Here is an 86,250-nt window from a genome sequence, read left to right as displayed (position 1 = left end):
CCCCGACAGTTTGTGAACCAGCGCCCACCGAGAACTACACCGACCTTGACTCTATGTCCCTACACCACGCTCGTCCGATCTGCGAATTCACGATCCTGGCGCAGCGCATCGGCCTGCAAACCGACAGTCGTACCCTCACGCTCGACAACGTGCCGCGCGCACTCGCCAACTTCGACACGCGCGGGTTTATCAAGCTTGTCGCTGAAGTTGGATCTGGACGCATTCTTGGGGTTCAGGCTGTGACACCGGAAGCAGGCGAGATCATCCAGACTGCCGCAATTGCGATCCGTGCCCGCATGACCGTCCAAGATCTCGCCAACCAACTTTTCCCCTACCTCACCATGGTTGAGGGTCTCAAACTGGTGGCGCAGACTTTCTCGAAAGATGTGACACAGCTATCGTGCTGTGCCGGCTAAACCAGAGACACGAAAACAGCGACAGAGGAGCTTTTATGTTTTGCGACATCAGACTGACAGCACGTTGCGCACGTGCTTCCTTAACAATCCTGCTGGCGAGTACTGCAGCATTTGGCTTGTCAAACAATGCGCTGGCGGCTTATGACTTTTCAAAGCTGGGAACAGCGATCGAGACATTGTCGCCGGAGACCGTCGATGACTGGGAAAAGAAAGCCAAGGCTGGCGATGCCATGGCGCAGAACATCATGGGTCTCGCCTACAAATGCGGCATGGGCGTGAAGCAAGACCACGCGGCGTCCATCAAGTGGTTCCACAGGGCGGCCGAGCAGGGTGAAGCTGATGCGCAGTTCAACCTGGGGCGCCTCTACGGAAGCGAAGTCGACGGTATGTATAAGAATGGGCGTGCGGCTCCTGCCAACGATGCACAAGCGTTCAAGTGGTATCGCCTCTCTGCCGAGCAAGGGCATACTCAGGCGCAAGTCAGGCTGGCTCAGCTGTTTGTAAAGGGGGGCGGTGAGGTCGCGCGCGACCAAGTTCAGGCCTACAAGTGGATGAGTCTGGCAGCAGCGTCGGGAGAACCGACGGCAGCAAAAGCCATTGCCGACTATGCGGGTCGAATGAAACCCGAACAGGTATAGACTGCATTAAATGTAGCACATTGCCAATTACATCAACAAGCAAACTCACGGCCTATTTTCATTACAAATTTGTAATTCAATTGAGAGGATCTGGTCATTCGTCCCTGCGTAAAGTGTGAGTCATGCCAACGCTTGATTGAAAGCCAAGGCGAAACCCAAACTGATTCACTCAAGGAGAATTACCATGAAAACACGTCAATTGATCGCGTCCACAGTGCTTGCTATTTCCGCAACAGTTCCAGCTTTTGCCTTGGCCAGCGGCCCTACAGATCACGGTGATGGCACCGACCATGTGGCACTGATCAGCCAAGGCAAACTGGCCACCCAAGCAACGGTGCTAAAAGAGTATCAACAAGCGGTAAAAGCAGATCAGTTCAACCCTCTGGCCGGAGATTCGACAGTGTTGGTACACGAATTCGAATCGTCGAAGTCACGGGCTGAGGTACTGAGTGAGATCAAAAGCGTTGATCTCACAGAAGGCGATGCAAGCTAATGAAGGGGTTAAGGGTTGGTGTTAATTCGCCGCCAACCCGTGCATAATTAACAAATCACTTCAGCAGTTTTTCAGCTTTCCGAAGTTTTTCTTTGGCTTCCAAATAACCTGTTTTAAATACCCAATGACGATCATTCAAACCCAGTTGACCAACATTGGTTAACTGAGGGGCGATGATCATTGTCGCTTGTAACATCTCCAGTTCTTTGATTCTAAAACTCGATATCAAAAAGGTTTGAAACATCAAATCGGTAAGCGTAGAGACCTCAGCAAGCTCGGGGGGATACACCACGTCTACGGCAAAAATTGGAAGATCACTCAAGCGTTTTGCCGGAACTATCGGCAGTGGAGAACTGGCCTGACCATCGATGTAAAGACGGCCATTAATGGAAGGTGGCGTGAAGATACCTGGAATTGTTGAAGATGCCCGCACTGCCTGGGCGACATCACCTGCATTAAAGACCACGGGACGACCTGTTTGGAGGTCTGTGGCCACTATGGCAATTGGTTTCGGGAGATCTTCAAATGTTTGAATGCCGAAATCCCTGCGCAATTGCCGTTCAAGAAACTGACCCGAAAAAACTCCAGCCTCGCCCTTTAAAACTGGCTGTCCCAGATTCGGTAACACGGGTACAAACAGATCACTGTTATTTAGTGATTCTGCACGTTGCATCATTTGATCGGCTGTATAGCCCAAGCCCCAGTACGCAGCCACGACAGCACCCGCACTGGTGCCAATCACCATTCGGGGCTCAAGCCCCAATTCCTCCAGGGCTTTAAGAACTCCGATGTGGGCAAAGCCACGAACCCCTCCACCGGAGAGAACCAAAATAAAGCCCTCCTCCATTTTCTGTGTGCGGGTAGCACGCTCGGCGCTAAACCAAGGTTCCTTCTTTACTGTAACCGTTGGTTTGTGACTTTCCGGATGAACAAAATTTCCGACTGTTTGACAGGCGCAAAGCACCATTGCGGAACCCAGCAAACTCAACATCAATCCCAATTTACCCACAATGACCGATCCATTGGGAAATCCAGGTTTACTTTGCAATGGTGCTTCTCCTGATTACTGTTTCTTCTCGATGTGGGTGATGTTCATGTTTTGATCCACAGCAAAGAGAACATTGTCGCCCTTATTCAGGCCTTCCAGTTGCGCCGCCTCTTTGGCCGAGAAAACCATAGTCATAGGTGGCATTTGAAGGTTCTTGATTTCGCCATGCTTCAAGGTGACCTTACCAGTCTTCGGATCAATTTTTTTCACCTCGCCCTGCGTCATTTCCATGGTCTCGGACTGCTTCATCTGCATACCTTCCATGGACTTTTGCTCACCGGCTTTACTTGAATGGGAACCGTGATCTCCTCCGGCAAAGACCGAAGTCGAAATTGACAGCGCAACGATTGAAGCAAGTTTGATTAAATGGGTTTTCATGATTTTTTTCCTTTCAGTTTTTGTTAAGTCGGGTGTTTTTTCAAAATTGATCTTGATAGGTTTTTACTTCCGCATAAACAGAAGCGCTCCCATCCTTCTTCAGGAGTAATACCTGATACGGCATGAATTTGTTGCCATATTCCATGCCAGGAGAGCCAACTGGCATCGCTGGAACGGACAGGCCAAGTGAATCCTCGGGTGTTTCGTTCAGAAATTCCCTTATGTACTTGGCTGGAACATGGCCTTCAAACACAAAGCCATTCGCCGATACTCCTGTGTGACAGGATTGGTAATTGTTTTCGATACCGAACTGCGCCTTAATGCTGTCTAGGTCTTCGTGATTCGAATACTTCACGGAAAACCCCGATTTTTCCAAGTGTTTAATCCATTCGCCGCAGCAACCGCAGGTCGCTGTTTTGTGTACATGAATGGGTAAAACTTGATTGGCATCAGATTCTGTTGCAGCCACTGAGACTTTCTCAACAGTTGAGAAAGTCTCAGGTTTGATGGCAGCAAAAACACCCAATGCCAAAATTGCAGTTGCAATACCAACAAAAGCAATTCGCTTCACTTTTCAGCTCCAGAGGATTTGGCTACGCGCAGTGGTCCGCGCATACCTGCATCAAAGTGGCCTGCAATCAAGCAGGCAAACTCAAACTCGCCACTTCGGTTGAAAGTCCACACCATCTCAGTGGTTTTGCCCGGAGCCACATGTGCCATATAGGGCTCTTCATGCTCCATGTTTGGAAACTTCTTCATTAAGTCTGCATGCTCCAGGTTCTTGTCTTTTGTCCCCAGAACAAACTCATGCATCAGTTTTCCCTCATTCTTGACAACAAACTTCACAGTTTCACCTTCCTTGAACTGCAACGAGGATGGCTCAAAGCGCATGCTGTCGGACATTACGACTTTGACAGTGCGGTCTATCTTGGTCGGAGTGCCGGCAATGCCCCAGTCGGTTTGCTCAAAAACTGGTTGTGCATTGGAAGCTGACTTTTTGTGCTCTTGAGTACCGTGCGCCAATACGGCCACGGGCAATAAAAGCCCAGCGCCAAGCAGCAGCGATAGGGAATGATTTGCGAATGATTTTTTCATGGTTGACTCCTTAGTGGCCGGAATGGCCTTGAGGTTTTCTGACCTTCAACTCGATTGTTTCCTGAGGTCGATTACTGGATTTCATGGCGGGCTTTCCCGCCTTGTCGGATGTTACGGGCTTGGGCATGTCTGGGCCTTCGTATTCAAAAGCCACGGTTTTGCTAGGATGTTTGTACCAACCGGGGTCTGAATAATCCCCAGGCTTTTGGTCTTTGCGCACTTTCAACATACTGAACATGCCGCCCATTTCCACTGAGCCAAACGGGCCATCGCCTGTCATCATGGGGATGGTGTTATCTGGAATCGGCATCGTCATCTCAGTCATATCGGCCATACCCCGTTCACCCATCACCATGTATTCGGGAACGAGCCCTCGGGCTTTTTTCGTTATTCCCCGGTGATCCACGCCGATCATGGTGGGAAGGTCGTGTCCCATCGCGTTCATCGTGTGGTGGCTTTTGTGGCAATGAAAGGCCCAGTCGCCTTCCTCATTGGCCAGAAAATCAATCTGCCGCATTTGCCCAACGGCGATGTCGGTAGTCACTTCGGGCCAACGACTTCCTTTGGGTGTTGGGCCGCCGTCGGTGCCGCTCACCTCGAATTCATGGCCGTGCAGATGAATGGGGTGATTGGTCATGGTCAAGTTACCAATTCGTATCCGAACCTTGTCGTTTTTTCGAACACACAAGGGCGAAATTCCGGGAAACACGCGGCTGTTCCACGTCCACAAATTAAAATCGAGCATCGTCATGATCTTTGGTGTGTACGCACCAGGATCAATGTCGTAGGCATTCAGCAGAAAACAGAAATCTCGGTCCACGTTATCAATCAAGGGATGTTTGTTTTTGGGGTGAGTCACCCAAAAACCCATCATGCCCATGGCCATTTGCACCATCTCATCGGCATGCGGGTGGTACATGAAGGTACCGGGACGCTTGGCCTCGAACTCATACACAAAGGTTTTGCCGGAAGGAATGGCCGGCTGGTTCAGGCCTGCAACACCGTCCATGCCATTGGGCAGGCGCTGGCCATGCCAGTGCACGCTGGTGTGCTCGGGTAGTTTGTTCGTCACAAAAATACGCACGCGATCACCTTCCACCACTTCAATGGTGGGGCCTGGGCTTTGTCCGTTGTAGCCCCAAAGGTGAGCGACCATACCTGGTGCCATCTCACGCACCACGGGTTCCGCCACAAGGTGGAACTCCTTCACGCCATTGTTCATGCGCCAAGGCAAGGTCCAGCCATTCAGGGTAACAACCGGGTTGTAAGGCCGCCCTGTGTTTGGGGTCAAAGGGTCCATGGTGTCCGGCGAGGTTTGAATGACGGGCTCGGGCAGCGCGGCCATGGCCACTTTGCTGACACTGGCTGCCGCCACTGCGCCACCGGCCATGCCGGCAAACTTGAAAAAATCTCTTCTGGAATTCATTGCTCTTACTCCAAATCTTTTAATGACCAGCAGCGGCTTCAGCCGCTGGACTTTGGGTGCCCATGGAAAGCTTTACATTGCTTGGACTGCCCATCAATGCAGCATCCAAGGCCAGTTGAGCTCGCAGAAAGTTCGCTGATGCGTCAATGGATGACTCGATGGAACGCACCTGATTGCGACTGTCGGCAAGTAGCTCGAAAGTACCAATCAACATGCCGTTGTAACGCAGTGTGTTTTGCTCGGCCAAGGTATCGAGCATTGGAACCACCTCAGTTTGATAGTGCTTGGCAATGTCATAAGCTGTGCGGTAATTGGTGTAACTTTCCCGCAGGTTTGAATCAACATTCCTCATGACAGCCTCAAGCGTGTTGGCCTTGGCCAGTAACTCAGCAGAAAACGCGTCACGCCGCAAGCCACCCCAATCGAACAGCGGCAATCGAATGTCCAGTTCATATCCCTTTGGGTTGGTTTTGGAGCCAGAGTCTCTGTCAAATACAGAATCGCGGCGAATCCCAGCCTCAATGTCCACAAAGGAGCTCACGGTTTCAGCACCAGACACTTTCAGCGCCGCGTCGTAAGCCTGCTTGGCCATTTGAACATCCAGCCGCGAGGTGGCCTGTTTTGAAACTTCTTCAGGCTTTTTCACAGTAGCGGGCAAGTCTGGCAAGCGATCTGGAAGTTTTAGCTCCTCAAATTGCTGTGCATCCAACCCGAGTACGCGAACCAGCTTTTCCCGGGTAGATGTAGCCTCTTGACGTGCCATGGCCAAGCCAAGCGCGGCATCGGAATAAAACATTTGCTGACGAATACGTTGAATAATCGTGAAGTTACCCACTTCTTCCATGCGTTTGGCCAATTCGGCACTGGCTTGAGCATTCTCGAATACTTGCTCCGCATATTGCTGTTTTTGCAGGGCGACCACCGCATCAACCCAAGCTGAGCGCGCTTGAGCCACTTGCCCAATCACATCACCAGCCAACTGCAGTTGAGCTCGCTCAATTCGAAAAGTTGCAGCCTGTTGACGCCAAGGAAGAGTGATTAAATCCAACAGGCCAAAACTGAACAATCGCCCAATTTCAAGTTCATCTCCAACGGTAATTCGTTCAAAATTGAAAATTGGATTGGGGATTCGACCCGATTGGGCGGCCAATGCAGACTCGCTGTAACCCCGAGCCAACAGCGCCTGAAATTCAGGGCTGTTCACCAACATTAGCTCCACTGTGGAATTTAATCCGAGCGGGGTTTTCAACAACTCATCTGCTTGCGCGCGCAACTGATTGCGCTGCTCATCGTTCAGAGCAAGAACCACTTTCTTTTCGGTCATCGACGCAGTGGTTTCATTCAGGTTGGCCATGGACTGATCCATGTTCACTGTGGCGCAGCCGGTCAAGCCTGCAATCGCTAAAGCAATTGCTGTGTATTTCAAAGTTCTCATCGGTGCCCCCCTTGGTGAGCGTCGCCGGGGCTCATGGGCTTTTTCATTTTGCCCATGTCATGCCCCATACCGCCGTCCTGCATGGGTTGCTGGTCTTCACCATTTTTCAGGTAAGGCTCACGGGCGTAATATTGCCAGCCACCAATTTTCTCTACATTCTGATTGGCCCCCACCCAATCACGGTCGCCTTCTTTGGGCTTCCATGCTGAGTAGTTCTCAAAAGCTGATTGATATTCAATCTGCAAACCTTCCGACTGGGCGTTTGCAAATCCTGTGCTTGCTGCGAGAATTGAACCCGCTAACAACAACTGCATAACCGTACGCATACACGTACCTCCACCAAATGAATTGAAATCATTAAACGAAATTCAGGATTGGCTTAGGCCAGGATGGGCGGTCGGTAAGGCAGCGCCAGGTCGGTACTGGGCAGGATTGAAGAGAAAGGAACGGAGATGAGAAGGTTGGATTGGATCAAACCAACTTGAACAACTGGAAGGTCGAGCTTGGCTTTGTAAATGGCATCACAACTGCAACAGGGCCTTTCATTGGACTCTTGTTCGTCCGAAACAGCATGGTGGGCAGTTTGGTCTGACATGTGCTCGATGCAATGCTCGGACGAAAGTGATGAAGGATCCGACTCATCCGAGGTTTGCTTGAAGGAACCGGTATGACATCCGACCATGACCGCAAACGCCGTACCCTGAAAAATAACAGAGGCGGCGATTACAAACATCAACAGTGATTTGATCACTTTGGTCATGGTTGTGCGGTCTGGTGGTTGTTCAAAAGAATAACATCGCTTTCGCAGATGTCAAACCTTGCCTTTAGTTCGAATTAGCCAAACGACGCTCTTCTACAGTTTGGCTTTGCAATTCACGCAACACCTCTTGGCGGGTTTTTCCAGACCTAGAGTTGCCCCAATCACCGTGTGTGGTCCCATCACCGCTGGCTTCAGAACCAATAATGTTTGCGCTGTAGCCGCGAAATCCCTTGCTGGCGTGTGACGCAGATTTCGCTGGATCTTTGTATCCCAGATGGGGTTCATACACCGCATCGCCTTTGCCGGGGTGGAAGGCAGCATCTGCAAGGACCAATGAAGGTGCAGTAATGGCGAAGGTGGTAATCAGAACAGCGGCAATTTTAATATTTTTCATGATGATCTCCTGATTGATTCGAATTGGAGGGTTGTTTTTCTAGACCCATGCCCTTAGTCTAGTCAGGGGCACCTGTCAGCTACCTTCCCGGTACATTACAAATATGTAATCTTCACCAAATTCGGGGTGGTTATACTGGGCACCTGCATAACAACCAAAAAAAGTCGATGAAACTGCTTTTGATCGAAGACGACCTGCGGCTGGCCGATTACCTAAAGAAAGGATTGACCGAGGAAGGTTTCGTTGTCGATTTGGCACGCAACGGGATTGACGGTTTGCATTTGGCCACCCAAGGCCTTTACGACGTGATCATTCTTGATGGCATGTTGCCCGACATTGATGGTTTGGCCGTATTAAGTGCGTTACGCCAATCCAAAAGTATTCCGGTACTGATGCTTACCGCCCGCGCCATGGTTGAAGACAGGGTGAGCGGCCTGAAGGCCGGTGCAGATGACTACCTGGTAAAACCCTTTGCGTTTGCCGAGCTGGTGGCCAGGCTTCACGCCCTGGGGCGCCGAACTTCAACAGTTGCAGCAGAAAGCCAAACCACCGTATTGACCTTGCTGGACCTGGAGTTGGATGCGGTGCGCCGCACGGCCAAACGCGGCGGCAAGGATTTGCGGCTAACGGCCAAAGAATTTTCATTGCTGTGGCTGCTGCTCCGCCGCAAAGGAGAAGTCATTAGCCGCACAGAAATCGCTGAGCTGATTTGGGACATGCATTTTGACAGCGAGACCAATGTGATTGATGTAGCCATTCGCAGGTTGAGGATCAAGCTGGACGATCCTTATGAAATCCCTTTGCTTCATACCATTCGCGGTATGGGGTACGTTCTCGAAATCAGGACGCAGGGCAAGGAGTGAGCGTGAAATCAATTTCCAGGGCCACCATCGGGTTGACCAGTTCAGTCAGTGTACTGGGCGTGGTTTTACTCGCTGTACTTGTGTATTGTTGCATCCACTATTGGCAGGCCAAGCAACAGGAGGAAACTGCCAGCCGCGCGCTTCATGCTGTTGAACACCTTTTACTAAAACCCACTTCCGAATATTCACCAGAAGATGTGAAACATGGCTTGGAAGAGGTGTTGGGTGGGCAAGGCCGAACCCAGGTCCAAGTTTATGACAGCCGGGACAATCGCATGTTCGGGCCAGAGGTATTCTTCAATGCAGAGGGATCTATTCGGGAATTCTCGCAAGTGTTTGATGCCGAACTTCCCCAACTGCAAGCCAAACGAGTTGAACTGGCAGTGAGCACCGTAGATGACGAACGTTTTCTAAACTTCATTTCAGGAATATTTGCATCGTCCATTGTGTTGTGGATTCTGGTGTCGGTGTTGATCAGCATGCGACTGATTCGCCTGGTTTTGCGCCCCATCAATCGACTGACAGAACGCATTCACAATTTGGGGCCACGATCGCTTGATGTTGTGCTTGATGATGATAAAGCGCCCGAGGAATTGCGACCATTCATCGACGGATTTAACCGCCTGCTGGGACAACTGCGCGAGAATCGCGAGCAATTGAAACTCTTTAATGGCAACGTCGCGCATGAACTAAACACTCCTTTGTCGAGTTTGACCATCAGCCATGAGCTACTTCAACGCCGCAAAATTATCGAAGGCGAGGAACTTCAAAAAATTGTGGGGGACCACCTCGACGAACTTGACCGGATGGCACGAATTATTCGCAGCATGCTTTTCCTGGCCAATGCGAACCAAGGCAGAGAACTTCAACTTCAACTAATCCCCAGCCTTCGTCAATTGGTGGTATCAGTCGCTGAATACCTTGAACAGTTGGCTGAAGACAGAGAGCTTTGCATTACGGTTCAAGGCGATGCCACTGTGGAGGTTGAAACTGAATTGATTAAAAGAGCGGTGAGCAACTTGCTGTCCAATGCCATTCGCTATGCCAAAAACGGTACGACTATTACCGTGGACATTGCCCAAGAAGCAGAGTGGGTGTGGATCAAGGTTTCGAATGAAGGCCCGACAATTCACCCAGTCAAATTGAATCGTTTGTTTGAACCTTTTTTTCGTGCTGAAGAGGGGCGAAGTGACACAGGAAGCAATCACGGGCTTGGCCTAGCTATTGTGGCAGCCATTGCGAAACTGCATGGTGGTGAGGTATTTGCGAGAAGCGAAGATCTAGTTACGGTGATTGGCTTTTCAATCAAGCAAGAACGACGATTGACATCAACACACAAACAATGACATCCTAATATTATGCATCGCTCAGTAATCTTCATGGTTTTAATGTTTCTGCTTCCGCTCCAGGCCTCTTGGGGCGCGGTCGCGGATTATTGCGCGCATGACGAGCTTGCGCAACAATCATCACATTTCGGTCACCATCAAGATGAACATCATGCCCACGATAGCCAAGCTGATGCCGGTGACGATCAAGATAGCCAATATCCGCAAAACCACGACCATTCGCATTCATCCAGCTTCGTCGGCTTTTCTGCTGACGATGCGCACAGCGTTGTCATTGATTTCAGTTCGCCCCAGCAGGTGCTGAGCACTTCAAAGTATTCTTTTTTCTGTCAAACCCGCCCCGAACGCCCCAAATGGCCCGTGTCTGCCTAATACCGGCGACACGATTCCTGTCTTTACCCACATTTAAACGACTGCGTTAATTCGTCTCGCCGATTCTTTCCTTTGTACACCGGAGAAATCGATGCGAAAAATATTGCTAACGCTGGCTGCGACCGCGTTGCTGCCAAGTGCCGCCATGGCACTGGACAACACCCCCGAATACACCAGCAATGGGCTTAATTCCCCAGCTGGGCAAGCCAGCTTGCCGCGAACAACAAACCTTACGTTGAACACTGCACTTGAAAAGGCCTATGCTGCAAACCCTGAATTGGCAGCGGCCCAAAATGCGCTGCTGGCATTGGATGGCACGGTGCTGCAGGCCGAAACTCGCCCTAATCCCGAGCTGCAGGCCACAGTCGAAGACACGCGCAGTGCAACCCGAACTAGTACACTGCAACTCAATCAGCGTATTGAACTAGGTGGAAAGCGCTCTGCACGAATTGACGCGGCAGAACGTGGCAGAGATCTTGCCAAAGCCGAACTTGAAATTGTTCAGGCTTCAATTCAAACCGAAGTCACCTCAGCTTTTTACGACACTTTGGTAGCACAGGAACGAGTGAGGCTGGCTCAATCCTCCATCGCTCTGGCCGAAAGTGCCCTGCGTACTGCGCAAAAGCGCGTCGAGGCTGGCAAGGTTTCGCCTGTTGAGGCCACCAAAGCGGGTATTGCACTGGCGGGTGCACGCGTAGACTACGCACGCGCAGAAAGCACGCTGAAATCATCCAAAAAACGCTTGGCCACCGCAATGGGCGAGCCTCAGGTGAACTTTGAAAGTGTCGAAGGAAATCTGGAAACGCCGCCGGAGCTACCCACAATCGAGACGTTGGAAGCAAGGCTGACACAATCACCCACTTATCGAAAAGCCCAAATCGAAGTAGATCGTCGTAAGGCGATCAGCGAGGTCGAACGCAGCAAAGGCGTGCCCGATGTGACGGTGAGCCTCGGCGGGCGAAAAAATCAGGAGCTCGGGCTTAATCAGGCTGTTTTCGGGGTCTCTATCCCCATTCCTGTTTTTGACCGCAACCAAGGCAATTTGCTTGAATCACTGCGACGCGCTGACCAGGCCAAAGATGAACTGACGGCAACGCAATACCGCTTGTCTCGCGATTTACAAGCCGCATACGAAAACCTGAGCGCGTCCCGAGAGGAATTCCTAGCCTTGCGTGACAGCATTTTGCCCAGTGCAGAAAGCGCCTACAACGCTGCAAGCAAGGGTTTCGAGATGGGCAAGTTCAGTTTTCTGGAAGTGCTGGACGCACAACGCACCCTGTTTGATGCCATTGCACAAAGCCAGCAATCGCTCGCCCAATCCCACCGGTATGCCGCCGAACTGCAAGGAATTCTTGGGCAAACACCAGCCAATATTCAGTAGGACCACTTAATCATGAAACGCAATTTCAGTAAGAAACAAATCATTTCCATCGCACTGCTTGTAGCAGTGGGTGCCCTGCTGCCCGCAGTTTTCTTGAACACCAGCAACTCCCAACCTGGGCAAACCGAAGACGCACAACTTGAACAAGCCAACCCCAATGAACCGGTTAAAGGCCCCAAGGGGGGTAAATATTTTGTTCAAGACGGCTATGGTGTTGAGGTAACCATATTTGAAGACGGCGTTGAGCCTGAATTCAGGATTTACACCTACAAAGACGACACTTTGCTGCCCCCCGAGGTCACCAAGGCAAGCATTGAACTTGAACGACTGGGTCGAAAAACTCAAACCATCAACTTTGCACCCGCCAACGATTTCCTGCGCGGCGATGCCGTGGTGTTTGAGCCCCATTCATTCCGTGTTGCCGTGAATACGCAACATGAAGGCAAGCAATACCGCTTCGCTTATGACCAGATCGAGTTCCGAATCGACATGAGCGCCGAGCAAATGAAACAAAGCGGCATTGAACTGGCCACAGCCGGCCCGGCCAAAATCAAAAGCAGCATTGAATTGATTGGCGAAATCCAGTTCAACAGCGACAACACGGTACGCGTGGTGCCACGCTTGAGTGGCATTGTGGAATCTGCCCCCGTGAACGCGGGCGATCAGGTTAAAAAGGGACAAGTGCTGGCGGTAATTTCCAGCCAAACCCTGGCAGATCAGCGAACCGAGTTGCTGGCTGCGCAAAAACGCTTGGCATTGGCCAACACCACATTCGAGCGAGAAAAGAAACTGTGGGAAGACAAAATTTCAGCCGAGCAAGATTATCTGCAAGCGCGCAATGTCAAACAAGAGGCTGAAATTGCGGTGCTGAACGCAAGACAAAAGCTGGCTTCTATTGATGGTGGCGCCGCCATTGGGAGCCAACTGACCCGCTATGAAATTCTATCTCCGATATCGGGCACTGTTGTGGAAAAAAACATTGCTTTGGGGCAGGCGTTGAAGGAAGACGCCAATATTTTCACGGTGGCCGATTTGTCCACCGTGTGGGCTGAAATGACGATTTACCCCAAAGACCTGAATACAGTGAAAGTGGGCCAGCAAGCCACCGTGAAGGCCACGGCATTTGAATCGGAAAGCGTCGGCAAAGTGGCGTATGTGGGTTCCCTAGTGGGTGAACAAACCCGCACCGCCACTGCACGCATTGTGTTGCCAAACCCCAATTCTGTGTGGCGCCCCGGCCTGCCAGTGAAAGTTGAACTGGTGGCCGAGGAAAGTGAAGTACCTGTGGCCATTTCAACCGAAGCCCTTCAAACCATTCTGGATGGACCCGCCGTGTTTGGCCGCTATGGCCAACAGTTCGAGGCACGCCCGGTTGAACTGGGCCGCAGCGATGGCAAAACCGTTGAAGTGTTGAGCGGCCTGGACGCGGGTGAGCAATACGCCGCTACCAACAGCTTCCTAATCAAGGCGGATATCGGCAAATCAGGGGCAAGCCATGACCATTGATTCAATGTTTGCCAAAACCTGCTCAAACCTTTGCCACTGCATGCGAACAGAGGAAGTACCGAATCATGTTTGAAAAAATAATCCGTTTTGCCATCGAACAACGATGGTTTGTGATGCTTGGGACCGTGGGCCTGATTGCCCTGGGTATTTACAGTTATCAAAAATTGCCAATCGACGCTGTACCCGATATCACCAACGTTCAGGTTCAAATCAACACCTCCGCTCCTGGCTACTCGCCATTGGAGTCTGAACAGCGCATCACTTATCCCATAGAAACTGTCATGGCGGGTTTGCCTGGCTTGCAGGAAACCCGTTCCATTTCACGCTATGGCTTGTCACAGGTCACCGTGATTTTCAAGGAAGGAACCGACATTTATTTCGCGCGCCAACTGGTCAATGAACGCATTCAGCAAACCAAAGGGCAACTGCCCGCTGGAATCGACCCCGCGATGGGGCCAATTTCCACGGGTTTGGGTGAAATTTTCATGTGGACTGTGGAAACCAAAGAAGGGGCTGTGAAAGATGACGGCATACCCTACACCCCCACGGATCTTCGGGAAATTCAGGACTGGATCATCAAACCCCAACTGAGAAATGTACCTGGTGTGACTGAAATAAACACCATCGGTGGCTACGCCAAGCAATTCCAGATTGCACCCTCGCCCGACAAACTGGTTGCCCAAGGTATTTCCCTAGACGATCTGCTGCGGGCTGTTGAACAAAATAACAGCAACGTGGGTGCTGGTTACATCGAGAAGCGTGGCGAACAATACTTGATACGGGCACCTGGTCAACTAACCGATATTGCCGACATCGAAAACGTCATTGTGTCGAATCGTTCGGGGGTGCCGATTCGAATTAAAGATGTGGCGCAGGTCTATATTGGCAAAGAACTCCGAACCGGTGCCGCCACAGAGAACGGCAAAGAAGTGGTGTTGGGCACAGTGTTTATGCTGATCGGCGAAAACAGCCGTGTGGTGTCTCAGGCGGTGTCGAAAAAGCTGGAGGAAATCAACCGAAACCTGCCTGATGGCGTAGTAGCACAAACCGTTTACGACCGCACAGTGCTGGTGGACAAAGCCATCAACACAGTAAAAAAGAATCTGATTGAAGGCGCCATTCTAGTCATTGCGATCTTGTTTCTTTTCCTAGGCAATATTCGTGCAGCCATTATCACGGCCATGGTCATTCCTCTGTCCATGTTGTTCACGTTTTTCGGCATGGTCAACAACGGGGTAAGTGCCAACTTGATGAGTCTTGGCGCACTGGACTTCGGCATCATCATCGATGGCGCTGTGGTGATTGTAGAAAACTGTGTACGCAGGCTGGCCCATGCACAAAGCAAAGCGGGGCGAACACTCACGCGCAAGGAACGCTTTCATGAAGTGTTTCTGGCCTCCAAGGAAGCGCGACGATCCTTGCTGTTCGGCCAACTCATCATCATGGTGGTTTACCTGCCCATTTTCGCGCTCACCGGCGTGGAAGGAAAAATGTTCCACCCCATGGCTTTCACAGTAGTGGCCGCCTTGCTGGGTGCCATGATTCTGTCGATCACTTTCATTCCAGCCGCGGTGGCCTTGTTGATCACCAACAATGTCAGCGAGAAAGAAAACCGTATCATGACGTGGGCCAAGCGTGGATACGAGCCTGCACTGGTCAAGTCAATGGCCAACAAACCAGTGGTGCTTTCAATTGCCGTGGTGTTGGTGGTTTTGTCGGGTTTGCTGGCAACACGCATGGGCAGCGAATTTGTGCCAAGTTTGAATGAAGGCGATATTGCCCTGCACGCCCTGCGCATACCCGGTACCAGCTTAAGCCAGGCCATTGGCATGCAAACTGAACTTGAAAAAACGATCAAGCAGTTTCCTGAGGTAGACCGTGTGTTTGCCAAAATTGGTACGGCTGAAATTGCAACCGACCCGATGCCACCAAACGTGGCGGACAATTTCGTGATGCTGAAACCTACTTCGGAGTGGCCAGACCCCAGCCGCAGCAAAACTGACTTGGTTAATGCCATGCAAACCGCTGTCATGAAAATACCAGGCAACAACTATGAATTCACCCAGCCCATTCAAATGCGGTTCAATGAATTGTTGTCGGGTGTGCGAAGCGATGTGGCTGTGAAGGTATTTGGTGACGACCTGGACACGCTGAATACCGTTGCTGGAGAAATTTCCGAAGTGCTGGAGAAAGTCGATGGCGCAGCAGACGTGAAAGTAGAACAAACCACGGGCCTACCCATGCTGACCGTTCAGATTGACCGTGAAAAAACCGCACGGTTTGGTATCAATGTGACCGATGTTCAAAACACTATTGCCATGGCCGTTGGCGGGCAAGAAGCAGGCGTGCTGTTTCAGGGCGATCGCAGATTTGACATCACGGTGCGATTACCCGAGGAACTTCGAAATGACCTGCAAGCCATTGCCCGACTACCTATTCAGTTGCCCGGCAATGTTTCTGGAAGTGACATGCCGCTTTTCGTACAATTGGGCGATGTGGCCAGCTTGGACATTGCACCTGGCCCCAATCAAATTAGCCGCGAAAACGGCAAGCGCCGTGTAGTGGTGACTGCCAACGTACGTGGCCGTGATATTGGTTCATTTGTGGCTGACGCGCAAAACCAGATTCAGCAGAAGGTGAAAGTACCGGCAGGCAACTGGATCAGTTGGGGTGGAACGTTTGAACAGTTGCAATCGGCCTCCAAACGACTGCAAATTGTAGTTCCGCTGTCACTGTTTCTGGTGTTCCTGTTGTTGTTCATCATGTTCAACAACGTTCGGGATGGCTTGATTGTGTTCACGGGTGTGCCGTTTGCATTGACTGGCGGTATTCTTGCTTTGTGGTTGCGTGACATCCCATTGTCAATCTCCGCAGGCGTTGGCTTTATTGCACTTTCTGGTGTGGCGGTGCTGAACGGGCTGGTAATGATTTCATTTATCCGCAGCCTGCGCGAAGAAGGCATGCCCCTGGACAGGGCCATTCATGACGGTGCTATGACTAGGCTTCGCCCGGTGCTTATGACCGCGCTGGTGGCTTCACTTGGCTTTATTCCGATGGCGATTGCCACTGGCACAGGTGCGGAGGTCCAACGACCCCTTGCCACAGTGGTGATCGGGGGAATTCTGTCATCAACCGCCCTTACCTTGCTGGTCCTTCCAATTCTTTACCGGTTGACCCACCGCAAGGAAGAGGAAATGGAAATTACGGATCAACAAGCAAAACCTGCTTACACCACATAGGTTACCAACATGGGCTGGATTATTTTGAAGTACCTCACCACCGCAGGCCTGGTGGTTCTGATTTCCGAGGTGGCCAAGCGCAGCGACAAGCTGGGCGCGTTGATCGCAGCGTTGCCCATGGTCACTGTGCTGACGCTGATTTGGCTTGCCATTGAAAAAGCACCACAGGAAAAAATTGCGAACCACGCCTACCTGACATTTTGGTATGTACTACCTACCCTGCCCATGTTTTTGGTCTTCCCCTGGCTGTTACCTAGGGTGGGGTTTCTGATGTCACTGGCAGGCAGCGCCTTGCTAACGCTACTTTGCTTTGCAATGACAGTGAAAATTGCTGCGGGTTTTGGTGTTCAACTTTGGTTTAAATAGGGAGTAAGTTGTATGGGTGCAGGACATTCACATGACGTGAAAGTTGAGGGATATGAAAAGCCATTGTGGATTGCTTTGATATTGACCGCCAGTTTCATGGTGGCCGAAGTTGTTGGGGGCATATTGACCAACAGCCTGGCCTTAATCTCTGATGCAGCGCACATGTTCACCGACTCGGCGGCATTGGCTATTTCCCTGCTGGCAATCCAGATTGGTAAAAAAGCAGCGGATAAAAAACGTACATTTGGCTACCATCGCTTTGAAATCCTGGCGGCGGCTTTCAATGCCGTTCTGCTTTTTGGAGTGGCCATCTATATTCTTGTTGAAGCATTCCTGCGAATTTCGAATCCACCAGATATTCAATCCAACTTGATGCTGATGATCGCTTCCCTGGGCCTGCTTGTGAATCTGATTGCCATGAAACTTCTAAGCCAGTCAAAAGATGACAGCTTGAACGTCAAAGGTGCCTACCTTGAAGTGTGGAGCGACATGCTGGGTTCAGTGGGCGTGATCGTTGGTGCTTTGTTGATTCGATGGACAGGCTGGGGCTGGATTGATTCTGTGATTGCGGTAGGCATTGGCCTATGGGTGCTGCCACGTGCCTGGGCCCTGTTAAAACAAAGCACACATATTTTGCTGGAGGGCACACCAGAGCATTTGAACATCGACGAGATCAAGCAAGCACTATCAAGCCACTGGGGCGTGGACAGCATTCATGATTTGCATGTGTGGTCCATTTCCAGTGGTAAATCTAGCTTGTCAGTTCATGTTGTATGCCAGCACCGGGAAGTGGATTGGACTGATTTGCTTCAACAAATTCGCGCCATGCTGGCGGTTCGGTTCGATTTGCATCACACCACGATTCAGCTTGAAGCAACACCTTGTGGGCTTGCGGATGTGGATCACCACTACAACGCGGAACCTGCGCGACCTTAACCCTACTAATGTTTCCCTAAGTGTTGCTGAATATTATTCATGCACCGTGACACACCGAAGGGGAAACAACATGAACAACGGCAATCAACCCGGTATCGGGAAATTTTTACTGAACAAGGTGCCTGAAGTCACCTTGTTGTTTTGGCTCGTCAAAATAATGTAGGTTATTGGGCAGATCGCACTTGCTGCTCAAAATACGCTTTCAGAGCATCGGTGCGCTGAGCGCACACGCCACTTTCCACCTCGAAAGTCAACATGAGCGAACAAAACAAATCGTCGTGCGTGAAGGGATAATCTTTGACCAGACTCAAGTCTTCCGTGCGGTAGTCAAAGTTTTTTCCGAACCATAATACCGAAGCCACATGGGTTTGCTCCTTGGGTGAAAAAACATAAGGCGCACCATGCAAATACATACCCTTTTCACCCAAGGACTCACCGTGGTCGCTCACATACAGCATGGCGGTCTCATGGCTTGCATCAAACTTTTTCAGCAATGCAATGGTTTGCGCCAAAAAATAATCGGTGTACAAGATTGCGTTGTCATAGGCGTTGTTGATTTCCTCGTCGGTACATTTTGACAATTCATTGGTTTTGCACACAGGCGTAAACCGTTCAAACTCTGGCGGATAGCGCTTGTAATAGGCAGGACCATGATTGCCCATTTGGTGCAGCACAATCAGCAGATCTTTGCCGGGGTGTTTGCGTATGTGTTCCTCCAGCCCAACCAGCATACCGGTGTCCCGACATTCGGAATCGCACACCGGATTGACAACAGGGTCTCGAAAATTCTCGTAGGGCAAACGAACAGCAACACCCTTGGAATCGGAATTGTTGTCGCGCCACAAAATTTCAGCACCCTGGCGTTTCAGCACATCGAGTACATTTTCAAATTCATGCACGGTTTCGCCATCAAAGCCTTCGCGCCCGGCTAAGGAGAACATGCAAGGCACTGACACTGCGGTGGATGTGCCGCAGGATGTGACATTGCTTAACGACACCACGTCCTCTTTGCTCAACATCGGGTTAGTGGGTTTGGTGTAGCCATTCAGTGCAAACCGGTCGGCACGCGCCGTTTCGCCCACCACCAAAATGATCAGTTCCCTAGGGTGCTGCGGGGGTTCATCATTCAATGCAACGTCTGGCGCAACGGCTTGCACCACCACGGGGCCAGCACTGCCTTTGATTTTGCTGCTTGCCAGGCGAATGGCCGAGTAAGTGAGGTAAGTTGGGTTGGCGTAAAAGCGCAGGCTTTTGTGTTCACGAAAAAACGAAGCGTATTGAGAAGTAAATGGCACGATCAGCAGTACCATGCCAATGAGCAAACACAAACTGAATAGTGTTTTCGCACGTAGTTCTGTCACGAAGCCTGCATTCTTGGGCATGCGGCGCAACACATACCAGGCAGGCAGCACACCCATACCCAGCAGGTACAGCAACATGGAAATCGAGAACAGGTCGCCTGCTTCAGCCGCGTTGGTTTGCAAGGTGTTTTCAAGCATGGTTTGATCAATCACTGTGCCATAAGCCGACATGAAATATGCCGCCATGCTTGAGGTGAGCAAATAAAAGGCCAAAACCCATTTGGCTGCTCGTCCATGGCAAAACCAAAGCAGCATGAAAGTTGTGGCCAGGGTAAACAACAAAAGTACCGAACTGACGAACAACAAGTTACCGTCGCTAAGCGGATAGGCCGACAGCAACCGGCTTGCAAAGCTGCCATTGGCTACCAGCATAAGAAAAACTGAAACACCGATGATCCAGCGGTTTTGTGCATTAAGAATGTTGTGCCACATGTCTTTCCAAAAAATAATCAAAAATTGGGTCAGGGATGCACTCGAGTTGATTGCGATAGTTGTTCGCGCTACGGGCTTGGTTGCAACATGATAACCGCCATGCCCGCCAAAGCCAGGCCTGCGCCAGCAATGTCCCACCGGGTCAAATTGATACCCTCGATCCAGTAAAGCCAAAGCAAAGCCACGGTGATGTACATGCCGCCATAGGCGGCATACGTGCGGCCGGCAGCCGAAGGGTGCAAAGTCAACAGCCAGGCAAACAGAACAAGAAATCCGATGGCTGGGAGCCACAACCATGGGGACTTGTCCTGTTTCAAAATTAGCCAAGGCAAATAGCAGCCCAAAATTTCAGAAACGGCCGTAACTGCAAACAATGCGGAAAATTTGATCAGCTCCATTTCCCAAACTCAGTTTGTTTTAAATCGAACTGTGGCTTTCTTCTTGTTGGCGAATTCTACTGTAGCCACTGCAGTGTAGGCGGAGCCCTTCAAGTCAACACCCTCACCCGACAACAGCGCCCCTTGGCCCGCCAGTGTTCTTTCCATTTTTTGACCAGCCACCAGAAACACCACTTTGGCCTTGGCTTTGCTCAAGTCCATCACCTTGCCGTGATCAACTGCATGCAATTGAACATTTTCCGGCTTCACCACCAATTCATACTCGATGTGGTTGGCTTCAACCACTACACCACCATGTTTGGGCTCAAGTTTGTGTTCATCTTTTTCCTGTGCCACAGCAAAACCTGAACTCAAGGCCAAAACAAGGCCGAAAGTTGTTGTCAGCAATTTGATTGATTTCATCTTCATCTCCTTTCTGTTAAAAAAAAATTACAGCGCTTGAGCATCGGATTGCTCCATTAACCTCTCGGCATCCTTGCGCCCAAAAACCCAAAACAATGCTGGCGTTAAAAAGGTATCCAGCAAGGTTGAACTGATCAGACCAGCAAAAATTACAACTGCAACCGGATGCAAAATTTCAGTACCCGGGCGCTCTGCTTCAAACAAAAGTGGCGCCAAGGCAAATGCAGTGACCAAAGCTGTCATTAAGACGGGACTTAACCGTTCCATCGATCCGCGCACAATCATGGACTGCGTAAACTGCTCGTGTTCGAATCGCATCAAGTTGATATAGTGGCTTACCTTCAAAATGCCGTTCCGTACCGAGATGCCCGCCAGGGTGATAAACCCGATTAGCGCCGCCACTGACAAAGGCTGTCCGGATAACCACAAGCCAAGAACTGCACCTACCATGGCCAATGGAATATTGCCCATGATGATGGCCGACAAGCGCACCGACTGATAACGGCTGTAAAGCACCGCAAACATCAGCACGAGTGAAATGATTGACAGAAAACCGACTAAGCGTGTGGCTTCTTCCTGAGCCTCAAACTGGCCGCCCAGAGTAATGAAATAGCCTTCCGGTAAATTAGTATTTGCAACTGTGGTACGAATGTCTTCAACCACTTCGGAAAGCGCTCTGCCTTGGGCGTTGGCAGAAATCACGATTCTCCGTTTGCCATCATCACGACTTATCTGGTTGGGGCCATCACTGTCTTCAATGCTGGCCAACAAAGACAATGGAACTGCACCCAAGGGGGTCGGTATCAGCAAAGTCTTGAGTTGCTCCAAACTGCGGTCTTTTTCTGCCAGTTTCAAAACCAGGGCAAAACGCCGGTTGCCTTCAACCACCTGAGTGATTTTCTCGCCCTCAATCAAAGCCTGTAGAGAATGCAACACTTCCGATGAAGACACACCATACCGGGATGCGGCATCGTAGTTGATCCGCACTTTGATCTCTGGTGCGAGCACCTGCTTCTCAACTTCAAGGTCAACCAGTCCATCGATTGTTGACAGCTCTGCACGCAGAGTTTCAGCGGTGCCACGCAAGGTATCCAAGTCTTCCCCGAATACCTTGATCGCGATTTGCGAACGTACACCGGAAAGCATGTGATCAATGCGATGTGAAATGGGCTGCCCTACCGCAATAGCCGCCGGCAAGTTCTGGAGTCGTTCGCGTATTTCCGCTTGTAACTCCGCCATGGGGCGAGTCATGTCACCGGCAGGAATCAACCCCAAATCCAGTTCGGACACATGCACACCTTCGGCATGTTCATCCAGCTCCGCACGACCACTTCGCCGCCCAATGTGTGTAATTTCTGGAATGTCTTTGAGCAACACTTCCGCTTGAGAGGCCAATTTCGAGGACTCTTCCAAGGTGACGCCAGGATTTAACCTCATACCGATCAGCAAGGTGCCTTCATTGAAAGGCGGAAGGAATGTTTTAGCAAAAAATGGTACTGATGCGCCTGCAACAATTACCGCAATCACACCCGCCCAAATCGCCGCTTTCGGGTTATTCAGCACTCCAGACAAGCCAACCTGATACTTGGACTTTAACCAAGCCAACACGCGAGTATCGCCATGATCAAGATCCTTGATGCCTGGCAACAGGTAATACGACAACACGGGTGTCACCGTGACAGAAACCACCAGCGATGCGAGGGTAGACACGATAAACGCAATGCCCAAGGGCACAAACAACTTGCCTTCAATGCCAGGCAAAGCGAACAAGGGGATGAACACCAACACAATAATCACCGTGGCGTACACAATACCTGTTCTTACTTCAAGCGATGCCTTGCGCACAAGGCCCACCAGGTCGAAAGCAACACCAGGGTGTTTCGCCCGTTGTTCCTTCAAACGGCGAAGAATATTTTCTACGTCTACCACGGCATCATCGACCAAACCACCAATGGCAATGGCCAACCCACCCAGCGTCATGGTGTTGATGGAAAGTCCAAAATACTCAAACACCAAGGCGGTGATGAAAATAGACACAGGGATGGCAACCAGTGCGATCACGGTCGGGCGAATCGTACCCAAGAAAAAAAACAGCACTGCAGCTACAAATATCGAAGCGCCAATCAGCTTTCCTTGCAAGGTGGAAATTGAGGCCTCAATGAAACTGGCCTGTCTGAAAGTCACACGCGGTGTTTCCATTCCTTCTGGCAAGCTGCTGCCCATGGAAACCAGGGCCTCTTCAATCCTTTTGGTTAAGGCAATGGTGTCAGCGCTTGGCTGCTTTTGTACGCCCAAAATTACAGCGGGTTTGCCTTCAAACCCGGCATCACCCCGTTTAACTGCGGCCGCAAAATCCACCTTGGCGACTTGCTTGAGCAGCACTGGCACACCGTCTTTTGAACCTACAGCCACCTTTCCAAGGTCCTCCAAAGAGGACGTTCTTCCAAGGTTTCGAATCAGGTACTCACGGCCATTAAGCGCCAAAAATCCGCCCGATGTATTGGATGCAAAACCGCTCAAGGCCTGCTGCAGGTCCTCAATGGTAATACCCAAATTAACCATCCGCTGCAAATCTGGCTGAACCTGAAACTGGCGTACTTCGCCACCAATCGGGATCACCTGTGCCACGCCTTGAATCGATAACAATCGGGGGCGAAGCACCCAATCGGCATACTCGCGCACTTGCATGGGTGTGGTCTTGCTCGAATCAATCGGTATGGCGATTTGCATGATCTCGCCCATGATCGAACTAACCGGCCCCATCACCGGTGCCACGCCAGCAGGAATGGATTCCTCCAGACTGGAAAGCCGCTCCGACACCATTTGACGTGCCCGATAAATTTCAGTGTCCCAATTGAAAGTCACGTAAATAAATGAAAGCCCGGCACTGGATACCGAGCGAATGACCTCGACACCCGGAAGGCCATTCAAGGCTGTTTCCAATGGAAACGTAATTAACTGTTCGACCTCCTCCGATGCCATTCCACCAGCTTCGGTAATCACGGTGACCGTTGGTTTGTTCAGATCGGGAAATACATCAACCGGTGTTTGGGTCAGCGTATAGGCTCCATACACGGTCAAAATAAGCGCGCCGAGAAGTACCAGCAGCCGGTTCTTCAGGCTGCTGTCTAATAACATTTGAAACATGTCGGCGCCCCCTTATCGAACCTGGTTGATCAAGGTCGAACCTTGAATCACCACGCGTTCATCACCGGTCAGACCGCTTCGTACCAAAACCTCAACGCCGTTCAACGGCTCAGTCAACACCACCTTGGGCTCGAACAGTTCCGGTTCTTTCTTGACCCATACAATGGTTTGATTGGCAGCGTTTTTAACCACCGCAGCACTGGGTATGGCAATACCGTCTATCTGATCTACTAGCTCCCCATATACTTTCAAAAGTTGCCCTGTCGGAAAGCGGATACTCTCAACATCGCGGGCTTCAAATACCAAAGACAGCGACTGATTTTTTACGCTGCTGGCTGCACCCACGTAATTTAGTTTTAAAGTTTTTTCACCTGCAGGAATCTGAGCGGAGGAAAACTGGGGAACAGCGTTGGGCTCAAACCAAGTGGCTTCAATACGAACCACTTTGGGATTCACGATTTCAAACAGCACATCGCCTTCAGAAAAAACCTTGCCAGCAATAGCTGCTGTCGAAGCAACAACACCGTTTGACAAAGAACGAAGCTCCTCGCGCGAGCCAATACCGCCAGATACCGCAGACACTTGCTCACCAAGGCTATGTACCTGCGCTTGGGTGGCTTGAATTTCTTTCTTGGGTACGGTGTCAGCCAGTAGGGTTAACCGATCCAAGCGTTGTTTGGCCAACGCCAATTCAGATTTCAATTGTGACAATTGCGCCAGTTGGGCAGACTTTTCAAGGGGGGCTTGGGGGGTCTGGATAAATCCCAAAATTTGTCCTTTCGTTACCGGCTCCCCAAGTTTCGGAACACCATTGCTGGAAGGCACAAAAAAACCTCCCAGGCTGGTTTGCACCACACCGCCCGATTGGGGATCCAGCGCCACTTGACCATTCATTTCAATTACCTTGGCCTGTGGTTTTACTTGCACAATTTGTGTTCGCAAATCCAACTGCCGTTGTGCCGGTTTTGGCAGGAACACTTCACCCGTAGCAAGTCGCTTGGGACCATCCCCAGTGCTGGCAACGGCTGCTTCGTCGCCGTGATCGTGCCCAGGGCCTGCGTACAAGGGAAGCGGTGCCAACAAGCCAAACGCCACCACCGAGAGAATAAAATTTTTCTTCAGCATGATTATTTGCCTCCCTTTGATTTCAGACGAACATACCCAAACACAATCAAAGCGAGAATCAATAAACCACCCACTCCATACAAGACTATTTTCGAAAGACGTGACTGCACTTCTTCAACACTATCGAGATCATCGTGGTGACCAACAATCAGATCCCCAGCCAAAAGATCAATGTCTTCGCCTGCGGATACAGTCATGCTGACAGCCACTGTCCCATCCTCGATTCCCTCGGGTAACTGCGCATCAAATTCGCCTTCACTGTGCAACTCAACTGGCACTTGCTGACCGTTCAGTTCCAATTCCACCTTGGCGTTTTGCACGGGGGCATTGGTGGCTGCATGGTCAATGTAAATTTCAAGCATGCGGCCTTTCAAAATGCCAACCGCCTCGAACAGTTCCGATTCCATGACCACGCGGGGCGACGCTTCACCAACTGCAACCGGTGCTTCATCACCATGGTCATGACCCGGGCCTGCGTAAGCTGTCGTGAAGAGGAGCGAGCCGGCAAGCACTGCGGCTGACAATACATTGGTTAAAAATTTGCTCTGTTTCATGACGTTGATCTCAATGTTATTCATGGTAGAAGTCCCAAGGCCTGTTTGTAGGCTGAAACTTTTGCGGCATATTCAATGGCAGATTTCCGGGCCAGTTTGTCGGCCTCAAAGGCCTTTTGCTCGGCAATCAACAAAGTGGGCAAATCGGTTTCACCCAAATCGAATGACTTTTTGTACAACTGGAAGGTTTTTGCGGCCAGCTTGGCCTGCTCTTGGGCTGACACCCTGATTTGCGCGAACAGGTCCAAGTTGCTCTCGGCGGCACGGCCAACAACAACTATTTGCCGCTGGGTTTTTGTCAGTACCGCTTCGGCGGCAATGCTTTCACTTTCTGCCTGCAACACCCGGCTTTGGTATTCCGACGAGTTACCCAAAGGAATTCGCGTGGAAACCACCAAAGACTTCTCGCTGGCCGAGGTGAATGCGCCACGGTCGCTGATGATGGCCAAACCCACCTCAGGATTCGCCCGCGCTTGGGTTTGCACCAAATCGCTTTGTTGTTGCTGGGCCAACACCTGAAGCTGCGCCAGTTTGATCGCGGGATGATCCAGCGGTTTCAGCCCATTGGGAATGTCGGTGCTCTCGGTTTGAATCTGTGAAAGCACTGAAACAGGCAAACCGATGGTGGCCGCGTAATCTGCACTCACATCACTTAAAGCGCTTTGAGTTCGAGCAAATTCTGCTCGGGTCTGTTCATACAGGGCAGAAGCCTGATAAAAATCGGTTTGGGCCAAATCACCAGCCTTCACCCGCTTTTCAACATCCACCATCAACTCTTTCGCAGATTTAAGTCGCGCCTGTGAGATTTCCGCATCAAGGTTCGCTGCCAAAGTATTCCAAATCGTTTGACGTACAAGACCAGCGAGCTCAAGTTTTTTCTGTTCAAGTTGCAACTGCACCAACTCAATTTCGGTGTCTCGCAATGATTGGGTACGCGCCCGCTCATTCCAGTTCCAGATGGGTGCGGACACACCGAGCTCGATTTCTCGCAAGCCCTGGTTGTTGTAGTTCCGATCCGATCGATACGACCCTTCCAGTGAAAGTGGTTGGGCAGTCAAGGCGCTGGCTGCACTCCTTCTTGCTTTGAATGCTTCAATGCGCTTCAGTGCCGACTGCACTTCAGGATCAATGCTCAAGGCCGATTCAAAGGCATCTTGAACCGTCACTGGGGTTTCCACAGGCATGGCTTGCTGAGTAAACGCAGGCAGAGCAGCGCTTAAAAACAATAAAGCCAGGCAAGTGGACACCACACGATGTGGTGAATACATAGGTAAATTCTCCGAACAAAACAGGTGAACTGCCCTTTTTGGCCTGCACAAGCAGGCGTCAAAGGGTGGCTAATTCAGGTTTTGTTCAGACCCATTTCGGGCGTTCGATGCGGTTTGACGAGACAGATTGAAAGCCGTTGAACTCTTCGGGTGCTTGGTCCAAGGCATTGGGAAGTGTGGCAAAAGTCAACAAACTAGGCAATACGCTCACACTGTGTGCATGGCAATGGTGGTGATCACCATCGCAGTTTTGGTCTTGCTGCTTGTTATTGTCTGGTTCGTGATGTGCGGCGTGGTGATCATGCCCATCGTGGGTATGAAGCACTGCCTCAATCGCAGATTCATGTTCTACGCCGTGTCCGTTATAGGTTTCCACCGCTGCAAGCGCTGCTTGAAGCGGTAGTACCAACATAAGAAGGACAAGGAAAAAATTTTTCATGAGAGTAAGAGTATCACACACTGGTTTGGTTCAATTCGCGCCATGCTTGAGTGATGATGGTTCTAGCTGCGGTAATACCCAAAGTGGCCATCAACACCGCTACCGCCAAATCAGGCCATGCACTGCCGGTCCAGGCAACCAAGCCGGCGGCTGCAACCACGGCTACGTTTCCAATGGCATCGTTGCGGCTGCAAAGCCACACCTGCACGATCAATCGTACCGAATAGCCGTTTAACAACGGCAAATCGGCACCGTTCATTTGCCAGGCCAGCATCACTTCGCCGTTCAGGGCATGGTCGATGTTGAGCGCCTTGACAAAATCCGGACCGTCACCAACCGGAGGTTTGTCAAAGCCATTGAACGATACCTGAACGCTGCCGGCCTTGACGCCGGCTTTTTCTAGTACTTTTTTCAAAGGCACGCCGGTCCAGCGGGCATTGCCCATGGCGCCGTTGGACAGTTGGCCGCCGTTGGCGCGCGGCGCAAAATGGCCGCGGCTATTACCCGAGCACTGGTTCACCGCAACGAGGTCGGTCGCGCACGCCGTTTTCGAAAGGCAGCGCGGTACTGCCGAACGCGGACGCGGCGCCCAATGTTCCGGCCTGGCGCAGGAAGCTACGCTGCTGCGCCGTTCTTGTTGCAAGTGAAGCACTAGTTTTTCCTTGCTGGGCTACCGCATCGTTGTTGTTTTGTTTCACAATCCATCGTTATTTATAAACCGACCGATCATAAGCAGGCTTACATTGCGCTTACCAGCACGGCTTTGGTTGCATCTGCTGGCGCGTCGCCTTCCATCACGACGATCTTGCTCGGTGTCGGCTGCTTGTCGGACAGCGTCGTGGTGATGTCGCGCAACGGTCCGATCGCCGTGCCGTTGGCGCCGCCCATCGGGTTGGTCTTGAAGCTGGCCACCGCTGCTTTCTGACCTGTCACATAGACGTTGTACACCGTTTGCGGCTTGAGCTTGAAAAGCGACACTTCGAGCGCGTCGACCACGCCCAGGTTGCGCGACACCACAAATCCCTTGGCGTCTCCGGCGACCGCCTTGAGCGCGATATTGATCGGTTCACTGTTGCCGCGCGGGGTCAGGTTGGCCATGCCGTCACCTTCTGGTACCGCTTTCGATACGTACACCAACGCCTGCGGCGCCTGGCCTACGGGAACGCGGGCGATGACCTTGTTGCTGGCGGTGTCGATGACATCAACGGCGTCGCCGTTTTCCAGTCCGACATAGACCCGGCTGCCGTCATCCGAGGTCCAGACACCATGTGGCAGGGCACCGGTGGGAATCGTCGCCGTCAGCTTGGGTGTGTCGTCGGTGGTGTAGACCTTGACGGCGTTTTCGCCACCAATGGTGATATACGCATAGGTGCTGCCACCAACCTTGGCGAACGCCAGATGGTTGGTAATCATGCCGGTGTCAAACACCCCTTTTACTTCCAGCTTGTCGGTGTCGATGCGCGTGACCTTGCCGACGTCCTTGTGCGTCATCCACATTTCCTTGAAGTCCGGCGAAAACTGCAGGAATGGCGAAAACGGGCTGACCACCTTGATCTGCTTGACGATCTTGTGCGACTTGACATCGATGATATCGACTACCGGATTGAAACTCGATACGACGAAGGCCAGTTTGCCGTTCGGATGGAACAACACCATGCCGGGGCCGGCGGTGGTCTCGATGCGTCGCGTCTCTTTGTAGGTAATCGGATCGATGACCGAAATATAATTTTCGCCACGCACAACCGCCCAGACTTCCTTGCTGTCGGCAGTAAAAAAGCCTTCATGTGGTGAGCGGCCGATGTAGGTCACGCCTTTGACCTTGTTGGTTGCGGTGTCGATGAAGGTGACCGAATTGGAGCCGTTGGCAATGGCGATCAGTGTTTTGTGATCCGGGGAAAAGCCAAGCCCGTGGACGTTGATTTCACCCTTGTAAAGTGGCGACAAGACGTCGGGCCGCTGATTGCCGAGTTTGATCTGACCCAGCAACGTGTTGGTAACCGGATTGATCACCGACACCGTGTTGCTGTTCTGGTCAGCGGTATAGACGCGGTCCCGGCCATCGGGTGCGGCGTGGGCAGAATGGGCTAGCGCGACACTGACTGTCAATGCGCAGAGAAGGGACGAGTTTTTCATATGAGAATTCTTCCAGAGTGGATTAGATTATTTGGCGGGGACCGGCACGCGCGGTTGCCGCGCCTGGTAGCGCGTCAGCCATGCCTGCATCAGCTTGATTTCGTTTTGTTGTTCGGTCAGGATGCCTTGCGCAAGGTTTTGCAACTCAGGGTCCTTGTTGTAGAGCATCAGCGCCTTTGCCATGTCGATGGCGCCCTGATGGTGGGGAATCATCATCGTGACGAAGTCGTGTTCGGCCACGCCGCTCATCGGCGCGCGCCGCATGCCGTCGTCCATGACCGCCATCGCATCGTCCATCAGCGCGGAAAACGGCTTGGCGGTACTGGCCACGAACCGCGGCGGCGATTTTTGTGTCGGTGCCGAATGCTGATGCTGATGCCTATCTTGTGCAGCGGCCGGCAGCCACGCAACGCTTAGCGAGCAGGCGATGCCGACAACCAACAACCGACTCCGGCGGGTCCGGAGCAGGCAGGCTGATTTAAATGCGGATAATTTCATTATGGTTTCTCCAGTTGTTCGTAAACGGTCGTGGCAATACGCGTGAGCTCGGCTTTATTGATGCCAGCTGACAGCGCATAACCGAATTTGCCATCGATCCAGTAAAACACGTTGACCGGACCTTCCTGCGCAAACTTGAATCCGGTGTCCTTGTTCTGCGCCTGTTCGGTCGAGACATACAAGGTCAGGCGCTGACCGGTCGCATCGTGATACATGAACTGCGCCACCGGTCCGCTTTGCCCAGGCAACAAGCGCCCGCCGATCAGTTCATAGCCGAGCTTGCCGAGCTTGGGTGGCCGGATCGGGGTGCCGATACGCTTCGACAGCCACGCCACGAGCTGATCTTCCTGGTCCGCGCCAATTTCAACCGGACGTTTTACATCAGGACTGAAAACGACATGCGCAATGGCAGCCTGACGCGCAAGGCTGGCGAACTGCTGCGTCGCAGCCGGCGTCGCGACGGTGCTGCGCGCAAGCTGGGCGTTTTGCTGTCCATGCAGCGCCCAGCCGGCACCGCCGCTGGCAACGGCGATCACCAGACCGGCTGCCAGGCGCTGCAGCATCCAGCCAACCTTGCGCGGCGGTGCCGACAGGCGCGCCGGAACGGGTTCATCCAGTACCGGGTCGAACAGTGCGCGCAAGCTCGCATTTTGCGCCTGATACGTCTGTACCCGAGCCAGCTCATCGGGACGTGAGGCGAGATAGGCGTCAATTTCCGCGTGCCGCACAGCAGGCAGCAAACCATCGACATAGGCGTGCAGATCGGCTTCGGTAACAGGAAAATTATTCATTTCACGACTTTCAATGGCGAAATAATGGTGCGACCCTCCATCACCGCGCGCAGTTTTTCCCGGGCGCGGGACAAGCGGGACATGACAGTGCCCACAGGGATCCCCAAGCTTGCCGCGACTTCGTCATAAGTCATTTCTTCCAGCGCAACCAGAAGCAGGATTTCACGCTGCTCGGTTGGTAACTGGCGTAGAGCATATTCCATATCGCGTATTTCCAGTCCCTGTGTCTGCGTCGCTTTGACGTGCGGCATCGGGGTGTTGTCGTCCAACTCCTCGGTCATCAGTGTCGGCTTGCGGATCCGGTCGACATGCATGTTGTGCATGATGCCAAACAGCCAAGCGCGCATGTTGCTGTCTTGCTGGAACAAGGCCAGCTTCTGCAATCCACGTTCCAGCGTATCTTGCACTAGGTCATCGGCGCCAGTGCGATTGCCGATCAGCGCCCGCGCATAGCGGCGAAGGCGAGGAATACAGGCTAGCAACTGCGTACTTGCATCTTGCATGAATGTTCCGTCACCTTAGTCAAAAAAACCAATGCCCATTCCAAAAAATATTAAACCTTAGTCTTTGACAACATGCCACACATTGTTGAAGTTGTCTCCGGCGCGCTCACCTGGCTTGGTATCGGCAGCATACCGATAGAGCGGTTTGCCGTTGTAGGCAAGCTGTTTTGCGCCGTCGTCACGCGTGACGACAGAATACGGCAAAGATACTTGCGATCCTGCAGCCGAAGGCACAGATGGCCAGATGGCTGCGCAAGGTCCGTTGCAGGCGCATTTCCCACTGTTTTGCACATCCTGGTCAAATGTATACAGCGTCATGCCGGCGTTGCTGACCAAGACCCCATCCGCTTTCAAGGCGGGTGCCGCTTGACTCAATGCTGCACCTGCATAAAGCAGACACGCGGCAATGGCTGACAACGATTTGTAAAAAGTTTTCATCGGAGGTTCCGGTTCAATATAAACATGGGCCGAACATCAATTGGCCATGACGGATGCGAGCAGTTGGCATCACATCCATCGCGAGTTGTTAGTACGCGGCAATTGCCAGCTTCGGATCGATCTGCCATGTTTCGCTCACCAGCTTGCCATCGCGGTAGGTCAACACATACCGTACCTTGATTGGCATTTTTCCTTCGAACTGGACATTAGCGAGTACCGTTGCGCCTTTCGGATTGACCGATTCTTCCAGATTGTTGATCGTTACTTTCAGCGGGCCGACTGCCTTGCCAAATTTCTCCCAGGTGCCGCGAATGGTGTCCTGACTAACGTAGGTGCCATCGAGAGGGCCGCCGACCCAGTTGAGCTGGGCGTTATCGGCATAGCCGCGCATGATGATTGGTATGTCGCCGGCACCGATTGCCGCGAAATGCGTCTGCGCCGCGTCAGCCGCGGGACCGGCCAGGGCGCTGCCGATAGAAAGTGCGAAAAGCGATGCCGCGATAAATAATTGTTTCATGATCTTGCCTACGAAGGGGTGGTTGAGTGTGCTCACATGAAGGTAAACGCGTTGCGTGGCGATCTATTCCATATTTTTTAAAATATTTTTATCTTGGTGTTCCGGCGACTGGATCCTTTGAAAAAATTAACCCATTAAAAACACGACAATCCGGTTGATTGCGGCACCGCCAGCGATCAGCCAGCAGAATAGCAACGTTGCCAGAATCAGCGGTTTCGGACCCGCACGTCGGATCGCCGACACATGCGTAGTTAAACCAAGGGCCGCCATCGCCATTGCCAGCAACAGCGTATCAAGCTGCGTGGCTTCGATAACCAGCCGCTGTGGCAGTATCGAAAAGGAATTGATGCCGACGACGCCAACGAAAGCGAAGGCAAACCACGGAATCGCCAGACGCGGTTTCGATATGCCCGATGCAGTGCCGGCGCCGACAACGCGGCCCATGCACACCGACAGCAGGACAAGAAACGGCGCCAGCATCATTACCCTGACCATCTTCGCGATCACGGCGGCGTTGGCTGCTTCCTGGTTGATTGATTTGGCAGCCGCCACAACTTGCGCCACTTCATGCACGGTCGAGCCGATGTAGATGCCAAAATCGGCGGCTGACCGGCCAAGAATGTGCCACTGCTGGTTCAATTCATACAACAGCGGGTACAGGAAAATGGCAATGCTGCCGAACACCACGACTGTCGACACGGCAACCGTGACCTGCTCCGATTTCGCACGCACCACCGGTTCAGCCGCCATCACCGCAGCCGCGCCGCAGATCGCACTGCCGGCGCCGATCAGCATGGCCGTGTTGCGATCGAGCTTCAACAGCCGGGTACCGAGCACGAGGGAGAGCGCAAATGTCGAACTGAGCACCAAGGCATCGATGACAACGCCAGCCAGTCCGACCTGACCGACATCCTGGAACGTCAGCCGCAAGCCGTACAAGATAATACCCACGCGCAGCAGGCTTTGTTTGGAAAAATTCACGCCGGGGCCGCAGGTTGCAGCCATTCGTGGAAACACGGTATTGCCCGCCAGGATGCCCAGGACAATCGCCAGCGTCAGCGCGCTCAAGCCATGCGCCTGCAGCCATGGGAGTTGAGCCAGGGCGATCGCGCATGCTGCGATGACCGCGCTGAGTGCCAATCCAGGCAGCAAGCGCCAGACGGAGGCGCCCTGAAGTTTTGCGGGCAAGCAGGGGGTCGATGTGGTGTTGGATGGTCTCATGTGGATCTCGGGATGAAGGGTTGGTCCGAACAAAGCCCAGTGTGCGCCGTGAAGCAAAAACAATAAAACAAATTAATAAGCTAATATCTACCTTAAATTAAGGTTAATTGAATGCGTTTGACTCTTCGCCAGTTATCGATCTTTATCGCCGTGGCCGACCACGGCAGCACGACGGCGGCAGCGCACGCGATCGCCCTGTCCCAGTCGGCGGTCAGTGCTGCTCTTAACGACTTGGAAGCATTGCTGCGCACACCCTTGTTTGACCGGGTGGGAAAACGCCTGCTGATTAACGACAGTGGCCGCCTCTTATTGCCCCAGGCGCGGCAGGTGCTTGACGCAGCGACTACCATAGAGCAGCAGTTTGGCCCATCCGGTGCAGATGATGCGACGGGGCTGCATATTGGTAGCAGCACGACCATCGGCACCTATGTCTTGCCGCAGATCCTGGCAAATCTTGGGGTGCAGAGTGCACCTGGCATTGCACGGGTGATGGTGGCCAACAGCGCCGATGTGGCGCAGGCGGTAGCCAATTTCACCGTGGACGTTGGCCTGATCGAGGGAACATGCCAGCAGCCGGAACTGCACGTTGAGCCCTGGATCATCGATGAATTGATTATCGTGTGCGCGCCGTCGCATCCACTGGTCGACGGCAAGACGCATGGCAAGGTTACGCTCGACCGCATGCGGGAGACGGGTTGGCTGCTGCGTGAACCGGGATCGGGTACACGCGAAGCAGTGCAAAATGCCTTGCTTCCGCATCTGCACGTCTTACGGGAGACAGGTGAATTCAGCAATTCGGAGGCGATCAAGCACGCTGCGGCAGCCGGCATGGGCGTGGCGTGCCTGCCCCGGCTAGTGGTCGCGGATTTAATCGACATGGGCAAGCTGGTGGAGATAAGAACGGCACTGCCGCCCATGCAGCGTCATTTCTACCTCGTACATCGAAAACACAAGTTGCTATCGGCACGCCTGTCTCGGTTCATGGACGTGTGCCGTCGCTGGAACGTGCAACAGTGAAACGAGTCGGTTACCCTCGTGTGATGTTGCGTGAAGAGTATCAGGAAGGGTGTCTTCATGGTCTAGGTTCCAAGATGGATCGTACGGCAAGACCCTTTCCAAGACGGCCACTGCGCTCATGCCAGCACCAGCAACCAAGAGGCATACGGCCAATGAGAAACACCTGCTTCAATTAATAAGAGCTGAGCAAAGGCGGTGATACCGAAAATAATCGGATATGAGCCCAAGCGAACTAATTCATTCATGACGGATTCCCCAAGATTTGTTGATGAACGCCAATACTCAACGAATCTGTTCCCTTTGTATTGAATGAAAGAGCTACCGATTTTTATGGCTTGTTATTGCCGTTTGGGCGCTCATGTAGGTAATTCCAAACGCATGTGCAAACGCCCGGCTCATGTGAGCCTGATCACTAAATCCTCCAGCGAGGGCTGCGTCGATTGGAGACTCTCCCGCTAGCATCGCGTTAATCGCCAAACGGAGTTTTAGCCATTTTTTGTAACTCCTAACCGGAATTCCGAGTTGTTCCACGAACCAATGTGAGAATCTGGAAGGCGACATACCCGCGATCTCTGCCAAAGAGAAGCGGTTTGTGTAATCTTCCTCATTCAAAGCAGAATTTATGCGGGAAAGTACAGAATATATTCTTGAATCCATTGTTTGACTTGGACGCAAGACAGTCAGTATCGCTTCTAGAGGGTTTTTTGCATTGACCAACGTCTTAAGGCAACTTGTGAGCTCTAAAGCCCCCCAACTGTCATTTAGACCTGAGCTTGGGTCAACCAAATGGTCGAACAATCGGGATGCTGGGTCAAAGTAAAACGAGCAAACTTTTCCGGTCACAAGGCGATGTTCGACGTTGGGTCTGAAATATGCAGCTTGAACAGATAAACAGTCTAAACCTGGTATCTCCACATAAAAAGTATCCTCTAACGCGATGGTGATTTGGGCTGCCCAGTGCCGATGCATTGTGTTGTCTCCGACATTGCCTCGGAATACACCGATGCCGTCTGCAATCAACAAGTCACCCATCCAGTTCGTTTTTTCACTCACGTGAAACTCTACCCAAAAGACAACCGGGCCGATGCGGCCCGGTCTAACTAACGCTTTACGCGCAAAGTGGGCATGCTGCCAAGGCTACCCCTACAAGACCAAACACACCAACCGCGGCTGCGAACATTTTAACTTTCATCGCAAAATCTCCTTTAACAAGACAAGGGAACACTCCCATATCGATCGTGCACCTTCCATCCGCTGGAAGGTCAAGCGCTATTTTTTGGCATCGTTTCTGATGGGAATAATGTAGTCAGCAATTAGAAACTCACCTTCTGGTTCATTCGGGTTTTGTGCAAGTTCATGCGCGATTGCAGCATTATTCGCCTGAATGTCCGTCAACTTTTGTTCTAGCGCCTCGAGGTGAATCTTCACTTGTTGGACTTCAACTAATTTTAACGCGATTAATTCGTCTACTTTCGCTCTGGAGCCACAACCGCAGGCTGGTCCCTGATTGTAATAATCTAGAACTGACTGAATGTCTTTGATCGAGAAGTCAAGTTCGCGTGCCTTTTTGACAAAATCAAGTCTGGATAAGTCCTCTTGCCCGAAAACGCGGTTTTTGCCGGAGGTAAACCAAGACTCAGAAGTAGCCCTTTTCGGTGCAATCAAGCCCTGGTCCTCGTAGAATCGAATAGTTTTAGGACTCAAGCCGAGTTGCTTAGCTACTTCGCTGATTTTCATATACTAGAACCTCAAGATTCGACATTCAATAAACTAAGTGAATGATGCACTAGATAAATGTTACATTTCAATCAATTTGAACATTAAACAAACGGTATTGATTCTGAACTTTTTGAAGTGACAGCAACGCCCGACTTCTTGGTGGAAAGTGATCTGGTTTTTCTCCAGATTCAATTCTATTAAGCCATACCCTAGCATCATGAATGTAAGACTTTACAAGTTCATCGCACATAGAATCTAAGGCAAGCATCTGTTCTGAAGAAAAGTTGGGTATAGAAAATTCTTGAAATTTTACCCTGTTAAAACTAAAAAGAGTATTGATTTTATTTTCAGAAATGTTCCTTTTTACTGGAATGAATGAGGCGGATTTTACCAAATCCTCATTCATTAAATGAAAATTATTAAAATATTGCAAGCGCCTGCTACGAATGCTGGTGTAAAGAGGGGGAAGCCATAACTCAGTAAGCCAATCTATTAATAGATCATGAATCAGCACGCCACAATATAGGTCCTTGATATTAGAAGATGTCCATATCCCATCATTTTCATGCAAGTACCAGAATTTTTCAGTTTTATTCAATAAATCTAATTTTAATTCGTCGAAGAAATTGAGTAAAGATTTAATAAATGACGCTTCATTTTTTCGATGAAGGTAACAGAAAGATGAATAAACTACAGGAAGGGCTAGATATTGGAAATATGTGAAGTTTTCAAAAAATGAAAAACCAGAATTGTTAGAAATTGAGAGTGAATTTATTTTTCTGATCGCGTTAGTTGGAATCGTAAACTCACGAAGAGACTCTGGGAGTGATAATTCTTTTACTAAAACGAAATGTGCGCATTGTTCGGGAATAGCACAATCCATATTTTTGAATGTATGAAGATGTTTGCCTAATTTTTTATCGCAAATTTCTTTCAAAGAAAAATTCCATTTGTCTAGGTCGTTAAGGACAGTGGAGAACTGACTTGGTACATTATGCTTTTTCGTTTGTGGTGTAGGGAAATCTGGGCAAAAAATGCGAATAAAGTTTATGTGGCATTTGACACTTCTTTCCTTTAACCGAATGACTCGATGATTACAAGAGAAAATTTCAAACTTTACGTTGTGAAATAGGCATCGATCTAAGTACTTCAATGACGCATGTTCTGGCAGTTTGTAACTTTTAATGCATTCTGGACAATAACGAATAATTTTTTCTTGATGACGTGTATTCACGTAGTAGTCTTGTATTAAAGGAATTCCAAGAATATTTAAATCGCCAGAACTTTTTGTAATTAAATTATTTTGTATGTAAGCCTGGTTACTAAAGATTGAGAAAAGATACTTTAAAGAACGATGCTCGGATAAACCAAGATTATAGATATCAATGAAAAAGTATTGGTTAAAAAATTCATTGATTTGTTCAATTTTTAATTTATTTAGTAATGCAAATTTCGCCAACAAAAAATAGGTATTGTCATTAGTATCGTACAGCTCTGATCTCCAGTTGAAGAGTTGATATTTATATTGTTGTTCTTTATGAGAATTTATCTCAATCAATCTGTGGAAGTTGTCCATATCTGTGACGTAAGGTTTTGTTGAACAAGTATATTTGAAATATATTGTGAATTCAGGTTCGACTCCAGATGATCAAATGACTTGTTGCCCATATCTTTTAATATTCTCTCAATTAAATTTGCGATTTGATTCATGGGAATTTCAATCTGATCCGATTTTGGTTTAAACGATTTGAATGCTAAATTGTACTTTTCAATCAGTTCATTCCAAATTAAGAATGCCAAGCTTGTTAAACGAAAGCCATCATCAAAAGCGTTTGATAAAAAATACTTTGTATAACTTACACCGCTATTTTCTGGCCACTCGGAATCCTCATCGTATCCTTCTAGAATGTATTCCAGTTCATTTAATGATCTAATTCCGTGAAATCGAGCATGGTGCATTAGAAATCTTGTTACGATATGTGCATCACCCGTTCTTGCAAAAAAATTGGGTTGGAATGAAATTTGATGTGAGCCTACTGAAATGATACTTAACCTATACCCTTCTAGATCGAGCTCATTTTGTAAGCTCAATAGCCAATGCCATTCATTTAGTAAAACCAATTGAGCCTCATCAATCAGTATTACGATGTAGTTGTATTTGACTCTGTTGGCTAGTGTAATAAGATGTTGTTTGAATAGGAATTTTGCCTCCATTTTTGCTTTTGGTTTGATTGGATTTTTGAACTCAAATCTTGAGGCCATTAGAAGAAGATTCCAAAATTCTCTCTCGGATTTGCTATTGGTTGGATGTGACCAAATCATCAAAGGGAATTCAGTATCGAACTTTTCATTGAGTATCTTAGCCAAGAAGGATTTTATGCCTTTCGATTTTCCGAATCGAGAAGGTCCATAAATGTAGCCACCAGTCTGACGTTGCTCAATCCATCTGGTGATTGTTTCGCACATTTCATGAATAGGAGGGGTATAAATCGCATATTCTTGTGTGCAAACCGGATGATCACGTGAAATCTCAGTCATCGTCGTCTCTATTTATTTTCAGCTTTTCGTCGTGGTGGAAGTGATGCGGAATTTTGGGTATGCGCTGTAGCGTCGGAGGTGTGGGGTGCGATATTCTGCTTATTCCTGCTAGCAGTATTGTTTTTGGTTGTAGAGCGTGACTTGGCTTTATCTTCAGTGTTGTCGGTAATCCGGCTTTCCATGCTTTTATTGGTTTCATTTGAAGCCATATCAGACTGTATGGTTTCGTTGTCAGGGACCTGATGGATAGTGTCGTTGGATTGAACCAGAAAATTTCGAGCTGTTAGATAGGCTGGATGAGGAGGAAACTTACCTCCTGATGCTTCCACCTCGGCAATGTAGGATTCCACCGCATCTTGTTGATTCTGCAGAGAGAATTTGCCTTGACGAATTAATCCGCAGATTAGTCTTCGGGTCTCAAAGTTGTGAGGAACGCGATTCCATGGAGGTGATACGCGTAAATTGTCGATATGTTCACCAGTCAGTGAAGATGCCTTGATGACCCTGGAGTCTGAATCAGAATCGGCTGTGATCCAGATTTTTTTCCCAGCCAAATCTAGTCTTTGACCCAATATTGGACTGGTGTAAATACCATTCTCGAAATTGACGTATGGCCTCTTTCCGGCGTCCAGACCACCTTTAACCATGCACAGCTTTCTGTAACTGAAAAAAGTGTCAAGGTGTTGTGGATCAATCACTCTGGGCTGGAATGTCTTGCTAAGAACCAGATATTGCAGGTACTGAAGGGGTGATCGACCACTAAGTCTTGAGTGGATTCTCGCGTTGTAATTAGCAATGATGATGTCGAGGAGTTCTTCCGCATACTCGTACTGGAACTCCGAGGCTACCGCGACTCCGATTGGATCTCTGCCCTTGGTTGCACCAGGGTAGTTCCCTGTGGTGTTCGAGATTTTCTGGAATCCTAATATTCCGAGTTTGTTAAAAAAGCTTTCGATGAAAGGTCGGTCGTCTTTTGTTCGTCTTATTGCATACGAATTCTCTGGCGTCAGAAGAATCGACCCAACCGAATTTTTTAGTACTTCTGTGACCACCTTTGCTTTTTCGGCCAGTGCACCATCAATTGAGGTTTCGTCCCAGCATATGCCCACAAATTGCTTCCCTAAAACACTAGGAAACCCGGCGCCATCGATATAAAAGTCTTTGTCGGTGTGGTGCAGCTTTTTTTTCGTCCAAGGCGACAGGGACTTCTTAATGACCCGAAGTACGTCTTCTTTAGAAATCTCTTTTCGAAGACTCATGTGATATCCAAGCACCAATCGAGTCACCACCTCAATAATCACGATCACCCAGATTCTATGGATCAGTACGTTCTGGTAGCCACCCTCAAGTAAAGGAATCGCAACGGTGAAGCGCCCATCAATTTTGTGGGCGTCCATTTCTACACGTTGAAACGGGCGGTGAACTGGTCGATCAACACCATCTCCCGCCTGCATTTTCCTTTGAAGTTCATTTCCACCGTGTATCAGGATTGCCTTGCCAGGGTTTTCGTGAAGCACCTTATCAATGTATTTAATGATTGAGTGATATCCGTTCGTTTTAGTATTAAAAGGCCACTCCCCTTTGATTTCAAGACCTTTCTCTCTAAGACTTTGGAGAAACCAGAGCCAAATCGATCGTTTTGAAGTTGACAACATTCCAAGCTTTTTTCGAGTATTGGGGACTTTAAGAATTTTTTTGTGTAGAGCTTCCCTGACGTCCGGATAAGTGTCTAGTAGCGTTTGAAAAGCGCCCACACCACCATGCCCCCAACGATTAATAACGATTGGTGTTCGCCTTTTAAACTGGACAATTCTGGTTTGTGGAATTAGTGCTCGCCAGCCGTAAATTTGGCCGTCTGGATGATCTCGAATACACCTTTCGGTAATTAACCGATAGATATGCGGTTCTGAGATGCCGTATTCTTCACGAATCGCAGCGACTTTGCTACCGCTCAAATAGGCTTTGATTGCTTCTTTTCTACTGAGAAATTTGGCGAGCGTAGCTGGCTCTAGGGAGGCCTCGTCAAAACCTGGCCAAATAGTGAAGTCTGCCCAAATGGTGTCACTTAAACCTTTAATATGTCGCGTCGACTCTGAGGCCATCGTAGAACCTTTGGCAGGACCGTGTTTATTTACTTTACCTTTTTAATCTATAGTCTGTCTACTTTACAACTGTGCTTTCAAGGAAAGTTAGCTCACTTGTCAAGCACACTCAATCAATGTGTTAATTATCAAAGACTTGCGTCGAACACCATCTTTACAACTCTTGTAGAACAGCCGTCTTCCCAGTACCATTAATAATAATCACACTCAGGGTCTTCCCATGCTGTCGCGCTCGTCTGTTCATAGCGGTTTGTTCGTTTTGCTTGTCCTGTTTTCCTCCGCATCATGGTCTGCGGATCGCTGGGTTATTCAATTCAAGGAAAACACCGATCGCGCCACGAACCAGACTTCGCTTGAAGCACGTCGCGCTGCAATTTCCTCGACCTTGGCGGTACTTACAAAAGCCCACAAACGGACCTTTCAGCTTGTTCGCCCTTTTGGCGAGTCTGGCGCGGTGGTTGTGACGCCAAGCCATGCGGATTCTGAACAGTTCCGTTTGCGTTTGTTGTCAGACCCGCTCGTTGAATCCGTTCAGCCAGATCGCCGTATCCAATTGCGTGCGCAGTCACCCTTGATTGGATTGCTGAATGCGCTTGATCCGGCCCGCCGCAGCCGCTCCTGGTTTCACCAGGACATTGGCACGCAGCCAGCGTCGATAAATACCGGGGCCATGTGGGCCAATTTTCATGGCACAGCGCCCACAGTTGTCGCAGTTCTGGACACCGGGGTTTTGCCCTCGCATCTCATGTTGCAAGGTCATTTGCTTCCCGGTTACGATTTTGTGGCCGACCCAGTGATTGCGGCTGATGGTCAAAGCAGCTCGGGTTCTGACCGCGATGCAGACCCGACCGATCCAGGTGACGGTGTTGGCCCAGCCGATCTCCTGGCTGATCCCGCTTGTTCCAGTTTGAGTCAATCCAGTTGGCATGGCACTTTTGTGTCTGCATTGCTTGCCGGTAACCCGGTTCCTGCCGAAGGTGTGTTTTCGGTCAACTGGAATGCGGTGGTGGTGCCAGTTCGCGTACTTGGCAAGTGCGGTGGGTTTTCGAGTGATTTGGCCGATGGCATTCGTTGGGCGGCAGGGCTTGGTGTGTTAGGCGTGCCCAACAACCCCTTCCCTGCCAAAGTGATCAACTTAAGCCTGGGTGCAGAAGGTGCTTGCGTACCTTCTATTGAGGGCGCTGCAATTGCGGCTGCTCGCCAGGCAGGTTCATTGGTGGTGGTTGCCGCAGGCAACGATGGCAGCACAGTGGATTCACCTGCGAATTGCCCAGGGGCCTTTGGCGTTGCCGCGATTGATCAAGAAGGTTTGAAGGCCAATTACAGCAATTTTGGTTCGAGTATTCAGCTTTCTGCACCGGGTGGAGATGGCGCATTTCCCATTTGGAGTGCGTCCAATACTGGTTTCGCGGGGCCGTTGACCAACACATACAACACCAAAATCGGTACCAGCTTTTCTTCGCCCTTGGTGGCAGGCGCGGCTTCACTTTATTGGTCCTTGAATCCTTCTGCGTCGGTGGCTACAGTTGAAAATCTGTTGAAAACCACGGCCCGTCCATTTTTGTCCTTGGGTGGCAGCCCCACCTGCACTGGCGATACCCTTGGGGTTGAGTGCAATTGCACGCGAGCCTTGTGTGGCGCAGGTATGTTGGACGTTGCTAATCTGATTAATACGCAAGCCTCCGGTGGACTGACGAATTTGTTTTCCAACTCTGGCAATGTGATTCCACCCGGGCAAACCCGAACTTTTTCGTCTACCGGTTCTCTGAATACGTCGGGACAGGAAGTCGCTTCTGTCAGCTTTGACGTCATCAATGTGTTGAAATCGTCTCCAGATGCGTCCAATCCTGTGTTGTCGGCCAGTGGTCTGACTGTGGATGTAACAGCGCCTGCGGGTGTCAGTGGTTTTGATTTGCGTGCACAAACCGCCAGTGGCAGAACCGCCATAGCGTCTGTCATTGTGGCCAATCCTGGGGCGACCTCCCCTACTTTACTGGCCAGTCTTCTTTCGCCATTGATTAACGGTGCTTCCGCGGGTGCAGGTGCACCCTCCTCGGCCGTTGGCGATGCCGTTGTTGGTGATTCAGGCAACGGTACTGGTTCCAGTGGCGGCAGTGGCGGCGGCGGTGGCGGTGGCGCCTTGAATTTGTTGGGTTTGTTAGCCTGTATTTCTTTACTTCATTGTTTTAAAAGGAAAAATGAAGATTGATTTGAACTTGTTTGGGTAAATACAACGTTAGAAGTGGCGCTCCAATCTGTGACATCACTCAATGGTAAAGTTCAATTGTTGACTCATTGGTCAGCAATTGATGCAGTAAATTTTGAGAGGTGTTGTATGAAAGCTCTTCGTTCTTATCCAGGTGTATTGGTGTTGTTGTTGATCGCGTCGGCCATGCTGGTTCATGGTTTTGTGGATTACATCAACTATGAAGTAGCAAGTCCGAGTATTTTGGCAGCTTTGGGCTGTGTGTTCTCCGCGTTGCTCTTGGTGGCCGTGTATGAGTTCAAATCATTCAAGTTCAACCGTAAGCTGGCGCGTAACAACAAAGCTTAATTGCGTTTGACACTGTCTGAAGGGCCAGTTTTCGCCGCATTCTGCGCGGCGATGACGGCCTGTAAGTTCTTTTGTGTGCTTTGTGTCAAAGGGTCGTCGCCCCCCAAGGCATCGGACCGAATAATATAAGCCCGGCTCAAGGCGATCTCCGCCCGCTTTAAATCCCCTGCCCTGTACAGCACCACGCCAAGGTTATTCAAAGATTGGCTTGTTCTAATGTCGTTGGGACCAAATGCCGCTTGTCGTACTTCAAAGGCTGTTTGGTAGTTTCTTGCTGCTTCTTGTAATTGATCGCTGCGCATTTGAAGTGTGCCGAGAAATGTCAGAATTTCAGCGCGAATGGGTTCAACTTTGTATTCAGGTGAAGAATTGATAATTTCAGCAAGCACCTGAAAGCTCTCCAGTGCATCCCGTTCTTTCTCCATGTCCAGCAGGCCCACTGCGTGATTCATGCGTGTTTCAAGGGTTCTGGCATTTGTTTTCCCCAGTCGTATTTCATAGACAATGCGCGAGCGCTTGAAGGCCGCTTCAGATTGTGCCTTCTTGCTTTGTAACGCATAGTAAGTGCCCAGTGCGTCTTGAACCATACCCGCTGGCAACGAATATCGTCCAATTGACTGTTCAACCGTGGTCAAGGTTTTCAGAAGATGTTCTTCAGCGCGCTCCGCCCGGTTGGACTGCGCATAGGTTTGGCCAATCAAGACCTGCAGGCGTGTCCATGACTCGGCTGCCGACTGATTTTCACGACTCAACGGGCTGTATTGGCTGGCTTCATTCCATGTGGATATCGCCAAATCTGCCTCGTTTTGTGCAAGGTAAGCTTTTCCCAGGGTTTCGAGAATTTTTACCCGTTTTTCTTGTGTAACTGGCCCGGTCAATTCAAGTCTGCAAGTCTCTACAGTGATGCCAACGGGCTCTTTGCCAAAGCTGTTTTCACAGCGGGTGAAATTTGAACTCACTTCTTGAGCCAAAGCGGCTGGCGCAAGCGCCCATGCGAATACACCCAAGAAAAAAGAAAAAGTCCAAGCGCTTTTCATAAACACCATTGTTGTTGTCATTCGATTGTTGTAACTGAAGAGTATTACTAAAACCAATTGCTGTGTTTGGCAGTACAAAGGTTAATAGCAACATTACTAGTCATCATGGGCCATCATTCAAGCGTTGAAGTAAACCGGGTAGAAAGTTTGGGAAAGAAATTTGAAACTCTCGCACTGGTTGACAGACTCATGGAAGAGAACGAAGCTCTTAGACATGAGCTTAACCTAAAAACTGCCCGTTTAAGGACTCTGCAAAAAGCAGTGCATGCGTTTTTGATGGGAACAGACGATCAAGACAGCAACAAAGCCAAGCTCATTGAGCAAAGCAAGGAGCAGCCATGACACATTTTGATTTCAAGGAATGGGCCGACCTGTATCAGGTAGACCCGGTCGCTTTTGAGCAGCGCCGTGAGGCCGTACTGGAAGGTTACGTGGCCAGTGTCGATCCTGAGCACCGTTTGGCGCTAGAGCAAACTCTGTTTAAAATCCGCATGATTCGCCAGCGCTCTAAAAGTCCGCTGCAATCGGCCATGGAGTCTTCCAAATTAATGTGGGAATCTTTTGGCAAGTTGCGCGAACAAGTTCAAAAACTGGAGCAGGAGTTGAGCCCTGCCCCCTTGAAACAAAACGGCTTGCGCTTGGTTGATCAGGTTGATCGCCTTACAGATCGAGCCGAACCCGTGGCCAATGTGGCTCGCGTGATTCCTTTTACGGCTTCAGGCAAACGCGCCCATTAACTGACACACTCAGTTTGCTTGAGCCCGCTGCGGGGGCAACTTCCATGCCCTTGCTCATCATGTCTGCTGATGCAGCGTACATTCTTGGGTAAGTCGGTGCGCCCTGGTTTTCATCATTGATGGATACTTCGCCCAAGGTGTAGCCGGTTTTACCAAATCCCTTTGCCGCAACGCTTGCCTTGTTTTGAAATTCCTTCATTGCACTTTGCAATAATTTTTCACGGCTTTGTTCAATGCGGGCTTCGCTTGGGAAATAGTCCAGATTACTTAGCGTAAGACCATCGGCAACATTCAAGTTCTTCTCTGTTTTCAATGCCTGCACAGGCATTTCAAAGGTAAGTGAACCCACGCCCTGCCAGCCCTGTATCACATTGTTTTTTCCGTATTGCGGATAGGTTTGAATGTTGTTTTTCAGTTTTGTGATGTCTTTGTTTTTCGACAAATTATTGATCGATTTCTCCAGAACCGTATTGACGGCAGTCATGGCCTCGTTCGCAGTGCCCGCCTGAATTTGAACTTGCCAGTTCAATCGCACCATGTCGTTGTCCACATCTTCACTGCTAATCGCGTTGAGGTTGACCGCGGGGGTTTTCTCGCACAGGTCAGCGTACGCAGCCGATGGGGCTAGCAAACCCACTGAGGTGCCAAGTAAAGCGATTCGCAAGGTGTTGGATAATTTCATGTGTCTTCTCGTGAAAGTGAAATAACAGTCAATTTGCAATTCAGGCATTGCTACAATGATTGAACCACAAACAAGCATTCAAATAACGCGTAATCCGCATGACTGGCTGACATGGCAGAACACCTGAGACAACCGAAGTCCCTGATCAGCACCCTGTTTACTGTGTTGATTTTGGTAGGGGCAGCAATAGTATTGTCGCCATTCCTGCTGGCTATTCTATGGGCTGGCATTATTGCCACAGCATTCTGGCCACTGCACTGCCGCATCCGCGGACGTTTTCCCGGAAAGCCCAATGGCGCAGCATTTCTAACCACGCTGGTGGTTGCATTCCTGTTGGTAGGTCCCATGATCGGCTTGATCGTGTTCATGGTTCAAGACATTCTTCAGATCACTAATTTTCTGCGACAGGCCGACGATGCGGGCGTTGCAGTGCCGGACTGGTTGCCTCAAATTCCAGTGCTCGGCGACATGCTCGTGGCCAGCTGGAAAGAGTATTTGAGTGTGCCCAAACAAATTTCCGGATTGCTGCGAGAAACCCTGACCCAACGTTTGGGTGACGTACAAGGTACAGCTTCAGCTATTTTGCTGGAATTGCTTGGGCGGGTTGCGACGTTGTTTTTTGCTTTGTGGGTGCTGTTCTTTTTTTACCGCGATGGTTCCAGCATCAGCATTCGAATGAACCGAATTGGCACGGATTGGCTTGGGCAACGCTGGAAGCCATATGTATCGCACATGCCCCCTGCCCTGCGCGCGGCCGTCAACGGTTTGGTCATTGTAAGTTTCGCAGAGGCCGTTATTTTGTCCCTTTTATTTGCAGCGTCTGGCGTTTATGCACCCGTGCTGTTGGGCACGATCACGGCATTGATTGCGTTTATCCCGATGGCTGCGCCTGGGCTGCTCGCGATATTGGGCATGATTCTGTTTTTAAGCGGTAACGGGGCCGAGGCCATTGTGCTGATCACAGTGGGCATGCTGGTGGTGCTGATTGCCGATTACCTGGTGCGGCCTTTGCTCATACAGGGTGGCACGCATTTGCCATTCCTGGCCGTGTTGTTTGGCGTATTTGGCGGGGTAATCACCATGGGCATTGTTGGCTTGATTATTGGTCCGGTGCTGCTGGTTTTATTGGTTGTGTTTTTTGATGAGGCCTCGCATGCGCATCATCAAGATACCCCCGAGTCCATCAATTAAATAATGATTTAAACAAGTGAGTTTCACCATGACAACAGCCATTCAATTTCCAACACAAATCGGCACCCCGCTGGCTTCCAACGCATTGAAAGTGATGCTGCTGGGCAGTGGTGAACTGGGTAAAGAAGTGATCATTGCCTTTCAGCGTTTGGGGGTTGAGGTTATTGCGGTAGATCGCTACCCCAACGCGCCCGGCCATCAGGTTGCGCATCGTTTTCATGTGATCGACATGACGAATGCAAATGCCTTGAAAGCCCTGATTGCGCAAGAGAAGCCCCACATTGTTGTGCCTGAAATTGAAGCGATTGCCACGCCTGCATTGAAGGAGCTTGAGGCCGCAGGCGCAGTGCGCGTTGTGCCAACGGCCAATGCCGCTTGGTTGACCATGAATCGAGAAGGCATTCGACGTTTGGCAGCGGAAGAGTTGAAGTTAAGTTGTTCGCACTATGCATTTGCAGACGATTTTGACACCTTGAAGCGTGCCGTGGAAAAAGGTATCGATGGGCAAAAGCCCGTTGGCTACCCTTGCATTATCAAACCCGTGATGTCTTCTTCTGGCAAAGGGCAATCAAAGGTAGACCACGCCGGTGAACTAGAGGCGGCCTGGGATTATGCAGGCAGTGCGGGTCGCGTGAATTCCGGTCGAGTTATTGCTGAATCGGTTGTGGAATTCGATTACGAAATTACCTTGCTGACCGTGCGTTCTCGCAACCCAAAAAACGGTGCGATTGAAACGTCGTATTGCGAGCCTGTGGGCCACATTCAGGTAGGCGGTGATTATGTTGAAAGTTGGCAGCCGCAACCCATGAGCACGAAAGCGCTTGAAGACGCCAAACACATGTCTGACCGCGTAACCACTGCCTTGGGTGGCACCGGCTTGTTTGGTGTTGAAATGTTTGTGAAAGGTGATGAGGTGTGGTTTTCCGAAGTCAGCCCCCGCCCCCACGACACGGGCATGGTCACCATGATTACCCAGTGGCAAAACGAATTCGAACTGCACGCACGCGCCATTCTTGGATTGCCTGTAGACACCAGCTTGAAAACACCAGGTGCCAGCGCGGTGATTTACGGTGGCGTTGAAAAGGTGGGTATTGCTTTTGAGGGCGTTGCCGATGCCTTGGCAGAGCCTGGTACGGATGTGCGTTTGTTTGGCAAACCAGAGTCGTTTGTAAAGCGCCGCATGGGTGTGGCGCTTGCACGCGATCCAAATGTGGATGAAGCGCGTGCAAAGGCCAAACGGGTTGCTGCAAAAGTGAAGCCTGTTGGCTAATTGTTAATCCGCTTTTAAGCCAAACCCAAACTATCGCGGTATTCTTCGTAGGTACCGCGGTAGTCTGTAATACCGTCTTCGCGCATCTCGAAAATGCGCGTGGCAATGCCAGAAACAAATTGGCGGTCATGCGACACCACAAACACAGTGCCTTCGTATTTCTCAATGGCGTACTGCAAAGATTCAATCGATTCCATGTCAAGGTGGTTCGTCGGTTCATCAAGCAGCAACACGTTGTGCCTGCCCAGCATTAAACGACCAAACACCAGGCGGTTTTTCTCGCCACCGGAACACACTTTCACTTGCTTGCCAATTTCATCATTGGAAAACAGCAAGCGACCCAAAATACCGCGAATGACCTGATCGTCGTCTCCTTCTTGTGAGAAACGCTCTGTCCACTCGCGCAGGCTTAGTTTGGTATCAAATTCGTCGCTAACGTCTTGCGCCATGTAGCCAAGGTCTGCGTTTTCAGACCACTTCACCTCACCGTAAGTGGGCTCCATTGCTTTGGCCAGCAGTTTCAGCAAGGTGGTTTTTCCAACACCGTTGGCACCCACAATACCCACCTTGTCACCGGCTTCAACCATGATTGAAAAGTCGCGAATCACTTTGTTGTCGCCATAGGCCAGGCTGACATTGTCCAGCTCCACGGCCAAGCGGTGCATCTTCTTTTTCTGCTCAAAACGGATAAACGGGTTCTGGCGTGAAGAGGGCTTCAAAATCACAGTGTCTTGTTTGATCTTTTCAATCTGCTTTTGGCGCGATGTGGCCTGACGTGCCTTGGACTTGTTGGCCGCAAAACGGCGTACAAAGTCTTGCAAATCAGAAATACGTTCTTTGGCGCGGGCGTTCGAAGCCTGTGCCCGTTCGCGGGCCTGTGATGCAGCCAGCATGTAATCGTCGTAGTTACCCGGAACCACCTGCAGTGTGCCGTAATCCAGGTCGGCCATGTGGGTGCATACTTCGTTCAAAAAGTGACGGTCGTGGCTGATAATAATCATCGTGCTTTCATACTGATTCAGCACGTTTTCAAGCCAGGCAATCGTGTTGATGTCCAGGTTGTTCGTGGGTTCGTCCAGCAACAGCACATCGGGTTTTGAAAACAGGGCTTGTGCCAGCAACACGCGCAATTTCCAGCCTGGCGCAATTTCGCTCATGGGGCCATTGTGTTGGTCAGTGGGTATGCCTGCGCCCAACAGCAGTTCGCCTGCTCTTGATTCCGCTTCATAACCGCCGAATTCAGCGTAAACCGCTTCCAGGTCGGCCGCACGCATGTAGTCTTCATCGGTGGCCTCCGGGTTTGCGTACAGGGCATCGCGTTCTGTCATGGCGGCCCACATTTCTTTGTGGCCCATCATCACCACGTCGAGCACCCTGAATTCTTCAAATGCAAACTGGTCTTGGCTCAACTTGCCCAAGCGCACATGGGGGTCAATGTCCACATTGCCGCTGCTGGGTTCCAGGTCACCACCCAGAATTTTCATGAAGGTGGATTTGCCACAGCCGTTTGCGCCGATCAAGCCATAGCGGTTGCCATCGCCGAATTTCGCATTGATGTTTTCAAAAAGCGGCTTGGCGCCGAACTGCATGGTGATATTGGCTGCGGTGAGCATAAGTATTGGAAAATTCAGTGATTTTTAACGAAGGGGGCATTATACATGCCCAAGCTTCAGGTGCGCCAAGTGGGTGCTCTGAGTGGCGCCCTAGCGTGGGGTTTGGGTCAGGCGCGCAGAGTGCCCGCTGCCAAGCATCAAGGTGCCCATTCCACCCTGAAACCAACATGCCTTGGGGGTGCAGTGGCCAAAAGGAAAGTTCAGCAGCACGGGCACATGGTTCAACTGACGTTGCACAAATTCCGCTGCGCTGCTTAAAGTGTAGCCGTTGTCGTGTGTACCGGGCTTCGGCTCGCAAAAGTTACCCAGAACAACAGCCTGTTGTTGGGCCAGTACACCGGCATGCAGCAATTGAAGCAACATGCGCTCAATTTTGTAGGCGGGCTCATTCACATCTTCAAGCACCAGAATTCCGCCTGGCATGCTGGGTAGCCAAGGCGTTCCGAGCAGGCTGCACAACAAGGTCAGGTTGCCACCCCACACAGGGCCTTCAAACGTGGTTACAGGGTTGTGATTGTCGATCCCGAAATGCGCTGCAGGCCATTCAATATCCACGGCGTATTTGTTGACGGCACGCAAAAAGTGTTCAGCAGTCAGTGGGTCTGCGCCCTGCTCTGCCCCAAAATCGAAACAGGCCATGGGTCCATGCAACAAAGTAGATGGCTCGGCCCCTGCTTTCATCAGCGCCAGTTGCAAGCTGGTAATGTCGCTGTGACCGCACAAGAGATGTGCATTTGAATTCAATCGTGACGCGAGTTCAGGAAAGTTCAGCAGCGGTAACAAACGACTAAGTCCGTAACCTCCCCGAGTGGCCATGAGCACGCTTGGGGTGTTCAAGCAAAGTGCATGTTCCAGACTGAGCACACGAGTGGTTTCGTCGCCCGCAAAGCGTTGCACACGCAGTCGAGTTTCAGGCATTTCAGTCACCTGAAAGCCGTGTTGATCGCGCAGGTTAAAACAAGCGCGATCCAGCAGGGCCTCATCGACCAGTGCGCCACTGGGAGAAAACATGACAATTTGATTCGGTGCGTTGTGTGGTTTTGTGTTCAATTTAATTCCGGTTGCCAGTGTAATTTCACAAATACTGTTTCCATGAGCGAACAGGCTCACCATTCAAATAATCGCACAAACTGGCCAGTATGGCGGCCTGTTGTTCATGCGGGCCTGTTTTCAACTCGGCACTTCGTTCTGCCAACCTTTGGCTAGCCTGTTCCAGGCCCAATAGCAAAAAATCTTGCGGCGTGTGAAATCCAAGCAATGCAAGTTCGTCAATGGTTTGCTTGTTGGCATTGGGCAGGTGCAAAAGACTGGCCAAATCGGCAACCGCCTGTTCGCGTTGCTTGCGGCGTGTTTTAAAGAAATTACCCAGCAGTTTTTCGCTGGCTTGTGCCATACAGCCCGTTTCAAAGGCGCACGGGTGCCAGGCTTCGGCCTGTTCAAATACCGCAAGCGATTGAGTCAGATCACCGTTGAATCTCGATTGTGAACAGCCCACTACCACCCGCCCAATGCGTGCGTGCAATATGGCACCAATGCACATCAGGCAAGGTTGAAGCGTTACGTACAAAGTAGCCTGTGCACCCAAACGGTAGTTGCCCAGGCTTTGGCAGGCTTGTCGAATAACCTGGATTTCAGCGTGCGCGCAAGCGTCATTCAATGAAACCGGCGCGTTGTGCGCTTGGGCCACTGCTTTGCTGTTGATGACCAAGGCTGCGCCAATCGGCACTTCACCGTGTTGTGCGGCAAGCTCGGCTTGTTGAAGTGCAAGTTCCATCCAGGGCAAGTCTTCAGCCTGACCTTGGTGGGTCAGCACCGAAAATTTTCTGGGAAAATTGCTGGTTTGCATGTTTTCGAAAGTAAGCCAAAACGGTGCTGTCAGTTTGACATAAAAAAACCCGGCACTTGACCGGGTTCATGTTCTGTTGACTCGTTCAGATTACTGCTCCGATTTCAACAAACGACGTTGATTCCAGGCAATGATTTCACCCACAATGCCACGCCGGAATGCCAGCACCACCACAATGAAAATGAAGCCTGTCACAATCGTGACTTGCTCACCCAGCGAACGGAACCAGGCAATGTCAGTGGTCACTGCCATCCAGGTGCCAAACTCGCCGATGCGGTTTTCCAGGGCAATGATCACAATTGCACCCACAACGGGGCCAGCCAGGGTGCCCAAACCACCCACGAGTGTCATTAACACCACCAGGCCAGACATGCTCCAATGCACGTCGGTCAGTGTCTCGAACCCAAGCACGGTAGCCTTCGTGGCACCAGCAAGCCCTGACAAGGCTGCTGACAGAACAAACACAAGGAGCTTGTATTTGTCGACGTCATAACCAAGTGAAATGGCGCGCGGTTCATTTTCCTTGATGGCTTTTAGAACTTGTCCAAAGGGAGAATGCACGGTACGAACAATCAATGCATAGCCCAACATACAAATGGCCAGTACCACGAAGTACAGCGTGAGGTCGTCGCTTAAATCAACCACGCCAAACAATGTACCGCGCGGTATGCCTTGCAGGCCATCCTCGCCGCCGGTAAAAGGTGCTTGTAGAAAGATGAAGTACAGCATTTGCGCCAAGGCCAGGGTAATCATGGTGAAATAAATGCCTTGTCGACGAATGGCCAGTGCCCCCATGACCAAACCAATCAGGGCTGCAAATGCAACACCGGCAAGCAAGCCCAATTCAAAGGGCATTCCAAGGTCTCGAATCACATATCCAGCCATGTAGCCAGCGCCGCCTAAAAATGCAGCGTGCCCAAACGAAAGCAATCCGGTGTACCCAATCAATAGATTAAACGCACAGGCAAACAGTGCAAAACACAACAGCTTCATGAGTAGCACCGGGTACATGAAAAACGGTGCTGCCAATGCAAGAATGACTGCCGCAATGGCGATGATTGTATTTTTGTTCATTCTTTGAAACCCTTTATTTCTCGCGACCGAACAAACCGGCCGGGCGAATCATGAGCACAATGGCCATGATGATGAACACCACAGTGGCTGACAATTCGGGATAAAACACCCGGGTGAGCCCCTCTACGATTCCCAAGGTCAGGCCAGTAACAATCGCGCCAAGAATAGAACCCATGCCGCCGATCACCACCACTGCGAACACAGTAATAATGAGATTCGAACCCATTAGCGGTGAAATTTGAATGACTGGAGCAGCCAATACACCGGCAAACGCAGCCAAAGCCACGCCAAAGCCATAAGTCAAAGTCACCATCAATGGCACGTTGATACCAAATGCCTCAACCAGGCGCGGGTTTTCGGTGCCGGCACGCAGCAATGCACCCAGTTTGGTTTTTTCGATCATGATCCACGTTGCAAAACAAACAACAAGTGAAGCCACAACCACCCATGCCCGGTAATTGGGCAGAATCATGAATCCTAAATTGGTCGCGCCCTGCAAGGCTTCAGGTACTGAGTAGCGTTGACCTGATACACCATAGATTGAGCGAAACACGCCTTCCATCATCAAGGTGATGCCAAAGGTGAGCAGCAGGCCGTACAAGTGGTCGAGTTTATACAGCCACCGCAGCATTGTTTTTTCTATCAGTATTCCGAATGCACCCACCAGCAAGGGAGCAAGCAACAACATCACCCAGTAATTCAGGTTGAAATAGGCCATGCCCATCCAGGCAAAAAATGCCCCCATCATGTACAGGGCGCCGTGGGCAAAATTGATCACGTTAAGCAAGCCGAAAATAACAGCCAACCCCAGTGACAGCATGGCGTAAAAAGAGCCATTTACAAGGCCTAGAAGCAGCTGCCCCAGAAAAGCCTGCAAGGGAATTCCAAAAATTTCCATAAATACGAATCCAGCAAAAGCCCCCGACGTTTGTACACCCCGGGGGCTTTGGTCTTATTGAATTACTTCCACGAAGCGCACTTGGTTTCTGCTTTGGTGGTGAATGCCTGTTCGCCAGGAATGGATTGAACTACCTTCAGATAATCCCAAGGCTTTTTGGATTCCTTGGGGTCTTTCACTTGCATCAGGAACATGTCGTGAATCATGCTGCCGTCGGCACGGTAGTAACCGTTTTTGGCGTACATGTCGTTGACCTTTTGCTTGCGCAATGTGTCCATTACCTTGGCGCCATCGTCGGTGCCAGCTATTTTCACAGCGTTCAGGTATTGCAGGGTTGCTGAGTAATCCGCCGCTTGCAGGCTGCTGGGCATTTTCTTCATTTTGTCGAAGAATCGCTTGGACCACTTGCGGGTTTCATCGCTTTGGTCCCAATACCAGCTGTCCGTCAGGTACATGCCCTTGGTTTGTCCAAGACCCAAGGCGTGTACGTCGTTAATGAACATCAACAGACCCGCCAGCTTCATTGTGCCAGTGACACCAAATTCATTGGCTGCCTTGATGGAGTTAACTGTGTCGCCACCAGCATTGGCCAAGCCCAGAATTTGCGCACCTGAAGCTTGTGCTTGCAGCATGAAGCTGGAGAAATCGGATGCAGACAGCGGATGACGAATTGCGCCTTTCACTGAACCACCGTTGGCTTTCACCACCGCAGTGGTGTCTGTTTCAAGGGAAGTACCAAACGCATAGTCAGCCGTCAGGAAGTACCATGTTTTGCCGCCCTGCTTTGTTACCGCTGAACCCGTACCCTTGGCAAGCGCCACCGTGTCATAGGCATAGTGAATGCTGTATGGGTTGCATTCCTCATTGGTAATTCGGGCTGTGCCCGCACCAATTACGAAATTCGGTTTTTGTTTTTCCTCGGCCACTTTGGCCATGGCCAGTGCTGTACCCGAGTTGGTGCCGGAAATCAGCATGTCAACACCTTCGGTATCGAACCACTCGCGTGCCTTGCTTGCTGCAATGTCAGCCTTGTTCTGGTGGTCTGCAAAAACGATTTCAATTTTCTTGCCGTTCAGGGTGCCACCGAAATCAGCAATCGCCATTTTCACTGCTTCTACACCGCCGGGGCCATCAATGTCGGCATACAAACCAGACATGTCAGTGATCACACCAATCTTGATCGTGTCGTTGGAAATTTGCGCCTGGGCAGAGCCTGCAGCAAAAGCAAAAAGTACTGCCAGTCCGGTTGCGATTGGTTTTAATTTCATCATCATCTCCTTTGGTTGAAGTCCAATCCTTGAAAGGTTGGTTTTTATACGCCCAGCAGCGAATGCAGCACAGGCATTTTTTCATCGAGTTCAGAGGAAGCAAAAGCTTCAACAATTTGGCCGTGTTCTACCACGTAAAAACGGTCTGCCAAGGGAGCAGCAAAACGGAAATTCTGTTCCACCATCACAATGGTGTATCCCTTGGATTTCAGGGTAACAATCATCTTGGCCAAGGCCTGAACAATTACGGGTGCAAGCCCTTCCGAAATTTCATCGAGCAACAGCAATTTGGCACCTGTTCTCAGAATACGGGCCACGGCCAACATTTGCTGTTCCCCGCCCGACAGCCGCGTCCCCTGACTTTTTTTACGCTCGGCCAGATTGGGAAACATGTCATAAATTTCTGCCACGCTCATGCCTTTGTCTGTCTTTGAAACAAAAGGCGGCAACATCAGGTTTTCTTCAGCAGACAGCGAAGAAAATATTCCGCGTTCTTCCGGGCAATAACCCACACCCAAGTGCGCAATTTTGTGAGTGGCCATGTTGATGGCTTCTGTGCCGTTGATTTTGATTGACCCTTTGCGTGCACCTGTCAAACCCATGATGGCGCGCAAAGTGCTAGTCCGCCCTGCTCCGTTTCGACCCAGAAGCGTAACCACTTCCCCAGTTTTTACGGTGAGATTCAAATTGTGCAGAATGTGTGATTCGCCATACCAGGCGTTCAAGCCAGAAATTTCAAGTGCAGTGCTCATCAATGTGCCCCTTCCAACACGCCTGTGCTGGAACCCATGTAGGCCTCCATGACTTCTGGATTGCGGGAAACCTCTTCATAGCTTCCTTCTGCCAGTACAGCACCACGCTGAAGCACTGAAATGCGGTCGCAAATTCCCGCGACCACATTCATATTGTGTTCCACCATGAGAATGGTTCTACCGGCAGAAACTTTCTTGATCAATTGGGTAACGCGGTCTACATCCTCGTGGCCCATGCCTTGCGTGGGCTCGTCAAGCAGCATCAGTGCGGGCTCCATCCCCAAGGTGGTCGCAATTTCCAGTGCCCGTTTGCGACCATAAGGCAAGTCCACTGTCATGGTGTCTGCAAAATCGTCAAGATCAACAAGTGAAAGTAACTCCATGGCTTTGTCATTCAGCACAGAGAGTTTCTTTTCGCTTTTCCAAAAATGAAAGGAATTACCTAGAGGGCGTTGCAAGCCAATACGCACGTTTTCAAGCACTGTGAGGTGCGGAAACACGGCCGAGATCTGGAAGGAACGGATGATGCCTTGCCGGGCAATTTGAGCGGGCTTGGCCTTGGTGATGTCTTTGCCGTTGAATAAAATTTGACCCGACGTGGGCGTTAAAAATTTCGTCAACAAGTTAAAACAGGTTGTTTTGCCCGCGCCATTGGGGCCGATCAGCGCGTGGATATGACCACGCTGTACTTTCAAATTCACATCGCTGACCGCAGTGAATCCTTTGAATTCCTTGGTCAACGCCCTTGTCTCCAACACTACTTCTGCCATGGGTTCTCCATGTTGTCATTGTCGTTGTGCCAATTGGCGCTGGGCTGCGCCATTGGTTAAATATCGTCAACGATGGTGGCATGTGTATTTTCATTCGGGAATTAGGGCAAACCTCACCCCCAAGGCGTAAAAAAGCCCGCATGTGCGGGCCTTTTTGTAAGGTTAGGGTAAGTGATCAGTCCAACAGAACGATGTTTATTCCCACTCAATGGTGGCAGGCGGCTTTCCAGAGACATCGTAGACCACACGATTGACGCCTTTCACCTCGTTGATAATGCGGTTTGAAACACGCCCGAGCAGCGAATATGGAAGGTGTGCCCAATGGGCTGTCATGAAGTCTTGGGTTTGCACCGCGCGAATGGCAACCACGTACTCGTAGGTGCGGCCATCACCCATCACACCCACCGACTTCACTGGCAAGAATACCGCGAAGGCCTGGCTGGTCAGGTCATACCACGACTTGCCTATTTGCTCCGCCGTACACAATTCGGCAGCCGCATCTTTTGCAGTGGCCTTGGTGTTGCGCAATTCTTCAATGAATACGGCATCGGCACGCTGCAAAATTTCAGCATATTCGGCTTTCACTTCGCCCAGAATACGAACACCCAGGCCGGGCCCAGGGAATGGATGGCGGTATACCATTTCGGGATCCAATCCCAATTCCACGCCAAGTTTGCGCACTTCATCCTTGAACAAATCGCGCAAAGGTTCGAGCAAGCTAAGGTTCAATGTGTCGGGCAAACCGCCCACATTGTGGTGGCTTTTGATGCTGGTGGCCTTGCCTGTTTTGGCACCGGCAGACTCAATTACATCGGGATAAATGGTGCCCTGTGCAAGCCATTTTGCGTTGGCGCGCAGGCCGGCCTCTCGCTGGAATATATCGACAAATGCCTTGCCGATAATTTTGCGTTTTGCTTCAGGGTCGGTAACGCCTTTAAGCTGACCCATGAATTCTTCGGTTGCGTTCACATGCACCACGCGCACACCCAGGTGTTTCGCGAATGTTTCCATAACCTGCTCACCCTCTTTGAGGCGGAGTAAGCCGTGGTCTACAAATACACACGTGAGCTGATCACCAATGGCCTTGTGAATAAGCGCAGCAGCCACGGATGAATCCACTCCACCCGAAAGGCCCAGAATGACCTCATCGGAGCCCACCTGGGCACGAATCTTTTCAACCGCTTCGTCTACAAAACTTGGCATGGACCAATCGCCCTTACAGCCGCAAATGTCGCGTACAAAACGAGCCAATATTTCTTTGCCTTTTTGGGTATGCGTTACTTCCGGGTGAAATTGAACCGCATAGAAGCCACGGTCCTCATCGGCCATGCCTGCAATTGGACAAGATGGTGTGGATGCCATGAGTTTAAAGTTTGGCGGCAACTCGGTGACCTTGTCGCCATGGCTCATCCAGACATTCAACAGGCCATGTCCCTGTTCATTGGTTTCGTCTTGAATGCCATCAAACAATTTGGTGTGGCCGCGTGCCCGAATTTGAGCATGACCGAATTCTCGAACAGTACCGGCTTCTACCTTGCCGCCCAATTGCATGGCCATGGTTTGCATGCCGTAGCAAATACCGAGTACCGGTACACCAAGATTGAACACAATTTCGGGTGCACGGTCGGTGCTCTCTTCATAAGCAGACTGGTGGCTACCCGACAAAATAATGCCTGATGCGCCGTAATTCTGAATGCGCTCAGCGTCTACATCGCAAGGCAGAATTTCGCAGAAAACGCCGCTTTCACGAACTCGACGGGCAATAAGTTGAGTGACCTGTGACCCGAAGTCGAGTACCAAAATTTTTTGATGATTCATGAAGAGTTCTTTGAATGTCTTAAAGGTAATGGGCCCAATACAAATTCGGTATGGGCTTAACTAAGGCTCAACAAGCGGTCGACTGCCTGCACCGAGGTGCACCTGAGTTCGTCGCCAGACAAGGTGAGAAAATTGATGTCCACATCTACCAAGGCCTTCACGCCATGAGTTTCGAGTGTGGTTTCACCGAAGCGGGTTTTTAGTTGTTCCAGCAAACGCGTCATTTCGGAATTGGTCATGCCAGAACAAACGGCCACAAATGCATCAGCGCCAAGGGAGCCAACACTTGAACCGTTGGGCAATACGTCCCGCACAATTGATGCAGTGAATTTGCTGAAGTCGACAATTCGGTCACGACCAAACCGGTTGAGTATCAAATCGAACGAACTTAGCTTAACGTGTATCAAAGAAAGGTCTTCTTCCAGGCGGCAGGCATGCTCAAGCTCTTTGTTTAACAATGCTTCAAAGCCACGCCGGTTCCATGAGCCCACAACAGGATCAATTAGCAGTGAACGTTGATTTTCGTTGAGCGAGCGTACAAAACGAGTCACCACATTGTCATCGACGGGTTTGGCAATTTCCACTTCGACCAAACGTGCGAAATCACGTAGATCCTGCTTGTCTTCCACGGAAAATACGCGTGGCACGCTGTCAATCACGCAAAGCGTACCAATAGTGAGCCCGAAGGAATCCCGAAGGGGTTGGCCCGCATAAAACCGGATTCGCGGCCCGTCCACTACCAAGGGGTTGTCCGTGAATCGCGGATCCATCAAGGCGTTTTCAACCACCAAAGGCTCGTCACTGAGAATGGCATGTCCACAGAATGAAACTTCTCGATCTGTGGAGCATGCGTTCAGGCCTTGCAGCGATTTGAACCACTGTATTTCTTTATACACAATGGTGACCAACGCGGTGTCGATGTCGAAGTGCCGACACACCAACCGCGTGATTCGATCAAACCTTGCTTCCGAGGGGGAATAAATCATCCCCAAATTCTGGATCGCTCGTGTTCTTTCTTCTTCGTTGTGTGGAATGTCTGGCTTTTGCATGTCTACTTCGCTATTTTCAGGCCTTGTTAATCGACATGGTAGTTCGGCGCTTCTTTGGTGATTTGAACATCATGTACATGCGACTCTCGAATGCCAGCCGATGAAATTTCAACAAATTCAGCCCTGTCGTGCATTTCTGCGATTGACCTGCAGCCCACGTAACCCATGGATGAGCGAACTCCACCCACCAACTGGTAAATGATGGACAACACAGAGCCTTTGTAAGGCACGCGACCCTCAATGCCCTCGGGTACTAATTTGTCGGCGTTGTTTGCTGGATCCTGGAAATAACGGTCCGCAGAGCCCTGCGTCATGGCCCCCAAAGAACCCATGCCGCGGTAGGCCTTGTAGCTTCTACCTTGAAATAGCACCACCTCACCGGGCGCTTCTTCGGTACCGGCGAACATGCCACCCATCATGGCAGCACTCGCACCCGCCGCCAACGCCTTGGAAATATCGCCAGAATAGCGAATGCCACCATCGGCAATGACCGGTACGCCAGTGCCTTTCAATGCTTTGGCCACATTGGCAATTGCGCTAATCTGGGGCACGCCCACACCAGCAACAATGCGTGTTGTACAAATTGAACCTGGGCCAATGCCAACCTTCACGCCATCTGCGCCGTGTTCCATCAGCGCCAGCGCCGCACTGGCAGTGGCAATATTGCCACCGATCACATCCACCTGCGGGAAGTTCTGTTTGACCCAGCGCACCCGCTCCAGTACGCCTTTGCTGTGGCCATGGGCTGTATCAACAACGAGCACATCGACACCAGCCGCAACCAGTTTTTCAACGCGCTCTTCGGTACCGTCACCAACGCCCACAGCTGCGCCTACGCGCAATTTGCCGTGAATGTCTTTGCTGGCCCAAGGGTGTTCAGTGGCTTTCTGAATGTCTTTAACAGTGATCAAGCCTTTCAGCGTGTTGTCCGCATCCATCACCAACACGCGCTCCAGGCGGTGCTTGTGCATGAGTGCTTTGGCTTGTTCCAGGCTGTCGTCTTCTGACACCGTGACCAAGCGCTCACGCGGGGTCATCACGTTGGAAACGGGCTGATCCAGTTTGGTTTCGAAACGCAAGTCGCGGTTCGTGACAATGCCCACCACCTTGCCGTTCTTGACAACAGGCAGGCCTGAGATTTTGTGTTGTTGTGTAAGTGCTATGACCTGACGAACTGTGAGTTCGGGCTCGATCGTAATCGGATCGCGAAGTACGCCAGACTCGTGGCGTTTTACTTTCGCTACCTCGGCTGCTTGCTGCGTTGCTGTCAGGTTCTTGTGAACAATACCGATCCCACCTTCCTGTGCCATGGCAATGGCCAGCCTGGCTTCAGTCACAGTGTCCATGGCGGCGGACACCAGAGGAATGTTCAGGCTGATGTTTCGAGTCAGTTGGGTAGACAGGGATGTGTCTTTGGGAAGAACGTCTGAGAACGCAGGAACCAGCAATACATCATCAAACGTTAACGCTTTCTGCGTGACACGCATGCAATTTCTCCTTGCGCAAAAGCGAATTATAAAGGATACCCAGCCCACCTGTTTTGGTTTGCAAACAGAAAAACCGGGGAATTTAAGATTTAGGTGGTCGTTTTTGACTGCTTGCGGCTTCGGCGCTCGTACCTGGCCAATTCTTTCTGTCGTTTTGTGAGTACTTTGTGTCGGGCTCGCCTGCGACGACTTTCCATGGGATCGAAGCACAGACTGTCAAGAATTTCAATGCGATCGCCTGGATGTAGAAGCATCCCCGGGGTGGCATACAAACCGTAAACGGCCACGGCTCGCTCATTTAACAGAGAAGATATACGCTCAGCGCTGAAACCGATGGCATGGAGAGCCTGTTCTACTGTGGCCTTCTCGGGCAACTCAAGTAATTTGGGTGATGCAGTAAGCACGCCTGTGTCGTTGGGGCCAAGCTCAAGCCAGTGAACCTGCATTACCCTGCCCCTGTGCTGTGAAGCGACTCGGCCCGTTTAATAAATGAATCAACAAAACTATTGGCCAGGCTAGTGAATACTGGCCCAACCAGTTGCTCCAGCATTTTGCTGGAGAATTCGTAGGCCAGCTTGAAATGCACCTTGCAGGCCTCGGGCGTAAGCTCGATGAAGTGCCACGTGCCCTCAAGGTGGGTGAATGGCCCCTCCACCAATGTCATGTGGATTTCCTGGTGTGGTGTGAGTTTGTTCATGGTGCAAAAACTTTGTTTAACACCTTTGAAGGCAATTTCCACGGTTGCTTTTTCAGTGTTGTCGCCCAAAGGCTCAACGCTTCCAGCGCCGCACCACGGCAAGAATTGGGGATAATCGGCCACCGCCCGCACCAAATCGAACATTTGTTGCGTGGAAAAATGAACCAACACGGACTTTTCTACAATGGCCATGAATGCTGAAGGGTTTGTTTCCCGCTCGGAGAAAGGATTAAACTCTCTATTTTAGCGTTTTTCACGCTGCGCCGCATCCAAAGGACGTTTTCGCCGAATTCATGAGCATTATTGATAACAAAAAAGCAGGTTTTGATTACTTCATTGAAGAGAAGTACGAGGCGGGCATTGCGTTGGAAGGCTGGGAAGTCAAATCCATTCGCGATGGCCGGGTTCAAATCAAGGAAAGCCACATTGTGGTTCGTAACGGCGAACTGTGGCTGCTGAATTGCCACATTTCACCGTTGACCAGTGCTTCGACCCACGTGAACCCCGTGAACACAAGAACACGCAAGTTGTTGATGCACAAGAAAGAAATTAATCGCTTGATTGGCAAGGTGGAGCAAAAAGGTTATTCACTGGTGCCACTGAACCTTCACTTCAAGAATGGTCGGGTGAAGGTGGACATGGCCTTGGCCAAGGGCAAAAAGCAACACGACAAGCGCGATACATTGAAAGACAAAGACTGGAAGCGCGAGCAGGAGCGGTTAATGAAGATTCACCGCACCTGATTCAACAAGCCGGGCAATTATTTGCCCTGCTTCACCACCTGCATGGCCGCTGCCACCATTGAACCCATGTTCGACAAGTCGCCGGGTAGAATCAGCGTGTTGCCTACCTTCGCGACGCCCGAGAACGCCTCAATGTACTGTTCGGCCACTTTCAAATTCACCGCTTCCATGCCGCCAGGCTCGGCCACAGCTGCTGCCACTTTGCGCAGTGCCTCTGCAGTGGCTTCGGCTATTTCCTTGATCGCACCGGCCTCACCTTGAGCGCGGTTGATGGCAGCAATTCGATCACCCTCCGAGCGGGCGATAGCAGATTCACGCTCGCCATTGGCAATGTTGATTTGCTCTTGCTTGCGGCCTTCGGAAGCGGCGATCAGGGCGCGTTTTTCACGCTCGGCCGTGATTTGCGCCTGCATTGAAAGTAAAATCTCACGTGGCGGCGTCAAGTCTTTGATTTCATAGCGAAGTACCTTGACACCCCAGTTCATGGCGGCTTCATCGAGTGCCTGAACAATCGCAGCGTTGATCATGTCCCGTTCTTCAAAGGTTTTGTCCAGTTCCATGCGACCAATAATCGAACGCAAAGTGGTTTGCGCCAATTGGGTAATCGCACTGATGTAGTCGCTGGAGCCATAGCTCGCCCGCATGGCATCTGTGACTTGAAAATACAAAATGCCATCGACCTGAAGTTGTGTGTTGTCTTTGGTAATACACACCTGGCTGGGCACATCGAGGGGAATTTCTTTCAGGGAATGCTTGTAAGAGACGCGTTCAATGAAAGGCACCAGGAAATTCAAACCCGCCTGCAAGGTGCGGTCGTACTTGCCCAAACGCTCTACAACCCATGCACTTTGCTGCGGCACAATACGCAGGGCCTGACTGACGAACACAATCGCCAGAATCAATATGACAATTGAAACTTCCATGAAAACTCTCCTTTGATTGGCAGGTCCGTGGGACCAGACCAGGCCGATTATGCGTGTGTCGATATGCTTTTGACTTTCAGGACATTGCCCTGAACATCGACAATTTGATGCAGGCCGCTTACAGGCGTTGCGTCAGTGCTCTCTGCAGCCCAGGAGGCACCACGATATTGCACATTGGTACGCCCACCCGCATTCCAGCTGGAAATTTCAAGCTTGTTGCCGATGTCGAGTAAATCATGTTGTTTGTCTGTTTTGCTCCGCTTGACTGAGCGGTTGCGAAGTAGAAGGCTGCCAGCCACCGCAAACACGGCGGCTGTGCCAATTTGAATTTCAAGTCCGTAGCCCAGATAGGCCATCAGTGCACCGATGGCCGCACCCAAAGACACCATGAGCAAGTAAAACGTACCTGTGGTGATCTCGGCAATCAACAAAATACCCGCCAATACCAACCACAGTGAGAAATTGCTCAATGGTGTGACTCCTTTTTACTTTTTGTTGAACTTGTCCGCCAGTTTCTGCCAGGTATCTATAACCGTATCTGGGTTCAATGAAATGGATTCAATGCCCTCGCCGGCCAGCCACAAAGCAAAGTCGGGGTGATCCGAGGGCCCTTGCCCGCAAATACCCACATATTTGCCCTTGGATTTGCAAGCGTCAATGGCTTTGCTTAACAAGGCACGCACTGCCGGGTCACGTTCGTCGAAATCAGCTGCCAAAATATCCAGCCCAGAATCTCGGTCAAGCCCCAAGGTGAGTTGAGTCAGGTCGTTGGAGCCAATGGAGAATCCATCAAAGTACTCCAGGAACTGATCGGCCAACACCGCGTTGGACGGCACTTCACACATCATGACCACTTTCAGGCCGTTCTCGCCGCGCTTTAGTCCGTTGCGACCCAACAAGTCCACCACGCGGGCGGCCTGGTTCAAAGTACGCACAAACGGAATCATGATTTGAACGTTGTCCAGGCCCATTTGTTCGCGAACACGCTTCAAAGCCAGGCATTCCATTTCAAAACATTCGGCAAACTCTTCAGAAATGTAGCGCGCCGCACCCCGGAAGCCCAACATTGGGTTTTCTTCCTCGGGTTCGTACCGGCTGCCGCCGATCAATTTGCGGTATTCGTTTGACTTGAAATCGGACATCCGCACAATCACTGGCTTTGGATAAAAAGCGGCCGCAATGGTTGCAACGCCTTCAGCCAGTTTGTCGACGAAAAATGCAACCGGGCTGGCATGGCCGCGTGCCACGCTTTCAACTGCTTTTTTCAGGTCAGCATCTACATTGGGGTAGTCAAGAATGGCCTTGGGGTGAATGCCAATCGCGTTGTTGATGATGAATTCAAGGCGGGCCAAGCCAACACCTTTGTTGGGCAGTTGGCAAAACTCAAAAGCCAATTGTGGGTTGCCCACGTTCATCATGATTTTTACGGGAATTTCAGGCAGCGCACCGCGTTTCACTTCGCTGACTTCGGTTTCCAGCAAACCCTCATAAATATAACCGGTGTCGCCTTCCGAACAACTCACTGTCACCAGCATGCCTTCGGTCAGTTTCTCGGTGGCATCACCACAACCCACCACCGCTGGAATACCCAGTTCACGCGCAATAATCGCGGCGTGGCAAGTGCGGCCACCCCGGTTGGTCACAATGGCTGCGGCGCGTTTCATGACCGGTTCCCAGTTGGGATCGGTCATGTCGGTAACCAAAATATCGCCAGCCTGAACACGGTCCATCTCAGATGAATCATTGATGACGCGCACAGAGCCCGCACCAATTTTCTGACCAATTGCCCGACCCGAACTCAAAATTGCTGAATTGCCCTTGAGCTTGTAACGCAACTGTACATCGTTGTCTTTCTGGGAATTCACGGTTTCCGGACGTGCTTGCAAAATGTACAGCTTGCCGTCGATGCCGTCTTTGCCCCATTCAATGTCCATGGGGCGACCGTAATGCTTTTCGATGATCATGGCGTACTTGGCCAACTCGATTACATCGTCGTCGTTCAGTGAATAGCGGTTGCGCTGCTCAGCAGGTACATCCACGGTGCGCACACTTTTACCACTTTCCTTCAGCGCGTCAAATTCCATCTTGATCAGCTTGGAGCCAATTTGGCGACGAATAATGGGGTAGCTGCCCGCAGCCAAAGTCGGCTTGAACACATAAAACTCATCGGGGTTAACTGCGCCCTGCACCACTGTTTCGCCCAAGCCATAGCTTGAGGTAATGAAGACAACCTGATCGAAGCCGCTTTCGGTGTCCATGGTAAACATGACGCCAGAAGCAGCTTTGTCAGAGCGGACCATGCGCTGCACGCCCGCACTCAGAGCCACATCTGCGTGGGCAAAGCCCTTGTGAACACGATAGGAAATGGCACGGTCGTTGTAAAGCGATGCAAACACTTCCTTGATTTTTTCCAATACATCGTCAATGCCAGTGACGTTCAGGAAAGATTCTTGTTGGCCTGCAAAGGACGCGTCGGGCAAGTCTTCAGCAGTTGCTGAAGAACGCACAGCGACTGAAATTTCACCACTGCTTTGCGCCATCATGGTGGCGTAGGAGTCGCGAATCTCTTTTTCGAGATCGGCAGGCAACGGTGCCTCAATGACCCAATTGCGGATTTCTGCACCGGCTTGAGTCAACGCCCGAACATCTTCCACGTTCAGGGCATCGAGCTTGGCGTTGATTCGTTCAACCAGATTATTGGCTTTCAGAAACTCGCGGAAGGCATGGGCTGTTGTGGCAAAGCCACCAGGCACACGCACACCGGTTTCTGCCAATTGGGAGATCATTTCCCCCAGAGACGAGTTTTTACCGCCGACAGTTTCTACATCTTCCATTCGAAGTTTTTCGAATGGTGCAACAAGAGCTGTTGGGCTAACTCCTTGATTTGTTGACATTGATTCACCTTGTAGTTCAAAAGAAATAGTGAATGCGGCGAATTGGGTGCACACGCATCGACTATTTCCTCTGATTTCTTTTTATGATTGTAACTGTAACCCGACCTTTTGCCACCGATACATACAGGATTGATTCATGTCAGAAAATGTAAGCCAGGAACGTACGGTAGTTTTTGTGTCAGACGGCACAGGCATTACCGCAGAAACCCTTGGCCACTCGGTGTTGTCACAATTTGAAGGCATCCGGTTCAAGCAAATTCGGATCCCCTTTATTGATTCAGAAGTGAAGGCAATTTCGGCGCGGCAAAAGATCAATGACATTGCAAAATACGATGGTCAAAAGCCGATTGTTTTTAGCACCTTGGTGAACTCGGTCATTAACGACGTGGTGAAACAGGCCGATGGCGTGTTCATGGATTTGTTCCTCACCTTCGTAGAGCCTTTGGAAAAAGAGCTGGACATCAAAAGCACTCACCGCATTGGCCGTTCACACACAATTGCAGACAACGAGCAATACAAGAATCGAATTGAAGCAATCAACTACACCCTTGCGCATGACGACGGTCAAACCCACAAAGACCTGCAAGCCGCCGATGTGATATTGGTTGGGGTATCACGTTCAGGTAAAACACCCACGAGCCTGTATTTGGCCATGCAATACGGTATTAAGGCCGCGAACTACCCTTTGATACCTGAGGACTTTGAACGGGGTGAATTGCCAACTGCCCTACCCCCTTTCAAAGACAAAATTTTTGGACTCTCGATTTCACCCGAACGTTTAAGCGAAATTCGCAACGAGCGTCGACCGGGGAGCAAATACGCATCACTGGAAAATTGCAGGCAGGAAATTAAAGCGGCTGAATTCATGATGCGCCGCGAGGGCATCAGCTGGTTGAGTTCGACCAGCAAATCGATCGAAGAAATTTCAACGACAATTTTGCAGCAGTTGAATTTGGGTTCGCCGATTTATTAAGCACGCTTAAAACAAGCTTTGTTGTGGGTCGGTTTGTGCAACAGACTCGCCAATTTCTTTTTTCTTGCCGCGTGGCGCAGGCGTGCCATTGCGGTTTGGATTTCTCGAGCCGTGCTTCTCGTAAACACGTTTTGATTCCTCTGCAAAACCTTTGCGATGCCTGAATTCGGTAATGTTCGCTCGCGCTTTGGCAATTGCCGTATCCGGATCAACTATCGGCCAAGGGTAATGTTCACCCACCCTGCAGCCACATTCTTGTTGAATCAAAAGCGGCGTATTCCAGGGTTCAGCTATCCAGGGGTCAGGGATATTTTTCAGTTCAGGTATCCAGCGCCGAATAAACACACCCTTTGGATCATGGTCTTTGGCTTGCTTGACCGGGTTATAAATACGCAAGGTATTAATACCCGTGACGCCAGACTGCATTTGAAATTGCGGGTAGTGAATCCCGGGTTCGTAATCCAGGAATTCACGCGCCAACATGGGCGCAGTATGCCGCCAATCCAGCCACAACTGGTATGAAGCAAAAGCCACCAGCATGGCACGCATGCGAAAGTTGACCCAACCCGTGGCGCGTAGCATTCGCATGCATGCATCAACCATGGGAAAGCCGGTGCGTCCTTCGATCCACGCCATGGCCTTGTTGCTTTCTTCTGGCGTTAACGCTGCAAAATTACGCATGCCGTTCAAGCCGCGGTGAGCAGATCGATATTCAAGTTCGGGTTCGCTTTCCAGTTTTTGAATAAAATGACAATGCCAGTGCAATCGACTTTCAAATGATTTCAGGGACTGTCGCCACTGCGTTTGAACCTTGGGTGGCAGTGCGCTTTCAGCCAGTTGTTGGCGAGCCTGACCCAATTCCTCCAGCACTTCCCGAATGGAAATTACACCAAAAGCCAGGTAGGGAGAGATGCGCGAGCAGGCTGATTCAGCGCTTAAGGGGCTGGACATCTCGAAGCGGTAATTCATTCCTCGTTCATTTAAAAATTCATTCAGACACGCATGCGCATGTCGCCGACCTCCGCGTTGGCGCAAGGCTTTGTCGCTTAATTGTTTTGGATAAAAGTGTGCAACGTGAGCCCATTGGGGCCAAAGTGATCGGTTCAATTGCGCACAGGGCAGTCCATTTTCTTCAAGCTTTTGTTGCAGGCTTTGCGGAAACTCAAACCAGGTGGCTTGCGAAAGCCCCGAGAAAACGGGTTTGGCCAGTACTGGTTTGCGCATGGTTTCGAGCCAAAGCTTGCCCCAGTCGTCGCGGTTTCCAAGCCGCCGCACTACTGCATTAGTCGGAAACTCAACCCAGGTTGTGGTGTGTTTTTTGCACCAGGATTTGATTTCTTTGTCTCGCTCAAAGCTGGCCCAGTTGCCCGTCTCTTCGTGGCTGTAAATGGTGATTTGCTCACAGCACAAAGCCAGTGTTTGCAAGGCAACCGGCGCATTGGCTTTGGCCAGCAACAAGGGCACATGCTCTGGTAAATCCTCAGCGATTTCCTGAAGGCATTCGCGTGCAAACTCAAAATGTTGGGGAGCGCTGTCGGCTTGCCGGATCAGTTTGGGCTCAAGGCAATACAATGCCACCACACAACCCTTGGTCTCGTGTGCTGCTGCAACTGCAGCATGCCAGGGGGCATGGTCGCTAAGGCGCAGGTCTTTTTTTAGCCAAACAAGGTGCAGGTGCATGCGGCAATATCCAAATACCACTGTTTAAGTGTACAGTGTATTTGATTTTACCGTCTTTGCCTGAATTGTTCAAACAAACACACGGCACTGCTGCTGCCCACGTTCAGGCTCTCAATGTATTTGCTTTGTGGAATTCGAATGTGCTCACTTGCACGATCAAGCCAGGCTTGGCTCACGCCCTGCCCTTCGCTGCCAAACACCCAAACACCTGCAGGCTTTAAATTGGCGTCAAACAGGTCGATACTTTTCGGATGAAGACTGGTAACCCTGACTGGCGTTTTTAGCGGCCCCAAAGAAAGCGCTTTCAGCAACTCCGCTTCGGAATAAAGTTGCAAGCTGAACTGTGCGCCCATGCCTGCACGCAGCACTTTGTCGCTCCATACCCAGGCGCTGTGGTCGCTCAAGGCCACTTGCTTTATCCCGGCGGCCGCACAATTTCGCAACAAGGTGCCCACATTGCCCGGGTCCTGAATACCATCCAGCAATGCGATGTCGTGGTTTAAATCAATGGTGCTACTGGCATTCACGGGCTCAAAAAATATCATGGGGCCCGTTGGTGTTGCCAGCTTGCTAAGCTTGGCATACAGCGCGTCGCTTAGAACCAGGCAGCGCACTTGCCCTTCTTCCAGCACATCACTTAATGCGGACATGGTGAGCCACTCTGGCTTGTTCAACAGGCTTTGAGGAATCCACACCGATTCAATGCTGACGCCGGGCAGGTGCAACAGGGTTTGCGCAAGGTGCAAGCCTTCAGCCGCAGCCAAGCCACTATTGCGCAAGGCATGGTTCGACGACAGCAGTTTGATGGCTGCTTTCAAGCGTTCGTTTTGGGCAGACTCAATCTGCGTAAAATTGCGTTCGTAACTCATGCCTGCCTTTAAAGTGCCAAGTCTTGTTGAGCACGTTCCAATGCTTCGCGCACAGGTCTGAATGATTTTCTGTGAACCTGTGTTGCGCCATGTTCCACCAACAATGCCATGTGACGGGCAGTGGGATAGCCCATGTGAACATCCAGTTCATACTGGGGATACTGAAGCGCGTGTGTTTTGCACCATTCGTCTCGAGCAACTTTTGCCAAAATGGATCCCGCTGAGATCGCTGGAATTTTTGTATCGCCCTTCACCACTGCAATGGCCCTGTAAGGCCACTTGGGCAATTTGTTGCCATCCACGACCACCAGGCATTGCTCAGGTTTCAGTTTTGCTTGTTCAAGCACCGAATCAACGGCCCGCCACATGGCCAGTAAACTGGCTTGCAGTATGTTCAGGTGATCAATTTCTTCCACAGTTGCCTGGGCCACTGCACTGGCTTGTGCTTGGTGCTTGATCGCTGCGGCCAGGTGCTCTCGTTTTTTAGCGCTTAGTGTCTTTGAACAAGCCAATCCGTCAATGATGTTGGGTTCATGTAACAAGGCAGCGCCCGCCACCACAGGGCCGCAAAGGGGGCCGCGACCAGCTTCATCCACACCAATGACCAGAAGGCCGTGCTGTGCAGCGTATGCCTGAATATCAGGCCATTCATGAAGCCTAACCATGCATGACCTGCTGAATCACGCGGCTTGCAATTTCTCCTGACGGCTTCAACAGGCGCTGGTGCTGTTCTGCAAACAGCGTTTGAAGTTTGTCGCGATTTGCGTCGTTGTCCAGCTGAAAAAGTGCTTTTTCAGCCAAAGCGATCGGTGTCGCATCGTCTTGCAGCAATTCAGGCACCGCAAACTCGTTCAGTAAAATATTGGGCAAACCCACGTAGGGTTGGTAGCCCTTGCCTTTCATCATTTGGTAGCTTAACCAAGGCATTTTGTAGGCAATGACCATGGGCTTGCGGTACATCATCGCCTCTAGGGTGGCGGTGCCGCTGGCCAGCATGACTGCATCAGCTGCCGCCATGCATTCGTGGGACTTGCCCTCGACCAAAGCCCAGCGATCAAGCAATTGCGGCGGAACCATGCTCCTGAACATATCCAGCAATTTGCTTGCTGGTGGCATCGGAGTAACAAAGCGCAAATCGGGTTTGTGTTTCAGTAGCTCAAGGCCCGCTTGCACAAATGCCGGGCCAATGTGTTTGACTTCGGCCCCCCTGCTGCCCGGTAACACAGCAAGAAGTTGCCCTTCGCTTTGTAAGCCCAACGCGGCGCGATACACCAAAGGATCAATTTGTTGTGGCACCAATGCAGCCATGGGATGACCAATGTAAGTTGCCGATATGCCCTCTTTCGCCAAAATTTCAGGCTCAAAAGGAAATATGCACAACACATGGCTGCATGCGGCTTTTATTTTATGAATACGCTCCATGCGCCAGGCCCAAATGGATGGGCAAACCACATGCACTGTGGGCACTCCGCTTTCATGCAGGGCCAACTCAAGATTCAAATTGAAGTCGGGCGCGTCAACACCCACAAATACTTTGGGACGATTGTGTACTGACCAATGCTGAATCAGGTTTTTGCGCATTTTCAGCAAACGGGGCAAATGACGCAAAACCTCAACATAGCCGCGCACAGAAAGTTCTTCCGATCCGTGCAAAGGCTTTACGCCAAGGTCCCTAAGCTTGGGGCCAGCAATGCCTTCCATTGCCAGTGATTGGGTTTGTATCAGGTGTTCAATCGCCAGGGCACCTATCCAGTCACCAGAAGCCTCGCCAACAGCAATGGCCAGGTCAACCGGGACGGTGGAATAAGGCGTTACCGCAGCGTTCGCCATGACTTAGCGAATAATGCCGCGGGTGGCTTCGTCGAGAAATGCCTTCATGTAGACAAGGTGCGGCTTCGCATCGTCGGGTGCGGCATTGCTCAACGAGTCGATTGACTCCTTTGCTTCGGCAATGCTTAGACCCTGGCGATAAATTGCCTTGTAAGCCCTTTTAATGTTCAGAACCGCATCGGGTGAAAATCCCCTGCGTTTCAAGCCTTCAGAGTTTATGCCTGCCGGCGCAGCCGGGTAGCCCGCTGCCATGACAAATGGAGGTACGTCTTGCATCAACTTGGTCTGGAAAGCCGTCATGGCATGGTCGCCCACACGGATGAACTGGTGAATACCGCTCATTCCCCCCAGGATCACCCAGTCACCAATAATGACGTGACCCGCCAATTGCACGCTATTGGCAATAATGGTGTTGCTGCCAATGTGGCAGTCGTGCGCAATGTGCACATAAGCCATAATCCAATTGTCATTGGCCAGGGTGGTTTTGCCACCGTCTTGCACGGTACCGGTGTTGAAGGTGCAGTACTCCCGAACGGTGTTTCTGTCACCAATGATCAACTCGGTGGGTTCACCTTTGTATTTTTTATCTTGGGGGTCGCCGCCAATGGTGGCCGCCCCATGAAATACATTGTCTTCACCAATGGTGGTGTGGCCGCTAATTACCATGTGTGGGCCAATTTTGGTACGGGCACCAATTTTCACATTGGGTCCGATCACTGAAAACGGCCCAACTTCTACCGTGCTGTCCAGTTCTGCCTTGGGATCGACTATTGCAGATGCATGTATGGGCATTTGAAAGTGTTCCTTAAACCTCGCGGGCCGTGCACATTAAATCAGCCAGCGCGACCACATTGCCATCCACAAGCGCTTTCGCAGCGTATTTCCAGATACCGCGCGATACGCGTTCCACTTGAACATCCAGCATCAGTACATCACCGGGCACAACAGGTCGCTTGAAACGACAGTTGTCGATACCCACGAAGTAATACACGAGGTTCTTGTCGGGCGCGGCTTCCATGGATTTAAACGACAACAAGCCTGCGGCCTGTGCCAACGCTTCCATGATCAACACGCCGGGCATGACCGGGTGGACCGGAAAGTGTCCCGGAAAAAATGGCTCGTTGTAACTGACGTTTTTCTGGGCCAGAATTCGAACATTCGGTTCAAGTTCAAGCACCCGATCTACGAGTACAAAAGGGTAACGGTGCGGCAAATTTTCCAAAATGCCTTTGATGTCCATAACTGGCGTATTCATAGCTTCTGAGTTCACACTTTAAAATTTGGGTTTATTGTTTTTTCAACTCGCGCACTTCATTGCGCAACTTGAGTAATTGCTTGAGAGTTACTGCAGTTTTCTCCCAATCCTTGTGTTCTTGCAAGGGGAAAATTCCGGTGTAGGCACCGGGCTCCTTGATACTGCTCATGACCACAGAAGCCCCGGAGACATGAGTACCATCCGGAATATTCAAGTGACCGAACACCATGGCCGCGCCACCCACTGTGCAGCGTGCGCCAATGGCCGTGCTGCCTGCAATTCCAACGCAGCCCGCCATGGCGGAGTGTTCTCCCACCGTGACATTGTGAGCGATCTGGATTTGATTATCCAGTTTTACGCCGAAACCGATCAATGTGTCGTCGAGCGCACCCCGGTCAATGGTGGTGTTTGCCCCAATTTCAACCTGATCAGCAATAACAACCCGACCAACTTGCGGAATTTTTACCCAAGCGCCTTTTTCATTGGCAAAGCCAAAGCCGTCTGCACCGATCACCACACCTGCATGAATCACGCAGTGCGAGCCAATTACGCATTCGTCATACACGGTCACATTCGGATAAATTCGGGTGGCATCACCCACTTCAACATGGTTGCCCAAAACTACGCCAGCCTCAATTCGGCTGCCTTCTCCCACTTTGACATGGGCTCCAATCACACAATTGGCAGCAACCATCGCGCTGGGTGCAATTGTGGCGGTGGGATCTACAACAGCACGCGGATGAATACCCGCCTGAGGCTTGAACTCACTGCGGGCTACCCACCATTGTTGTAATTTGGCGTAGTACAGGTATGGGTCGTTCACCAACCAGGCCACGCTGGAAGGTGCATGAGCAGCGCTTTCTTCCAGGTATTGGCAGATTGATTCGAATTGGGATTCGCGAACAAGCACTACACCGGCTTTCGTCGAAAGCAGTTGATCGCGAAACTTTGGGTTGGCAAGAAAGCCGAGGTGGTTCCCCCCGGCTTTTTCAAGTGACTGAATTCCAGTAAGCACAATGTCGCCAGCCACCGTCTGATCATCACCAAACGAAGCCAGTCGGCCACCGAACTGCTCAAGCAGTGTGCTGAGCTTCGTCTCAATGAAATTCATTGATGTGGTTTACTTCGCGTTGTCCAAGCTGCCGAGCACCTGGTCTGTGATGTCGATGCGCTTGTGGGCGTACACTGCTTCCTGGAAAATAATATCGTAGTTTTCCTTTTCAGCAATTTGACGAATGACTCGGTTCGCCCGCTCCACCAGCTCGCCCACCACCTGATTTTTGCGCTGAGCCAAGTCTTCTTCAAATTCGCGACGCTTGCGCTGGAAATCACGGTCCATTTCGGCCAGGTCACGCTGACGACGAACCTTCTCTGCTTCAGGCAAAGTAATGGCATCTTTGTCCAGCTTGGTGGCCTCGGCCTTGACCTTGGTTGCCAGATCTTCCAGTTCTTTCTGACGCTTGGAAAAATCCCGTTCCAGTTTTTTCTGAGACTCGACTGCGAACTTGGAGTCACGCAAAATGCGTTCTGTGTTCACAAATCCGATCTTTGTCGCTGCTTGAGCGTGGGACATGGTTGGCAATACAACCGCCAGGGACAACGCACCACCAATCAACAATTTTTTCACACTATTCAAAACCGTTCTCCAATATATATTCGAATTTAGAAGCCTGTACCAATCGTGAATTGAACACGTTGGGTTTCGTCCTGAGGCTCCTTGTTCAGCGGCACACCCAAGCTGAATTTCAAAGGCCCAACTGGGGACAACCAGGAAATACCTACACCGGTGGAGTAGCGCAGTTCCCCAAACTTGATTTTCTCATTGGTTTGGAAAACATTGCCTGCGTCCAGGAATGTGAAGGCCCGGAATGTCCGGTCTCTCGACATACCCGGTATCGGGAAGAAAAACTCGGCATTGGCAATAACGCGCTTGGCGCCGCCAATGGGTACATTGTCAGCATCACGCGGCCCCAGAGTGGAGGAGCGATAGCCACGAACCGTACCAATACCACCTGCGTACACATTGCGGAAAATTGGGTAAGGCGAACCGCCCAAGCCGAAACCACCAGTAATCTCGCCGTTCAGTGCCAAGGTATAAAGCTTGCCAATCGGGAAGTAGAACTGTTCCTGGTAAGTGGTGCGGATAAACTCTTGATCGCCAAGCGGCGTTGCATATTCAGCGGTCAAGCGGGTTACACGTCCACGCGTTGGCGCAATGGCTGAATCGCGAGAATCAAACGAATAGCCTGCATTGAGCAAAATGGCGTAACTGGAATTGCCAAAGTCATTCACGTATCGCTGGAAACGATCCGGGCTGAACGGACCCACTTCAAGATCGGTGCCCTCGTAACCAGCACCAAATGAAATACGCTCGAACTCACTGATTGGGTAACCAAAACGCAGACCTGCACCAGTGGTTTCAATAATGTAGTCACCCAAATTCAATTCGCTGGGGTCTGTGCGGCGGTTGTACACCTCGAAACTGCGGGAGACGCCATCAATGGTGAAATAGGGGTCGGTTTGTGAAAACGAAATTGTGCGGTTCACCTTGCTCGTATTCAACTCAAGGCCCACTGTTTTACCGGTACCAAACAGGTTTTGCTGCTGAATTGCAGCAGAGAGCACCACACTGTCCGTACTGGAAATACCGGCACCGAGCAACAGGTTGCCGGTCGGCTTTTCTTCAACCTGCATGTTTACATCGATTTGATCTGATGTGCCTGGTACTGGTTGAGTTTCAATCTCGACATTGGAGAAATAGCCCAAACGGTCAACACGCTCTTTGGACAACTGGATTTTTCTGGAATCGTACCAAGAAGACTCAAACTGACGGAATTCACGGCGAATTACTTCATCTTTGGTGCGGGTGTTTCCACCCACATTCATGCGGCGGACATAAACCCGCTTACCCGTGTCCACTGCCATATTGATGTTGACCACACGATTTTCGCGATCAAGGTCGGGAATGACGTTGGCATTGGCAAATGCATAACCATAATTACCTAAACGGTCTTGAATGGCTTTGGAGGTATCGGTCAACAATTCGCCATTAAAGGTTTCGCCTTTCTTCATCTTGATCAGCGATCGCAGTTCGTCATCGCGACCCGTTAACTGACCGGTCAGTTCGATATCACCAAAGGTGAATTTCTCGCCTTCCTTGATGGTGATCGTGATGAAAATGTCTTGTTTGTTGGGTGCGATTTGAACCTGGGTATTCTCGATATTGAAATCGGCATAACCGCGATTCAGGTAAAAAGAACGCAGCTTTTCAATGTCACCACTGAGCTTTTGCCGTGAATACTGATCGTTTTTGCTGTACCAGGACATCCAGCCACCAGTGCTCAGCTGAAATTCCTCAAGCAGGTCTTCCTCTTCAAAATCCTTTGCACCCAGAATTTTCAGTTGTTTGATCGATGCAGACTCGCCTTCGTCAACATTGAAGGTGATGCCTACACGGTTACGTGCCAACTGATCCACTCGGGTTTGAACCTGCGCGCCATATTTGCTGCGTGAAAGGTACTGGCGCTTCAATTCCTGCTCAGCTTTGTCAAGCAGAGACTTATCGAAAATCAGCGATTCGCCGATACCTACACCTTTCAGTGCTTCCTTCAGCGTTTCCTTGTCGAATTCCTTGGTGCCATTGATTTCTACAGAGGCGATCGCTGGGCGCTCAACCACGGTAACAACCAGCACATCGCCTTTTGCAGAAATTTTGACGTCTTCAAAAAAGCCGGTCGCAAAAAGTGAGCGGATGGCCTGCAAGGCCTTCTCATCGGTAAATGTGTCGCCCACGCGAATCGGCAGGTAGCTAAACACCGTGCCCGCTTCAGTGCGACGCAAACCTTCCACCTCGATGTCTTTCACCACAAATTGGGTTGCCTGGGCGTGTACAACGCCCACCGACAATGCACAGGTGGCCACGACTGGGTAAACCAAGCGCGCTGGAAACAGAGTACTTCTTATTGTCATTCAGATCGTTCCTACCAGCCCCGTCAGGCTGGAACCAATATATGAAGGCCTTTAGAAAATTAGCCTTTGAATATCATTAAAAAAAGCAACACTGGTCAATATGCCAATCAGCAAAATACCCAGTTTTTGGCCTCGAATTTGCCACACTTCATCAACCGGCTTGCCTCTGACGATTTCGGCCAAATAATACATCAAGTGCCCACCATCCAAGAGAGGGATCGGCAAAAGATTCAAAATGCCTAGGCTAACAGAAACCATGGCCAGAAAACCGAAAAAAGGAAGAATCCCGAGGCTCGATGATTCGCCTGCGGCCGAAGCAATGGACACTGGTCCACTAAGGTGGTTCCAGGACAAATCGCCCGTGACCATTTTACCCAACGCGGCCAGCGAAAATACGCTGACTTCGATCATACGACCAGTGCCTTCAACAATCGATTCAAACGGATTCAAGGGATTGCTGACAATGATTGATTCGCCGCCTATGGACAAGCCCAGACGTCCAATCGTTTCCCCGTTTTCCAATTGTGTTTTTTCAGGTACGGCCAATAAACTGATGTCTTGCTCGTTGCGACGAACAAGCACCGTGGATTTTGATGCGGGGCGCTCTTTGATCAGGGTGGTAAATTGGGCCGAGGTTTCAACCGGGATGCCATCTACGCTTAACAATTGATCGTTCGGCAGAAAGCCAGCCTTTGCTGCAGCACTGCCCTCGCCCACAGCCCTGACCAGCACGCTTTTTTCGATGGGGGAAAATCCCAGTTCGCGTGTTAAAGAAGGACCCAACTCCGCATTGATTGCCGATGACTTGACCGGCTCCAGAAATACTTCATTTCCTCCACGATCAACCTTGATTGACAGATCGTCGCGGAAAAGGCGAGCTTTGATCAAGGCCCAAGAGACTTCGTTCCAGTTTTTGGTTCTATCGCCGTTGACTTCCGTGATTTCATCGCCGCCCATCAAGCCAGTACTGGCCGCGATCGAGTTCGGTGTGGGCTCGGAAACCTGAGTGGCCAGGCCCATTGGCTGCATATAAGCCAAAAAGCCGTAAATCAACGCGGCAAGAATCAGGTTGGCCAAGGGGCCCGCCAACACAACCGCGATGCGCTGACCCACGGGTTTGCGGTTAAAAGCCTCTGAGAGCTCAATATCGTGACCTTTCAGGCTGTCCGGGTCACGCTCATCGAGCATACGAACATATCCGCCCAAGGGAATCCACGAAATTGTCCATTCCACCTTGGTTTTCTGGTTGATCCACCGAAAAATGGGCTTGCCAAAACCCACGGAAAAGCGAATCACACGCACGCCATAGTAGCGGGCCACTGCGTAGTGGCCGTACTCGTGAATAAAAACCAGAATGCCCAAGGCAAGCAGGAACGAAACAATTGAATTCAGCATTTAAATCCTGTGTTTAAAACTTTCCAGCGCATTCGGTTGCGAAAGCACGCACTTCGCTGTCCAATGCAAAGGCATCGTCCAGATTGCCAACCGAGGCAGATGCGAAACGGGCAATACACATTTGCGTCAGCTTCACAATGTCCATATAAGCAATCTTTTCATTCAAAAACAAGTCCACAGCCATCTCGTTGGCGGCATTGAAAACGGGCGCCATGGTGTCGGGTTTCTCCAGCACCTCGAAAGCCAATTTCAGCATCGGAAAGCGACTTAAATCGGGTTCTTCGAAATCCAGTCTGCCTAAGGCGGCCAAATTCAAACGTGGCGATCCGGATTCAATTCGGTCGGGCAAGCCCAATACGTGGGCGATCGGTGTTCGCATGTCTGGGCAACCCAGTTGCGCCAACATGCTGCCATCTTTGTATTCCACCAAAGAATGGACAATCGATTGCGGGTGAACCACCACAGACAGCTGACTGGCAGGCAAACCGAACAGCCACAATGCTTCGATCAGCTCCAAACCCTTGTTGGCCATTGTGGCGCTGTCCACTGAGATTTTCCGACCCATCACCCAATTCGGATGCGCAATCGCTTGGGCAGGCGTGACCTCGGAAAGTTCCGCGAGGCTTTTGTTTCGGAATGGTCCGCCCGAGGCCGTCAAAACCAGCCGTTCAATACCAAACTCGCTTGCTTTACTTATATCGTAGTTCGATGGAAGGCACTGATAAATCGCATTGTGCTCTGAGTCGACAGGTAAAATTGTGGCGCCCGATCGCAAACAGGCCTGAATCATGAACTGCCCGGCAAGAACAAGGGATTCCTTGTTCGCCAACAGCACCCTTTTCCCGGCCTGCAAAGCGCTGAGTGTGGGCTTAAGGCCTGCAGAGCCCACGATGGCAGCCACAACAATGTCAACTTGATCGCTTTGGCACAAAGACTCAAGATCGCCGTGCCCGCCAATTTCGGGAACGTAGCCCAGTTGATCGCGAAGTTTGTTACTGAAGCCCAGGGCATGCCAACTGTTCAATGCTTCAGGATCAGAAATGATCAATGCCTTGGGCTTGTGCACACACGCCTGGGCATACAGCAGTTCAATGTTTTTACCTGCCGCCAGGCCGTGCACCTGGAAACGGTTCGGGTGCCTGGCAACCACATCCAGTGTGTTGACACCAATGGTTCCCGTTGCACCCAAGATAAGTAGTTTTTGCACGTTCATTGTCAAATTCAAACCACGATTGCACTAACCAGCAAAATTGCAAGAGGCAGCACAGGCAGCTGCGCATCAATTCTGTCCAGAACGCCACCGTGGCCTGGCAGCAGCTGACTGCTGTCCTTCAGCCCTGCCCTGCGCTTCAGCATGGATTCAAACAGATCGCCCACCACACTGTAGGCACTGAGCACCACTAGCCAGAATGTGAATACAAAGGGGTGCCAACGTTCAAAGGCCATTACTTGCCAAGTGTTTTTCAGCTCGGGATAGGTACCAGAGAGTACAACCACCAGCCAACTCAGCAAGACCACACTGAATGCACCACCAATTGCACCCTCCCAGCTTTTACCGGGAGAAATACGGGGAGCCAGCTTGCGTTTGCCCAGGGCTTTGCCAAAGAAATACGCAAAAATATCCGCCGCAAAGCAAATTGCAATGGTGCTTAATAAAAAGACAATGCCGTAGGTTTTGGTAATAATCAAGGCCAAACCCGCAGCGGCGATAAGAACAAAGCCAGCGAAGCCGTACAGGCTTTTGTTGACCAACACGCCGACGGACACATTTCGAAGGCACCATGGGGCGAAAGCCACCCAAAAAACGCTGGCCAAGGCAAGCAACGGAAGAGCTTGAGTTTGGAGATTAATTACACGTTCAGCAGCAACGCAAAGGGCACCGCCCAACACTGCATATGCAATTGCCTGTTGGGGCTTGAACAGACCCAGCCTTGCCCACTCCCAGAAGGCACCCACAAGCACTGCCAATACAAATAAATTCCAGCCGACCACGCCGCCATACAACAGAACAACTAGCAACACGATCAGCAGGATCACAGCTGTGATCACACGCGTTCTAAGCATGATATGTCTCGATTGAGAACCGAATCACTGGGCAGATTGCCGAACATTGACCACTGGGGGTTGAATCTGCTCGGAGGTTCGACCAAAGCGTCTTTCTCTGTTGTTATAGGAATCAATGGCCTCAAGCATCATGGGCTTGCCGAAATCAGGCCAAAACTTGTCTGTGAAATAGAACTCAGTGTACGCCAACTGCCACAACAGGAAATTGGACACCCTTTGCTCGCCGCCGGTGCGAATGAAAAGGTCTGGCTCAGGGCTGCCTTGAAGGCACAAATGCTTCGACAGATCCGTTTCAGATATTTGCTCGGGATTGCTGGCCAACTCAGGATTGTTTTTCAACATTTTTTTGGTGGCCTGGAGAATATCCCAACGCCCACCGTAATTGGCAGCAATATTCAAGAACAGCCGAGTGTTGTCTTTGGTGAGCTCTTGGGCTGATGCAATCGCAGCTTGAAGCTCAGGTTCAAACGCTGTGGTGTCGCCAATAACCCTCAGGCAAATGTTTTCCCGATGCATGGACTCAACGTCTTTGCGAAGCACCCGAATGAACAGACGCATCAATAAACTGACTTCCTCGGGGGGGCGACGCCAGTTCTCGGAGGAAAAAGCAAACAGGGTGAGATGCTCAACGCCCAACTCACAGCAGGCTTGAACAGTGCGCTTGACTGCATCTACACCACGTTTGTGCCCGGCGAACCGGGGCATCATTCGCTGTTTAGCCCAACGGCCGTTTCCATCCATCACGATTGCAACGTGCTTTGGAATGTTGGATGTGGAAGGTACATCCAGGGTTGAGCTGGTGTAGACGGTCATGGATGACTTTAAACCGTCATGATTTCGGCTTCTTTGGACTGCAAAACCTGATCGACTTCAGACACAAACTTGTCGGTCAATTTTTGAACATCAGCCTGTGCGCGGCGCTCATCGTCCTCGGAAATTTCTTTGTCGTTGACCAAGCGCTTTAGCGCTTCGTTGGCATCGCGGCGCAGGTTGCGAATGGCCACCTTGGTTTGCTCGCCCTCACCCTTGATGAACTTGGTCAGTTCCTTGCGGCGCTCCTCGGTCAGCGCTGGCATTGGAACACGAATGGTTTCACCCATCGACGCTGGGTTCAAGCCGAGGTCTGATTCACGAATGGCTTTTTCCACGGCGTTGGCCATGTTTTTTTCCCACGGCTGAACCACAATGGTGCGCGCGTCGGCAAGACTCATGTTTGCCACTTGTGAAATTGGTACCATGGAACCATAGTAATCAACTTGCACATGGTCCAAAATGCCGGTGTGTGCGCGGCCAGTGCGGACTTTCTGCAAGTCTGTCTTCAGGGATTCGATGGATTTAACCATCTTTTCTTCGGTTGTGCTTCGAATGTTTGCAACGCTCATGATTGGATTCTCACTGCCTCAGTCGATTGATTCGTCAATTATTACATGTGCACCAAGGTGCCCTCGTTTTCACCAGCAACGGCTCGGTGCAGCGCACCCGGCTTGTTGATGGAAAACACCCGAATTGGAAGCTTTTGATCGCGACACAGGGCAAACGCCGTCGCATCCATGACCTCGAGGTTTTTGGAAATTGCTTCGTTGAATGAAATTCTTTCGTACCGGGTTGCGGTTGGGTCTTTGTTGGGATCAGCAGTATAGATGCCGTCCACTTTCGTGGCTTTTAGCACCACTTCCGCACCAATTTCAGAACCGCGCAATGCCGCAGCGGTGTCGGTTGTAAAGAAAGGGTTGCCTGTACCCGCAGCAAAGATGACAACTTTGCCTTCTTCAAGGTAACGAATGGCCTTGGGGCGAATGTAAGGCTCAACCACTTGCTCAATGTTCAAGGCGGATTGAACCCGTGCTTCAACCCCGGCACGACGAAATGCGTCTTGCAGGGCCAGTGCGTTCATCACTGTGGCCATCATGCCCATGTAGTCTGCAGTGGCTCTGTCCATGCCGGCCGCGCCAGGCGCGATACCCCGGAAAATGTTGCCACCACCGATAACAACTGCCAACTCCACACCAGATGCGGAAACCTCCGCAACCTCAGCAACCATTCTTTCTATGGTTTGACGATTGATGCCGTAGGAGTCTTCACCCATCAGGGCTTCGCCTGACAATTTGAGTAACACACGTTTGTATGCTGACATTCAAGCCTCTTGTTGGATCATTGTCAGGATTCTATAACGTAAAGCACAGAACTTCGTAGACGTACAAATAAAAAGGGGCTTCCCGTGTCGAGAAACCCCTCTTCAAATAAAGGAATTAACGTCCTGCGGCGGCGGCTGCTGCTTGAGCGGCAACTTCAGCGGCGAAATCGTTCACCTTCTTTTCAAAGCCTTCACCAACGATGAACAGGTCGAAGCCGTTAACTTCGCTGCCCTTGCTCTTGAGCATGGCTTCAACGGTAAGTTTGTCGTCTTTCACGAAAGGCTGAGACAACAGAGCGACTTCCTTCAAGAACTTCTTGATCGAACCCTCAACCATTTTTTCGGCGATGTCGGCTGGCTTTCCAGACTCTTCCGCCTTGGCTTTTGCTACTGAGCGTTCACGATCAATGTCTTCTTGTGGAACACCACTTTCGTGCAAAGCCTTGGGTTTGGTCGCCGCAATGTGCAATGCAACGTCTTTACCCACGTTCTCGTCAGACCCGGTGTAGTCCACCAGTACGCCAATTTTGCCACCGTGAATGTACGAGCTCAGGTTGCCTTTGGCTTCTACACGATTGAAGCGACGCACAGACATGTTTTCACCGATCTTGCCGATCAGGGCTGCACGCACGGTTTCAACTGTGCCTTCGCCCAGTGGCAATGCTGACAACGCTTCAACATTTGCAGGGTTGTGGTCGGCAATCAGCTTGGCCACATTGGCTACAAAGGCAAGGAAATCGTCGTTTTTGGCAACAAAGTCGGTTTCACAGTTTACTTCTACAATTGTGCCCAACTTGCTGGAATCATTGATATAAATACCAACAAGACCTTCGGTGGTTGCGCGAGCAGCGGCTTTGCTGGCCTTGCTGCCCAATTTCACACGCAAAATTTCCTCAGCCTTGTCCATGTCGCCAGCGGCTTCGGTCAGGGCTTTCTTGCATTCCATCATGGGCGCGTCTGTTTTCTCGCGCAGTACTTTAACCATTGCTGCTGTAATTTCAGCCATTGATTTTCTCCTAAAGTCGGATTCTGAATTAGATAAAAAAAAGGGGCGACTGGTCGCCCCATCGGAAGACAAAGGCTTGATTAGCCTTCAGCTCCCTCTTCAGACACTTCAACGAAGTCGTCGCCGCCTTTGATGGCTTCAACCACATCGTTTACAGCCTGGTCGCGGCCAGCCAATACGGCATCGGCTACGGAACGGGCGTACAAACGAATGGCGCGGGCGGAGTCATCGTTACCAGGAACAATGTAGCTAACACCTGCGGGCGAGTGGTTCGTATCCACGATACCAACAACTGGAATGCCCAGCTTCTCGGCTTCGGTGATGGCAATTTTGTGGTAACCCACGTCGCACACGAAAATTGCATCAGGCAATGTTGGCATGTCTTTGATGCCACCAATTGACTGGTTCAGTTTTTCGAGTTCACGGGCGAACATCAAGGCTTCTTTCTTGGACATGCGCTCAGTACCGCCGTCGGCGATGATGGCTTCCATGTCTTTCAGACGCTTGATGGATGTTTTCACGGTTTTGAAGTTGGTCAGCATGCCGCCCAACCAGCGCTGGTCAACGAAGGGCATGCCGCAGCGTGCTGCTTCTTCAGCGATAATTTCTTTGGCTTGGCGCTTTGTGCAGACAAACAGGATGTTGCCGCGGTTTGCTGACAGTCGCTTCACGAATTTCAGCGCGTCGTCGAGCATTACGACGGTTTTTTCCAGATTGATAATGTGGATTTTGTTACGATGGCCGTAGATGAAAGGGGCCATTTTTGGGTTCCAGAAGCGTGTTTGGTGGCCAAAGTGGCAACCAGCTTCCAGCATTTCGCGCATTGATGCTGCCATGAATTTCTCCAGTATAGACAGGGTTGAATGGGTTTGTACTGGGCTAGCATCGGGTTAATAAACCAACAAAAACTAGCACCCTGTCGCACAAACCATTAAATTTACTCTTAAGCGCCAACTAACTAAGCCAGTTAGCCATAGCGCCAGAGCAGCCAAAGATTATACTCGGTTAAAATACGTTAGCTCAAGCAGGAATTAAACAAAACCATGGATATTGTGATTAAAAATGAGCACGACATTGAAAAAATGCGTGTTGCTGGCCGTTTGGCCTCGGAAGTTCTGGATTTTATCGGCCCGCACGTGGTTGCAGGCATTACCACCGATGAACTCGATAAGCTTTGCCACGACTACATGGTGAATGTGCAGGGCACCATTCCAGCCCCTTTGAATTATGCCCCACCGGGTTACACGCCCTACCCCAAGTCAATTTGTACTTCGGTCAACCACCAAATTTGTCATGGTGTGCCCGGCCCCAAGAAATTGAAGAACGGTGACATTATCAATATTGATATTACGGTCATCAAAGAGGGTTATCACGGCGACACAAGCCGCATGTTCATTGTGGGTGAGGGCTCGCTGGCCGCGCGAAGACTGTGTGAAATTACGTTTGAAGCCATGTGGATTGGCATTGAGCAGGTAAAACCCGGGGCCACACTGGGCGATGTGGGTGCTGCGATTCAGAAATTCGCTGAAGGCTTTGGCTACTCGGTGGTTCGTGAGTTTTGTGGTCACGGAATTGGCACCAAGTTTCATGAAGAACCGCAAGTGTTGCACTATGGCAAACCTGGAACTGGTGTGAAATTGCTGGAAGGCATGATTTTCACCATCGAACCCATGCTGAATGCGGGTCGCAGGGAAATCAAGGAAATGCCGGATGGCTGGACAATTGTGACCAAAGACCACAGTCTGTCGGCTCAGTGGGAACACACGGTTTTGGTCACCGCCGATGGTTACGAAATCTTGACTCAGTCAACAGGAACACCAGCGAATCCTCGCTTGAAAACACAGGCAGCCTGACTTGAGCAACAAACCGGTAATTACGGCTGAATCCAGTTCTGCACAAGATTTGAACGCTGTGCGGGTAGCAATTAAGAACCAGTTGAAAAGCCAGGCACACCTTTGGCTGACCCCATTTGACCAACACACCCCAGCGTCCATGGTTGAATCGGTGCTGAGAAAACGCAGTGTTTGCGTGGATGAAGCCCTGGTCTCCCTTTGGGATGCCATCGGAATGCCCAAACAATACAGCTTGGTCGCGGTTGGTGGTTATGGGCGTGGTGAATTGTTTCCCTTCTCTGATGTGGACGTGCTGATCCTCATTGACCAGGAACCGGATGAAATCAACACAGAGAAGCTGGAAACCTTTTGTGGATCGGGTTGGGACATTGGCCTTGAAATCGGGCACAGCGTCAGAACCCCTGACCAATGTGTTGAAGAAGCTGGCAAAGACATCACAGTACAAACAGCACTTGTTGAATCGAGACTTCTTGCCGGCAATTCCAATAATTTCAAAAAGCTGAACGATACTCTTCACAAATTACTTGAAGTTAAAGCCTTTTTTCGTAAGAAAACCCTTGAGCTTCGGCAACGTCACGCCAAGTATCAAGAAACACCCTACAGCCTTGAGCCCAACTGCAAAGAGAGCCCCGGCGGACTTCGAGATTTACACGTCATTCTTTGGGTATGCCGAGCTGCCAATCTGGGCAATAGCTGGGCTGAAATGGCCAAAAAAGGGCTGATCACGCCATTTGAGGCCGCAAAGTTGAGAAACAACGAGCGCACCCTCAAAAAATTCAGATACCAATTGCATGTGACAACTGGCCGCCGGGAAGACCGACTTGTTTACGATGTGCAAACCCAACTGGCTGAGTCCTTGGGCTATCGCCCCACCGCTGCGAAGCGGTCAAGCGAACAACTGATGCAACGGTATTATTTGGCCGCCAAGGCGGTCATGCAATTGAACACGATATTGCTTCAAAATATTGAATTGTCGATATTCGGCGTTAATGCTGAACCTGTGGTGATCGACGATGAGTTTCAGGTCACTGATTCTTTGCTCGACATTCGAGACGACGAGGTATTTGCCCGAAATCCTTCAGCCATGCTTCGTGCTTTCATCGTGATGCAGCAAAACCCGCGCTTAAAGGGTATGAGCGCCCGAATGTTGCGCCGACTTTGGCACAGTCGGGTCAAGATCAATAGTGATTTCAGAAATGACCCCGTCAACAAGGCGTTGTTCAT

General features: G+C 50.8%; 86 protein-coding genes and 2 pseudogenes (1 of these 88 cut by a window edge). 22 read left to right on the top strand and 66 right to left on the bottom strand.

Features of this window, described 5'->3' with window-relative positions:
• The 3 genes from ACVL1J_RS05715 to ACVL1J_RS05705 form a co-directional block, all read left to right on the top strand.
• Window positions 1-416, top strand: a 416-nt coding sequence (locus ACVL1J_RS05715; protein WP_491665177.1) for an oxidoreductase dimerization domain-containing protein, incomplete at its 5' end; no start/stop codon positions are given.
• 35 nt (window positions 417-451) lie between these two features.
• Complete coding sequence (gene merG / locus ACVL1J_RS05710) at window positions 452-1,054, top strand: phenylmercury resistance protein MerG (protein ID WP_291745969.1); 603 nt, start codon at window positions 452-454, stop codon at window positions 1,052-1,054.
• A 184-nt stretch (window positions 1,055-1,238) separates the two neighbouring features.
• A complete protein-coding gene (locus ACVL1J_RS05705; protein WP_491665176.1) occupies window positions 1,239-1,547 on the top strand; it encodes a hypothetical protein in 309 nt (102 codons plus the stop codon).
• Window positions 1,548-1,602: 55 nt separating this feature from the next.
• On the opposite strand, the gene ACVL1J_RS05700 is transcribed toward ACVL1J_RS05705, so the two are convergent.
• The 9 genes from ACVL1J_RS05700 to ACVL1J_RS05660 all read right to left on the bottom strand — a co-directional run bounded on the left by ACVL1J_RS05700 (window position 1,603) and on the right by ACVL1J_RS05660 (window position 8,083).
• Window positions 1,603-2,595, bottom strand: coding sequence for a patatin-like phospholipase family protein (locus tag ACVL1J_RS05700; protein ID WP_491665175.1), 993 nt, complete (start codon window positions 2,593-2,595; stop codon window positions 1,603-1,605).
• Window positions 2,596-2,610: 15 nt separating this feature from the next.
• Window positions 2,611-2,973 carry a copper-binding protein gene (locus ACVL1J_RS05695; protein WP_008249211.1) on the bottom strand — a complete coding sequence of 121 codons (363 nt, stop codon included), beginning with the start codon at window positions 2,971-2,973 and terminating at the stop codon, window positions 2,611-2,613.
• A 40-nt stretch (window positions 2,974-3,013) separates the two neighbouring features.
• The gene (locus ACVL1J_RS05690; RefSeq protein ID WP_008249212.1) at window positions 3,014-3,544 is read right to left on the bottom strand and encodes a DUF411 domain-containing protein; all 531 of its coding nucleotides are present in this window, start codon (window positions 3,542-3,544) and stop codon (window positions 3,014-3,016) included.
• A complete protein-coding gene (locus ACVL1J_RS05685) occupies window positions 3,541-4,068 on the bottom strand; it encodes a cupredoxin domain-containing protein (RefSeq protein ID WP_171099028.1) in 528 nt (175 codons plus the stop codon). Before ACVL1J_RS05685 ends, ACVL1J_RS05690 begins: the two co-directional genes overlap by 4 nt.
• A gap of 10 nt (window positions 4,069-4,078) precedes the next feature.
• Window positions 4,079-5,494: a multicopper oxidase family protein gene (locus tag ACVL1J_RS05680; RefSeq protein WP_040512439.1), complete on the bottom strand. Its 1,416-nt coding sequence runs from the start codon at window positions 5,492-5,494 to the stop codon at window positions 4,079-4,081.
• A 19-nt stretch (window positions 5,495-5,513) separates the two neighbouring features.
• The gene (locus ACVL1J_RS05675) at window positions 5,514-6,929 is read right to left on the bottom strand and encodes a TolC family protein (protein WP_491665174.1); all 1,416 of its coding nucleotides are present in this window, start codon (window positions 6,927-6,929) and stop codon (window positions 5,514-5,516) included.
• Entirely contained in the window at window positions 6,926-7,255 is a 330-nt protein-coding gene (locus ACVL1J_RS05670) for a hypothetical protein (RefSeq protein WP_491665173.1), read from the bottom strand. Before ACVL1J_RS05670 ends, ACVL1J_RS05675 begins: the two co-directional genes overlap by 4 nt.
• 53 nt (window positions 7,256-7,308) lie before the next feature.
• The gene (locus ACVL1J_RS05665) at window positions 7,309-7,689 is read right to left on the bottom strand and encodes a hypothetical protein (RefSeq protein WP_171099034.1); all 381 of its coding nucleotides are present in this window, start codon (window positions 7,687-7,689) and stop codon (window positions 7,309-7,311) included.
• Window positions 7,690-7,753: 64 nt separating this feature from the next.
• Complete coding sequence (locus ACVL1J_RS05660; protein ID WP_159572550.1) at window positions 7,754-8,083, bottom strand: hypothetical protein; 330 nt, start codon at window positions 8,081-8,083, stop codon at window positions 7,754-7,756.
• 167 nt (window positions 8,084-8,250) lie between these two features.
• Here ACVL1J_RS05660 and ACVL1J_RS05655 point away from each other — a divergent pair, with 167 nt between their 5' ends.
• From ACVL1J_RS05655 to ACVL1J_RS05620, 8 genes are all read left to right on the top strand, one after another.
• Window positions 8,251-8,946, top strand: a complete 696-nt coding sequence (locus ACVL1J_RS05655) for a heavy metal response regulator transcription factor (protein ID WP_491665172.1) — start codon at window positions 8,251-8,253, stop codon at window positions 8,944-8,946.
• 2 nt (window positions 8,947-8,948) lie between these two features.
• Entirely contained in the window at window positions 8,949-10,292 is a 1,344-nt protein-coding gene (locus tag ACVL1J_RS05650) for an ATP-binding protein (RefSeq protein WP_491665171.1), read from the top strand.
• Window positions 10,293-10,304: 12 nt separating this feature from the next.
• On the top strand, window positions 10,305-10,664 hold the full coding sequence (locus ACVL1J_RS05645) for a hypothetical protein (protein ID WP_341238053.1): 360 nt from the start codon (window positions 10,305-10,307) through the stop codon (window positions 10,662-10,664).
• Window positions 10,665-10,755: 91 nt separating this feature from the next.
• A complete protein-coding gene (locus tag ACVL1J_RS05640; protein WP_341238052.1) occupies window positions 10,756-12,045 on the top strand; it encodes a TolC family protein in 1,290 nt (429 codons plus the stop codon).
• 12 nt (window positions 12,046-12,057) lie between these two features.
• Entirely contained in the window at window positions 12,058-13,551 is a 1,494-nt protein-coding gene (locus ACVL1J_RS05635; protein ID WP_341238051.1) for an efflux RND transporter periplasmic adaptor subunit, read from the top strand.
• A gap of 65 nt (window positions 13,552-13,616) precedes the next feature.
• Window positions 13,617-16,790, top strand: a complete 3,174-nt coding sequence (locus ACVL1J_RS05630) for an efflux RND transporter permease subunit (RefSeq protein WP_341238050.1) — start codon at window positions 13,617-13,619, stop codon at window positions 16,788-16,790.
• Window positions 16,791-16,799: 9 nt separating this feature from the next.
• Window positions 16,800-17,156: a DUF3147 family protein gene (locus ACVL1J_RS05625; RefSeq protein WP_008249246.1), complete on the top strand. Its 357-nt coding sequence runs from the start codon at window positions 16,800-16,802 to the stop codon at window positions 17,154-17,156.
• A gap of 12 nt (window positions 17,157-17,168) precedes the next feature.
• A complete protein-coding gene (locus ACVL1J_RS05620; protein WP_341238049.1) occupies window positions 17,169-18,092 on the top strand; it encodes a cation diffusion facilitator family transporter in 924 nt (307 codons plus the stop codon).
• A gap of 164 nt (window positions 18,093-18,256) precedes the next feature.
• Here the strand turns inward: ACVL1J_RS05620 and ACVL1J_RS05615 are convergent, their stop codons facing one another.
• From ACVL1J_RS05615 to ACVL1J_RS05540, 16 genes and pseudogenes are all read right to left on the bottom strand, one after another.
• A complete protein-coding gene (locus tag ACVL1J_RS05615) occupies window positions 18,257-19,885 on the bottom strand; it encodes a phosphoethanolamine transferase (RefSeq protein ID WP_341238048.1) in 1,629 nt (542 codons plus the stop codon).
• A 68-nt stretch (window positions 19,886-19,953) separates the two neighbouring features.
• Window positions 19,954-20,283 carry a YnfA family protein gene (locus ACVL1J_RS05610; protein WP_341238047.1) on the bottom strand — a complete coding sequence of 110 codons (330 nt, stop codon included), beginning with the start codon at window positions 20,281-20,283 and terminating at the stop codon, window positions 19,954-19,956.
• Between the two features lie 9 nt (window positions 20,284-20,292).
• Entirely contained in the window at window positions 20,293-20,685 is a 393-nt protein-coding gene (locus ACVL1J_RS05605; protein WP_341238046.1) for a hypothetical protein, read from the bottom strand.
• 27 nt (window positions 20,686-20,712) lie between these two features.
• A complete protein-coding gene (locus ACVL1J_RS05600; RefSeq protein ID WP_421831696.1) occupies window positions 20,713-23,832 on the bottom strand; it encodes an efflux RND transporter permease subunit in 3,120 nt (1,039 codons plus the stop codon).
• Window positions 23,833-23,844: 12 nt separating this feature from the next.
• On the bottom strand, window positions 23,845-24,957 hold the full coding sequence (locus ACVL1J_RS05595; protein ID WP_305586208.1) for an efflux RND transporter periplasmic adaptor subunit: 1,113 nt from the start codon (window positions 24,955-24,957) through the stop codon (window positions 23,845-23,847).
• 2 nt (window positions 24,958-24,959) lie between these two features.
• The gene (locus ACVL1J_RS05590) at window positions 24,960-25,535 is read right to left on the bottom strand and encodes a hypothetical protein (protein WP_341238215.1); all 576 of its coding nucleotides are present in this window, start codon (window positions 25,533-25,535) and stop codon (window positions 24,960-24,962) included.
• Window positions 25,532-26,779, bottom strand: a complete 1,248-nt coding sequence (locus tag ACVL1J_RS05585) for a TolC family protein (RefSeq protein ID WP_421831699.1) — start codon at window positions 26,777-26,779, stop codon at window positions 25,532-25,534. The genes ACVL1J_RS05590 and ACVL1J_RS05585 overlap by 4 nt, the downstream gene beginning before the upstream one ends.
• Window positions 26,780-26,864: 85 nt before the next feature.
• Window positions 26,865-27,191 (bottom strand): hypothetical protein, encoded by a 327-nt coding sequence (locus ACVL1J_RS05580; RefSeq protein ID WP_491665170.1) that lies wholly within the window; start codon window positions 27,189-27,191, stop codon window positions 26,865-26,867.
• Between the two features lie 40 nt (window positions 27,192-27,231).
• Window positions 27,232-27,756 (bottom strand): annotated as a pseudogene (locus ACVL1J_RS05575) (molybdopterin-dependent oxidoreductase); the annotation flags it as partial.
• A 200-nt stretch (window positions 27,757-27,956) separates the two neighbouring features.
• Entirely contained in the window at window positions 27,957-29,351 is a 1,395-nt protein-coding gene (locus tag ACVL1J_RS05570; RefSeq protein ID WP_491665169.1) for a YncE family protein, read from the bottom strand.
• Between the two features lie 27 nt (window positions 29,352-29,378).
• Entirely contained in the window at window positions 29,379-29,849 is a 471-nt protein-coding gene (locus ACVL1J_RS05565; protein ID WP_491665168.1) for a DUF305 domain-containing protein, read from the bottom strand.
• On the bottom strand, window positions 29,849-30,640 hold the full coding sequence (locus tag ACVL1J_RS05560) for an anti-sigma factor family protein (RefSeq protein ID WP_491665167.1): 792 nt from the start codon (window positions 30,638-30,640) through the stop codon (window positions 29,849-29,851). Before ACVL1J_RS05560 ends, ACVL1J_RS05565 begins: the two co-directional genes overlap by 1 nt.
• Window positions 30,637-31,143 (bottom strand): RNA polymerase sigma factor, encoded by a 507-nt coding sequence (locus ACVL1J_RS05555; protein ID WP_491665166.1) that lies wholly within the window; start codon window positions 31,141-31,143, stop codon window positions 30,637-30,639. The genes ACVL1J_RS05560 and ACVL1J_RS05555 overlap by 4 nt, the downstream gene beginning before the upstream one ends.
• 57 nt (window positions 31,144-31,200) lie before the next feature.
• Entirely contained in the window at window positions 31,201-31,581 is a 381-nt protein-coding gene (locus tag ACVL1J_RS05550; protein ID WP_491665165.1) for a COG4315 family predicted lipoprotein, read from the bottom strand.
• Between the two features lie 88 nt (window positions 31,582-31,669).
• A complete protein-coding gene (locus ACVL1J_RS05545; protein ID WP_491665164.1) occupies window positions 31,670-32,098 on the bottom strand; it encodes a nuclear transport factor 2 family protein in 429 nt (142 codons plus the stop codon).
• A 126-nt stretch (window positions 32,099-32,224) separates the two neighbouring features.
• The gene (locus ACVL1J_RS05540; RefSeq protein WP_491665163.1) at window positions 32,225-33,319 is read right to left on the bottom strand and encodes a YeiH family protein; all 1,095 of its coding nucleotides are present in this window, start codon (window positions 33,317-33,319) and stop codon (window positions 32,225-32,227) included.
• Window positions 33,320-33,430: 111 nt separating this feature from the next.
• Between ACVL1J_RS05540 and ACVL1J_RS05535 the strand changes: the two genes are divergently transcribed.
• Complete coding sequence (locus ACVL1J_RS05535; RefSeq protein ID WP_491665162.1) at window positions 33,431-34,336, top strand: LysR family transcriptional regulator; 906 nt, start codon at window positions 33,431-33,433, stop codon at window positions 34,334-34,336.
• 116 nt (window positions 34,337-34,452) lie between these two features.
• On the opposite strand, the gene ACVL1J_RS05530 is transcribed toward ACVL1J_RS05535, so the two are convergent.
• From ACVL1J_RS05530 to ACVL1J_RS05505, 6 genes are all read right to left on the bottom strand, one after another.
• On the bottom strand, window positions 34,453-34,581 hold the full coding sequence (locus ACVL1J_RS05530; protein WP_491665161.1) for a hypothetical protein: 129 nt from the start codon (window positions 34,579-34,581) through the stop codon (window positions 34,453-34,455).
• A gap of 73 nt (window positions 34,582-34,654) precedes the next feature.
• Window positions 34,655-35,389, bottom strand: a complete 735-nt coding sequence (locus ACVL1J_RS05525) for a helix-turn-helix domain-containing protein (RefSeq protein ID WP_156799565.1) — start codon at window positions 35,387-35,389, stop codon at window positions 34,655-34,657.
• A gap of 216 nt (window positions 35,390-35,605) precedes the next feature.
• Complete coding sequence (locus tag ACVL1J_RS05520; RefSeq protein WP_341236345.1) at window positions 35,606-36,073, bottom strand: MerR family transcriptional regulator; 468 nt, start codon at window positions 36,071-36,073, stop codon at window positions 35,606-35,608.
• Window positions 36,074-36,140: 67 nt separating this feature from the next.
• Complete coding sequence (locus ACVL1J_RS05515) at window positions 36,141-37,631, bottom strand: hypothetical protein (RefSeq protein WP_341236346.1); 1,491 nt, start codon at window positions 37,629-37,631, stop codon at window positions 36,141-36,143.
• Window positions 37,610-38,593, bottom strand: coding sequence for an ATP-binding protein (locus tag ACVL1J_RS05510; RefSeq protein ID WP_341236347.1), 984 nt, complete (start codon window positions 38,591-38,593; stop codon window positions 37,610-37,612). Before ACVL1J_RS05510 ends, ACVL1J_RS05515 begins: the two co-directional genes overlap by 22 nt.
• Window positions 38,594-38,601: 8 nt before the next feature.
• Window positions 38,602-40,695: a helix-turn-helix domain-containing protein gene (locus ACVL1J_RS05505; protein ID WP_341236348.1), complete on the bottom strand. Its 2,094-nt coding sequence runs from the start codon at window positions 40,693-40,695 to the stop codon at window positions 38,602-38,604.
• Window positions 40,696-40,915: 220 nt separating this feature from the next.
• Here ACVL1J_RS05505 and ACVL1J_RS05500 point away from each other — a divergent pair, with 220 nt between their 5' ends.
• Together ACVL1J_RS05500 and ACVL1J_RS05495 are read left to right on the top strand one after the other, a co-directional pair.
• A complete protein-coding gene (locus ACVL1J_RS05500; protein ID WP_341236349.1) occupies window positions 40,916-42,904 on the top strand; it encodes a S8 family peptidase in 1,989 nt (662 codons plus the stop codon).
• A 126-nt stretch (window positions 42,905-43,030) separates the two neighbouring features.
• On the top strand, window positions 43,031-43,249 hold the full coding sequence (locus tag ACVL1J_RS05495) for a hypothetical protein (protein WP_341236350.1): 219 nt from the start codon (window positions 43,031-43,033) through the stop codon (window positions 43,247-43,249).
• Here ACVL1J_RS05495 and ACVL1J_RS05490 read toward each other — a convergent pair.
• A complete protein-coding gene (locus tag ACVL1J_RS05490; RefSeq protein WP_491665160.1) occupies window positions 43,246-44,307 on the bottom strand; it encodes a tetratricopeptide repeat protein in 1,062 nt (353 codons plus the stop codon). The two genes, ACVL1J_RS05495 and ACVL1J_RS05490, sit on opposite strands and share 4 nt — an antisense overlap.
• A gap of 45 nt (window positions 44,308-44,352) precedes the next feature.
• Here ACVL1J_RS05490 and ACVL1J_RS05485 point away from each other — a divergent pair, with 45 nt between their 5' ends.
• Together ACVL1J_RS05485 and ACVL1J_RS05480 are read left to right on the top strand one after the other, a co-directional pair.
• Window positions 44,353-44,628 carry a hypothetical protein gene (locus ACVL1J_RS05485; RefSeq protein WP_491665159.1) on the top strand — a complete coding sequence of 92 codons (276 nt, stop codon included), beginning with the start codon at window positions 44,353-44,355 and terminating at the stop codon, window positions 44,626-44,628.
• Window positions 44,625-45,023 (top strand): DUF3135 domain-containing protein, encoded by a 399-nt coding sequence (locus tag ACVL1J_RS05480; protein WP_159570327.1) that lies wholly within the window; start codon window positions 44,625-44,627, stop codon window positions 45,021-45,023. The genes ACVL1J_RS05485 and ACVL1J_RS05480 overlap by 4 nt, the downstream gene beginning before the upstream one ends.
• Here the strand turns inward: ACVL1J_RS05480 and ACVL1J_RS05475 are convergent.
• Window positions 44,995-45,705 (bottom strand): SIMPL domain-containing protein, encoded by a 711-nt coding sequence (locus ACVL1J_RS05475; RefSeq protein ID WP_341236352.1) that lies wholly within the window; start codon window positions 45,703-45,705, stop codon window positions 44,995-44,997. The genes ACVL1J_RS05480 and ACVL1J_RS05475 overlap by 29 nt on opposite strands.
• 111 nt (window positions 45,706-45,816) lie before the next feature.
• On the opposite strand from ACVL1J_RS05475, the gene ACVL1J_RS05470 reads away from it, so the two are divergent.
• Complete coding sequence (locus ACVL1J_RS05470; protein ID WP_159570321.1) at window positions 45,817-46,896, top strand: AI-2E family transporter; 1,080 nt, start codon at window positions 45,817-45,819, stop codon at window positions 46,894-46,896.
• Between the two features lie 40 nt (window positions 46,897-46,936).
• Window positions 46,937-48,166, top strand: a complete 1,230-nt coding sequence (gene purT, locus ACVL1J_RS05465) for a formate-dependent phosphoribosylglycinamide formyltransferase (RefSeq protein WP_341236431.1) — start codon at window positions 46,937-46,939, stop codon at window positions 48,164-48,166.
• A 14-nt stretch (window positions 48,167-48,180) separates the two neighbouring features.
• On the opposite strand, the gene ACVL1J_RS05460 is transcribed toward purT, so the two are convergent.
• From ACVL1J_RS05460 to ACVL1J_RS05400, 13 genes are all read right to left on the bottom strand, one after another.
• Window positions 48,181-49,779 carry an ABC-F family ATPase gene (locus ACVL1J_RS05460; RefSeq protein ID WP_341236353.1) on the bottom strand — a complete coding sequence of 533 codons (1,599 nt, stop codon included), beginning with the start codon at window positions 49,777-49,779 and terminating at the stop codon, window positions 48,181-48,183.
• A gap of 90 nt (window positions 49,780-49,869) precedes the next feature.
• Window positions 49,870-50,829, bottom strand: coding sequence for an LD-carboxypeptidase (locus tag ACVL1J_RS05455; RefSeq protein WP_159570315.1), 960 nt, complete (start codon window positions 50,827-50,829; stop codon window positions 49,870-49,872).
• Window positions 50,830-50,854: 25 nt separating this feature from the next.
• Window positions 50,855-51,625 carry a nucleoside deaminase gene (locus tag ACVL1J_RS05450; RefSeq protein ID WP_341236354.1) on the bottom strand — a complete coding sequence of 257 codons (771 nt, stop codon included), beginning with the start codon at window positions 51,623-51,625 and terminating at the stop codon, window positions 50,855-50,857.
• A 90-nt stretch (window positions 51,626-51,715) separates the two neighbouring features.
• On the bottom strand, window positions 51,716-52,699 hold the full coding sequence (locus tag ACVL1J_RS05445; protein WP_159570309.1) for a branched-chain amino acid ABC transporter permease: 984 nt from the start codon (window positions 52,697-52,699) through the stop codon (window positions 51,716-51,718).
• A gap of 13 nt (window positions 52,700-52,712) precedes the next feature.
• A complete protein-coding gene (locus tag ACVL1J_RS05440) occupies window positions 52,713-53,597 on the bottom strand; it encodes a branched-chain amino acid ABC transporter permease (RefSeq protein WP_159570306.1) in 885 nt (294 codons plus the stop codon).
• 62 nt (window positions 53,598-53,659) lie between these two features.
• A complete protein-coding gene (locus tag ACVL1J_RS05435; RefSeq protein ID WP_159570303.1) occupies window positions 53,660-54,865 on the bottom strand; it encodes an ABC transporter substrate-binding protein in 1,206 nt (401 codons plus the stop codon).
• 44 nt (window positions 54,866-54,909) lie between these two features.
• Window positions 54,910-55,617, bottom strand: a complete 708-nt coding sequence (locus ACVL1J_RS05430; RefSeq protein ID WP_159570300.1) for an ABC transporter ATP-binding protein — start codon at window positions 55,615-55,617, stop codon at window positions 54,910-54,912.
• Window positions 55,617-56,387: an ABC transporter ATP-binding protein gene (locus tag ACVL1J_RS05425; RefSeq protein WP_159570298.1), complete on the bottom strand. Its 771-nt coding sequence runs from the start codon at window positions 56,385-56,387 to the stop codon at window positions 55,617-55,619. Before ACVL1J_RS05425 ends, ACVL1J_RS05430 begins: the two co-directional genes overlap by 1 nt.
• Window positions 56,388-56,582: 195 nt before the next feature.
• Entirely contained in the window at window positions 56,583-58,205 is a 1,623-nt protein-coding gene (guaA, locus tag ACVL1J_RS05420) for a glutamine-hydrolyzing GMP synthase (protein ID WP_341236355.1), read from the bottom strand.
• 56 nt (window positions 58,206-58,261) lie between these two features.
• Window positions 58,262-59,254 (bottom strand): GAF domain-containing protein, encoded by a 993-nt coding sequence (locus ACVL1J_RS05415; RefSeq protein ID WP_341236356.1) that lies wholly within the window; start codon window positions 59,252-59,254, stop codon window positions 58,262-58,264.
• 26 nt (window positions 59,255-59,280) lie between these two features.
• Window positions 59,281-60,741, bottom strand: a complete 1,461-nt coding sequence (gene guaB / locus ACVL1J_RS05410) for an IMP dehydrogenase (protein WP_159570289.1) — start codon at window positions 60,739-60,741, stop codon at window positions 59,281-59,283.
• A gap of 89 nt (window positions 60,742-60,830) precedes the next feature.
• Complete coding sequence (locus ACVL1J_RS05405) at window positions 60,831-61,187, bottom strand: RnfH family protein (RefSeq protein ID WP_341236357.1); 357 nt, start codon at window positions 61,185-61,187, stop codon at window positions 60,831-60,833.
• Window positions 61,187-61,630, bottom strand: coding sequence for a type II toxin-antitoxin system RatA family toxin (locus ACVL1J_RS05400; RefSeq protein WP_159570283.1), 444 nt, complete (start codon window positions 61,628-61,630; stop codon window positions 61,187-61,189). Before ACVL1J_RS05400 ends, ACVL1J_RS05405 begins: the two co-directional genes overlap by 1 nt.
• Before the next feature lie 101 nt (window positions 61,631-61,731).
• On the opposite strand from ACVL1J_RS05400, the gene smpB reads away from it, so the two are divergent.
• On the top strand, window positions 61,732-62,181 hold the full coding sequence (gene smpB, locus ACVL1J_RS05395; RefSeq protein ID WP_159570280.1) for an SsrA-binding protein SmpB: 450 nt from the start codon (window positions 61,732-61,734) through the stop codon (window positions 62,179-62,181).
• A 17-nt stretch (window positions 62,182-62,198) separates the two neighbouring features.
• Here smpB and ACVL1J_RS05390 read toward each other — a convergent pair whose 3' ends face one another.
• The 3 genes from ACVL1J_RS05390 to ppsA are packed head-to-tail and all read right to left on the bottom strand — an operon-like array spanning window position 62,199 to window position 65,998.
• The gene (locus tag ACVL1J_RS05390) at window positions 62,199-63,104 is read right to left on the bottom strand and encodes an SPFH domain-containing protein (protein WP_138517843.1); all 906 of its coding nucleotides are present in this window, start codon (window positions 63,102-63,104) and stop codon (window positions 62,199-62,201) included.
• 47 nt (window positions 63,105-63,151) lie between these two features.
• Window positions 63,152-63,574: an NfeD family protein gene (locus ACVL1J_RS05385; RefSeq protein WP_159570277.1), complete on the bottom strand. Its 423-nt coding sequence runs from the start codon at window positions 63,572-63,574 to the stop codon at window positions 63,152-63,154.
• A 15-nt stretch (window positions 63,575-63,589) separates the two neighbouring features.
• Entirely contained in the window at window positions 63,590-65,998 is a 2,409-nt protein-coding gene (gene ppsA / locus ACVL1J_RS05380; RefSeq protein WP_341236358.1) for a phosphoenolpyruvate synthase, read from the bottom strand.
• A 136-nt stretch (window positions 65,999-66,134) separates the two neighbouring features.
• Here ppsA and ppsR point away from each other — a divergent pair, with 136 nt between their 5' ends.
• Window positions 66,135-66,971, top strand: a complete 837-nt coding sequence (ppsR, locus tag ACVL1J_RS05375) for a posphoenolpyruvate synthetase regulatory kinase/phosphorylase PpsR (RefSeq protein ID WP_171035220.1) — start codon at window positions 66,135-66,137, stop codon at window positions 66,969-66,971.
• Between the two features lie 6 nt (window positions 66,972-66,977).
• On the opposite strand, the gene ACVL1J_RS05370 is transcribed toward ppsR, so the two are convergent.
• The 17 genes from ACVL1J_RS05370 to rpsB form a co-directional block, all read right to left on the bottom strand.
• Window positions 66,978-68,651 carry a cryptochrome/deoxyribodipyrimidine photo-lyase family protein gene (locus tag ACVL1J_RS05370; RefSeq protein WP_341236359.1) on the bottom strand — a complete coding sequence of 558 codons (1,674 nt, stop codon included), beginning with the start codon at window positions 68,649-68,651 and terminating at the stop codon, window positions 66,978-66,980.
• Window positions 68,652-68,698: 47 nt separating this feature from the next.
• Window positions 68,699-69,520, bottom strand: a complete 822-nt coding sequence (locus ACVL1J_RS05365; RefSeq protein WP_159570268.1) for a TrmH family RNA methyltransferase — start codon at window positions 69,518-69,520, stop codon at window positions 68,699-68,701.
• An 8-nt stretch (window positions 69,521-69,528) separates the two neighbouring features.
• Complete coding sequence (gene rnhB / locus ACVL1J_RS05360; RefSeq protein ID WP_394672408.1) at window positions 69,529-70,185, bottom strand: ribonuclease HII; 657 nt, start codon at window positions 70,183-70,185, stop codon at window positions 69,529-69,531.
• On the bottom strand, window positions 70,178-71,350 hold the full coding sequence (gene lpxB / locus ACVL1J_RS05355) for a lipid-A-disaccharide synthase (protein ID WP_341236361.1): 1,173 nt from the start codon (window positions 71,348-71,350) through the stop codon (window positions 70,178-70,180). The genes rnhB and lpxB overlap by 8 nt, the downstream gene beginning before the upstream one ends.
• 3 nt (window positions 71,351-71,353) lie before the next feature.
• On the bottom strand, window positions 71,354-72,142 hold the full coding sequence (lpxA, locus tag ACVL1J_RS05350) for an acyl-ACP--UDP-N-acetylglucosamine O-acyltransferase (RefSeq protein WP_159570261.1): 789 nt from the start codon (window positions 72,140-72,142) through the stop codon (window positions 71,354-71,356).
• Between the two features lie 13 nt (window positions 72,143-72,155).
• Window positions 72,156-72,605 carry a 3-hydroxyacyl-ACP dehydratase FabZ gene (gene fabZ, locus ACVL1J_RS05345; RefSeq protein WP_236550863.1) on the bottom strand — a complete coding sequence of 150 codons (450 nt, stop codon included), beginning with the start codon at window positions 72,603-72,605 and terminating at the stop codon, window positions 72,156-72,158.
• A gap of 31 nt (window positions 72,606-72,636) precedes the next feature.
• Complete coding sequence (gene lpxD / locus ACVL1J_RS05340; RefSeq protein WP_491665158.1) at window positions 72,637-73,716, bottom strand: UDP-3-O-(3-hydroxymyristoyl)glucosamine N-acyltransferase; 1,080 nt, start codon at window positions 73,714-73,716, stop codon at window positions 72,637-72,639.
• Between the two features lie 9 nt (window positions 73,717-73,725).
• Window positions 73,726-74,232: an OmpH/Skp family outer membrane protein gene (locus ACVL1J_RS05335; protein ID WP_341236432.1), complete on the bottom strand. Its 507-nt coding sequence runs from the start codon at window positions 74,230-74,232 to the stop codon at window positions 73,726-73,728.
• Window positions 74,233-74,267: 35 nt separating this feature from the next.
• Entirely contained in the window at window positions 74,268-76,574 is a 2,307-nt protein-coding gene (bamA, locus tag ACVL1J_RS05330; protein WP_159570255.1) for an outer membrane protein assembly factor BamA, read from the bottom strand.
• 51 nt (window positions 76,575-76,625) lie between these two features.
• Window positions 76,626-77,969 carry an RIP metalloprotease RseP gene (gene rseP / locus ACVL1J_RS05325; RefSeq protein ID WP_159570253.1) on the bottom strand — a complete coding sequence of 448 codons (1,344 nt, stop codon included), beginning with the start codon at window positions 77,967-77,969 and terminating at the stop codon, window positions 76,626-76,628.
• Between the two features lie 13 nt (window positions 77,970-77,982).
• On the bottom strand, window positions 77,983-79,182 hold the full coding sequence (gene dxr, locus ACVL1J_RS05320) for a 1-deoxy-D-xylulose-5-phosphate reductoisomerase (protein ID WP_159570251.1): 1,200 nt from the start codon (window positions 79,180-79,182) through the stop codon (window positions 77,983-77,985).
• An 8-nt stretch (window positions 79,183-79,190) separates the two neighbouring features.
• On the bottom strand, window positions 79,191-80,033 hold the full coding sequence (locus tag ACVL1J_RS05315; protein WP_341236363.1) for a phosphatidate cytidylyltransferase: 843 nt from the start codon (window positions 80,031-80,033) through the stop codon (window positions 79,191-79,193).
• Window positions 80,034-80,057: 24 nt separating this feature from the next.
• Window positions 80,058-80,846: an undecaprenyl pyrophosphate synthase gene (gene uppS / locus ACVL1J_RS05310; RefSeq protein WP_159570249.1), complete on the bottom strand. Its 789-nt coding sequence runs from the start codon at window positions 80,844-80,846 to the stop codon at window positions 80,058-80,060.
• 8 nt (window positions 80,847-80,854) lie between these two features.
• Window positions 80,855-81,415, bottom strand: a complete 561-nt coding sequence (gene frr, locus ACVL1J_RS05305; protein WP_159570248.1) for a ribosome recycling factor — start codon at window positions 81,413-81,415, stop codon at window positions 80,855-80,857.
• Window positions 81,416-81,456: 41 nt separating this feature from the next.
• On the bottom strand, window positions 81,457-82,167 hold the full coding sequence (gene pyrH / locus ACVL1J_RS05300) for a UMP kinase (protein WP_008252555.1): 711 nt from the start codon (window positions 82,165-82,167) through the stop codon (window positions 81,457-81,459).
• Window positions 82,168-82,282: 115 nt separating this feature from the next.
• Complete coding sequence (gene tsf / locus ACVL1J_RS05295; protein WP_159570247.1) at window positions 82,283-83,173, bottom strand: translation elongation factor Ts; 891 nt, start codon at window positions 83,171-83,173, stop codon at window positions 82,283-82,285.
• 80 nt (window positions 83,174-83,253) lie between these two features.
• Window positions 83,254-84,009: a 30S ribosomal protein S2 gene (gene rpsB, locus ACVL1J_RS05290; protein ID WP_159570246.1), complete on the bottom strand. Its 756-nt coding sequence runs from the start codon at window positions 84,007-84,009 to the stop codon at window positions 83,254-83,256.
• Window positions 84,010-84,204: 195 nt separating this feature from the next.
• Here rpsB and map point away from each other — a divergent pair.
• Window positions 84,205-85,026, top strand: a pseudogene (gene map, locus ACVL1J_RS05285) (type I methionyl aminopeptidase); the annotation flags it as partial.
• A gap of 49 nt (window positions 85,027-85,075) precedes the next feature.
• Window positions 85,076-86,250, top strand: the start of a protein-coding gene (locus tag ACVL1J_RS05280) for a [protein-PII] uridylyltransferase (protein WP_159571763.1). The gene runs 1,387 nt beyond the window's last position; only the first 1,175 of its 2,562 coding nucleotides appear in the window; it begins with the start codon at window positions 85,076-85,078; the stop codon falls past the right edge of the window.

Source organism: Limnobacter sp. G6BE5S (assembly GCF_058448965.1).
Note: the sequence above shows the minus strand (reverse complement) of the source record. Positions and strands in the feature narration are given on the sequence as shown.

Bases quoted from the DNA above. Each gene is read 5' to 3' on its own strand.
- merG (WP_291745969.1), top strand. From the start codon at position 452: ATGTTTTGCGACATCAGACTGACAGCACGTTGCGCACGTGCTTCCTTA.
- ACVL1J_RS05705 (WP_491665176.1), top strand. From the start codon at position 1,239: ATGAAAACACGTCAATTGATCGCGTCCACAGTGCTTGCTATTTCCGCA.
- ACVL1J_RS05695 (WP_008249211.1), bottom strand. From the start codon at position 2,973: ATGAAAACCCATTTAATCAAACTTGCTTCAATCGTTGCGCTGTCAATT.
- ACVL1J_RS05685 (WP_171099028.1), bottom strand. From the start codon at position 4,068: ATGAAAAAATCATTCGCAAATCATTCCCTATCGCTGCTGCTTGGCGCT.
- ACVL1J_RS05680 (WP_040512439.1), bottom strand. From the start codon at position 5,494: ATGAATTCCAGAAGAGATTTTTTCAAGTTTGCCGGCATGGCCGGTGGC.
- ACVL1J_RS05675 (WP_491665174.1), bottom strand. From the start codon at position 6,929: ATGAGAACTTTGAAATACACAGCAATTGCTTTAGCGATTGCAGGCTTG.
- ACVL1J_RS05670 (WP_491665173.1), bottom strand. From the start codon at position 7,255: ATGCGTACGGTTATGCAGTTGTTGTTAGCGGGTTCAATTCTCGCAGCA.
- ACVL1J_RS05665 (WP_171099034.1), bottom strand. From the start codon at position 7,689: ATGACCAAAGTGATCAAATCACTGTTGATGTTTGTAATCGCCGCCTCT.
- ACVL1J_RS05660 (WP_159572550.1), bottom strand. From the start codon at position 8,083: ATGAAAAATATTAAAATTGCCGCTGTTCTGATTACCACCTTCGCCATT.
- ACVL1J_RS05655 (WP_491665172.1), top strand. From the start codon at position 8,251: ATGAAACTGCTTTTGATCGAAGACGACCTGCGGCTGGCCGATTACCTA.
- ACVL1J_RS05645 (WP_341238053.1), top strand. From the start codon at position 10,305: ATGCATCGCTCAGTAATCTTCATGGTTTTAATGTTTCTGCTTCCGCTC.
- ACVL1J_RS05640 (WP_341238052.1), top strand. From the start codon at position 10,756: ATGCGAAAAATATTGCTAACGCTGGCTGCGACCGCGTTGCTGCCAAGT.
- ACVL1J_RS05635 (WP_341238051.1), top strand. From the start codon at position 12,058: ATGAAACGCAATTTCAGTAAGAAACAAATCATTTCCATCGCACTGCTT.
- ACVL1J_RS05630 (WP_341238050.1), top strand. From the start codon at position 13,617: ATGTTTGAAAAAATAATCCGTTTTGCCATCGAACAACGATGGTTTGTG.
- ACVL1J_RS05625 (WP_008249246.1), top strand. From the start codon at position 16,800: ATGGGCTGGATTATTTTGAAGTACCTCACCACCGCAGGCCTGGTGGTT.
- ACVL1J_RS05620 (WP_341238049.1), top strand. From the start codon at position 17,169: ATGGGTGCAGGACATTCACATGACGTGAAAGTTGAGGGATATGAAAAG.
- ACVL1J_RS05615 (WP_341238048.1), bottom strand. From the start codon at position 19,885: ATGTGGCACAACATTCTTAATGCACAAAACCGCTGGATCATCGGTGTT.
- ACVL1J_RS05610 (WP_341238047.1), bottom strand. From the start codon at position 20,283: ATGGAGCTGATCAAATTTTCCGCATTGTTTGCAGTTACGGCCGTTTCT.
- ACVL1J_RS05605 (WP_341238046.1), bottom strand. From the start codon at position 20,685: ATGAAATCAATCAAATTGCTGACAACAACTTTCGGCCTTGTTTTGGCC.
- ACVL1J_RS05600 (WP_421831696.1), bottom strand. From the start codon at position 23,832: ATGTTTCAAATGTTATTAGACAGCAGCCTGAAGAACCGGCTGCTGGTA.
- ACVL1J_RS05595 (WP_305586208.1), bottom strand. From the start codon at position 24,957: ATGCTGAAGAAAAATTTTATTCTCTCGGTGGTGGCGTTTGGCTTGTTG.
- ACVL1J_RS05590 (WP_341238215.1), bottom strand. From the start codon at position 25,535: ATGAATAACATTGAGATCAACGTCATGAAACAGAGCAAATTTTTAACC.
- ACVL1J_RS05585 (WP_421831699.1), bottom strand. From the start codon at position 26,779: ATGTATTCACCACATCGTGTGGTGTCCACTTGCCTGGCTTTATTGTTT.
- ACVL1J_RS05580 (WP_491665170.1), bottom strand. From the start codon at position 27,191: ATGTTGGTACTACCGCTTCAAGCAGCGCTTGCAGCGGTGGAAACCTAT.
- ACVL1J_RS05570 (WP_491665169.1), bottom strand. From the start codon at position 29,351: ATGAAAAACTCGTCCCTTCTCTGCGCATTGACAGTCAGTGTCGCGCTA.
- ACVL1J_RS05565 (WP_491665168.1), bottom strand. From the start codon at position 29,849: ATGAAATTATCCGCATTTAAATCAGCCTGCCTGCTCCGGACCCGCCGG.
- ACVL1J_RS05560 (WP_491665167.1), bottom strand. From the start codon at position 30,640: ATGAATAATTTTCCTGTTACCGAAGCCGATCTGCACGCCTATGTCGAT.
- ACVL1J_RS05555 (WP_491665166.1), bottom strand. From the start codon at position 31,143: ATGCAAGATGCAAGTACGCAGTTGCTAGCCTGTATTCCTCGCCTTCGC.
- ACVL1J_RS05550 (WP_491665165.1), bottom strand. From the start codon at position 31,581: ATGAAAACTTTTTACAAATCGTTGTCAGCCATTGCCGCGTGTCTGCTT.
- ACVL1J_RS05545 (WP_491665164.1), bottom strand. From the start codon at position 32,098: ATGAAACAATTATTTATCGCGGCATCGCTTTTCGCACTTTCTATCGGC.
- ACVL1J_RS05540 (WP_491665163.1), bottom strand. From the start codon at position 33,319: ATGAGACCATCCAACACCACATCGACCCCCTGCTTGCCCGCAAAACTT.
- ACVL1J_RS05535 (WP_491665162.1), top strand. From the start codon at position 33,431: ATGCGTTTGACTCTTCGCCAGTTATCGATCTTTATCGCCGTGGCCGAC.
- ACVL1J_RS05530 (WP_491665161.1), bottom strand. From the start codon at position 34,581: ATGAATGAATTAGTTCGCTTGGGCTCATATCCGATTATTTTCGGTATC.
- ACVL1J_RS05520 (WP_341236345.1), bottom strand. From the start codon at position 36,073: ATGAAAATCAGCGAAGTAGCTAAGCAACTCGGCTTGAGTCCTAAAACT.
- ACVL1J_RS05515 (WP_341236346.1), bottom strand. From the start codon at position 37,631: ATGGACAACTTCCACAGATTGATTGAGATAAATTCTCATAAAGAACAA.
- ACVL1J_RS05510 (WP_341236347.1), bottom strand. From the start codon at position 38,593: ATGACTGAGATTTCACGTGATCATCCGGTTTGCACACAAGAATATGCG.
- ACVL1J_RS05505 (WP_341236348.1), bottom strand. From the start codon at position 40,695: ATGGCCTCAGAGTCGACGCGACATATTAAAGGTTTAAGTGACACCATT.
- ACVL1J_RS05500 (WP_341236349.1), top strand. From the start codon at position 40,916: ATGCTGTCGCGCTCGTCTGTTCATAGCGGTTTGTTCGTTTTGCTTGTC.
- ACVL1J_RS05495 (WP_341236350.1), top strand. From the start codon at position 43,031: ATGAAAGCTCTTCGTTCTTATCCAGGTGTATTGGTGTTGTTGTTGATC.
- ACVL1J_RS05490 (WP_491665160.1), bottom strand. From the start codon at position 44,307: ATGACAACAACAATGGTGTTTATGAAAAGCGCTTGGACTTTTTCTTTT.
- ACVL1J_RS05480 (WP_159570327.1), top strand. From the start codon at position 44,625: ATGACACATTTTGATTTCAAGGAATGGGCCGACCTGTATCAGGTAGAC.
- ACVL1J_RS05475 (WP_341236352.1), bottom strand. From the start codon at position 45,705: ATGAAATTATCCAACACCTTGCGAATCGCTTTACTTGGCACCTCAGTG.
- ACVL1J_RS05470 (WP_159570321.1), top strand. From the start codon at position 45,817: ATGGCAGAACACCTGAGACAACCGAAGTCCCTGATCAGCACCCTGTTT.
- ACVL1J_RS05460 (WP_341236353.1), bottom strand. From the start codon at position 49,779: ATGCTCACCGCAGCCAATATCACCATGCAGTTCGGCGCCAAGCCGCTT.
- ACVL1J_RS05450 (WP_341236354.1), bottom strand. From the start codon at position 51,625: ATGCAAACCAGCAATTTTCCCAGAAAATTTTCGGTGCTGACCCACCAA.
- ACVL1J_RS05445 (WP_159570309.1), bottom strand. From the start codon at position 52,699: ATGAACAAAAATACAATCATCGCCATTGCGGCAGTCATTCTTGCATTG.
- ACVL1J_RS05440 (WP_159570306.1), bottom strand. From the start codon at position 53,597: ATGGAAATTTTTGGAATTCCCTTGCAGGCTTTTCTGGGGCAGCTGCTT.
- ACVL1J_RS05435 (WP_159570303.1), bottom strand. From the start codon at position 54,865: ATGAAATTAAAACCAATCGCAACCGGACTGGCAGTACTTTTTGCTTTT.
- ACVL1J_RS05430 (WP_159570300.1), bottom strand. From the start codon at position 55,617: ATGAGCACTGCACTTGAAATTTCTGGCTTGAACGCCTGGTATGGCGAA.
- ACVL1J_RS05425 (WP_159570298.1), bottom strand. From the start codon at position 56,387: ATGGCAGAAGTAGTGTTGGAGACAAGGGCGTTGACCAAGGAATTCAAA.
- guaA (WP_341236355.1), bottom strand. From the start codon at position 58,205: ATGAATCATCAAAAAATTTTGGTACTCGACTTCGGGTCACAGGTCACT.
- ACVL1J_RS05415 (WP_341236356.1), bottom strand. From the start codon at position 59,254: ATGCAAAAGCCAGACATTCCACACAACGAAGAAGAAAGAACACGAGCG.
- guaB (WP_159570289.1), bottom strand. From the start codon at position 60,741: ATGCGTGTCACGCAGAAAGCGTTAACGTTTGATGATGTATTGCTGGTT.
- ACVL1J_RS05405 (WP_341236357.1), bottom strand. From the start codon at position 61,187: ATGCAGGTTCACTGGCTTGAGCTTGGCCCCAACGACACAGGCGTGCTT.
- ACVL1J_RS05400 (WP_159570283.1), bottom strand. From the start codon at position 61,630: ATGGCCATTGTAGAAAAGTCCGTGTTGGTTCATTTTTCCACGCAACAA.
- smpB (WP_159570280.1), top strand. From the start codon at position 61,732: ATGAGCATTATTGATAACAAAAAAGCAGGTTTTGATTACTTCATTGAA.
- ACVL1J_RS05390 (WP_138517843.1), bottom strand. From the start codon at position 63,104: ATGGAAGTTTCAATTGTCATATTGATTCTGGCGATTGTGTTCGTCAGT.
- ppsA (WP_341236358.1), bottom strand. From the start codon at position 65,998: ATGTCAACAAATCAAGGAGTTAGCCCAACAGCTCTTGTTGCACCATTC.
- ppsR (WP_171035220.1), top strand. From the start codon at position 66,135: ATGTCAGAAAATGTAAGCCAGGAACGTACGGTAGTTTTTGTGTCAGAC.
- ACVL1J_RS05370 (WP_341236359.1), bottom strand. From the start codon at position 68,651: ATGCACCTGCACCTTGTTTGGCTAAAAAAAGACCTGCGCCTTAGCGAC.
- ACVL1J_RS05365 (WP_159570268.1), bottom strand. From the start codon at position 69,520: ATGAGTTACGAACGCAATTTTACGCAGATTGAGTCTGCCCAAAACGAA.
- rnhB (WP_394672408.1), bottom strand. From the start codon at position 70,185: ATGGTTAGGCTTCATGAATGGCCTGATATTCAGGCATACGCTGCACAG.
- lpxB (WP_341236361.1), bottom strand. From the start codon at position 71,350: ATGGCGAACGCTGCGGTAACGCCTTATTCCACCGTCCCGGTTGACCTG.
- lpxA (WP_159570261.1), bottom strand. From the start codon at position 72,142: ATGCCCATACATGCATCTGCAATAGTCGATCCCAAGGCAGAACTGGAC.
- fabZ (WP_236550863.1), bottom strand. From the start codon at position 72,605: ATGAATACGCCAGTTATGGACATCAAAGGCATTTTGGAAAATTTGCCG.
- lpxD (WP_491665158.1), bottom strand. From the start codon at position 73,716: ATGAATTTCATTGAGACGAAGCTCAGCACACTGCTTGAGCAGTTCGGT.
- bamA (WP_159570255.1), bottom strand. From the start codon at position 76,574: ATGACAATAAGAAGTACTCTGTTTCCAGCGCGCTTGGTTTACCCAGTC.
- rseP (WP_159570253.1), bottom strand. From the start codon at position 77,969: ATGCTGAATTCAATTGTTTCGTTCCTGCTTGCCTTGGGCATTCTGGTT.
- dxr (WP_159570251.1), bottom strand. From the start codon at position 79,182: ATGAACGTGCAAAAACTACTTATCTTGGGTGCAACGGGAACCATTGGT.
- ACVL1J_RS05315 (WP_341236363.1), bottom strand. From the start codon at position 80,033: ATGCTTAGAACGCGTGTGATCACAGCTGTGATCCTGCTGATCGTGTTG.
- uppS (WP_159570249.1), bottom strand. From the start codon at position 80,846: ATGACCGTCTACACCAGCTCAACCCTGGATGTACCTTCCACATCCAAC.
- frr (WP_159570248.1), bottom strand. From the start codon at position 81,415: ATGAGCGTTGCAAACATTCGAAGCACAACCGAAGAAAAGATGGTTAAA.
- pyrH (WP_008252555.1), bottom strand. From the start codon at position 82,167: ATGTCAGCATACAAACGTGTGTTACTCAAATTGTCAGGCGAAGCCCTG.
- tsf (WP_159570247.1), bottom strand. From the start codon at position 83,173: ATGGCTGAAATTACAGCAGCAATGGTTAAAGTACTGCGCGAGAAAACA.
- rpsB (WP_159570246.1), bottom strand. From the start codon at position 84,009: ATGGCAGCATCAATGCGCGAAATGCTGGAAGCTGGTTGCCACTTTGGC.